This window comes from Burkholderia orbicola (assembly GCF_900100915.1).
Classification (GTDB): domain Bacteria; phylum Pseudomonadota; class Gammaproteobacteria; order Burkholderiales; family Burkholderiaceae; genus Burkholderia; species Burkholderia orbicola.
In genome coordinates this window covers 3,122,384-3,235,901 of sequence record NZ_FNKW01000001.1, presented here as the reverse complement: position 1 = coordinate 3,235,901, position 113,518 = coordinate 3,122,384, and the positions used below count along the sequence as shown (strand labels likewise).

Genomic DNA, 113,518 nt, shown 5'->3' with positions numbered 1-113,518 from the left:
GGCGGAATCTGCTGCTCGCGCACGAACACCGCATCGCGTATCCGTGCTGCGTCGCCGCCCAATACCGTCCAGTCGCCCGTTTCCACCCCGCCCGCGCCATTCGTCATCGCCATCCTCCCGCGGCGTGCGCGCCTTCGGGCGCTCGCCGTCAAACGTCGTCGAATGCAGCCTTCAGCGCCGCGACCGCATCGGCATGCGCGGCCCGCACCTCCGGCACGTAGCCGCCCATCTTGAAGAATTCGTGGATCATCCCCGGATAGCAGACCAGCGTGACCGCGTTGCCGGCCGCGCGCAACTTGTCCGCGTATGCGGCACCCTCGTCGCTCAGCGGATCGTATTCGGCCGTCGCGATCCACGCCGGCGCGACACCCGCGAACGACGGCGCATCGCGCGTGCCGTCGAGCGGCGCGAAACGCCAGTCGTCGCGATCGGCCCGATCGCGCACGTACTGCGCGAAGAACCACTGGATCGTGTCCTGCGTCAGCAGGTAGCCGCTGGCGAGCCGCGCGTGCGACTCGGTGTCCTGGTAACGCGTCACGCCCGGATAGATCAGCAGTTGCAGCGCAAGACGAATGCCCGCGTCGCGCGCGAGCACCGCGCAGACCGTCGCGAGCGTGCCGCCCGCACTGTCGCCTCCGACCGCCAGCCGTGCTGCGTCGATACCGAACGTGGCGGCTTCGCGATGCAGCCACTGCAATGCGTCGTCCGCGTCGTTCACCGCAGTCGGAAACCTGTGTTCGGGCGCGAGCCGGTAGCCGACCGACAGCACCGCGCATTGCGCATCGTGCGCGAACATCCGGCACAGCGCATCGTGCGTGTCGACGCTGCCGACCGTGAAGCCGCCGCCGTGGTAGTAGACGAGCGCGGGCAGCGGCTCCGCCAGGCTCGGCGCGACCGGCAAGTACAGCCGCGCACCGATCGTGCGGCCGTCGCGCGTCGGCACGACGCATTCCTCCACCGAATGCATCGGCGCCGGCGCGACGTCGAGGATCGGCGCGCTCTTCTCGTACGCGGCGCGCGCCTGCTGCGGCGTCTGATGGTGATACGACGGACGTTTCGCGCGCTCGATCATGTCGAGCACCTGGGCGATCTTCGGATTCAGCGGCATCGGTGTGGACGGCGCCGGCGTGGCGCCGTGAACGGACAAAGCGGACAAGCGTGACATGATGCCACGCGGGGGCCGGACCGGCGCGGCGCACGGTGTGCCGGCATCCGGGCTGCAAAACGGAACGGCCCTGCCTCATCAACGAGACAGGGCCGTGCATGGCCGGTGTGTTTACGCGTCGCTCGGGCCGGGTTGCGCGTCCGGCGCCGTGCGCGAGCGTTGCCGCTTGATGTCGCGGCCGACCGCGAGCCGCCGCATGTACTTGAACGTACCGAGCGCCTTCGCGACGAAATTGCCGTCGCTGTCGCGCACTTCGCCTTCGCAGTAGGCCATCGTCGTCGAGCGGTGCATCACGCGCCCGTAAGCGCGCAGCTCGCCGCGGCCCGGCTGCATGAAGTTCACCTTCATCTCGACCGTGACGACACCGACGCCGTCGTCGGTCAGGCTGCGCGCCGCCATCGCAAGCGCGATATCGGCGAGCGTCATCGTCACGCCGCCGTGCGCGATGCTCCACGTGTTCATGTGGCGCTCCTCGAGCGGCAGCACGATCTCGCTCGCGCCATCCTTCGCGGACACGAGCTGCACGCCGAGCAGATCGACGAACGGGCTTTCGATCGACGGGCCTTCCGTCGGGGTTGCCGCGTCGCTCATCGTGCGACGTCGACGATGTAGTCGACGCATTCGCGCGATTCGGCCACCGCGACGACGAATTTCTTCACTTCCTGGTGAACCGGGTGCACCTGGTACGCGTCGAGCGCGGCCTTGTCGGTGAAATCGGAGACGAGCACGATGTCGGCGGTCGCATCGAGGCCCGGCGTCGCCAGGCCGACGTCGATCTGCAGGGTGCCCGGCACGAGATCGCGGCAGCCTTCGAGCTTTTCCTTCAGCTTCAGCGCGTTCTGCGCACGCGTCGCGCCTTCGGCCGATTCCTTCAACTTCCACATGACGATATGTCTGATCACTTCGGTTGCTCCTGTTCGTGTTGGGTTGGCGATTGGCCTGAACCCTTGCCAGTCGGGCACCTTGCGCCCGCCTGCCGTTCGCTCTCGTTTGATCGACATCGCACCCTGTCGAGAAAAGCGGGCATCGCTTGAAATCTTCCGGCACGATACCCGCTTTTTTCATCGCGCCACTTACCGACATCAAGATCCGACAAGCGAAGGCAGGCGACAAGCCTACCAAACTTACCGACGGCAATGGACTGTTCTTGAGGTGCGTCCGTCAGGTTCGGTCACCGCTGGCATGCGTCTGACGGCACGCACGATGCAGCCCCCTCACTCCGCCGGCTGCAACGCCGCAACCTTGTTCCGCCCGGTCGCCTTCGCGTAATACAGCGCCTCATCAGCCGCCTTGATCACGGCATCAGGCTGCCCTTCCTGATCGGGCGTCCAGCTCGCCAGGCCAATGCTCGCGGTAACACGCCCGTATTCGCTGCCAGCGTGCTCGAGGGCCAACTCGTCGATGGCCGCACGAATCCGCTCGGCGATCTGCGCCGCGCCGGTTTGCGACGTGTCGGGGAGCAACACGACGAACTCCTCCCCGCCATAACGAGCCGCCGTATCGGCCGGCCGGCGAATGTTCTCGCCGATGCACCGCGCGACAGCCGCCAACGCATCGTCCCCGGCCTGATGACCGTACGTGTCGTTGTAAGCCTTGAACCGGTCCACATCCACGAACAGCAGCGAGAAAACGGAACGCGCACGCCGGGCGCGACGCCACTCGTTGTCCAGTACCTCGCCAAAGCTGCGGCGATTGCTCAGGCCGGTGAGACCGTCCGTCCGGGCGAGCAGCACGAGTTCCGACTCGGCTCGCATACGCCGCCGCAGCTGCGAACCGAGCAGCAGCGACAGCGCGATGAACGCCACCCCGAACGTCGCGACCAGTCCGCCGATCGTGATCGCACGTTGCCGCCAGGCGGCGTAAATGTCCTGCTCGGCCTCCGCGACCATGATGATCAGCGGCAGTTTCGGCAAATGCTTGAAGTAGTAGAGGCGGCGCACGCCGTCGATCGATGAGGTTTCAGAGAAGGAGCCCTCTCGCGCGGTCTGAAACCGCCGGAACGTTGCGGCCTTGCTGAGGTCGCGGCCGATGGTATGCACATCGTACGGCTGACGCATCACCATCTTGCCGTCTTCGCCGATCAGCGAAATCGAGCCATGTTTGCCAAGCGAAAGCCCGGCGAAGAGCTGATGAAAATATTCAAGATTGACCGCGATAACGGCAATGCCGCCAAACGATCCATCGGGGTTCGAAATCCGCCGCGTGAGCGCGATACTGAGCTTTCCCCCACGCAAACGGGATACGAATGGGTCACTGACATAGAGTCCGACGTTCGGATTGTCGCGGTGGATCGTGAAGTATCGGCGATCGGCGAAATTGCCCTTGCGCGGCTCGTCATAGCCCGAATCCAGGACGATATTGCCGCCTGCATCCATCACGAGCATCGAACCGAGAAATTCCGCGGTCATCGCGTGATCGAACAGCACGGCACGGCGCAAGCTGGGCGAAGCGTCCATCACATCGCGGCGCTGCAACCCATGGATGACCGCCTGCAAAGACAGGTCGTACAACTCGAAATTGCGTTCGATGTCGCGCTCGGCGACAAGTCCGAGGTTGCGTGACGTTTCCCTTGCACGCTCCATCGCGTCGTCGCGGCTCTGCAGGAGTTGCAGCACGCATAGCGCCATGAGCGCGCACGCGATCATGGAAGCAATTGCCACGATGACGTAAGGGGCAGTCCGACGGGGGTGCATGGGTCTCCTCACTGGGAATGAGCGCCCCTCCCGCCGAGCGCAGATTGCTCATACTAAATCAGTTGGGCCGATATTCGCGCTCACTGCGATTGGAAGGGCTCCGCCGTGCGCGATTATAAATACCGAGTGCGAGAAATTGCCCGCTCGTAGCGGGCTTCGGGCGACGGATCGGCCACGAACGAGCCGCGCGAGCTTCGCGTTCTCTTCGGCAAGCGGCTTCTGCCGGCGCGGCTCCGAAGGCGACGGCCCGCCGTACTGCGTCCGCCAGCGCCCGTTAGAGATCTGGCGACGATGTCTCGCCGTGCGGGTATGCGCAGGAACGCGGCTTGCTGGGCTTCGCCCGCGCCGTGTCTTGCATGCCGGCCTGTCACGACAGAAACCGACACAACGCGGTGATTCGTTTCCGGTCCGGCATCAATCCCCGGCCCGATAGAGCATTGCCGATCGTCTTGTCACCGGCTATCTGGAGCGCGTTAATTCCGATTCGTTAAATCGCAAGTTTTACCGGAGAGACGAGTAATAATTGCGACCAATTTTTCAATTCAATATTTGAAAACCAAAACATTATTGACTTCGACTTTCCCATAAATTTAGAATCGCCTACGACGGCTTACGTATCGTTTTCCGCGCCGCTCCGGATTCGCCACTCATCTGCGCGAATGCCCTTCGCATCGGCCTTCCCGCATGGCATCGCCGCTCGCCCCTGTCGTTTTCAGCTTTCGGCATTTATCAGCCATTCGGTTATTTTCCAACCCATTTTCCTTTCTAAGCAGCGCGCCACCCCGACTCATTCCAGCCATTCGCCAGGAATGAATGCAATACAGAATCAAACGGACCCAAGATCCGCCGATCACGACACCAGATAAAAAATCGCCAGTCATCAGGAGGGACATCAACATGCATCGCCTTGCGAAGTCGCTGTGTCTCGGGCTCGTCTGCGCCGGCCTGCTGTCGGCCTGCAACGACGACGACGTCAAGTCCACCACCCCGCCATCGAACACCGCCGCGTTGTCGTTCCGCATGGACACCGGCGGCCAGATAAACGCGTTCTACCGGCAGGACAAGGTCGCCGCGCACCTGCTGGTGCGCTCGTCGACGAAGCCGCGCCTGCTGGTGGTTTTCCCCGCCGGCAACAGCGGCACCGGGCTGTGGTTCGACGACACCGCGCAGCCGGTGAACTGGACCCTCGACACGCCGCCGTCGGCGCTGTCGGCGCCGGACACGCACGGCCGCCCGCTGTACGGCATCGGCGCCGACGTGTCGGTCGACACCGGTACGCTGACGATCCGCCAGGGCGTGCTCAGCAACGTGCGCTTCCTGCGCGACTTCAACGGCGGCGCGACGATCCCGCAGCAGATCCTCACCGCGCCGACGGTCCAGGGCGGCACCGCGCAATGGCAACGCGACCGGCTCGACGGCGCGCCCGGCTATGCGCTGCGCATCACGCTGCGTGACGGCGGCAGCATCGCGCCGGCAGCCGGCGGCAAGCTCGTGCTCAACGCACCCGCGGGTTCGCACACGCTGAAGCTGCACATCGATGCACTGTCGGGCGAGACGCCGCTGTCGCCGATCACGCACGCCGACCTGTTCGCGCCGTCGGTAAATCCCGACCCGGTCAGCCAGAACGTGCTCGAATTCCTGAGCTTCAACGACAAGCTGCTGGCCGGCTCGTGGCAGTACGACACGTACTTCGGCCGCGACACGCTGATCTCGGTCCGCATGCTGATGCCCGTGCTCGAACCGGCCGCGATCGAGGCCGGCCTGTCGTCGGTGCTGAGCCGCCTGTCGGCGGATGGCAAGGTCGCGCACGAGGAAGGCATCGGCGAATTCGCGCTGGTCGACAACCAGAAGAACGGGCGGCCGAACGATGCGACGCCGACCTACGACTACAAGATGATCGACAGCGACTACCTGCTCGCGCCGATCGCGGCCGCGTGGCTGATCGACGATACGCGCGGCCAGGCCCGCGCCGCCGCGTATCTGGCGCAGCGCGGCAGCGACGGGCAGACCAACGGCAGCCGCCTCGTCGTCAATCTGCTGCACGTCGCGACGACCGCGCAACCGTTCGCGCAGCAGCCGTCGGTCGCGAACCTGATCCACCTGCGGCCCGGCGAAATCGTCGGCAACTGGCGCGACAGCACCGACGGTCTCGGCGGCGGCGTGTACCCGTACGACGTGAACGCGGTGCTCGTGCCGGCCGCGCTGCGCGCGGCGAACGCGTTCCTCGCCCGCGGCCTGCTCGATCCGTACCTCGATGCCCAGCAACGCGCGATGCTCGCCAACACGGCGAACGAGGCGGCCACGTGGGAAATGCAGGCGCCGCCGCTGTTCCAGGTCAGCGTGCCGGCCGCGCAGGCGGCCACCGACGTGTCGGCCTATGCGCCATCCGCTGGCGTGCCGGCCGGCGCCGCGCCCAACGCACCGCTGGCCTTCTACGCGCTGTCGCTCGACCAGCAGGGCAACCCGATTCCGGTGATGAATTCGGACGGCGGCTTCGCGCTGCTGTTCGGCACGCCGCCGGACGATCAGCTCCAGCGGATCGTCAGCGACGTCACGCGGCCGTTCCCGACCGGGCTCGTGACGGATGTCGGGATGCTGATCGCGAACCCCGCGTATGCGAGCTCGTCGCTGTGGCCGAAGTTCACGAGCTCCGCGTATCACGGCACGGTGATCTGGTCGTGGCAGCAGGCGATGTGGGTGGCCGGGCTCGATCGGCAACTGGCGCGCCAGGACCTGACGGCCACGACGCGCACGCTGCTCACGCAGGCGCGGCAGACGATCTGGCAGGTGATCTCGAACGGACGCGACATGCGCACGTCGGAAATGTGGACGTGGTCCTACGTGAACGGCAAGTACCAGACCGACGCATTCGGCACGCGCAGCGCCGATGCGACCGAAGCCAACGCGGCGCAGCTCTGGAGTACGACGTATCTCGCGATCCGCGATCCGCAGCAGCGCGCCGGCAAGTACTGGTGGCAGGCGTCGCAGTCGATGCAGGACGACCAGTCGAAGCAGGCGACGGCGGTGGCGTCGCGCTAGCGCGTCGCCGCGCGTGAGCAGGCCGACACCGACACCGGCCCGCAAAAGCCCGGCGGCACTCCCGCCGCCGGGGCTTTCGGTGCAGATCCGGTTAGCGCGACACCACGCGGTTGCGCCCTTCCCGCTTCGCCTGATACAGCCGCTCGTCGACCACCCGCAGCAGCGCATCGACCGTGCTGCCGTCGACGCCGTATTGCGCAACGCCGACGCTGACCGTCACCTGCACGCGCTTGAAGTCGAGCCCGAACGGCGAACTCGAAATCGACGAACGCACGCGCTCGGCGGTCATCCGCGCGCCTTCGAGCGGCATCTCCGGCAAGAGCGCCATGAACTCCTCGCCGCCGACCCGCGCGAGCGCGCCCGCCGGCCGAATTGCCTCGAGGCACTGGCGCACGACGCCGCGCAGCACCTCGTCGCCGATCTGGTGCCCGTATGCATCGTTGATGTTCTTGAAATTGTCGAGATCGAGCGCGAGCAGGCAGAACGGCGTGCCGTCTCGCTCGGCCCGCACGATCTCACGCTCGACCTGCGCGATGAACTGCCGGCGGTTCGACGCGCCCGTCATCGGGTCGGTCGCGGCCATGTATTCGAGCTTCTGGTTCGTGCGCCGCAGTTCCTGCAGCGCGCTCTCGGTACGCGCCATCGATTCCGACAGCCGGCTCATCAGGTCTTCCTGGCTGTAGATCGCCGAGAACGAGCGTGTCGTCTGCAGCGCCTGCACGACGCCGTAACTGAGCAGGAAGAATCCGCCCGCGAAGATCGCATGCGCGAGCCACCACATGTGATTCCACGGCTTGCCGAGGATGAACGCGAGCGACGATAGCGCGAACGCCATGATCGACACGCCGTAGATCACCATCAGCGGCGAGCGGATGCGCCGCGCGAGCAGCAGGCACACGTTCAGCAGCGAGAACACCAGCGCGCCGCCTTCCATCGACAGCCGCGTGCCCAGCGCGCCCGCGACCGGCGAATAGGCGATGTACGCAACCGCCACGTTGACGATCAGGAAGAACACGATCCACGGCAACCACGTCCGCATGCTCGTGCGCTTGTCGAGCCGGTCGGGCGGACGCGAATACGACAGCAGGCCCGTGAGCAGCAGCGCCGACATCACGAACCGCGACGCGGGCCCGTACAGCAGGAACAGCCAGATATTGTGGTGCGCCATCCCGGTGAACGCCCCGTGCAGCGCATAGATCATCGCGAAGCCGAGAAAACCGAGCGTCAGCCAGCGCAGCAGCGGCTCGCCTGACGACCGGTAGCACACCCACGTCACGTAGGTGACGAACGCGCCTTCGAGTGTCGCCGCCGCGATCGCGATTTCATGGAAAGCGTGGTTCTCGAACACGACGCCCCGGTCGCTGAAGAACCACAGATAGGCAATCAGATAGGCGGGCAGCAACGCGAATCCGACCAGCAGGCATTTCGCGTAGAGCCTCGCGGCCGCGCTGACGACGCGCGGCGGTTCCCCGGCTGCATAGGTCGTACTCATTCGGTCCCCGGTCGGTCTGCTGCGTTGGTTCGAATCTTCGCGGCACGGATCACGCGACGCGCGATCTGGCCCATCGTGCCGAAAGGCAAATGTCAGAGCAAGTATAGGTGGGGCAATTCGTTTGACAAGTCCGGGGAAACGGCATTGCCGGGTGCATGCCTTTTGCTTCCCGGTCGTTGCGAATGGCGCGTGCGCCGCGCCGATTCGCTGCGGCGGCGGGCGGTAACGCCGAAGCGCCACCGCGGCCGCCGCCGGTCAAAGATCAGAGGATTTCGAACAGACCGGCCGCGCCCTGGCCACCGCCGATGCACATCGTGACGACCGCGTACTTCACGCCGCGCCGCTTGCCCTCGATCAGCGCATGGCCCGTCAGGCGCGCGCCCGACACGCCGTACGGATGGCCGACCGCGATCGCGCCGCCGTTCACGTTCAGGCGGTCCTCAGGGATCCCGAGCGTGTCGCGGCAGTACAGCACCTGCACCGCGAACGCCTCGTTCAGCTCCCACAGGCCGATGTCGTCGACAGTCAGGCCGGCCTGCTTCAGCAGCTTGGGTACCGCGAACACCGGGCCGATGCCCATTTCGTCCGGCTCGCAGCCGGCCACCGCGAAGCCGCGGAACGCGCCCAGCGGCTGCAGTCCTTCGCGCTGCGCGGCGTCGGCGCTCATCACGACGCATGCCGATGCGCCGTCCGAGAACTGGCTCGCATTGCCCGCGGTGATCACGCCGCCCGGCACCGCCGAGCGGATCTTCGACACGCCTTCGAGCGTCGTGTCGGGGCGGATGCCTTCGTCGGCCGAGACCGTCACTTCCTGCGTGAACAGGCGGCCCGTCGCCTTGTCGGCGATGCCCGCGAGCACGGTGATCGGCACGATCTCGTCGCGGAAACGCCCGGCTTCCTGCGCGGCCGCGGCGCGCAGTTGCGACTGCACGCCATACGCATCCTGCCGCTCCTTCGAGATGCCGTAGCGCTTCGCGACGTTCTCGGCGGTCTGCAGCATGTTCCAGTAGATCTCGGGCTTGTGCTGGACGAGCCAGCCTTCCTGGACCATGTGCCGGTTCATCTCGTTCTGCACGCACGAGATCGACTCGACGCCGCCGGCCACATAGACCTCGCCTTCGCCCGCGATGATCCGCTGCGCGGCCAGCGCAATGGTCTGCAGCCCCGACGAACAGAAACGGTTCACCGTCATCCCCGGCACGCTAACCGGCAACCCGGCGCGCAGCGCGATCTGCCGCGCGATGTTCGCGCCCGTCGCGCCTTCGGGGTTCGCGCAGCCCATGATCACGTCCTCGACGCGCGCCGGGTCGAGCTTCGCGCGTTCGAGCGCGGCCGCGACCACGTGGCCGCCGAGCGTCGCGCCGTGCGTCATGTTGAAGGCACCGCGCCAGGATTTCGCCAGCGGCGTGCGTGCGGTCGATACGATTACGGCTTCGGTCATGCGAGTCTCCTTCGGTCCTGCTGATTCGGATGGGAAATGCGCTACGCCGCCGGGCGCGCGCCCGCGGACGTCGCATGCACGACGCCCGCTGCCTGCATCTGCTGCCATGCGTGCGCGAGCGACCCGTTCAGGTCGATCGCACGGCACGCATCGTTGATCACCGCGGCTTCGAAACCGGCCGCGCGCGCATCGAGCGCCGACCACGCGACGCAATAGTCGGTCGCGAGCCCGCAGCACCACACGCGCTTCGCACCGAGTTCGCGCAGATAGCCCGCGAGCCCCGTGCGTGTCGTGCGGTCGGCTTCGACGAACGCGGAATAGCTGTCGACCTGCGCGTCGCCGCCCTTGCGGATCACGAGGCGCGCGTGCGGGATGTCGAGGTCGCGATGCAGCGCCGCGCCGTCGGTGTCCTGCACGCAGTGCACGGGCCACAGCACCTGCTCGCCGTACGGCAGCGCGAGCGTCGAGAACGGCTCGCGGCCCGGATGGTTCGCCGCGAACGACACGTGCTCGCGCGGGTGCCAGTCCTGCGTGAGCACGACCTGGTCGAAGCGTTGCGCGAGCGCGTTGATCACCGGCACGACCGCATCGCCGTCGGGCACCGCGAGCGCGCCGCCCGGCATGAAGTCGTATTGCACGTCGATCACGAGCAGGACGTCGTCGGTGCGTTTCATTGCGTGTCTCCAGACAGGATCGGTCGCGCCGCGAAGCGGCGGCGTCAGCCGTTGAACCCGCGGCCGGCCTTCGCCAGTTCCGCGATCGACGGCGCGAGCTGCCACGCGTCGCCGTTCGGTGCGGCCGCATAGCGGCGAATCGCGCGCTCGACGTTGTAGAGGCCGACCGTATCCGCGTACAGCATCGGGCCGCCGCGCCACAGCGGGAAGCCATAGCCGGTCAGGTAGACCATGTCGATGTCGGACGCCTTCGACGCGATCTTCTCCTCGAGGATCTTCGCGCCTTCGTTGACGAGCGCGAACACCAGCCGCTCGACGATCTCGTCGTCGCCGATCTTGCGCCGCTCGACGCCGCGCTCCTTCGAATACGCGACGACCATCTCGTCGACGAGCGACGACGGCTTCGCCTTGCGGTCGCCCGGCACGTAGTCGTACCAGCCGGCGCCCGTCTTCTGGCCGAAGCGGCCCTGTTCGCACAGGCGGTCGGCGATCTTCGAATACTGCAGATCGGGCTGCTCGACGTAGCGCCGCTTGCGGATCGCCCAGCCGATGTCGTTGCCGGCGAGGTCGCTCATCCGGAACGGCCCCATCGCGAAGCCGAACTTCTCGATCGCGCGATCGACCTGCGCGGGCAGCGCGCCTTCCTCGAGCATGAACAGCGCCTGGCGGATGTACTGCTCGATCATCCGGTTACCGATGAAGCCGTCGCACACGCCCGACACCACCGCCGTCTTGCGGATTTTCTTCGCCACCGCCATCACGGTCGCGAGCACGTCCTTCGCGGTCTGCGCGCCGCGCACGACCTCGAGCAGCTTCATCACGTTCGCGGGGCTGAAGAAGTGCATGCCGACCACGTCCTGCGGGCGCTTCGTGAACGCGGCGATCTTGTCGACGTCGAGCGTGGACGTGTTGGACGCGAGGATCGCGCCCGGCTTCGCGACTTCATCGAGCTTCCTGAACACCTGCTCCTTCACGCCGAGTTCCTCGAACACGGCTTCGACGATCAGGTCGGCGTCCTTCAAGTCGTCGTAGGACAGCGTCGGCGTGATCAGCGCCAGGCGCGCATCGAGCTTCTCCTGCGTGAGCTTGCCCTTCTTCACCTGCGCGTCGTAGTTCTTGCGGATCGTCGCGAGGCCGCGCTCGAGCGCGTCCTGCTTCGTCTCGAGCAGCGTGACGGGCAGCCCCGCGTTGATGAAGTTCATCGCGATCCCGCCGCCCATCGTGCCCGCGCCGATCACGCCGACCCGGCGGATCTCGCGCAGCGGCGTATCGGCCGGCACGTCGGGAATCTTGCTCGCCGCCCGCTCGCCGAAGAACGCGTGGCGCAGCGCGCGACTTTCCGGCGTCATCATCAGCGCGACGAACCCTTCGCGCTCGGCGACGCTGCCCTTGTCGAAGCCGTTCAGCACGCCGGCCTCGATCGCGTCGATGCACTTGTGCGGCGCGGGGTAATTCGGCGCGGCGGCCCGCGCGGAATTGCGCGCGAACTGGATGAAGCCCGCCGCGTTCTCGTGGACGATCTTGCGATCGCGCACGCGCGGATGCGGCCCCTTCTGCTCGCCGACCTTGCGGGCGAACGCGACGGCCGCGTCGAGCAGGTCGCCGTCGGCCATTTCGTCGAACAGCCCGCTCTTCGCGAGCTGCTCCGACGGCACCGGCGCGCCCGACACGATCATGTTCAGCGCGGTTTCGAGCCCGACCGCGCGCGGCAGGCGCTGCGTGCCGCCCGCGCCCGGCAGCAGCCCGAGCTTCACCTCGGGCAGCGCGACCTGCGCGCCGGGCGCGGCGACCCGGTAATGCGCGCCGAGCGCAAGCTCGAGGCCGCCGCCCATCACGACGCTGTGCAGCGCCGCGACGACCGGCTTCGCGCTCGCCTCCACCGCGCGGATCACGGTGTGCAGCGTCGGCTCCTGCAAGGCCTTGGGCGTATTGAATTCGGTGATGTCGGCACCGCCCGAGAACGCGCGGCCCGCGCCGGTCAGCACGATGGCCGTGACCGACGGGTCCCGCGCGGCGCGATCGAGCGCGTCCATGACGCCCTGGCGGGTCGACAGGCCGAGCCCGTTGACGGGCGGATTGTTGAGCGTGATGACGGCCGCGCCGTCGCGAGTCGAGTAATCCACTGCCATCTGCCTGCCTCCATGCATCGCGCGCCGGATTGGCTGCGCTTTCATTGTGCGCGGTCGAACGGCCGCATGTCCGGATGAACGGAGGCAGCATACAACGAAAAAGCACGGTCGTTCAATTTGAATTTTGCTCCCGATCCGGGGACGGATCGGGCGACCGATGCGGAGGTTGAGGCGGCGGCGGCCCGGGCCTTACGGCGCGCACACCACCGTGGGCAACACGTAATCACGGAACGTCTCGCGCAGCTTCAGCTTCTGCAGCTTGCCGGTCGCGGTGTGCGGCAGCGATTCGACGAACACGACGTCGTCCGGAATCCACCATTTCGCGACCTTGCCCTCGTAGAACGCGAGCAGCGTGTCGCGGGTCAGGTTCGCGCCTTCGCGCGGCACCACGACGAGCAGCGGCCGCTCGGTCCATTTCGGGTGCGCACACGCGATGCACGCGGCTTCGGCCACCCCGGGATGCGCGATCGCGACGTTCTCGATGTCGATCGAGCTGATCCACTCGCCGCCCGACTTGATCACGTCCTTGCTGCGGTCGGTGATCTGCAGGAAGCCGTCGGGATCGATCGTCGCGACGTCGCCGGTCGGAAACCAGCCGTCCGACAGCGGCGACGCATCGCCGCGAAAGTAGTGGTCGATCACCCACGGCCCGCGCACCTGCAGTTCGCCGAACGCGACACCGTCCCACGGCAGCTCGTGGCCGTCCTCGCCGACGATCCGCATGTCGACGCCGCAGATCACGCGCCCCTGTTTCTCGAGCAGCCGGCGCTGCGCGTCGAGCGGCCGCTGCGACTGCGCCCAGTTGAGCTTCGCGAGCGTGCCGAGCGGCGACAGTTCGGTCATCCCCCACGCATGGATCACGCGCACGCCGTATTCGTCCTCGAACGTACGCAGCATCGCGGGCGGGCACGCGGAGCCGCCGATCACCGTGCGGTTCAGCGTCGAGAAACGCACGCCGGCCTCCCGCATGTAGTTCAGCAGGCCGAGCCACACGGTCGGCACGCCCGCGGAGAACGTCACGCGCTCGGCCTCCATCAGCTCGTACAGCGATTTCCCGTCGAGATCCTTGCCGGGCAGCACGAGCTTGCCGCCCGTCAGCGGCACCGCGTACGGCAGCCCCCACGCGTTGACGTGGAACATCGGCACGACGGGCAGCACGGCGTCCATCGCGGACAGGTTCATCGCGTCGGGCAGCGCGGCGCCGTACGCGTGCAACACGGTCGAGCGATGCGAATACAGCACGCCCTTCGGGTTGCCGGTCGTGCCCGACGTGTAGCAGAGCCCCGACGCCTGCTGCTCGTCGAGGCGCGGCCAGTCGTAGCGGCCGTCCTCGGCTTCGACGAGCGTTTCGTAGCAGAGGAACGGCGTCGCGCCGGACGGCACGTGCGCGGCGTCCGTCATCGCGATCCAGCCCTTCACGTGCGGGCATTGCGGCGCGATCGCATCGACGAGCGGCGCGAAATTGATGTCGAAGAAGACGTAGCGGTCTTCCGCGTGATTGACGATGTACGCGATCTGCTCGGGGAACAGCCGCGGGTTGATCGTGTGGCATACGGCGCCCATCCCGCCGATCCCGTAGTACGCCTCCAGATGCCGGTAGCCGTTCCATGCCAGCGTGCCGACGCGCTCGCCGGTCTCGACGCCGAGCCGCGCGAGCGCCTGCGCCAGCTGCTTCGCGCGGCGTTCGCAATCGCGGTACGTATAGCGATGCAGGTCGCCTTCCACGCGCTTCGACACGATCTCCGTGTCGCCGGCGTGCCGCGCGGCATGCGAAATCAGCGACGACACCAGCAGCGGCACATCCATCATCTGGCCCAGCAACGGCTTACCCATCGTCTTGTTCTCCCTGAGGATGCGAATCGGTGACCAGCCAGCGGACGGTTTCCGTACCGAAGCCGTCCCGGTGTGCGCCCGGCAGCGGCCCCGGACGGGCGTGGCGCACGGTGCGCGGGCCGCCATGCGGGCGGCGCGGCGCCGCCTTACAATATCGGCTTACCCAGAGGCGCTCAACATGTCGTTTTCCCGAAGCGCAGCCGATGCGGCTGACACCCTGCCCGACCTCGCCGCCACGCTCGGCGCGCCCGCCGACCGCGCGTTCGTCACGCTCGGCGACGCGTTTCATACGCGTCTGCCGGCCGCGCCGCTTGCCGCGCCGTACGTCGTCGGCTTTTCCGACGACGTCGCGCAACTGCTCGACCTGCCGCCCGCGATCGCCGCGCAGCCCGGTTTCGCCGAGCTGTTCGCCGGCAACCCGACGCGCGACTGGCCCGCGCACGCGATGCCGTACGCGTCGGTCTACTCCGGCCATCAGTTCGGCGTGTGGGCCGGCCAGCTCGGCGACGGCCGCGCGCTGACGATCGGCGAATTGCCCGGCACCGACGGCCGGCGCTACGAACTGCAGCTCAAGGGCGGCGGCCGCACGCCGTATTCGCGCATGGGCGACGGCCGCGCGGTGCTGCGCTCGTCGATCCGCGAATTCCTGTGCTCGGAAGCGATGCATCACCTCGGCATCCCGACCACACGCGCGCTGACGGTGATCGGTTCCGACCAGCCGGTGGTGCGCGAGGAGATCGAGACGGCGGCCGTGGTCACCCGCGTGTCGGAAAGCTTCGTGCGCTTCGGCCACTTCGAGCACTTCTTCTCGAACGATCGCCCCGACCTGCTGCGCCAGCTTGCCGACCACGTGATCGACCGCTTCTATCCGGCCTGCCGCGACGCGGACGATCCGTACCTCGCGCTGCTCGAAGCGGCGACGTTGCGCACGGCCGACCTCGTCGCGCAATGGCAAGCCGTCGGCTTCTGCCACGGCGTGATGAACACCGACAACATGTCGATCCTCGGCGTGACGATCGACTACGGCCCGTTCGGCTTCGTCGATGCGTTCGATGCGAACCACATCTGCAACCACTCGGACACCAGCGGCCGCTATGCGTACCGGATGCAGCCGCGCATCGCGCACTGGAACTGCTACTGCCTCGCGCAGGCGCTGCTGCCGCTGATCGGGCTGCAGCACGGCATCGCCGACGACGATGCGCGCGCCGAGCGCGCGGTGGACGACGCACAGGCCGTGCTCGCGAAGTTTCCGGAGCGCTTCGGCCCCGCGCTCGAACGCGCGATGCGCGCGAAGCTCGGCCTCGCGCTCGAACGCGAGGGCGACGCCGAACTCGCGAACAAGCTGCTCGAGACGATGCATGCGAGCCACGCGGATTTCACGCTGACGTTCCGCCGGCTCGCGCAGCTCTCGAAGCACGACGCGAGCCGCGACGCGCCCGTGCGCGACCTCTTCATCGACCGCGAAGCATTCGACGCATGGGCGAACCTCTACCGCGCGCGGCTGTCCGAGGAAACGCGCGACGACGCGGCGCGCGCGGTTGCAATGAACCGCGCGAACCCCAAATACGTGCTTCGCAACCATCTGGCCGAAGTCGCGATCCGGCGCGCGAAGGAAAAGGATTTTTCGGAAGTCGAGCGGCTCGCGCAGATTCTGCGCCGTCCGTTCGACGAACAACCCGAGCATGAAGCGTACGCGGCATTGCCGCCCGACTGGGCCGGCTCGCTCGAAGTGAGCTGCTCGTCCTGAGCCCGCAACCCGCGCCTCTCGACCGACCGATCAGGAGAACCCCCATGTCCCACGATTCCGACGACAAGACCTTCCCGTACCAGAAGGACGACGCCGAACTGCGCCGCCGGCTCACGCCGATGCAGTACGAGGTCACGCAGCACGCGGCGACCGAGCGCGCGTTCACCGGCGAATACACCGACACCGAGGATGCCGGCATCTACAAGTGCGTCGTCTGCAGCACGCCGCTGTTCGAATCCGGCGCCAAGTTCCACTCGGGCTGCGGCTGGCCCAGCTACTTCAAGCCGCTCAACGGCGAGGTGATCGACGAGAAGGTCGACTACTCGCACGGGATGGTGCGCGTCGAGGTGCGCTGCAATCACTGCGGCGCGCATCTGGGCCACGTGTTCGAGGACGGCCCGCGCGACAAGACCGGTTTGCGGTACTGCATCAATTCGGCTGCGTTAAACTTCGAGTCCCGACCCGAAAACGAATGAGCGGCGCCGGGCGGATCGCCGAGGCAGCCAGCCCCGGGCGGGCCGCCCCCGATCCGCGACGGCGATGCCTGGCGGGTCCCTACAACGGTGACAGGCCGCGCCCGCGGCCCGTCACGCAGCTGCGAGCGCCATGAAATTCCTGTTCGATCTGTTTCCGATCATCCTGTTTTTTGTCGCCTTCAAGGTCTGGGGCATCTTTACCGCCACCGCCGTCGCGATCGTCGCGACGCTGGCCCAGGTCGCCTGGGTCGCCTTCCGGCACCGGAAGGTCGACACGATGCTGTGGGTCAGCCTCGGCGTGATCGTCGTGTTCGGTGGCGCCACCCTCGTCCTGCATGACGAGAAATTCATTCAATGGAAACCGACTGTGCTGTACTGGCTGTTTGCGATCGGGCTGCTCGCCGCACGCTATGCGTTCGGCAAGAACCTGATCGAGAAGATGATGGGCAAGCAGCTCACGCTGCCCGTGCCCGTGTGGGACAAGCTGAACGTCGCCTGGGCGCTGTTCTTCGCGGTGCTCGGCGTCGCGAACCTGTACGTGGTGCACAACTTCACCGAATCGCAATGGGTGAACTTCAAGCTGTTCGGTACGACGGGCGCGATGGTCGTGTTCATCATCCTGCAGAGCCTGTGGCTCACGAAGTACCTGAAGGACGAATGACATGAGCGACGCCTTTCTCCACGCCTCCGCCGACGAACGCATCGCGCTGATCGAAGCGCGCCTCACCGCGTCGCTCGCGCCGCTGTCGCTCACCGTGCGCGACGACAGCGCGCAGCACGCGGGCCATGCGGGCGCGGCCTCCGGCGGCCATTTCACGGTCACGATCGTCTCGTCTGCGTTCGCGGGCAAGCCGCGCGTCGCGCGGCACCGGCTGGTGTATGATGCGCTCGCTGATGCGATGCAGCGCGGCATTCACGCGCTCGCGATCGTGGCTTACACGCCCGAAGAATTCAACGAATCTTCAATCTAGTCTCATTAGGAATTCCCGATGATCCTGAAATCCCCCCGCCTGTGGGTCGCGGCGGCTGCATTTGCAGCGGCACCGGCATTCGCCCAGAACATCGCCGTCGTCAACGGCACGCCGATTCCGAAGTCGCGCGCCGACGCGATGGTCGCGCAGCTCGTCCAGCAAGGCCAGACCGACGGCCCGCAACTGCAGCAGGCCGTGCGCCAGGAGCTGGTGAACCGCGAAATCCTGATGCAGGAAGCGATCCGCGAAGGCATCCCGAATCGTCCGGACGTGAAGGCGCAAGTCGCCGTCGCGCAGCAGACCGTCGTGCTGCGCTCGATGATCGAGAGCTTCCTGAAGAAGAACCAGCCGACCGATGCCGAAGTGAAGGCGCGCTACGACGAACTCGTCAAGGGCGTGGGCGGCAACCGCGAGTACCACCTGCACCACATCCTCGTCGACAACGAGCAGCAGGCGAAGGACCTGATCGCGAAGATCAAGGGCGGCGCGAAGTTCGAGGACCTCGCGAAGCAATACTCGAAGGACCCGGGTTCGGGCAAGAACGGCGGCGATCTCGACTGGTCCGACCCGAAGGCGTACGTGCCGGAATTCGCGGCAGCCGCGCAGAAGCTGCAGAAAGGCCAGATGACCGACGCGCCGGTGAAGACGCAGTTCGGCTGGCACATCATCCGCGTCGACGACATCCGCGACATCGCACCGCCGCCGTTCGACCAGGTGAAGGCGCAGATCGCGCAGCAGCTCGTGCAGCAGAAGCTGCAGGCGTTCGAGGAAGGTCTGCGTCAGCAGGCGAAGATCCAGTAACGCCGGCGCGCATCATACGCGCATCGAAAAGCCGCTCTTCGGAGCGGTTTTTTATTGCGCGTCGTCCCGACACCGTCGCATCGCGATACAAAAGAAAAAGCCGCTCCGAAGAGCGGCTTTCCCATACCAGGTGTTACCCGCCTGCGGCGCTCGCTACGCGGCGGGATAGAACACGTCGTGATAACGCACGTCGCCCGCCGGCAGCGGCGCCGATTCGTCGAACGGCAGCGCGAGGAAATACTCGGGCGGCACGCCCGGAAACACGATGTCGCCGTGCGGTTCGAACCCGAAACGCGTGTAATACGCGGGCTCGCCCAGCACCACGCAGCCGCGCGCGCCGAGCCGGCGCAACGCGTCGAGCCCCGTGCGCACGAGCCCCGCGCCGATGCTTTGCCGCTGGCAATCGGGCCGCACCGCGAGCGGTGCAAGCCCGTACCACTGCTGGCTGCCGGCCGGCTCGCCGCCGATTGCGACCGGCGAGAACGCGACGTGCCCGACGATACGCCCGTCGCGCTCCGCGACGAGCGATACGCTCAGCGCCCCGTCCGCGCGCAGCGTGTCGACGATGCGCTGTTCGAACTCGCCGCCCTGCGGCTCGCCCGCGAACGCCGCCCGGATCACGCGGCCGATCGCGTCGGCCTCGCTCGCCCGTTCGTCACGCAGCGTGACGACCTCGACCGGCGCGTTCGGGTCGACCATCATCCCGATCAGCCGATCCAGCGCCGTGCATTGCGGAACACACGCATCCACGGGCTCGCTTCACCCCAGCCTTCCGGGTGCCAGCTCATCGTGACCGTGCGATGCACACGCTCCATGTGCGGCATCAGCACCGAGAAGCGGCCGTCGGCCGTCGTGACCGACGTGATGCCGGCAGGCGACCCGTTCGGGTTGAACGGATAGCGTTCGGTCGCTTCGCCGCGGTGGTCGACGTAGCGCATCGCGACCGCGACGCGGTCGATGTCGCCCTGCTGCGAGAAGTCCGCGTAGCCTTCGCCGTGCGCGACCGCGACCGGAATCCGCGAGCCTTCCATCCCCGCGAAGAAGATCGACGGCGACTTCTCCACCTCGACGAACGAGAAGCGCGCCTCGAACTGCTCGGACTTGTTGCGCGTGAACTTCGGCCACGCTTCCGCGCCCGGGATCATCGACGCGATGCTCGACAGCATCTGGCAGCCGTTGCAGATACCGAGGGCGAACGTATCGGGACGCGCGAAGAACGCCGAGAACATGTCGGCAAGGTTCGCGTTGAAACGGATCGTCTTCGCCCAGCCTTCGCCCGCGCCCAGCACGTCGCCGTACGAGAAGCCGCCGCACGCGACCGCACCCGCGAAATCGGCCAGCGTCGCGCGGCCGGCGAGCAGGTCGCTCATGTGCACGTCGTGCGCGTCGAAGCCTGCGCGGTCGAACGCGTACGCGGTTTCCAGATGCGAGTTCACGCCCTGCTCGCGCAGGATCGCGACGCGCGGCCGTGCGCCCGTCGCGATGAACGGCGCGGCGATGTCGTCGGCCGGATCGAACGTGAGCACCGGCGAGAGGCCCGGATCGGCCGCGTCGAGCAGCGCGTCGTATTCGGCATCCGCGCAGGCCGGGTTGTCGCGCAGGCGCGCGATGCGCCAGCTCACTTCGCTCCATGCGCGATGGAGTTCGGCACGCGGCGCATCGAAGATCTTCTTCGCGTCGCGGTACACCTCGATCACGTCACGATCGTTGACCGAGCCGATCACGTGCGAGCACGTCGACAGGCCGAACTCGCGCAGCGCAGCGAGCACCGCATCGCGGTCGGACGCGCGCACCTGCACGACGGCGCCGAGCTCTTCGGAGAACAGCGCGCGCAGCGTGCGGTCGTCGCGAAGGCCGCTCGTCTGCTTCGCCCAGTCCTTCGCGTCGCCGTAGTCGGATTCGTGGTTCGGGTCGAGCGTCAGCATGTCGACGTTCAGCGACACGCCCGCGTGGCCCGCGAACGCCATTTCGCACACCGTCGCCCACAGGCCGCCGTCCGAGCGGTCGTGGTACGCGAGCAGCTTGTCCTGCGCATTGAGCGACTGGATCGCGTTGAAGAAGCGCTTCAGGTCTTCCGCGTCGTCGACGTCCGGCGTCGCATTACCCACCTGCTGCGTGACCTGCGCGAAGATGCTGCCGCCCATCCGGTTCTTGCCGCGGCCGAGATCGATCGCGATCAGCACGGTGTCGCCCGCATCGGCCACGCGGCGCAGTTGCGGCGTGAGATGACGGCGCACGTCCTCGACCGGCGCGAACGCGGAGATGATCAGCGACACCGGCGACACGACTTCCTTCGCGACGCCCTGCTCGTCCCACTTCGTCTTCATCGACAGCGAGTCCTTGCCGACCGGGATGCCGATCCCGAGCGCCGGGCACAGCTCCATGCCGATCGCCTTGACCGTGTCGAACAGCGCGGCGTCCTCGCCAGCCGTGCCGCACGCGGCCATCCAGTTCGCCGACAGCTTCAGTTTGTCGAGCGACGCGATCGGCGCGCTCGCGATGTTCGTGATCGCTTCGCCGACGGCCATGCGGCCCGATGCCGGCGCATCGATCACGGCGAGCGGCGTGCGCTCGGCCATCGTCATCGCCTCGCCCTTGAAGCCCGCGTAGTCGAGCGCGGTGATCGCGCAGTCGGCCACCGGCACCTGCCACGGGCCGACCATCTGGTCGCGCACCGACGTACCGCCGACCGAACGGTCGCCGATCGTGATCAGGAACGACTTGCTGCCGACCGTCGGGTGCTTCAGCACGTCGCGAGCAACTTCCGACAGTGCGATGCCCGTCACGTCGACCGGCGCGCGCTCGGTCGCGACGCGCACGACGTCGCGGTGCATGCGCGGCGGCTTGCCGAGCAGCACTTCCATCGGCATGTCGACCGGGTATTCGTCGGCGCCCGTCGCTTCGTCGTCGACGAGCTTCAGCTGGCGTTCGTCAGTCGCGACACCGACCACCGCGAACGGGCAGCGCTCGCGCGCGCAGATCGCCTCGAAGCGCGGCAGGTCGGCCGGCGCGATCGCCAGCACGTAGCGCTCCTGTGCCTCGTTCGACCAGATTTCGCGCGGCGACAGGCCCGATTCCTCGAGCGCGACCTTGCGCAGTTCGAAGCGCGCGCCCTTGCCCGCGCCGTCGACGATTTCGGGGAATGCGTTCGACAGGCCGCCCGCGCCGACGTCGTGGATGCTCAGGATCGGGTTTTCCGCGCCGAGCTGCCAGCAGCCGTTGATCACTTCCTGCGCGCGACGCTCGATTTCCGGGTTGCCGCGCTGCACCGAGTCGAAGTCGAGTTCGGCCGTGTTCGCGCCGGTCGCCATCGAGCTCGCGGCGCCGCCGCCCATGCCGATCCGCATGCCGGGGCCGCCGATCTGGATCAGCAGCGAGCCGGCCGGCACGTCGTGCTTGTGCGTGTGCTGATCTGCGATGTTGCCGAGGCCGCCCGCGATCATGATCGGCTTGTGATAGCCGTGCACCGTGCCGCCAACGTTCTGCTCGTACACACGGAAATAGCCGCCGAGGTTCGGGCGGCCGAATTCGTTGTTGAACGCGGCGCCGCCGAGCGGGCCGTCGATCATGATCTGCAGCGGCGACGCGATGCGGTCCGGACGGCCGTACGGGCCGTGCTGCTCGTTCGGGTTGCGCTCGGCCACCGGTTGCGCGGCGTCACGTGCGTTTTCCCACGGCTGGCGGGCGTCGGGCAGGTCGAGGTTGGACACGGTGAAGCCCGTGAGGCCGGCCTTCGGACGCGCACCGCGGCCCGTCGCGCCTTCGTCGCGGATTTCGCCGCCCGCGCCGGTCGCCGCCCCCGGGAACGGCGAGATCGCCGTCGGGTGGTTGTGCGTCTCGACCTTCATCAGCGTGTGCGTGAGTTCGGTGTGGCGGCCGTAGCGCTCCCCCGGCTCGCCGGCCGCGCCCGTCTTGCGCGGGAACCAGCGCTCGGCTTCGGCGCCGACCATGATCGACGAGTTGTCCGAATACGCGACGATGGTGCCCTGCGGGCTCAGCTTCTCGGTGTTGCGGATCATCGCGAACAGCGACATGTCCTGCGCTTCGCCGTCGATCGTCCACTGCGCGTTGAAGATCTTGTGGCGGCAGTGTTCGCTGTTCGCCTGCGCAAACATCATCAGTTCGACGTCGGTCGGGTTGCGTTCGAGCTTGCGGAACGCGTCGACCAGGTAGTCGATCTCGTCGTCGGCGAGCGCGAGGCCCAGCTCGGCGTTCGCGCGCTCCAGCGCGCCGCGGCCGACGCCCAGCACGTCGACGGTCGCGAGCGGCTTGGCCGGCAGTTCGTCGAACAGGTGCTTCGCGTCGTCGCGCGCCGCGACCACGCTTTCGGTCATCCGGTCATGCAGCGCGGCCGCGACGGCCGCGCGCGCGTCCTCCGACAGCGCCTTTTTGCCGCCGAGCAGGCCCGACTTCAGCGTGACCGTGAATTCGACGCCGCGCTCGATGCGGCGCACCTGCGTGAGACCGCAGTGCTGCGCGATGTCGGTCGCCTTGCTCGCCCACGGCGAGACCGTGCCGAAGCGCGGCAGCACGACGAAGGTCTCGGTCGCGCCCTTCTCGCCCGCCGGCTGGAACGGCTCGCCGTAGTGCATCAGCGCATCGATGCGCGCGCTGTCGTCGGCCGACAGCGGCTCGGCCGCATTGACGAAGTGCAGGAACTGGCCGCGCACCGCGACGATATTGGCGTCGATTTGCCTGAGCGTGTCGAGCAGACGGGTTTGACGGAAATCGGAGAGGGCCGAAGCGCCGGGAAAACACGAGAAGTGAGCCATGGGCTGGACTGACGTCGATGAGTCGCGCGAGGTGGCGACGTGGGGCGAAAGGAAGGCCATAATTATACCCGGAAGTCGGCCGCCCAAGACCGGCCGATCGGTAGTCCGCGTGCACCGCACCGGTGCCCGGACGCGCGGCCGGCCCGGTCGCCCGCCGGGCCGGCCTCCCAGGGCCCGCGCGCCCGGCCGCCGTGGCATGGCCGCACGACCCATGCTCGGCCGGCGCCGGTTCGTGCACTTTTGGCGCTATCATTCCGGGTTCACCGGGCCCGGGCCCTCAGCGAATTCTCACCGGGCGGCGTGCGCGCCGCCCGTCATCGAAGCAATCCATGGATGTCATCGTCATCGGCGGCGGAATCAGCGGCGTCGCCACCGCCTACCAGCTGCGCGCGGCCGGCCATCGCGTGTGCGTGGTCGAACGCCACGCGACCGTCGCGCAAGGCGCGACCTACGGCGACGGCGGCGCGCTGCTGCCGAGCCCGCTCGACGTCTGGTTCGGCCCGACGTTCATGCGCCAGCGCCAGCCGCGCGACAGCGGCATCGTCTACAAGCCGGGCTTCAACGGCGGCGTGCGCCGCTTCGTCAAGCAGCTCGGCACGCTGCGCGAGCCCGACGCGTTCGCCGCACAGTACGCGCGGCTGCGCCCGCTGATCGACGTGTCGCGCGACACGCTCGCCGATATCGAGGCGCGCCTCGAGCTCGAATTCGAGCAGAAACCCGGCATCCTGCACGTCGTGCGCGATCCACGCGACTGGGAGGCGCTGCAGCCCGCGCTCGACCTGCTGCGCACGCTCGACCAGCCGTACCGCCTCCTCAGCGCCGACGAATGCGCGGCGCTCGAACCGTCGGTGCCGGCGGAGCCCGGCTTTGCCGGCGGCGTGCTGCTCGAAACCGAGCGCACCGGCAACTGCCCGCTGTTCGCGAAACTGGTCAAGCAGACGCTCGACGAGCACGGCGTGCAGTTCCGCTTCAGCGCGGACGTCGCCGCGATCCGCATCGACAACGGCCGCGCCGCGGTCGAGCTCGTGCCGCCGGGCAACGGGAGCACGGCGAAGGCGCGCGAGGTCGACGTGATGTCCGCCGACGCGATCGTGGTCGCCGCCGGCGCGGGCAGCCTCCCGCTGCTCGAACGGCTCGGCTGGCGCCTGCCGCTGCATCCGGTCCGCACCCATACGCTCACCGCGCCTGTCGCGTACGAAGAACACGCACCGCACCTGAGCGTCGTCGATGCGATCAAGCGGATCTCGATCACGCGCACCCACCAGCGGTTGCGTATCGGCGGCGGCGCCGTGCTGCAGAGCCTCGCCGACACCGCGAAGCCGCTCGCCGAGCCGTTGTCCGAGGCCGCGCTCGCGCTGCTCGGCCAGGCCGTCCACGACTGGGTGCCCGGCGCCGCGAAGATTTCGGCCGCGCTGTCGTGGCAAGGCATGCAACTGCTGTCGCCGGACGGCCTGCCCGTCGTGGGTCCGACCCCGCATCCGCGCGTGTTCGTCAATTTCGGCCATGGCCCGGCCGGCTGGGGCCTCGCGTGCGGGTCTGCTAAAGTGGTGACCGACTATCTGGGCGGCAACGTCCAGCACTGGCCCGCCGACACGCTCGCCGCGCTGAGCGCCGGCCGCTTCACGACCTGACCGCCGCGGGCCGACTCGTGGCGGCATCCTTGCCAGCCGCCACGATCCCGCGATGACCGTTACCCACCCGCTTCCCGATTCCGATCCGATCGCGCTCTTGCGCGTCGCCGACCTGCGCGCCGCCGAAGCCGACGCCACCGCCGCGCTGCCGCCGCACACGCTGATGGGCCGCGCCGGCGCCGCCGCCGCGCGCTGGCTGTCCGAGCGCGTCGCCGGCGACGATCGCCCCGTCTGGTTCGCGGTCGGCCCCGGCAACAACGGCGGCGACGCACTGGTCGCCGCCGCGCAGCTCCAGCAACTCGGCGTCGCCACGCATGCGTGGATGCCGGTACCGGTCAAGCCGGACGACGCGCAATGGGCGCTCGGTCTCGCGCGCTCGGCCGGCGTGCCGCTGTCGGCTACCCCGCCCGCGTCGCTGGATGGTTACGCGTGGGTCGTCGACGGGCTGTTCGGCATCGGTCTCGGCCGCGCGCTCGACGGCGCGTTCGCCGAGCAGGCCGCACGCATCGCCGCCCATGCGCGCGGCGGCGGCCGCGTGCTCGCGCTCGATGTGCCGAGCGGGCTCGATAGCGACACGGGCCGGATCGTCGGCGCGGGCGTCGCCGTCGCGGCCACCCACACGCTCACCTTCATCGGCGCGAAGCCCGGCCTCTACACGGGCGACGGCCGCGATCTCGCCGGCGAGATCCACGTCGCGTCGCTCGACGTCACGCCGCCCGCCGCGCCGGCCATCGTGCTGAATGCGCCCGCGCGGTTCGCCGCGGCGCTGCCCGTGCGTGCCTTCGCGTCCCACAAGGGCACGTACGGCAGCCTCGCGGTGCTCGGCGGCGACACCGGCATGTGCGGCGCGCCGATCCTCGCCGCCCGCGCCGCGCTGTTCGCGGGCGCCGGCAAGGTGCACGTCGGCTTCCTCGGCGCAGGCGCGCCGCCGTACGACCCGCCGTTCCCTGAACTGATGCTGCATCCGGCCGACACGCTCGACCTCGGCACGATGACCGCGATCGCGGCCGGTTGCGGGCTCGGCACACGCGAAGCCGCGGCGACGCTGGTGCGCGACGTGCTCGCGCACGACGTCGCGACGCTGCTCGATGCCGACGCGCTGAACCTCGTTGCGACGCACGCGGACCTCGCGGCCGCCGTCGCCACGCGCGGCGCGCGCGGCAATCCGTGCGTGCTGACGCCGCATCCGCTCGAAGCCGCGCGCCTGCTCGGCGGCGACACGGCCTCGGTGCAGCGCGATCGCGTCGCGGCCGCACAAGCGCTCGCCGCACGCTACGCGGCCATCGTCGTGCTGAAAGGCTCGGGCACGGTGATTGCGGCGCCCGACGGCCGCGTGACGATCAACCCGACCGGCAACGCGGCGCTCGCCACGGGCGGCACCGGCGACGTGCTCGGCGGCCTGATCGGCGCACTACTGGCGCAGCGGGTCGCGCCGTACGAAGCCGCGCTGGCCGGCGTCTACCTGCACGGTCTCGCGGCCGACACGCTGACCGCGAACGGCACCGGCCCGGCCGGGCTCACCGCCGGCGAGCTCGCGCCGATGGTACGCACGCTGATCAATCGCCTTTTTTACCCGTCGCCGCGCGCCGACACGTAACGCCGCTATACTGACTGCCCCGCCGCACGGCGGGCCTTCTCGTCCGCCGGCTTTCCGATCCCGATGAGCCGGCGCGGCATTCCTCCCGATTCACGCTTCACTCGAACCGCCATGACGCTGAAATCGCTCCCCGCCTGGACTGCCCTTCAATCCCACTTCGAACAGATCCGCCACGCGCGGCTGCGCGACTGGTTCGCGCCGGAAAACGATCGCGCGCCGACCCGCGCCGAACGCTTCACGATTCCGGGCGGCGGTCTCGCGGCCGATTTCTCGAAGAACCGCATCGACGACGAAACGCTGCGCCTGCTCGTGCAGCTCGCGCGCGACGCGGGCGTCGAGGCGCGCCGCGACGCGATGTTCGCGGGCGAGATCGTCAACCCGACCGAAGGCCGCGCCGCGCTGCACACCGCGCTGCGCGCGACCGACCCGCAAGCACCGTTCCATGCGCAGGTGAGCGCCGAGCGCGCGAAGATGGCGACGTTCGCGCGCGCCGTACGCAGCGGCACGTGGACGGGCTATACGGGCAAGCGCATCCGCCACGTGATCAACATCGGCATCGGCGGCTCCGATCTCGGCCCGAAGATGGTCGTGCATGCGCTGCACCACGTCGCGACGCCCGAGATCTCGACGCACTTCGTGTCGAACGTCGACGGCGCCGATCTCGCGCGCGTGCTCGAACAGGTCGATCCCGAGGAAACGCTCGCGATCATCGTGTCGAAGACCTTCACGACGCTCGAGACGATGACGAACGCACGCTCGCTGCGCGACTGGTTCGTCGCGCGCGGCTGCCCCGAAGATGCGCTCGCGAAACACTTCGTCGGCGTGTCGGCGAACCCGGCCGAAGTCGTGAAGTTCGGCATCGCCGCGGACAACGTGTTCGAAATGTGGGACTGGGTCGGCGGCCGCTATTCGCTGTGGTCGGCGGTCGGCCTGTCGATCATGATCGCGATCGGCCCCGAACAGTTCGATGAACTGCTGGCCGGCGCGAACGACATGGACCGCCACTTCCGCGAAGCGCCGCTCGAGCGCAACCTGCCGGTGCTGCTCGGCCTGATCGGCATCTGGTACCGGAATTTCTTCGGCTCGCAGAGCTATCTCGTCGCGCCGTATTCGGAAGCACTGCACTACCTGCCGTCGTACCTCCAGCAGCTCGAAATGGAGAGCAACGGCAAATCCGCGCGCCTGGACGGCACCTTCGTCGACTACCCGACGTCGGCCGTCACGTGGGGCGAGCCGGGCACCAACGGCCAGCATGCGTTCTTCCAGATGCTGCACCAGGGGCCGACGATCGTGCCGATCGACTTCATCGCGGTGCTGACGCCCGAACATCCGCTCGCGAGCCATCATCCGAAGCTGCTCGCGAACTGCTTCGCGCAGAGCGAGGCGCTGATGCTCGGCCGCACGCTCGAGGAAGCGCGCAAGGTCGCCGGGCCCGGCAAGGAAGCGCTCGCGCCGCACCTGACGTTCCCCGGCAACCGCCCGACCACGACGCTGCTCGTCGATGCGCTGACACCGCGCACGCTCGGCGCGCTGATCGCGCTTTACGAGCACAAGGTGCTCGTGCAGGCGACGGTGTGGGACATCAATCCGTTCGACCAGTGGGGCGTCGAGCTCGGCAAGATTCTCGGCAAGGTGGTCGAAGGCGACCTGTCGGCCGAATCGGTCGATCCGGCGAAGCACGACTCGTCGACCACGGCGCTGATCGAGCGCGCCCGCGCGGCACTCAAGCGTTGACGCGCTGACGCGACGGCGTCATGCCCGTGCCGGCCGTGCGATTGACGCCGCGCGGCCGGCACGACCATTCACGCGTTGCGCGATGCCGCGTGCGGCGCGACGATGCGCCCCGCGTCGATGGCGACCGTCGTTGCGCAGCGGCGCGCGAGTTCCGCGTCGTGCGTGACGAGCACGAGCGTCGCGCCGTGCGTGCGGTTCAGTTCGAACATCAGGTCGATGACCGCGTGGCCGGTTGCCGCGTCGAGACTGCCGGTCGGCTCGTCGGCGAACAGGATCGCCGGGCGCGTGACGAACGCGCGGGCGAGCGCGACACGCTGCTGTTCGCCGCCCGACAGCAGCTTCGGATAATGCGCGGTGCGTTCGCCGAGACCGACCTGCACGAGTAGCGCCCGCGCGCGGTCGGCCGCATCGCGTGCGCTGATGCCGCCCTGCAGTTCGAGCGGCAGCATCACGTTCTCGAGCGCCGTCAGATGCGGCATCAACTGGAATGACTGGAATACGAAGCCGACCGCGCCGTTGCGCAGCGCCGCGCGTTCGCCCTCGTCGAGCTGGTCGAGCGCGCGGCCGAGCAGGCGAACCGTGCCGCTCGTCGCGCTGTCCAACCCTGCAAGCAGGCCAAGCAGCGTCGATTTGCCCGACCCCGACGCGCCGACGATCGCGAGGCTGCTGCCCGGCTGCACGGCGAACGTGATGCCGTCGAGGATCGTCAGCTCGCCCGTTGCATCGGCAACCCGCTTGCACACGTCATGGACTTCGATGATCGGATCGGTAATCTTGAACATGGACACGACATTTCGCTGGAAAAGACGCGCGGCGGCCGCCGCGCTGCTGGGCACCCTGCTGGCCGTCACCGTGCCCGCACGCGCCGCGACGGCGCCGGCATCGAGCCCGCCCGTGATCGTCGTGCTCGGCGACAGCCTGTCGGCCGAATACGGATTGCCGCGCGACACCGGCTGGGTGGCGCTGCTGCGGCAACGGCTCACGACCGAGCGAATCGATTATAGCGTCGCGAACGCCAGCGTCAGCGGCGACACCACGAGCGGCGGCCGTGCGCGGCTGCCCGCGGTACTGCAGCGGCTCAAGCCGTCGATCGTCGTCGTCGAACTCGGCTCGAACGACGCGCTGCGCGGCGTACCGCTCGCGACGACCGAGCAGAACCTGCGCGACATCATCGCCAGCGCCCAGCGCGCGCGGGCGAAGGTCGTGCTGGTCGGCATGTACGTGCCACCCAATTACGGCCCGGACTACACGCAGAAGTTCCACGCAGTCTATACACGGCTGTCGAAAGACCTCGGCGTGCCGCTCGTGCCGTTCCTGCTGGCTGGCATCGAGAACAAGCCCGAGCTGTTCCAGGCCGACCAGATGCATCCCGCGCAGCAGGCGCAGGGCATCCTGCTCGACAATGTGTGGCCGGCACTGAAGCCGTTGCTCGGCAAGCCGCACGGCTGATCGCAGCCGAGCGTCGGAAAACAAAAAGCCCCGCTTCGAGCGGGGCTTTTTGATGGTTGCGGGCGAAACGAGGCTCAGTTGTCGCCGTCCTGCTGCTGGCTGGCCGTCGTGCTGCCGTACAGCTTCACCTTCGAACGATCGCGCAGCGCGGCGAGGTACGCCTCGCCTTCGCTCTGCGCATCGACCTGCGCCATCTGCTGCTGCGCGGCCGCCAGTTGCTGCGGATCGACCGCCGAACCCGGGATCACCGCGTTCACGCGATAGATCGCATAACCGTCCGCACCGAGGTCGACCCCGACGTAAGCCGGCAGCGTCTTCGCATCGACCTTGTAGACGGCGCTCAGCGCAGCCGGCGTCAGGCCCTGCGATTGCGTGCGTGACACCTTCTGCGCAGCCGCGAACCCGTCGGTCGACTTCGACTTCTGCAGTTCGGTCAGCTTCGCCGCCCCATCCTTCTTCGCGAGTTCCGCGGCCTGCTCGGCGATGACCTTCTGGCGCACGACGTCCTTGATCGCGTCGAGCGCGGGCACGGCAGCCGGCTTGTGCTCGGTCACGCGCGCCGAGATCAGCGTGTTGTTGCCGACGTCGATTGCCTGCGTGTTGTTCTGGTTCTTCACCGCGTCGTTCGCGAACACGGCGGCCAGGAACTTCGGATTGTTCAACGGGCTCGTCGGCGGCAGTTGCGGATTCGGCGTCGGCGTGACGGTGGCCGTCTGGATCGTCAGCTTGTACTTGTCCGCGGCCGGCTGCAGCGTCTTCGCCTTTTCGTAGACGGTCGACGTGAAGCCTTCCGCGTTGTCCGAGAACGCCTTCGATGCGTACTGCTGCTTCAGGTCGACCGCGATCTGGTCCTTCACTTCCGCGAACGGCTTGACGACCGCCGGCTTCACTTCGGTCGCCTTCAGGATGTGAAAACCGAGATCCGACTGCACGATACCGCTCACGTCGCCCTGCTTAAGCGAGAACGCGGCATCGTCGAACGCCTTGCCGCCCGCGGTCGAGCCGCGCGTGATGAAGCCGAGGTCGCCGCCCTTCGCCGCCGACGGCGCGTCCTGCGAGCTCTTCTGTGCAATCTGCGCGAACTGGTCCGGATGCGCCTTCACGTCGGCGAGCAGTTGCTCGGCCTTCGCCTTTGCTGCTGCCTTGTCGGCCGCGCTGGCGCTGCCCGGCGCAGCGATGAAGATGTGGCTCACGCGCACCTGCGCTTCGGTACGGAAGTGCGTCGGGTTGTCGTCGTAAAACTTCTTGATGTCCGCTTCGGTCGGCTGCGCGCTCGCGGCCGCTGCTGCCGGCGAATAGACGAGGTACTGGATCGTCGCGGTTTCCGGCGTCGCGAAGCTCTGCTTGTGCGCGTCGTAGTACGCGGTGAGCTGCGCGTCGGTCGGCTGGACCTTCGCTGCGAAGTCGCTCGTCTTCAGCACGAGCGCCTGCACTTCACGCTGCTGCGCGGCGAGTTCGGACAGTCGTTGCGCGAGGCTCTTCGGCGTGAACGCGCTCGACACGATGCTGGCCGGAATCTGCTGCAGCGACAGGCTGTAACGCACCCGTTCCTGGTACTGCTCGGGCGTCATCCCCTGGAACGACAGCAGTTGCGCATAGCGTTCGACGTCGATCGTGCCGTCGGGCTTCTTCAGCGACGCGATCATCGGGTCACTCATCAGCGCGTCGCGCACGGCGTTGTCGGAGGCCGTCAAGTGCAGACGCTGCGTCTCGTCGGCCAGCACGCGTTGCTGGATCAGGCCGTCGAGCACCTGCTTGCGATGCTCGGGCGTGTCGAACATCTTGATGTCGAACTGCCCGCCGAGCGCCTGGCGCGCCTGGTCGATTTGCTGGCGGAACGCGCCGTCGAATTCGACCCGCGTGATCTTGTGCCCGTTGACTGCCGCGACGTTCGCACTGTCGTCGAAGAAACCGCGGAAACCTTGGATCCCGACGAAACCCAGCCCCGGTAACACGATCAGGAGCAGGAGCGCCATCATCAGGCGCTGGTGATTACGGAAGAAATCGAGCATGCGTGACGGGAAAATTGGACAAAACGACCGATATTACAACATACGGGGTGGGACGGGATAAAACGCAGGCAATGCTGTGCTCGAGCGCGGAGTGGAATCACGACGATACAAATGAAAAAGCCCGCACAAGGCGGGCTTTTTCATTTTCTGGCGGAGTGGACGGGACTCGCCTACCTCCCGCAGGCCGCAGCTGCGCTTGCAAGCGCAGCCCTTCTTCTCGTCCCGCCGGAGCCGCGCCGGCGGCTTCCTCCGCTCCGCAGTTACGCGCCCGGAAGCGGGCGCAAACCGGAAGCGGGCGCAAACCGAACGCACAAACAACAATGCCCGCACAAGGCGGGCATTGTTGTTTGTTTGGCGGAGCGGACGGGACTCGAACCCGCGACCCCCGGCGTGACAGGCCGGTATTCTAACCGACTGAACTACCGCTCCTTGGTCTGGCTGAATCGGGAAACTGGTGGGTGCTGAGGGGTTCGAACCCCCGACCTACGCCTTGTAAGGGCGCCGCTCTACCAGCTGAGCTAAGCACCCGTTTCCGATTCGTTCTGACTGCGATCTGCGTTTGCGCATCAACAATCAGCGAGCCCGCAAGTTTAATTCATCCCCGATCATTTTGCCAAGCCTGCGCGTGAATTTTTTTAACCCCACGCGCTCGCACGATTGCGCTGCGCATAAAAAACCCGCGGACATCGCCGCGGGTTTCGTGAACAACCGTCAGCAACGACGGCGCTCAGGGTCTCAGTGCTTGACGACTTCCGTCGAGCCCGCATCCTTCGCGGCCTCACCGACCGGCGCCGCAGCCTTCGCTTCTTCTTCCGGCGGCAGCGGAGTCGGCGAACGCTCGAGCGCGAGCTCCAGCACCTTGTCGATCCAGCGGACCGGCACGATCTCGATCGCATTCTTCACGTTGTCCGGAATGTCCGCGAGATCCTTCACGTTCTCTTCCGGAATCAGCACGAGCTTGATGCCGCCGCGATGCGCAGCCAGCAGCTTTTCCTTCAGCCCGCCGATCGGCAGCACTTCGCCACGCAACGTGATTTCGCCCGTCATCGCGACGTCGGCCCGCACGGGAATACCCGTCAGCACCGACACCAGCGCGGTCGTCATCGCACCGCCAGCGGACGGACCGTCCTTCGGCGTCGCGCCTTCCGGCACGTGGATGTGGATGTCCTGCTTCTCGAACGCTTCGTCCTTGATGCCGAGACGACGCGAACGCGAGCGCACGACCGAACGTGCGGCCTCGACCGACTCCTTCATCACGTCGCCGAGCGAACCCGTACGGATCACGTTGCCCTTGCCCGGCATCACCGCGGCTTCGATCGTCAGCAGGTCGCCGCCGACTTCCGTCCACGCGAGGCCCGTCACCTGACCGACCTGGTTTTCCTTCGCCGCGAGGCCGAAGTCGTACTTGCGCACGCCGAGGAACGTGTCGAGGTTCTCGCCATCGACCTTGATCGCGCCCGATGCCTTCTTCAACAGCAGCATCTTCACGACCTTGCGGCAGATCTTCGACACTTCCCGCTCGAGCGAACGCACACCGGCTTCGCGCGTGTAGTAGCGGATGATGTCGCGGATCGCCTGCTCGGTGACCTCGATCTCCCCGTCCTTCAGCCCGTTGTTCTTCTTCTGCTTCGGCAGCAGGTAACGCTGGGCAATGCTGACCTTCTCGTCTTCCGTGTAGCCCGACAGACGGATCACTTCCATCCGGTCGAGCAGCGGCGGCGGGATGTTCAGCGAGTTCGACGTCGCGACGAACATCACGTCCGACAGGTCGAAGTCGACTTCGATGTAGTGGTCGGCGAACGTGTGGTTCTGTTCCGGATCGAGCACTTCGAGCAGCGCCGACGACGGATCGCCGCGGAAATCCATGCCCATCTTGTCGACTTCGTCGAGCAGGAAGAGCGGATTGCGCACGCCGACCTTCGCGAGGCTTTGCAGGATCTTGCCCGGCATCGAACCGATGTACGTACGACGGTGGCCGCGGATCTCGGCTTCGTCACGCACGCCGCCGAGCGCCATGCGGACGAACTTGCGGTTCGTCGCACGGGCGATCGACTGGCCAAGCGAGGTCTTGCCGACGCCCGGAGGCCCGACGAGGCACAGGATCGGCGCCTTGACCTTGTCCACGCGCTGTTGCACCGCGAGATACTCGAGGATCCGTTCCTTGACCTTCTCGAGGCCGAAGTGATCCTCGTCGAGCACCTGCTCGGCGTTCGACAGGTCGTTGTTGACCTTGCTCTTCTTGCGCCACGGCAGACCGATCAGCGTGTCGATGTAGTTGCGCACGACGGTCGCTTCCGCCGACATCGGCGACATCAGCTTCAGCTTCTTCAGCTCGGCGTCGGCCTTCTTCTTGGCTTCCTTCGGCATGCGCGCGGCGTTGATGCGCTTCTCGAGCTCCTCGAGATCCGCACCTTCCTCGCCTTCGCCCAGTTCCTTCTGGATCGCCTTGACCTGTTCGTTCAGGTAGTACTCGCGCTGGCTCTTTTCCATCTGGCGCTTCACGCGCCCGCGGATGCGCTTTTCGACCTGCAGGATGTCGATCTCGGCTTCGAGCTGCGCGAGCAGGTGCTCGAGCCGCTCGATGACCGGGAACATCTCGAGGATGTGCTGCTTCTGGTCGAGCTTCAACGGCAGGCGCTCGGCGATCATGTCGGCGAGGCGGCCTGCTTCGTCGATGCCCGACAGCGACGTGAGAATTTCCGGCGGGATCTTCTTGTTCAGCTTCACGTACTGGTCGAACTGCGACACGATCGCACGGCGCAGCGCTTCCGTTTCGGCGCTGTCCGCATGATCGGGCTCGAGCGGCATCACTTCGCAGGAGAACTGCGTCTCCTGTTCTTCGATGGACAACGCCTTCGCGCGCTGCAGGCCCTCGACGAGCACCTTCACGGTGCCGTCCGGCAGCTTCAGCATCTGCAGGATGTTGGCGATACAACCGACCTCGTACATGTCCTTTTCGGTCGGTTCGTCCTTGGCCGCGGTTTTCTGGGCGACGAGCATGATGTGCTTGCCGCCTTCCATCGCTGCTTCGAGGGCCTTGATCGATTTCGGCCGGCCCACGAAGAGCGGAATGACCATGTGCGGGAAAACGACGACGTCCCGCAGCGGCAGCAGCGGGAGCGTGATGCGTTCCGGCGGGAGAAGTTGGGTGCCTGACATTTCATTTCCCCATGAGTGGAATCAATTGTTCGGTAATTGAGGCCGCCACAACGAATTGCAAGCCTTCAAGTGCGGGAAATATTCGGTAAGAAAGTAACCACCGCGTGTCGAGTCAGAGTTACCCACAAGATAAACGAAAAAAAGCCGCCCACGGACTCATGAACGGCCTTTTTCGCTGAACATCGTCGGCAAGCCGGTCAGTTCGAACCCGCCACCTTCGGCGTGTCCTCGTAGATCAGCAAGGGCTTGCCGTCCCCATCGATGACGTTCTCGTCGATGATGACCTTGCTGACCCCTTTCATCGTCGGCAGCTCGTACATCACGTCGAGCAATGCCTGTTCGATGATCGAACGCAAACCGCGCGCGCCGGTCTTGCGACGGATCGCCTTGCGGGCGACTGCCTGCAACGCGCCCGGCCGGATTTCCAGCTCGACGCGCTCCATCGCGAACAGCTTGTGATACTGCTTGACGAGCGCATTCTTCGGCTCGACCAGGATCTTCATCAGCGCGGCTTCGTCGAGCTTGCCGAGCGTCGCGACCACCGGCAGACGGCCGATCAATTCGGGGATCAGACCGAATTTGATCAGGTCTTCCGGTTCCGTCTCGCGCAGCACTTCGCCTGCGTCGCGTTCCTGCTTGCTCTTGACCGTCGCGCCGAAGCCGATGCCGGTCTTCTCGGTACGATCGGTGATCACCTTTTCGAGGCCGTCGAACGCGCCGCCGCAGATGAACAGGATGTTGGTCGTGTCGACCTGGATGAAATCCTGGTTCGGGTGCTTGCGGCCGCCCTGCGGCGGCACCGACGCCATCGTGCCCTCGACGAGCTTCAGCAGCGCCTGCTGGACGCCCTCGCCGGACACGTCGCGCGTGATCGACGGGTTGTCCGACTTGCGGCTGATCTTGTCGATTTCGTCGATGTAGACGATCCCGCGCTGGGCCTTGTCGACCTCGTAGTTGCAGTTCTGCAACAGCTTCTGGATGATGTTCTCGACGTCCTCGCCGACGTAGCCGGCTTCGGTCAGCGTCGTCGCGTCGGCGATCACGAACGGCACGTTGAGCAACCGCGCAAGCGTCTGCGCGAGCAGCGTCTTGCCGGAGCCCGTCGGGCCGATCAGCAGGATGTTGCTCTTCGACAGCTCGACGTCGTCCTTCTTGTCGAGATGCTTCAGGCGCTTGTAGTGGTTGTACACGGCCACCGCGAGGATTTTCTTCGCGCGCTCCTGGCCGATCACGTACTGATCGAGGATGTCGCGAATTTCCTGCGGGCTCGGCAGATCCGACCGGGACAGGCTGGCCTCGACGCCGGCGGCAGCCGCCTCGTCGCGAATGATTTCGTTGCAGAGGTCGATACATTCATCGCAGATGAACACCGACGGGCCCGCGATGAGTTTTTTCACCTCATGCTGGCTTTTCCCGCAAAACGAGCAATACAACAGCTTCTCGCTGTTCGAACCTTTTTTGTCCGCCATGAATGTAGAGCCTCCGGACAGGTAAATGACATGATACGCCGATTGCTCCGGACGCCGCGCCTAGGGCGCGACCGGAGCCGGCTGGATGCGCTTGCCGCAGATGCTCAGGGCACTCGGGACGTTTGAGGGCGCCGGCCCGAATCGGGGCGGCACCCCGTTTAAACTCACGGGCGCTTCAACAACACCTGATCGATCAGCCCGTACGCCTTCGCGTCCTCGCTCGACATGAAGTTATCACGGTCGGTGTCGCGCGCGATGCGTTCGACGTCCTGGCCCGTGTGTTGCGCGAGCAGGTTGTTCAGCCGTTCCTTCAGGTAGAGGATCTCGCGTGCCTGGATCTCGATGTCGGATGCCTGGCCGCGCGCGCCGCCGAGCGGCTGGTGAATCATCACGCGCGAATTCGGCAACGCGAAGCGCTTGCCCTTCGCGCCCGACGCGAGCAGGAACGCGCCCATGCTGGCCGCGAGGCCCATGCACAGGGTCGACACGTCCGGCTTGATGAACTGCATCGTGTCGTAGATCGCCATCCCGGCCGACACCGAGCCGCCCGGGCTGTTGATGTAGAGGCTGATGTCCTTGTCGGGATTCTCGCTCTCGAGGAACAGCAATTGCGCGACCACGAGGTTGGCGGTCTGGTCGTTCACTTCGCCGACCATGAACACCAGGCGCTCCTTCAGGAGACGCGAATAGATATCGTACGAACGCTCGCCGCGGCCGCTCGTTTCGACGACGATCGGCACCAGCCCCAGCGCTTGCGCCTCGAAACCCTGCGGCGCGTTCGAAGCAAGCATGTCCAGCAATTCAGCGCGAGTGATCATTCAATGAACCTTGTTCGAATGGAAAATTGAACGGAAGGAAGCCGCCCGCTCAATCGCCATATTAATGGCAACCGTGCGCTTGACGTAAAAACGGCGTGCGGGCCGTCGCTCCGACAGCCGGCACGCCGCTAGAGCGACACTTACGCTTGCGCCGATGCGCTCGCGAGTGCCTCGAAGCTCACTTCCTTGTCCGTCACCTTGGCCTTGCCCAGCACGAAATCGACGACGTTGCTTTCAACGACGAACGCTTCCATCTCGGCGAGGCGCTGCTGGTTGGAATAATACCAGCGGACCACTTCCTTCGGGTCTTCGTAGCTCTTCGCGAACTCGTCGACTTCCGCGCGGATCTGTTCCGGCTTCGCTTCGAGACCGTTCGCCTTCACGAGTTCAGCCAGCACGAGGCCCAGCTTCACGCGGCGCTCTGCCTGCTCGGCGAACATTTCGGCCGGGATCGGGGCGTCCTTCGCGTTCGGCACGCCGCGCTGCGCCAGATCCTGGCGAGCCATTTCGACGAGACGTTGCTGGTCCTGCTCGATCAGCGCCTTCGGCACGTCGAGTTCGGAAATCTTCAGCAGCGCGTCCATCACCTGGTTCTTGACGATCGACTGCGTGCGACGCTTCGCTTCGCGCTCGAGGTTTTCCTTGATCTCGGCGCGCATCTTCGTGAGGTCGCCGTCTTCGATGCCGAGCGACTTCGCGAATTCCGCGTCGATTTCCGGCAGGTGCGGCCACTCGATCTTCTTCATCGTGACCGTGAACTGCGCCGTTTTGCCGGCGACGTCCTTGCCGTGGTAGTCATCCGGGAACTTGAGGTCGAACGTACGCTGTTCGCCGACCTTCAGACCCAGCGCCGCCGTTTCGAATTCCGGCAGCATGCGGCCTTCGCCGAGCACGAACGGGAAATCTTCGGCCGTGCCGCCCTGGAACGCGACGTCGTCGATCTTGCCGACGAAGTCGACCGTCACGCGGTCGCCGTTCTTCGCTGCGGTGTCCGCACCGCCGTCGCCGTGCTCGCCGGCTTCGCCGCGGGCGTGGTAGTGCACGCGCTGCTTGCGCAGGATGTCCAGCGTGCGGTCGATTTCGGCGTCGCCGATCGACGTGGTCGAGCGCTCGACTTCAGCCGTCGCCAGATCGCCGATCTTCACTTCCGGGTAGACCTCGAACGTCGCGTCGAACGCGTATGCGTCCTCGGCTTGCTCCTGCTTCGGCTCGAAGCTCGGCTGGCCGGCGACGCGCAGGTTCTCCGCGCGGCTGACCGTGAAGAATTCCTGGCCGATCTTGTCGCTCAGCACTTCGGCTTCGACCTGACCCGCGTATTGCTGGGCGACCATCTTCAGCGGCACCTTGCCCGGGCGGAAACCCGGCATGCGCACGGTCTTCGCGAGTTTCTGGATGCGGGCATCGATTTCCTTCTGCACGGTGTCTTTCGGCAAAGAAATCGTCACACGGCGTTCAAGCTTGCCGAGGTTCTCAACAACGTTAGCCATGGCTTCAATCGTCCTAAAATTATTCGAGCGAATCGGGTTTTCCTTGCCGTGCCTGCCTGCAGCGTGAGGTGCGCACACTCACACGCCGCGCCGGAGCGCCACGCCATCCCTGCACGCGCCGGATGGCTAGCGCAAGCGGCTCGGAGCACGGCTTTGGCCGGAAGAATCGACTATTCTAGCAAACAATTTTCCTCGTACCGCCAGATCAGCACGACACGCATGTGTCCCCGCCCTGCCGATGGCCCGATGCACGGCCATGTCCGCGGATCGCGGCTATGCCGAACGGCGTATCCACCCCGGGCCCGCCATCCTGTAAGCTCCGATAGCGTGTGAGCCACCCTCGTGGCTCGACCACGTATTCTTCACACCAATCACGCCTTTCGGAGACACCATGCCGCACCACCCGTCCGCGCCTGTCGTCGTCATCGCGCCCGATTCGTTCAAAGGCTCGCTTTCCGCCGAGCAGGTCGCGGACGCGATCGCCACCGGCATTCGCCGCGCCCGGCCCGACGCGGTCGTGCGCTGCTGCCCGATGGCGGACGGCGGCGAAGGCACGCTCGACGCGATGCTGGCGGGCGGCGGCACGCGGCGCACGTTGGGGGTGGCCGGCGCGTCGCTGGCGGCACGCGATGCGTCGGTCGGCGTGATCGATGCGCGCACCGCGATCGTCGAGACGGCCGAGATCGTCGGGATTACCGACCCGGTCGGCATGAGCGTGCCGGTCGACGCGCGCAGCACGCGCGGGATGGGCGAGGCGATCCGCGCGCTGCTCGACGACGGCGTGCGCCGCTTCTTCGTCGCGCTCGGCGGCAGCAGCACCAACGACGCCGGTGCCGGGCTGCTCGCGGGCCTCGGCCTGCGGTGCTTCGACGCCGACGGCCAGCCGGTCGAGCCGGTGCCGTCGCGGCTCGCCGACATCGCGCGCATCGACGCGTCGGGGCTCGACCCGCGCCTGAAGGAAACGGAATTCGTCGGCATGTCCGACGTCGACAATCCGCTGACGGGCGCGCATGGCGCGACCGCCGTGTTCGGCCCGCAAAAGGGCGTGACGGCCGCACAGGTCGCGCCCCTCGATGCGGCCCTCGCCCGCTTCGCCGACCTGCTCGAAGCCGCACTCGACCGCCGCGGCCGCGAGCTGCCGGGCGCAGGCGCCGCCGGCGGCCTCGGTTTCGCGCTGCACATGCTCGGCGCACGCTTCGAGGCCGGTGCCGAAGTAGTGGCGCGCCAGGTCGGGCTCGACGCCGCACTGGCCGGCGCCGACTGGCTGATCACCGGCGAAGGCCGCTCGGACGTGCAGACGCTGCACGGCAAGGCGCCGTTCATCGCCTGCCGGCACGCGCGGGCCGCGGGCGTGAGCGCGTCGCTGCTGTCCGGCGCGATCGACCCGGCCGCGCTGCCGCGCCTGTCCGAGCATTTCTCCGGCTGCTTTTCGCCGGCTCCCGGGCCGATCACGCTCGAGGTCGCGATCCGCGACGCGGCCAATCTGCTCGCGAACGAAGCGGAACAGTTGACACGCCTGAAGTACGGTGCACACTGACCGTTGACCCGAGCGCGCGATACAGGAACAATCGGGCCCGCCCTTTTTCTTCAGGATTCGACATGAAAGGCCGTCAAGCCGGGCTCGATCAGTTTCTGACCTATCGCCTCCATGCGCTCACGAAGCGCTCCGACCGCGGGATCGGCGAGGTGTACCGGCACAAGCTCGACATCTCGCTGCCCGAGGCGCGCGTGATCGCCGCCGTCGGCGCATTCGGCCCGTTCTCGATCATGGATCTCGCGCGCCATACCAATCTCGACAAAAGTCAGGCCAGTCGCGCGGCCGAAGCGCTGCTGCGCCAGGGGCTGCTCGAGCGCAGCGCGAGCGACGAAGACGGCCGGATCGTGCTGATCGCGCTGACCACCGACGGCCGCGCGCTGCATCGCAAGATCATGCCGATCGTGCGCAAGTGGAACGACGGCCTGCTCGCGTGCCTGTCCGACAGCGAACGCCAGACCTTCGAGCGGCTGCTCGACAAGGTCGTCGCGCACGCAGTCGAACGCGACGACTGAGCCGCGCGTCAGCCCCGGCATCGCCGGACAACCGAGTGCCGCGGGCAGCATTGATCCGACGAATCAGACGGGTCGCCCGAGTCGCGTCACGCGCGATCCGGGCGACCCGTTTTGCATCATGCGGCGGCATCGCGTGAAGCACGCATCGCCGCGTTGCCGGCTGCTGCGTATGCGGCAGCCTCGCACGCGCTACAACCCGCTGTTCGCCGCGCGCTGACGCAACAGTCCGAGCACCGCGTCGCAGTACGGGGTCGGCACGCCAAGCTTGCGGCCGAGCTCCGGAAACACGCCGAGGATCGGACCGATCTCGAGCGAGCGCCCCGCTTCGAAATCCTGCAGCATCGATGTCTTGAATGCGCCGAGCTTGCGCGTGACCGCGATCCGCTCGGGGCCGCTCATCCCCGTGGACAGGCCGAGCTTCGCGCCAATCGCAGCCGCCTCCTCCATCATCCGCAGTGCGAGATCCTGCGTGAACGGATCGTCGAGCAACTGTTCGGCCGTCGAACCGGTCAGCGCGCTCAGCGGGTTCATGTTCATGTTGCCCCACAGCTTCGTCCAGATCTCGGCCCGGATCGCGGGCGTCGACTCGACGTCGAAACCGCCGGCCGCGAGCGCCGCGGCGAACCGCGCGGTGGCCACGTCGAGCCGCGGATCGGGCGTGCCGACGATCAGCCGGTTGCCGCGCCCGCGACGCACGACGCCCGGCGCATCGGTACTCGACGACAGGTGCACGACGCAGCCGATCGCCTGCGCGGGCGGCAATGCGGCCGACACCGCGCCGGCCGGATCGACCGCATCGAGCGGCACGCCGTCGATCGCCCCTTCCAGTCCGTGCGTGAACCACCACGGCAGCCCGTTCATCGCCGCGACGATCACCGTATCGGGGCCGACCAGCGGCGCAATACGGGCGGCCAGCGCCGGCAGCGCCTGCGCCTTCAGCGCGATCACCACGTAGTCCTGCACGCCGAGCGCGGCTGCATCGTCGCTTGCCCGCACCGGCACCGACGAGGTTGCACCCGCCTCGTCGATCACGCGCACGCCGTGCGTATTCAGCGCGTCGAGCGTCGTGCCGCGTGCGTACGCGCTCACGGTCATGCCGGCTCTCGACAGCGCGGCCACGAGCAATCCGCCGATCGCGCCGACGCCGACCACCGCCGCGCGCACCGACCCTGAATTCGTGTCGTTCATGATGGCATTCCGTCTCCTGGAAGCTGACGAGCATAACGCTCAATGGTTGCGGACACAACCAATCCGGCAACGCAGTGCGCATCGCGCCGCATCCGTTCGTGCGTTCGTGGGCCTCAGCGCGGCATCCCGCCGGCTTCCATCGCCTCGTCGTCGGTCGCGCCGCCCGTCGCGCCCAGCACGCCGGCAATCTGGCTCTTGTCGTGCATGCCGAGCTTGCGGTACGCGCAGCGCAGGTAGTGACGCACGGTCGTCGGCGAGATCGCCATCTGCTGCGCGACCTCCTTGTGCGAACGCCCGGCGCCGTAATAGCGGATCGCCGCGAGTTCGCGCGGGCTCAGCCGATCGAGCAGCGAGCGCGGCCGCGCCTCGATCTGGAACAGCCCCGCAACCGGCACGCACTGGATGCGCAGCGCGTCGCCGACGAACGGCTGACCCGACTGGCGTCGCAGGTGCGCGACGAGCGGCTCCGGCACGCGCGCGCCGGCCCACGACGGCCATTCGGTGCGCAGCACGTCGTCGAAACCGTGATCGGCATGGTGCAGCACCCCGAAGTTGTCGCACAGCGCACGCGCCGCCGGCGCGACCGTGTCGGCGCGCTCGCGGGTGAGTTGGGCCGCGCGATTGATCGTCAGCGCGGCGGCCAGATGCGGGATCACGTCCTCGAAACACCGTGCGTCGTCGTCGCTGAACGGCCGGTTCAGGCCCTGGCGGTAGATCGACATGAACGTCGTCAGGCCGAAGCGGCGATCGAGCGTACACACGCACATCAGCTGCGCGAGCCCGTACTTCACGCACCAGTCGCGAAACCGCGCATCGAGCCCCGGCTCGACGACCGTCAGCCGCACCGCGCGGCCGTGCGCACCGTGCAACGTGCGGTGCGCGAGCGGATCGCAATCCCGCACGCGCTTCCAGTCGGTGAAGAACGCGTGCGGCAACCGGTACAAAAAGCTGTTGTGCATCACCGGGCCGGTCGGCACATGGGTCGCGACGCCGGTCCACGCGGCATCGAACGGAATGAGCGCCTGCAGCAGCGAAAAGAACCGGCATTCGAATTCGCCGATGGCGGACTGCGCGGCCACCGCGTACAGGTCGAGCAGCATCAGCCCGAGTTCGCGCCGCGGCGCGTCGCCGCGCGCGACGCCGTCGAAATCGGCACGCCGGGACGGCCGCGGCGGCCACGCGAATTCGTCGAGGACGATGGCGGCCGGCACGTCGCGCAGCGCGTCGAGATCCTGCCCGATATCCGTCGTGATCCTCACTTTCCGCTCCCCTGCCCGGTCGGGCTGCTGATGTGCGCAACGACACCGGCCGATTATAGCCAGCGGCTTTTTTGGCGGGCCACGGCGCCGGAACGCTCGCCAACCCCATCCATTTGAACGGTGCGCCGCACGTTGCTGCTGCGCAGCACGGTGCACGGCGCCATCGCGCGGCGTTCATGCCGGGCACCGCGGGTTTTCCGCACCGTTCATCTGGACGACTGTTCGACGGTTTTCCCGCTGCGGACACTGCGTCGCGACAACACCAACGACAAACCGATGCAGCACGGTATGGAGAACCCCTCGTGACGACACCCCGCTTCATCCGCACGGCCGCGGCCGCCGCGACGCTGGCCGCATGCGGCGCCGCGGCGCACGCGCAGTCCGCCCTCACGCTGTATGGCGCGCTCGACGCCGGCGTGCAATACCTGACGCACGCCGACGGGCATCGTTCGGCCGTGCGGTTGCAGAACTACGGCATCCTGCCTTCACAGGTCGGGATCAAGGGTCACGAGGATCTGGGCGGCGGCTGGCGCGCGCTGTTCAAGCTCGAACAGGGCCTCAACCTCAACGACGGCACCGCGACCGTGCCCGGCTACGCGTTCTTCCGCGGCGCATACGTAGGCATCGCGGGGCCGGTCGGCACCGTCACGCTCGGCCGCCAGTTCAGCGTACTGTTCGACAAGACGCTGTTCTACGACCCGCTCTGGTACGGGTCGTACAGCGGCCAGGGCGTGCTCGTGCCGATGAACGCGAACTTCATCGACCATTCGGTCAAATACCAGTCGCCGACGTTCGCCGGCTTCGACGTCGAGGCGCTCGCCGCGACCGCCGGCGTCGCCGGCAATACGCGCGCCGGACGCGTGCTCGAACTCGGCGGCCAGTACACGAGCAACGGCCTGTCGGTCGGCGCGGTACTGCACCAGGCGCACGGCGACGTATCGGCGGCCGACGACGCGTCCGCGCGGCGTCGCGAACTCGGCACGCTCGCCGCGCGCTATGCGTTCGCCACGCTGCCGCTCACCGTCTACGCAGGCGTCGAGCGCCTCACCGGCGACCTCGACGCGGCGCGCACGATCGTCTGGGGCGGCGCGCGCTACCTGACGTCGAACGGAATCGGCCTGAACGCGGGCGTCTACCACACCGATTCGCACACGTCGGCGATCGGCCACCCGACGCTGTTCATCGCGAGCACCACGTATGCACTGTCGAAACGCACCGTCGCCTACGTGAACCTCGGCTATGCGCGCAACAGCGGCCAGAGTTCGCAGACCGTCTACGAATACGACCCCACGCCGCTCGCCGGCGCGTCGCAGTTCGGCGCGATGGTCGGCATGTACCACCTGTTCTGATTCCTTCAACGAGACCCCGCCATGAAGACCCTGTCCCCGGATGCCTCACTCTCGCCTGACGGCCGCGCGTCGACGTTCGCGCGCTCGACGCTGGTCGCGCTCGTCGTGTTCGCGGCCATCACGCCGCTGTTGTTGCTCGTGGCACCTGCCGTCGCCGGTCAGCTCGCGACGCAGCTCGGCTTGTCCGCATCGCAGATCGGCACCTACTTCTTCATGGAACTCGGCGCGTTCAGCCTCGCGACCGTGCCGTCGTACCTGTGGCTCGGCCGCATCGACGCGCGCCGCGTCGCCGCGTTCGCCGTCGCGCTGTTCGGCGCGGGCAACCTGCTGACCGCGCTGTGGATGCCGGGCTTCGCCGCGCTGCTCGCGCTGCGCGCCGTCACCGCGCTCGGCGGCGGCTCGCTGATGGTGCTCTGCATGACGAGCGCGGCGACGAGCCAGAACAGCGACCGCGTATACGGCCTGTGGGTCGTCGGCCAGTTGATCGCGGGCGCGATCGGCCTGTTCGTGTTGCCGCACGTGTTCGCCGCGTTCGGGCTGCGCGCGCTGTACGTCGCGCTCGCCGGGCTCGCGCTGCTCGCGGCGCCGCTGTCGCGCGGCTTTCCGTCGTCGCTCGGCACGCGGACGGCATCCCCGCACACCGCGCGCGGCGATGCGCCGCCCACGCCGCGACACTTCGTCGTGCTCGCCATCGGCGCGGTGCTGACGTTCTATCTCGCGATCGGCAGCGTGTGGACGTTCGCGAGCCGTGCGGCAGCCGAGGCCGGGCTCGACCCGCAGACGACCGGCAACGTGCTCGCGATCGCGAGCGTGATGGGCATTGCCGGCGCGGCGCTCGCGTCGTGCGCGGGCGGCCGGCTCGCCCGGCGCGCGATGCTGGCGGCCGGTTACGCGCTGCTCGCGGCATCGCTCGTCGCGCTCGCCGCGATGCGTGATACCGGCGGCTACGGCGCGGCGATCTTCGCGTTCAAGTTCGCGTGGACCTTCGTGCTGCCGTTCATCCTCGCGACGGTCGCGCAGATCGACACGTCGGGCCGCCTCGTCGCGACGCTCAATTTCGTGATCGGCGCGGGGCTCGCCGCCGGCCCGCTGCTGGCCGGCCTGATGCTCGACGCCGGCGGCTCGATGCGCGCGCTGTTCGTGGCCGCCACGGCCGTCGCGATCGTGTCGTTCGCCGCGCTCCGCCACATCGATCGCCGCGCGCGCTCTTCCGTTTCCTCCCAACCGTGACAGGTCACGCATCCATGAATCGCACTGCCTTCTTCACCGACGAACGCACTTTCTGGCATACCGGCGGCACGCACGCGCTGTTCTTCCCAGTCGGAGGCTGGGTCCAGCCGCCGTCGAGCGCGGGCTACGCGGAATCGCCCGATTCGAAGCGCCGCTTCCTGTCGCTCGTGCAGGCGTCGGGCCTGGCCGCGCAGCTCGACCTGCGTGGCGCCGAGCCCGCGACGACGGCCGACCTGCTGCGCATTCATCCGGCGCACTATCTCGACGCATTTCACGCGCTGAGCGACGCGAACGGCGGCGACCTCGGCGATCTCGCGCCATTCGGCAAGGGCAGCTACGAGATCGCCGCGCTGTCGGCCGGTCTCGCGATAGCGGCGGTCGATGCGGTCGTCGGCGAGCGCGCGGCGAATGCGTTCTCGCTGTCGCGGCCGCCCGGCCATCACTGCCTGCGCGACCGCCCGATGGGCTTCTGCATGCTCGCGAACATCCCGGTCGCGATCGAGGCCGCGCGCGCGAAGCACGGCATCGAGCGCGTCGCGGTGATCGACTGGGACGTGCATCACGGCAACGGCACGCAGTCGATCTACTACGACGATCCCGATACGCTGACGATCTCGCTGCACCAGGATCGCTGCTTCCCGCCCGGCTACAGCGGCGCGGACGATCGCGGCGAAGGCGCGGGCATCGGCGCGAACCTGAACGTGCCGCTGCTCGCGGGCAGTGGCGACGACGCGTACCGGTATGCGTTCGAGCGGATCGTGCTGCCGGCGCTCGCGCGTTTCCGCCCCGAGCTGATCGTCATCGCGAGCGGCCTCGATGCGAGCGCGGTCGATCCGCTCGCGCGCATGCAGCTGCATACCGACAGCTACCGGTTCATGACGCGCGCGGTGAAGGAAGCCGCGCAGCGCCATTGCGGCGGGCGGCTCGTGATCGTTCACGAAGGCGGCTATTCGGAGGCGTACGTGCCGTTCTGCGGGCTCGCGATCGTCGAGGAACTGGCCGGCATCCGCACCGCGGTCGCCGATCCGATGCTCGACCTGGCGATCGCGCAGCAGCCAGGCACGCGGTTCGTCGCGTTCCAGCGCGCACTGCTCGACGAACTGGCCGTGTCGTTCGGGTTGTAACGCGCGGGAACGGACGTGACGGGGCCGGCCCGCACCGGCCCTTGCGCGATCCGTGCGGATGGGGTTTCCTGTGTCTTTACCCCTGTTCCGGCACGAGGCCGCACTCTTCCGATGAAATCGTCCCCGCGCGACAACGACAACACCAAAACGCGCCGCCAGCCGTCGAAGCTGGCCCTGAACATCGCCGCCGTGACGGTCGGGCTCATCACGTTCGCGATCGGTGCGGCGTGGGTGATCTATAGCTGGGTCGTCGATCGCGAAGCGCAGTATTTCGCGATTCCGCTGGTGTTCTCGGTACCGGTGATCGTGGCCGTCGCGATCCGCAGCTTCTGGGAATAGGCGCACCGGAAACGACGAAGCGCCGCGGTCGGGCGACGCGCGGCGCTTCGTATCGTGTTTGCTTCAGTTGAAGCGGCGCGCTCCGCGATCCACTTGCCAGCGAATCACAGGCCAGGCAGCGGACACGGATTCGGGGCTGCGCCCTGATATCCGCCGGCGACGGCACCCAGCGCGGCGCCGGCCGCCAACGTGCCGAGCGTTTTCAGCACGCCCTCGGTCGACAGCGGCTGGCCGTTGCCCGACATCGTGCGCCCCGAGTACGCGGTGCATGCCGACGACGACGCGACCGTCTTCACGGGTTTGGCGCTCCACGCGATATTGTCGGCAGGCGTATTGGCGAAGGCCGGCGCGGCCAGCATCAGCGCCAGAATGGAAATCGGGATACGGAAGGTATGTTGCATCGGTGGCCCCTCGGTGTCGTCGTGCTGCTTGTATGAAAAGCGAGCACGATATTACACGCGGCCGATTGCTCGGACGAGGTCCGGATGCGTGGCGAGGAAGCCGGCATCAACAAAAAAGCGCTGCGGTCAGCCGACCGGCAGCGCTTTTTCACGAACGGCGCCCTGGCGAGGGCGCGTTCAACTTTCTGGTGCGTGAGGCCGGACTCGAACCGGCACACCCTTGCGGGCGTCAGGACCTAAACCTGGTGCGTCTACCAATTTCGCCACTCACGCGCATTTCCGTCGCCTGATCGCGCGGGACGCAAGATGCGTGCTCCACGCGCCCGGGACTTCACGCCGGCCCGAAAACCGGCACGCCCGATCAGGCGAGCGCGAGATTCTACCCGATCCGTGCGGCGTTGTCTCGCCCCGCCGGCGCCCGTCGTGCCGCGGTGCTAGAATGCCGCGCTCGACGTTTCGGCAGCGCGCCGCCGCGCGTCCCCCGAACCTGCCCCCCCCCGATCTCGCCCGTGAACTTCGACGACTACTGTCAGCAAAAGGCCGCCCCCGCCGGCTCGAGCGTCTACTACGCGCTGCGCCAGGCGCCGCTCGCCACGCAGCCGCGCCTGACCGCGCTGTTCGCGCTGCGCCGCGAACTCGAGGAAACCGTCAAGGAAACCAGCGATCCGACCGTCGGACACACGAAGCTCGCGTGGTGGCACAAGGAACTCGCCGCACTGGCCGACGGGCAGCCGTCGCACCCGGTCACGAAGGCGCTCGCGCAGCATCATCCGGCGATCGCCGCCGAAGCCGACGCACTGCGCACGCTCGTCAACGGTTACGGGATGGACCTCGAACAGGCGCGCTACCTCGACTTCGCGAACCTGCAGCGCTATATCGCGCAGGTCGGCGGCACCTTCGCGTCGCTGGTCGCGCGCGCCAGTTCGGCGAACCCGGCCGACCCGCAGCCGTGGGCCGCGGACGTCGGCCGCGCGCTGATGCTCGCGCAATTCGTGCAGGAGCTCGGCAACGACGCGCGCCACGGCCGCATCTATCTGCCGATCGACGAACTGCAGCGCTACAACGTGACCGCGGCCGACCTGCTGAACCGCCGCTACAGTCCGGCCTTCACCGAATTGCTGCAATTCCAGACGACCCGCGCGCGCGACGCGCTCGCGGCGGCCGATGCGGCGATTCCCGCCGCCGAACGCCGCGCGCAGCGCACACTGCGGGCGCAAATCGCGCTGGCCGGCGCGCTGCTCGACGAAATCGCGCGCGACGGCTACCAGGTGCTGCACCAGCGCATCGCGCTCACGCCGATCCGCAAGCTGTGGATCGCGTGGCGCGCCGCGCGCCGCCGCTGAGCGGCCCGCATCACGCCTTCAGCAGCGGCAGCGTGTCGAAACGCTGCTGCAGCACGCGCGTCGCATCGAGCCCCCACCACGACCCGAGCACGGTCGCGTAAAGCTGGCGGAAATCGACCGCGACCGGCAGGTTGCCGTTGCCGTCGAGCCGCCCGAGCGCCGGCGGCGCACCGTACAGCCCGCCCGCCACGCGGCCACCCATCACGAAATGCGGCGCGGCCGTGCCGTGATCGGTGCCGTTGCTCTGGTTCTCGCGCACGCGCCGCCCGAATTCCGCATACGTCATCACGAGCGTCTCGTTCCAGCGCCCCAGTTCGATCAACGCCGCGCGCATCGCGCTCATCCCTTCCGCGAACTGCTTGAGCAGCGCGGCCTGCTGCCCCGGCTGGTTCTGGTGCGTGTCGAAACCGTTGAGCGTCAGGCGCAGCACCGCGACCCCGTCCTGCGCGCCGGGCCCGGACGCTTCGCACGCGGCCAGCACCTGCATCGCGGTCTTGACCGACGTGCCGAACGCGCCGGCCGGAAAGGCCGTCCTGAATTCCCGCATCCCGCCGCGCGGGCGCAGCCGGTCGGCCGCCTTCACGATGTCGTTCTCGACGTCGATGATGTGCGCGAGCGCCGGGTTCTGTTCGCGCAGCGACGACGGCTCGGCGAGCCGGGCCGCGCGGATGAACTGCGCGGGATTGACGAGTGCGATCGCGCGCGCGCCGTTCGACAGCGGCCCCATCTCGGCGCTGCCGAGCACGACGCCGTCCGCGGCGAAACCGGGCGGCACGGGCGCCTGCGCGAACGTGCGCGTGAGCCAGCCTTCGTGCAGGTACTGATCCGAGCGCGACGCGGTGTCCCAGATCTCGATCGAACGGAAATGCGACAGGTTCGGCTGCGGATAGCCGACCCCCTGCACGATCGCGACCTGTCCGTCGCGCCACAGCGGCATCAGCGGCGCGAGCGACGGGTGCAGCCCCGTCTGCGCGTCGAGCTGCAGCACCTGCTCGCGCTTGATGCCGATGCTGCGCCGGAACTGGTAGTACAGCGGGTCGGCATACGGCACCACCGTGTTGAGGCCGTCGTTGCCACCCTTCAGCTCGACGAGGATCAGCACGTTCGCATACCCGGCCGCGGCCTTGCGCCCCGCCTGCGTCGCGGCGGCCGCCATCGCGGGCGCTTGCCACATCGACACGCCGGCCGCCGCCGCGGCGCCCGTCAGCGTCAGAAAATCACGTCGGTTCATCGCACATCCTTTGGTTCGCCGCCCGGCGCCTTGGCCGCGGCGACTGTCCGCTTCGTCGTCGTTCGCATCATTTCAGTTGATAGGCCGGATCCATCAGCAGCGCCTCGAGATACGCGCTGCCGGTCGAATCCGTGTCGATCGCCGCGACCGGCGAGAGTTGCAGCACCGCGTGCTGCAACTGCAGCTCGGTCGACAATCCGGCGATCGTCTGCGGCCGCGCCCGATACTGGGCCAGCCAGCGCTCGAGATCGAATCGCAGGCCGCCGCGCGCCGGCTTCGCCGGCATGCCGCGCACGCCGACGGCGGACGCCGTGTCGACCACCGGCATCGCATGCGCACGCGCATTCGGCGGCGGCGCGATCGCGCGGGCCGGCGGCCGCATCCCGGCCGTCTCGGTCGCGCGGAACAACTGCTCGACGAACTGCTTGCGCGACAGCAGCGTGGTGCTGTTGATCCACAGCGCGCCGCCCGGCCAGCCCTTCACGTTCGGCGGATAGAACAGGTTCTGCCCGAGCGTGCGCACGGTGTCCGCTAGCATCTGCGGATCGCCGTACGCCACGTCGAACAGCCGCACCGACCCGACGACGAATTCCGCCGGCGACTTGACCAGCACGCCGCGGTTGCGCGGATCCCAGAACGCATCGGTCGACCACAGCGCGGCGAGCGCCGCGCGAATGTCGTAGCCGCTCGCGCGAAACCGTTCGGCCACCGCATCGAGCGCGCCGGGCTCCGGCGTATCGGACACGAACTCGCGCCACAGCTTGCCGGCGATGAAGCGCGCGGTGCCCGGCCGCTTCAGCAGGATGTCGAGAAAGCCGTCGCCGTCGAACGGCCCGGTTTCGCCGAGGATCGTCTTGTCGCCGGCATCGTGCCAGTCGGGCCGCACCATGCACCGCAGCGTATCGGGATCGACGGTCCAGCCCGTCATCGCGCGCGCGGCTTCGGTCACGTCGTATTGCGTGTAGTGCCCTTCGCCGAGCGTGAACAGCTCCATCACCTCGCGCGCGAAATTCTCGTTCGGCCGCCCCTTGCGATTGCTCGCGCCGTCGAGATACTGGAGCATCGCCGGGTCCTTCGCGACCGCATGCAGCAGCGTGCCGAAGTTGCCGAGCGCCTCGCGGCGAAACAGCGCGTTCTGCGCGGCCATCGTCTGCGGGTACGGCACCTTGTCCTGCCCCGACGTGAAATGCCCATGCCAGAACAGCGTCATGCGTTCGGTGAGCGGCGACGGCGTCGCGACCATCTCGTTGACCCAGGCCGCCCGCAACGCATCGTAGCGGCGATTGCGCTCGCGCTGCTCGTCGCGCCGCATGTCGGGCGTCAGCGCCTGGCGCTGCGCGCGCGTGGGCGGCGGCTCGGCGAGCCAGTCGGGCCACGTCGTGACGGGTTCGTGTCGCGCGCTGCCGAGCGTGTCGGCCACGACCTGCGCGCGCGTCATGCCGACGATGCGCGCGACCTCGGCAGGCGCGGGAGAGAAACCGGTGCGACTCAGGAAAAACAGCGCGTCGTCGGCATCGAGCGGCGACTGCATGGCAGGCGACGGCGCCGGTGCGGCAGCGTTCGCTTTCATCGTCATGGACTCCCGGAACGCACCGGCGGTGCGGATGCCCGTACAACGGCATTCGGCAGCCGAAAGTTGACGGAAAAAGTGCTACGAATTCTTTCCGCGCGGAGATTTCCGCGCAAGGCGAACGACGGCACGCATCAGCGCTTGTACAACTCGCGAACGGCGTCTTCGATGTGCTGGCGTAACAGGTGCCGCTCTTCGGGCGTCATGTGCCCGTCGCGGCGGCGCTGTTCGAGATCGGGAGGCACGGCGGAACGGACCGTCATATCGGCGGCGCGATCGGGCTGCGGCGCTTTGCCGCGCGGCAGCTTGCGCGACGATGCGCCCTGCTCGGGGCGCTGCGCATACGCGAAGTTCGACGCATACGGACCGGCAAGCGCGATCGTCAGCATCAGTGCAATCCGGGCAGATCGCATGACCGTCCTCGCTTCTTTGGTCGATTTGTTCCCTTCGTCACGCGGCAACCGGTTACCTCTGGTACTTGAAAAACCCTGCGGAATTCGGGTGTACAAAGATGAAAGATGGAGTGCAGGGGAGTATCTACCGAATTTCGGCTTCGAGTAAAGGAATCTCTATAGCCTGCCTTTACTCGGCGCGACACTACGGGTAAATTTTGTAACCGACTGTAACGCACGAAAATCCCCGGCCGTGCGTCAATTCCCATTCGCGATAAGATGCCGATCATGGAAACGAAAAACCCCTCCAAGATTCTCGTCGTCGACGACGACCCTCGCCTGCGCGATCTGCTGCGCCGCTATCTCGGCGAACAGGGTTTCAACGTCTACGTCGCGGAAAACGCGACCGCGATGAACAAGCTCTGGGTACGCGAGCGTTTCGATCTGCTCGTGCTCGACCTGATGCTGCCCGGCGAGGACGGCCTGTCGATCTGCCGCCGGCTGCGCGGCAGCAACGATCGCACGCCGATCATCATGCTCACCGCGAAGGGCGAGGACGTCGATCGCATCGTCGGCCTCGAGATGGGCGCCGACGATTACCTGCCGAAGCCGTTCAACCCGCGCGAACTGGTCGCGCGCATCCACGCGGTGCTGCGCCGCCAGGCGCCGGCCGAACTGCCGGGAGCGCCGTCGGAAACCACCGAGGTGTTCGAGTTCGGCGAATTCTCGCTGAATCTCGCCACGCGCACGCTGACGAAATCCGGCCAGGAAATTCCGCTGACCACCGGCGAATTCTCGGTGCTGAAAGTGTTCGCGCGTCATCCGCGCCAGCCGCTGTCGCGTGAAAAGCTGATGGAGCTCGCCCGCGGCCGCGAATACGAAGTGTTCGACCGCAGCCTCGACGTGCAGATCTCGCGCCTGCGCAAGCTGATCGAACCCGATCCGGGCAGCCCGCGCTTCATCCAGACCGTCTGGGGCCTCGGCTACGTGTTCATCCCGGACGGCGCCGCCTGAGCTTTTTCCTTCCCGGCTTCGCCCCGTCCACGGCCCGTCCCATGCGTATCGACCGGCGCCTTTTGCAGCTCGCGTTCGGCGGGCTGTTCTGGCGCACCTTCCTGCTGATCGCGCTGCTGATCTCGGTCAGTCTCGCCGCGTGGTTCCAGAGCTTTCGCGTGATCGAGCGCGAGCCGCGTGCGCAGCGCGTCGCGCTCCAGCTCGTCGCGGTCGTGAAGCTCACGCGCACCGCCCTGCTCTATTCCGATCCCGACTTGCGGCGCGCGCTGCTGCAGGATCTCGAGAGCAACGAGGGCGTGCGCGTGTACCCCCGCGAGAAAACCGACAAGTTCAAGCTGCAGCCCGACGAATCGCTGAATCGCCTGATCGAACACGACATCCGCAGCCGTCTCGGCGACGATACCGTGATCGCGCAGTCGGTCAACGACATTCCCGGCGTGTGGATCAGCTTCAAGATCGACGACGACGATTACTGGGTCGCGCTCGACCGCGACCAGCTCGACAACGTCACGGGCCTGCAGTGGGCCGGCTGGGGGCTGTTCGCGCTCGCGCTGTCGCTGTTCGGCTCCGCGTTCATCACGAGCCTCGTGAACCGGCCGTTCTCGCGGCTCGCGCTCGCCGCGCGCCAGGTCGGTTCCGGCCAGGCGCCCGAGCCCCTGCCCGAGCGCGGGATGGGCGTCGCGGCCGAAACCAACCGCAGCTTCAACCAGATGGTGCGCGACCTCGAACAACTGGAGGCCGATCGCGCGCTGATGCTCGCGGGCATCTCGCACGACCTGCGCACGCCGCTCGCGCGGCTGCGGCTCGAAACCGAGATGAGCCCGTCCGACCAGGCGACCAAGGACGCGATGGTCGACGACATCGAACAGATGGACCGCATCATCGCGGCCTTCATCGATTACGCGCGCCCGTCGCAGCGCAAGCCCGAGCCGGTCGACCTGTCGTCGATCGCGCACGAAGTCGCCGCGCGCGTGTCGGGCGAGGACGGCGTCGAGATCCGCACGCGGCTCGCGCCGAGCGCGATCATCGAAGCCGACGAAACCGACATGCGCCGCGTGATCGGCAATCTCGTCGAGAATGCGCGCAAATACGGCCAGAGCAAGCAGGACGGCATCTCGCGCATCACGCTCGAGACGCGTGTGTCGCATGCGCGCGTCGAGTTGTCGGTGAGCGACGAAGGCCCCGGCATCCCCGAGGATCAACTGCCGCTCGTGATGCGGCCGTTCTATCGCGTCGACACCGCGCGCACCAAGGCGGACGGCACGGGCCTCGGGATGGCGATCGTGCTGCGGCTCGTCGGCCGCTACCGCGGCGCGCTGCGGCTGCGCAACCGTCACCCGGAAGCCGGCCTCGAAGTCACGCTCGAATTCCCTGGCGCCGGCAAGGCGCGTGCGACGGCGTGACGCGTTCGCGCACGCATCTTGCGCGTCACACTATCGACGCGGTTGACAAAAGCTATGAGAGTCGTTAGTCAAAATCTATTGAAGCGACTTACTAATAGTGTTATAGTTTTCCCCATGCTGTCACATCATCGTTGCAGCACCGAGGTAGCTTGACTCAGTCTTCTTCCCAACTCACACAGGAGTATCCGCATGAAAACCGTGGGCGATAAACTCGAAGCTTTCACCGTCGTAGCCGCGAAGCCGGGCTTCAATAATCACGAGGAAAACGGCCAGTCGGCGTTCGAGACCGTCACCGAAGCGTCGTTCCCGGGCAAGTGGAAGATCATCTACTTCTATCCGAAGGATTTCACGTTCGTGTGCCCGACGGAAATCGTCGAATTCGCGAAGCTCACGAAGCAGTTCGAAGAGCGCGACGCCGTCCTGCTCGGCGGCAGCTCGGACAACGAATTCGTGAAGCTCGCATGGCGCCGTGAACACAAGGATCTCGACAAGCTGAACCACTACTCGTTCGGCGACGTCAAGGGCGAACTGATCGACCAGCTCGGCGTGCGCGACAAGGAAGCCGGCGTGGCCCTGCGTGCAACGTTCATCGTCGATCCGGACAACACGATCCAGCACGTTTCGGTGAACAACCTGAACGTCGGCCGCAGCCCGGAAGAAGTTCTGCGCATTCTGGACGGCCTGCAAACGGACGAACTCTGCCCGTGCAACCGCGCAGTCGGCGGCGCCACGCTGTAAGCGTAGCAATGCACGAAGCCCGCGGCGCACGTCCTGCCTGCGGGCTTTTTTAACGGCCAACCCATAGGAGATATCAATGGAATTCATCGACTCGATTAAGGCACGTATCCCCGACTACGCGAAGGACATTCGCCTGAACCTCGACGGCACGATCTCGCGCTCGTCGCTCGAAGGCACCGACGCGGTCGGCGTGGCGCTGGCGGCGGCCATCGCGGCGAAGAGCACGGTGCTCGTGAAGACGATCCGCGAAGCCGGCGTGCTGTCGCCCGAAGAGACGAACGCCGTGCTGACGGCGGCCGCGCTGATGGGGATGAACAACACCTGGTATCCGTATGTCGAGATGGCCGACGACGCTGACCTGAAGACGCAGCGCGCCGAACTGCGGATGGGCGCGTATGCGACGCACGGCGGCGTCGACAAGCGCAAGTTCGAGATGTACGCGCTCGCCGCGTCGATCGTCGGCAAGTGCCACTTCTGCGTGAAGTCGCACTATGCGCTGCTGAAGAACGAGCAAGGGATGACCGTCACGCAGCTGCGCGACGTCGGCCGGATCGCGTCGGTGATCAACGCCGCCGCGCAGGTGATCGCCGCCGAAGGCGAATAAGCGATCCGGCCGCGCGGCCGTGAGCCGTGCCTGCTGCAAACGAAAATGCCACGCATTCGCGTGGCATTTTCGTTTTGGCGGCACGGCGTGCAGCGTGAACCGCACGCCGCGACGGCCGGACGTCAGGCGCCCTGCTTGACCAGCAGCGCGGCGGCCTGCGCCTCGATCCCCTCGCCGCGACCGAGATAGCCGAGCTTCTCGTTGGTCTTCGCCTTTACGTTCACGCGCTCGAGCGGCAGCCCGAGATCCGCCGCGATGTTCGCGCGCATCCCGTCGATATGCGGCGCGAGCTTCGGCGCCTGCGCGATCACGGTGCTGTCGACGTTCTGGATCGTGAAGCCGGCCGCCTTCACGCGCTCGGCGCACGCGCGCAGCAGCACGCGGCTGTCCGCGCCCTTGAACGCCGCGTCCGTGTCGGAGAAATGGCGGCCGATGTCGCCGAGCGCCGCCGCGCCGAACAGCGCGTCGGTGATCGCATGCAGCAGCACGTCCGCGTCCGAGTGGCCGAGCAGGCCGCGCTCGTACGGAATCGTCACGCCGCCGATGATGAGGGGGCGCCCTTCGACGAGCTGGTGCACGTCATAGCCTTGTCCTATTCTGAAATCCATGCGTAATCCGGTTTGAGATGGGGTGAAAGTCAGGAAGCGTTCGCGGGGCGCGCGAGGATCGCCTCCGCGAGCGCGAAATCTTCCGGGTACGTGACCTTGAAGTTGCGCAGGCTGCCCTGCACGACGCGCGGCGTATGGCCGGCCCACTCGATCGCGCTCGCTTCGTCGGTCAGGTCGTGCCCTTCGCGCTGCGCCTGCAGGATCGCTTCGCGCAGCATGCCGATGCGGAACATCTGCGGGGTCTGCGCCTGCCACAGTGCGTCGCGCGACTCCGTGCGCGCGATCGCGTCGCCGCCGGCCGGCACCCGCTTGAGCGTGTCGGCCACCGGCAGCGCGACGATCCCGCCGACCGGGTCGTCCTTCAGGGCCGCGACGAGCGTGCGGATCAGCTCGGGCGTGATGCCGGGGCGCGCGGCGTCGTGCACGAGCACCCAGTCGTGGTCGGTCGCGCCGAATTCGGCCAGTTCCAGCAGCCCGTTGAGCACCGACGCTTGCCGCGAGCCGCCGCCGCAGCGGCGCACCGCGAAGCGCAGGCCCGCGAAGCGGCGTGCATCGAAATGGGAGTCGTCGGGCGCGAGCACGACGAGCGTCTGCGCGAACTCGCTGCACGCGTCGAACGCGGCGAGCGTGTAGTGCAGCAGCGCGCGGCCGGCCAGCGTGCGGTATTGCTTCGGCACGGCCGAACCGGAACGGCTGCCCGTGCCGGCGCAGGGAATCAGGGCGAAAAGTCGGGGAGTCACGAAAGGAAACGCCGGAAAGGTGAAATCGAGAAGCGGATTTTATAATAGGTCTTTCGTCTCGACCGGCGCACCGCGCTGCGCCCGTGCACGCCACCCCTGTCGTCCCTATGCCAGATAACGCTTCCATCCCGTCCGCTTCACCCGTTGCCCGCGTCAAGCCCGGCCAGCGTTTCGCCTTCGACGGCGCGCACGGCTCCGCCGACGCGCTCGCCATCGCCCGTTATCTCGCCGACAACCGCCAGGACGTGCCGCTCCTCGCGGTGATCTGCGCGAACGCGGTCGACGCGCAGCGGCTGTCGCAGGAAATCCGCTACTTCTCGCCCGACGCGCGCGTGCGCCTGCTGCCCGACTGGGAAACGCTGCCGTACGACACGTTCTCGCCGCACCAGGACCTCGTGTCCGAGCGGCTGGCCACGCTGCACGACCTCGGCGAGGACCGCTGCGACATCCTGCTCGTGCCCGCCACCACCGCGCTGTACCGGATGCCGCCCGCGTCGTTCATGGCCGCGTACACGTTCGCGTTCGCGCAGGGCGAGCGGCTCGACGAGGCGAAGCTGAAAGCGCAGCTCACGCTCGCCGGCTACGAGCACGTGAGCCAGGTCGTGCGCCCCGGCGAATACTGCGTGCGCGGCTCGCTGATCGACCTGTACCCGATGGGTTCGCCGCTGCCGTACCGGATCGACCTGTTCGACGACCAGGTCGATTCGATCCGCGCGTTCGATCCCGACACGCAGCGCAGCCTCTACCCGGTGCGCGACGTGCGCCTGCTGCCCGGCCGCGAGTTCCCGTTCGACGAAGCCGCGCGCACGGCCTTCCGCAGCCGCTGGCGCGAAACCTTCGAAGGCGACCCGAGCCGCGCGCCGATCTACAAGGACATCGGCAACGGCGTGCCGTCGGCCGGCATCGAGTATTACCTGCCGCTGTTCTTCGACGAGACGGCCACGCTGTTCCACTACCTGCCGCAGGACGCGCACCTCGTGTTCACCGGCGACCTCGAAGCGTCGATCCGCCGCTTCACGGCCGATACGAAGCAGCGTCACGCGTTCCTCGCGCACGATCGCGAGCGACCGATCCTCGAGCCGCAGCGGCTGTTCCTGTCCGACGAGGATTTCTTCGCATTCGCGAAGCCGTTCGCGCGCGTCGTGCTGCCCGCGCAGCCGGCCGGCGGCTGGGCGACCGCCCTGCCCGAACTCACCGTCGACCGCCATGCGGACGATCCGCTCGCGTCGCTGCGCACGTTCGTCGAATCGTCGGGCAAGCGCGTGCTGCTGACGGTCGAATCGGCCGGCCGTCGGGAAACGATCCTGCAACTGCTCGCCGAACATCACCTGCGGCCGTCGTCGAACGACGATTTCGCGAGCTGGCTGGCGAGCGATGCGCGCTTCGCGCTCGGCGTCGCGCCGCTCGCGAACGGCTTCGCGGTACCGGGCGAAGGCTATGCGATCGTCACCGAAACCGAGCTGTACGGCGCGCTCGGCCGCCGCGCGGGCCGCCGCCGGCAGGAACAGGCGAGCAACGTCGACGCGATGGTGCGCGACCTGTCCGAGCTGAAGGTCGGCGACCCGGTCGTCCACGCGCAGCACGGCATCGGCCGCTACATGGGCCTCGTGTCGATGGATCTCGGCGAAGGCGAGACCGAATTCCTGCATCTCGAATACTCGGGCGACAGCAAGCTCTACGTGCCCGTCGCGCAACTGCACGTGATCTCGCGCTACAGCGGCGCCGATCCCGACAGCGCGCCGCTGCACGCGCTCGGCTCCGGCCAGTGGGAGCGCGCGAAGCGCAAGGCCGCGCAGCAGATCCGCGACACGGCCGCCGAGCTGCTGAACCTGTACGCGCGCCGCGCGGCCCGTGAAGGCCATGCGTTCTCGCTCGACCCGCGCGACTACGTGAAATTCGCCGAAAGCTTCGGCTTCGAGGAAACGCCCGACCAGGCCGCGGCGATCGCGGCCGTGATCGGCGACATGACGAGCGGCAAGCCGATGGACCGCCTCGTGTGCGGCGACGTCGGCTTCGGCAAGACCGAGGTCGCGCTGCGCGCGGCGTTCATCGCGGTGCTGGGCGGCAAGCAGGTCGCGCTGCTGTCGCCGACCACGCTGCTCGCCGAGCAGCACACGCAGACCTTCGCGGACCGCTTCGCGGACTGGCCGGTGCGCATCGTCGAGCTGTCGCGCTTCAAGACCGCGAAGGAAGTGAACGCGGCGATCGCGCAGATCAACGAAGGCAGCGTCGACATCGTGATCGGCACGCACAAGCTGCTGTCGTCTGACGTGCAGTTCAAGCGTCTCGGCCTCGTGATCATCGACGAGGAACACCGCTTCGGCGTGCGCCAGAAGGAAGCGCTGAAGGCGCTGCGCGCGGAAGTCGACGTGCTGACGCTCACCGCGACGCCGATCCCGCGTACGCTCGGGATGGCGCTCGAAGGGCTGCGCGATTTCTCGGTGATCGCGACCGCGCCGCAGAAGCGGCTCGCGATCAAGACCTTCGTGCGCCGCGAGGAAGAAAGCGTGATCCGCGAGGCGATGCTGCGCGAGCTCAAGCGCGGCGGCCAGGTGTACTTCCTGCACAACGAGGTCGAGACGATCGAGAACCGCAAGGCGATGCTCGAGGCGCTCGTGCCCGAGGCGCGCATCGTGATCGCGCACGGCCAGATGCACGAGCGCGAGCTCGAACGGGTGATGCGCGATTTCGTCGCGCAGCGCGCGAACGTGCTGCTGTGCACGACCATCATCGAGACCGGCATCGACGTGCCGAGCGCGAACACGATCATCATGCACCGTGCGGACAAGTTCGGCCTCGCGCAGCTGCACCAGTTGCGCGGCCGGGTCGGCCGCTCGCACCACCAGGCTTACGCGTACCTGCTGGTGCACGATCCACAGTCGCTGACCAAGCAGGCGCAGCGCCGGCTGGAAGCGATCCAGCAGATGGAGGAACTGGGCTCGGGCTTCTATCTCGCGATGCACGACCTGGAGATCCGCGGCACCGGCGAAGTGCTCGGCGACAAGCAGTCGGGCGAAATCCACGAGATCGGCTTCCAGCTCTATACGGACATGCTGAACGACGCGGTGAAGGCGCTGAAGAACGGCAAGGAGCCCGACCTCACCGCCCCGCTCGCCGCGACGACCGAAATCAACCTGCATGCGCCCGCGATCCTGCCGGCCGACTACTGCGCGGACGTGCAGGAGCGGCTGTCGCTGTACAAGCGGCTCGCGAACTGCGAGCACGGCGACGCGATCGACGGCATCCAGGAAGAGCTGATCGACCGCTTCGGCAAACTGCCGCCGCAGGCGCACGCGCTCGTCGAGACGCACCGGCTGCGGATCGCCGCGAAGCCGCTCGGCATCGTGAAGATCGACGCGAGCGAGGTCGCGATCGGGCTGCAGTTCGAGCCCAATCCGCCGATCGATCCGATGCGGATCATCGAGATGGTGCAGAAGCATCGCCACATCAAGCTCGCGGGCCAGGACAAGCTGCGCATCGAGACACGCTCGCCCGACCTCGCGATCCGCGTGTCGACGATCAAGGAAACGCTGCGCGCGCTCGGCCCGAAACAGGGGGCGGCCGTCGCGGCCCGCTGACGCAATCCTGACGGGCGCGACGTTGCTGCACCGCATCGCGCCCGACGAAGGCGGGCAGGCGCGTTTTTGAGTATGATTTCCCATTCATCAGACGGAGTTTTGCCATGTCCACTCTCGACGCGACGGCGCCGTCCGCCGCAACCGAAGGCGATGCATCGCTCGTCAGCCTGCCCTGGGTCAAGCAACTCGTGTCGATGGACACGACGAGTCGCGTGCCGAACCTCGGCCTGATCGAAACGGTACGCGACGCGCTCGCCGCGAAGGGCATCGCGTCGACGATCACGCACGATCCGCGCGACGGCTGGGCGAACCTGTTCGCCACCGTGCCCGCGCACGACGGTTCGACGAACGGCGGCATCGTGCTGTCGGGCCACACCGACGTCGTGCCGGTCGACGGCCAGCAATGGGACAGCAACCCGTTCGCGCCGGAAATCCGCGACGGCCGCCTGTACGGCCGCGGCACTTGCGACATGAAGGGCTTCATCGGCGCGGCGCTCGCGCTGCTGCCCGAGATGCAGGCGACGAAGCTCGCGAAGCCGATCCATTTCGCGCTGTCCTACGACGAGGAAATCGGCTGCGCGGGCGCGCCGCTGATGATCGCCGATCTCGTGAAGCGCGGCGTGCAGCCGTCCGGCTGCATCGTCGGCGAGCCGACCAGCATGCGGCCGATCATCGCGCACAAGGGCATCAACGCGTACCGCTGCTGCGTGCGCGGCCACGCCGCACATTCGTCGCTGACGCCGAAGGGGCTCAACGCGATCGAGTATGCGGCGCGCCTGATCTGCCACATCCGCGACATCGCTGACCGTTTCCGTGCCGAAGGCCCGTTCGACGAACTGTACGACGTACCGTTCACCACCGCGCAGACGAGCACGATCCAGGGCGGCAACGCGATCAACACGGTGCCGGCCGAGTGCCGCTTCGACTTCGAATTCCGCAACCTGCCGACGCTCGATCCCGAGCAGATCTTCACGCGCATCGAAGCGTATGCACAGGAAACGCTGCTGCCGCAGATGCTGCGCGAACACCCGAACGCCGCGATCGAATTCTCGAAGATCGCCGCGGCGCCCGGCCTCGACGCGACCGAGCAAGCCGCGATCACGCAGCTCGTGCGCGCGCTGACGGCCGACCAGGACAAGCGCAAGGTCGCGTACGGCACCGAGGCCGGCCTGTTCGCCCGCGCGGGCATTCCGAGCGTCGTGTGCGGGCCCGGCAACATCGAGCAGGCGCACAAGCCGAACGAATATGTCGAACTCGCGCAGCTCGCCGGCTGCGAGCAGTTCCTGCGCAAGTTCATTCGCAGCATGTCGGTCGACGCGCACTGACTGCCTCCCGCCACGCCGGCCCGCGTGTGCGGGTCGGCCCACTCCGCCACCCGCCACGTCATGTCGACTGAACAACAGGGCACTGCCCATACGACGATCGACGGCGAGCCGATTCCGACGCTCGACGAAATCGCCGCGCAGCATTTCGCGTTGTCACCCTGGGTCGCGCGCACGCCCGTGTTCGAGCGCGCCGATCTGCCCTCCCTCGAAGGCACGCACGTCAACTTCAAGTTCGAGCTGTTGCAGGCGAGCGGCAGCTTCAAGGCGCGCGGCGCGTTCACGCACCTGCTCGCGCTCGACGAAGACCGCAAGAACGCGGGCGTCACCTGCGTATCGGCCGGCAATCATGCGGCAGCCGTCGCGTATGCGGCGATGCGGCTCGGCAGCAGCGCGAAGGTCGTGATGTTCCATACCGCGAGCCCGACGCGCATCGCGCAGTGCAAGCAGTACCGCGCGGAAGTCGTGCTGGCAGGCAGCGCGTCGCAGGCGTTCGATCTCGTGCGGCGCATCGAGGCCGAGGAAGGCCGCTTCTTCATTCATCCGTTCAACGGCTATCACACGATCCTCGGCACCGCGACGCTCGGCTACGAATGGGCAACGCAGACGCCGGACCTCGACGCGGTGATCGTGCCGATCGGCGGCGGCGGGCTCGCGGCCGGCATGGCGACCGCGCTGCGGCTCGCGAATCCGCGTGTGCACGTGTACGGCGTCGAGCCGGAAGGCGCCGACGCGATGAGCCGCAGCTTCGCGGCCAATCACACGATCAAGATGAGCGCGATGCAGACGATCGCCGATTCGCTGATGGCGCCACATACCGAGGAATACAGCTACCAACTGTGCCGGCGCCACCTCGACCGCATCGTCACCGTCTCCGACGACGCGCTGCGCGCCGCGATGCTGTTCCTGTTCTCGCACCTGAAACTGTCGGTCGAGCCGGCCTGCGCGGCCGCGCTCGCAGCACTCCTCGGCCCGCTGCGCGAAACGCTGCAGGGCAAGCGCGTCGGCGTGCTGCTGTCGGGCACGAATACCGACCCCGCCACGCTCGGCATGCATCTCGCGCACGCGCAACTGCAGCACTGATCGCGCAGTGCGCCTGCGCAGACCATCCTAGGGTTATCCCCAGATTATGTTGACAGCCCTGTTGATAACCCGTCGGACCCGCACGCAAGTGGTTGAGCGCGCAGCGTTTTGCACGCGCGAAGGTCGATCGTCACGAAATGGGCAGATGCGGCGGCTGGCCGCATGCGCGGCGGCGCTCGCGCTGCTCGCCGGTTGCGCGGCAGCGCCCTCGTCCCTCTCGGGCGCGCAACCGGCATCCTGCCCGCAACCGGGCGAAAGCCGCATGCTGCAGGCCGACCTGCTGTTCGGGCGCGACATCGCCGGGCGCGGCCCCGTCACCGATGCCGAACGCGCGGCATTCCTCGCCGACACGGTCACGCCGCGCTTTCCCGACGGCCTCACCTACTGGGGCACGCACGGCCAGTGGCGCGACCGCTCGACCGGTGGCGTCACGCGCGAAGACAGCTTCGTGATCCGTATCATCGCCGACGATACGTCGGACACGCGCGCGCGACTCGCCGCGATCCGGCAAGCGTACGCCCAGCGATTTCATCAGCAATCGGTCGGCATGACCGTCGTGCCGGCCTGCGCGTCGTTCTGATTCACCGGCTTCCGCTGCCGGTCGCGCACGAAAGAACGGGCGCCCGAAGGCGCCCGTCGCATGACTCAAGAACAGCGTACCGCTTACTTGCTCTCGAACATGTCCATGATCTGCTGCTTCTCCTGCGGCGTGACGGGCGGCGGCGCCAGCCCGGCCGCGCCGGCCGAACCGAGGGCGTCGTTCGCGCTGATCGCGTTCTCCGCCGGGTTGATGTCGACGTTCGCGACGAAGCCGTTGCCCGGCGTGCGATCGGCGTAGTACAGCTCGCCGTCGATCGTCGTCAGGCCGTCCGGCATCGGCATCTGCTGCTCGGGCACGCCGTTCAGCGCGGTGCGCATGTAGTTCACCCAGATCGGCAGCGCGAGCTGCGCGCCGAATTCGCGGCTGCCCAGGCTCTTCGGCTGGTCGAAGCCCATCCACGCGACCGCGACGAGCGACTGCTGATAGCCGGCGAACCAGCCGTCCTTCGCGTCGTTCGTCGTACCCGTCTTGCCCTGCAGGTCGTTGCGGCCGAGCGCATTGGTGCCCGCGCCCGTGCCGGCCGTCGCGACCGAATGCAGCAGGCTGTTCATCACGTATGCGTTGCGACCTTCGATCGTGCGTGGCGCCGTGCCGCCCGCGACCACCGGCTGCGACTTCTGCAGCGGCTGGCCGCGTGCGTCGTCGACTTCGGCGATCAGGTACGGATCGACCTTGTAGCCGCCGTTCGCGAACACCGCGTAGCCGGTCGCGAGCTGCAGCGGCGTCACGAGGCCCGCGCCGAGCGCCATCGGCAGGTACGGCGGCGTCTTCGCCGGATCGAAACCGAAGCGCTGCGTCACGTACTGCTGCGCGTACTGCGTGCCGATCGACGCGAGGATCCGGATCGACACCAGGTTCTTCGAACGCTGCAGGCCGGTGCGCATCGTCATCGGGCCGTCCGGCTGGTCGTCGTCCTTCGGCTCCCACGCGGTGCCGCCCGGCACGCTCGGCGGGAAGTACAGCGGCGCGTCGTTGATCATCGTCGCCGGCCCGAGCCCCTTGTCGAGCGACGCCGAGTAGATGAACGGCTTGAACGACGAGCCCGGCTGCCGCCACGCCTGCGTCACGTGGTTGAACTTGCTCTTGTTGAAGTCGAAGCCGCCGACGAGCGAGCGGATCGCACCGTCCTGCGGCGCGATCGCGACGAGCGCGCCTTCGACCTGCGGCAGCTGCACCACCTGCCAGCCCGTCTTGCCGTCCTTCAGCACGCGCACGACCGAGCCGGGCTTGATGCGCAGCGTGTTGTTCGCACGGGCGCCCAGCGCGGCCGACACGAAGCGCAGCCCGGCCGGGCCGATCGTCGTGGTCGCGCCGCCGACGAACTGCACCTCGACCGCGTTCGGCGATGCCGACAGCACGACCGCCGATTGCAGGTCGCCGTTGTCCGGGTGATCAGCGAGCGCATCGTCGATCGCCTCGTCGCGTTCGTCGCCGGCCGCGGGCAGGTTGATCGACGCTTCGGGGCCGCGATAGCCGTGACGGCGCTCGTAGTCGAGAATGCCGCGACGCACGGCCTGATACGCGGCTTCCTGGTCGGCCGAGTTGATCGTCGTCGTGACGGTCAGCCCGCGCGTGTAGGTTTCGTCCTTGTACTGCTGGTACATCATCTGCCGCACCATCTCGGCGACGTACTCGCCGTGCACCGCGTACTGGTTGCCCGGCGTGCGCACGTGGATCTCTTCCTTGATAGCCTCGTCGTACTGCGGCTGCGTGATGTAGCCGATGTCGAGCATGCGCTTCAGGATGTATTCCTGACGCACCTTCGCACGCTTCGGATTCACGACCGGGTTGTACGCGGACGGCGCCTTCGGCAGCCCCGCGAGCATCGCCGCTTCCGCGAGCGTGATGTCCTTCAGGTCCTTGCCGAAATACACGCGCGCCGCGGCCGCGAAGCCGTACGAACGCTGGCCGAGATAGATCTGGTTCATGTACAGCTCGAGAATCTGGTCCTTCGTCAGGGCCTTCTCGATCTTGTACGCGAGCAGCATTTCGTAGATCTTGCGCGTGTAGGTCTTCTCGCTCGACAGGAAGAAGTTGCGCGCCACCTGCATCGTGATCGTGCTCGCGCCCTGGCGCGCGCCGCCGTGCATCAGGTCGGCCACGCCCGCGCGCAGGATGCCGAGGAAATCGACGCCGCCGTGCTCGTAGAAGCGGTAGTCCTCGATCGCGAGCACGGCCTTCTTCATCACGTCGGGAATGTCCTGGAAGCGCACGAGGCTGCGGCGCTCCTCGCCGAACTCGCCGATCAGCACGTGATCGGCGGTAAACACCCGCAGCGGCACCTTCGGCTGATAGTTGGTCAGCGCATCGAGCGACGGCAGTTGCGGCGCCATCACGACCAGCGCGTAGCCGACGATCAGCGCGCCGACGACCGCGAGCGTCGCGAACAGGCCGACGAACCACAGCGCGATGCGCGAACCGAACGTGCGCCGGCGCCCTCCGCCGCCGCTGCGCTGCTGCGCGCGGCGGCCGTCGTCGCGATCGTCGTCATCGGGGTAATAGGCTCCGGACGGCGAACGGCGCAGCGTGTAGTGGGGCTCGTTCCTGTCGGAAGAAGAAGGCGGTCGTTTGATAATTGGCATGTCGGAATGGCGGGCGTACGTGGCGCCCTCGGACGCATGCGGAAATGCAAGCGGATGAATCAGAGTGGGTGCATCGAGATGCGGCTGTCACGTCGACAGACCCCGCCGCGCGGCGATCCGTTCCCGCGACGTGACAGCGCATTTTAATGAAATCGACCGGGCGCCTTCGCGATTTTTTGTAAAAATTCCCGCAATGCCGTGATTTGCGGAACGTATTGTCGGCATCCTCGGCCTATGATGGACACGCGATACGGCACGCACGGGCGAATTTCTTTCAGTCGCGAAAGGTTTGGCGTCCTGATGCGCGAGCCGCTTGAACTCGCGCGTTTAAGCCGTATTTAAGTGAACCGGTGGTGTAATATCCGCCGGCTCACGCGGGCCGGAACCGGCTCGCGACGGGCATTGCCGCGGTCACGCGGCGCCTTTCAACCACGGAGGATTTCATGTCGCTTTTCGACTCTATTTCGCGCACGATCAAAGGCCTGCTGAACGATGCGGCCGATTCGGTACAGGATCCGTCGCGCGACGCACGGCAGATCGTGCGGGAGCTCGACGACAGCATCGGCCGTGCCGAGAATTCGCTGATCGAAATCGAGGCACAGGTCGCGACCCAGCGCAGCAAGCGCGATGCGGCCGACGACAAGGTCAGGAAGTACGAGGACGGCGCGAAGCGCGCGCTGCAGGGCGGCGACGAAGCGCTCGCCCGCGAGGCGCTCGCGGCCCAGTCGAACGCGGAAGCCGAGCGCGACGCGCTCGCGGCCGAGCTGACGACGCTCGAGCCGTCGGTCGAGAAGCTGAAGGGGCAGATCGCCGACATGCGCCAGCGCCGCAACGATCTGAACGCACGCTCGAACATCCTGCAGGCGAAGCAGGAAATCGCGCAGGCGAAGGACGTCGCAGCCAGCGCGCTGGGCGGGATCGGCGGCAAGAACCTGTCCGAGGATTTCCAGAAGCTCGAGGACAAGGTCGCGCTGCAGAACGCGCGCTCGGACGCACGCCTCAATTCGGCCGACACGTCGAGCGGCAAGGCGCTCGACGACAAGCTCGCCGCGCTGAACAAGGGCCCGTCGGTGGAAGATCGCCTCGCCGCGCTGAAGAAGCAGCTCGATACGCCCGCGCAGTAACCCGCCGCGGGCCACCGCGCCGCGCCCCGGCCCGGGCGCGCGGCGCGAACCGATCGTCAGGAGACGGGCGCGTGCGCCCGGTTCGACCATGAAGAAATCTCTCGCCGCACTCGGCCTCTCGCTGATGTTGCTGTCGTCCGCCGCGTTTGCGGTCCCGTCGCTGCAGCAGGTCGAGCAATCGATCGCGCAGCGTAACTGGCAGCAAGCCGACACGCAGCTGTCGCAAGTCATCGACGCCCATCCGAACAACGCGCACGCGCGCTACCTGTATGCGCAGGTGCTGGACCGCGAAGGCCGCGCGTCCGACGCGCTCGCGCAACTGCAGCGGGCCAAATCGCTCGATCCGCAACTGAAGTTCACCGACGCGTCGCGCTTCGCGCAAACGGAGTCGCGCATTCGCGCCGACGCCGCGCGCGTGAGCGGCAACCCGCCGTCGGCCACGCAGGCCGGCACGCTGCAGCCGGGGCTCGCCCCCGCCGTCGCACCGGCCGAAAAACACGGCCCGTCGACCGGCATGTGGATCGGCCTCGGGCTGATCGTCGCCGTGATCGCGCTGGTGCTGCGCTGGACACTGCGGCGCGCGCGCACGGCCGACAACGGCCGCGCCGACGACGAACGCCGCACGCAGCTCAAGCGCGCGACCGACGTGCTGAACGACATCCGGCCGCTGAAGCTCGATGCGAAACTGTCGACGGCGCCCGGCACCGCGGCGCTGACCGGCGAACTCGAAGCGATCGAGAACGACGCGCGCACGCTCGTCGAGACGCTGTCGAACGGCAAGAATCCGGTGCCGCCGTATCGCGTCGACGAGCTCGAACAGCGCCACGCGAGCGTGAAGGCGCGCGTCGAAGGCCGCCCCGACCCGGCCGCGCAGCCCGCGGCGCCGGCGAACGGCAGCGGCTCCGTGTACGCGCAGGAAGCCGATCGCATGACGGGCGCGCAAGGCCAGCCGTATCAGCAACAGCCCTACCCGCCGCAACAGCCCTATCCGCAACAGCAGCCGCCCGTCGTGATCCAGCAAGGCGGCGGTTTCGGCGGCGGCATGGGCGGGCTCCTGACCGGCGTGCTGCTCGGCGAAGCGATGTCGGGCGGCCGCGAACGCGTAGTCGAACGCGACGTGATCGTCGACGGCGACCACCGCAGGCAGGAAGCCGACCCGGGCTTCGACCTCGGCCGCGGCGACGATTCGAACTGGAGCGACGGCAGCGGCGGCGGCGGGATGGACCTCGGCAGCAACGACGACGGCTGGACCGACGACAACACCTGAGCCCCCGCACACCGGACGTCGACGTGCGCGTCGACGCCCGGCCTCCCCCGCCACGCCCGCCTGCATGACCGGCCGCGCCCGACGCGCGGATTTGTCAATCATTTCAAGATGGACTACCGGCAATGGGGCACGTTCGCTATCATGCGGCCATCGGCGTGCCACCGACCTCATTCGACGCAAAGCAATCCTGCGCGTCGCGGCACGCCTCCCTCGCCCCAACCAGGAGAAAGCCGCTCATGAGCATCATCAAGGAATTCAAGGAGTTCGCCGTCAAGGGCAACGTGATGGATCTCGCCGTCGGCGTGATCATCGGCGGCGCGTTCTCGAAGATCGTCGACTCGGTCGTGAAAGACCTCATCATGCCGGTCATCGGTGTGCTGACCGGCGGTCTGGATTTCTCGAACAAGTTCGTTCTGCTCGGCACCATCCCCCCGTCGTTCAAGGGTAATCCCGATTCGTTCAAGGACCTGCAGGCCGCGGGCGTCGCCGCATTCGGCTACGGCTCGTTCATCACGGTGGCGATCAATTTCGTGATCCTTGCGTTCATCATTTTCCTGATGGTGAAATTCATCAACAAGCTGCGCAAGCCGGAAGAAGCCGCGCCGGCCGCGACGCCGGAAGACGTCGTGCTGCTGCGCGAGATCCGCGATTCGCTGAAGCAGCGCTGAGCGCCTCACGCGCCGCCCGCCAGGCCCGCCCCGTGCGGGCCTTTTTATTGCGCACGCGATGCACCGCCGCATGCGGCGTATCTCACTTTTTTGTGACGAGCGAATGCACGCGCGGGAAAAGCAGGTCTATGATGGAGACTAAACGACAGTACGGGCGCCAAGACGCTGGCTGTGTCGATCATGGCGAGCAGGTCGACGGGAGACATTGATCGTCGTACTGCACGAATGCAGCATTTTCGTGTGCTATAAAGGATCGACATGCGGCGTACATAGCCGGGAGTGGGTCGCATGAAAGTGCCGCATTTCTTGCAATTGTTTTTGAGGCGAGTGTTTATGTCCTTCCCGAAAAAACGTCGGCGTGCGCCGCAGGATGGCCAGGAATCGTTCCTCGCGGTCTTGCGCCACTCGAAGCCGTTTGCCCAGCTCGACACCAAGATTGCCCGCGCCCGCGCGCAGGACGAACCCGTCCTCTATGCGCACGTGCTGCCCGGCCTCGACGTGCTCCTGTGCAGCGTGCGCGGCGCGCAGCCGCCTTATCCGGCCATTGCCGAGCTGCGCAAGCGCTGCATCGAATCGATCGCCAACGCGCTCGAGCAGCCGCTCGACGGCCTCGAGAACGGCGGCTACTGGTACGAAGCGAACGGCTTCGGCTTCCTCGTCTTCGCGAGCCGTGCGCGTGCGCGCATCCTGCCCGAGTTTGGTGCAGGCACGAAGGCGAGTCTGCGCGGCGGCCTCGGCCGCCAGAACGCGGGCGACACGACACCCCGCTCGCTCGGCTGATCCGCCAGTCATTCGATGGGCCGCCTCCGCGCGGCCCATCTGCTATTCACATGCCCCGCTTGCCCGTCACGACACCTGCTGACGGCCGTTGTTCGGCCGCACGATGTCGATGAACGCGGCGAAATCGGCGCCGGCGAGCCCCTGCGCGGCGCCGAGCCTCAGCACCTGCTGCACGGTGGCCGACACGGGCATCACCGCGCCCGTGTCGCGCGCGGCGTCGGCAATGGCATCGACATCCTTCTGAAATGTACTCAGCGCGCCGATCGGTGGATGGCCGCCCGACGTCATGCGCGGCACGAACGTCTGCAGCAGCACCGAATCGGCCCAGCCGCCGGCGAGCGCCTCGGCCAGGCGCGCGGCGTCGATGCCGCTCGCCTGCGCCAGCCCGACCGCCTCGGCGATCGCGGTCACCGTCGCGGTGACGATCGCCTGGTTGCACAGCTTCGCGGTCTGGCCCGCGCCCGCGTCGCCCATGTGCGTGATGCGCGACGCATACGTGTCGATCAGCGGGCGCACCGCGTCGAGATCGGCCGCGCGGCCGCCGGCCATCACCGCGAGCGTGCCGGCCTGCGCGCCCGGCACGCCGCCGGACACCGGCGCGTCGACCCAGCCGACGCCGAGCGCGGCCGCGCGCGCCGCGTAGTCGCGCGTGGCGGCGGGCGGAATGCTCGAATGATCGACGATGCGCTGCAGGCGGCGCGTGCTCACGCCCCCGGAAAGCAGCCCGTGCTCACCGAACACGACGTCGCCGACCGCACGACCGTCGAGCACGCACACGAACACCGTCTCGACGCGCTCGGCCAGCTCGCGCGGCGTGCCGACCACCTGCGCGCCGTCCTTCACCAGCGCCTCGGCCTTGTCGCGTGAGCGATTCCATACGCTGACGCGATGCCCGGCCGCCAGCAAATGCCGAATCATCGGCGCGCCCATCAATCCCGGTCCGCAAAATCCGACTTCCACGATGTTCCTCGTCTCCGATATGGGTTGCACTTGCCGCCCATCATACCTATCACTCAAGAAGCCGGGCACGCACGGCGCCGTAGCGGGACCGCTTCGGGACCGCGGCTTGCACCGGCAATACAGACCGATATCCCAGGGAGGCATCATGAGCGACCACGTGTACAAGTTGATCGAACTGACCGGTTCGTCGCGGCAATCGAGCGACGACGCGATTCGCAACGCGATTTCGAAAGCCGGCAAGACGCTGCACAACCTGCACTGGTTCCAGGTGACCGAAACGCGCGGCCACATCGAAGGCGATCAGGTCGTGCACTGGCAGGTCACGCTGAAGGTCGGCATGCGCATCGACGACTGACGCGCCCCCGCCGCCTCATCCGCCGCGCCGCGATCCGGATTCGCGCCCTGCGTGTCCGCGCGGCGCCGCGCGCCCCGCATCCCCCCCGTTCAGGCCCCTTGTCGCAGCCCGGCCGGCGCGTACCTGCGGGTATCCATCTCTTGACGCTGATTTTCGTTCATATTAAAAACGATATACCCACCCCACCCATCGATCAGCCCAGCCATATAAACCGGAGATAACATGAGTCAGCAACGCGAGGCGATCGACACGTACCTCTTGCGCGTCTTGCACACCTTGTTGATGGAGCGCAGCGTCACGCGCGCGGCCGTCAAACTGAACCAGTCGCAACCGGCGATCAGCGCCGCGCTGCGGCGCCTGCGCGACATCACCGGCGATCCGCTGCTGGTGCGCGGCAAATCCGGCATGGTGCCGACCGAATACGGGCTGCGCCTGCTCGAGCCCGTGCAGAACGCGCTGCGCGAAATCGAGCGCATCAAGTTCCAGCAGCACAACTTCGACCCGGCCACGTCGATCCGCTGCTACCGGATCGGCTGCCCCGACTACCTGAACGTGCTGTTCGTGCCGACCGTCGTCGAACGCTTTCGCCTGGCCGCGCCGAACGCGACGCTCGAGTTCCATTCGCTCGGCCCCGCGTTCGACTACGAGCTCGCGCTGGAAGACGGCAAGCTCGACATCGTCGTCGGCAACTGGCCCGAGCCGCCGGAGCAACTGCATCTGTCGAACCTGTTCGTCGATGAAATCGTCTGCCTGATGAGCAACACGCACCCGTTCGCGAAACGCGGCGGGCTCACGCTCGACCAGTACCTGAACGCGCCGCATCTCGCGCCGACGCCGTACTCGGTCGGCCAGCGCGGCGCGATCGACGTGCATCTCGCGCGCGAACGGCTCAAGCGTCACGTGGTCGTCACGCTGCCGTACTTCAACCTTGCACCGTACGTGCTCGTGAAGTCGGACCTGATCTTCACGACCACGCGGCTGTTCGCCGATCACTACGCGAAGTTCCTGCCGCTGTCCGTCGTGCCGGCGCCGCTCGACTTCCCGCCGATGCAGTACTACCAGCTGTGGCACGAACGCTGCCATTACTCCGACGAAGTGCGCTGGCTGCGCAGCCTCGTCGCCGAAGCCACCCGCACGCTGATCGAGGCGTAGTCGCATACGGCGCACCACGCGTGCGCCGGTCGCGCCGTTACGCGTGACCACGGCGCGTTGCGCGACGGGTGGTGGCCACAATGGCCGCGCCCCGCTGCGCAACGTGCTGCGCGACCTCCCCGCCGACGCGTCAGCGCGACGCTTCCACGAGCGCCTGCGCCAGCGCGTTGTGACGCTCGATCACCGGCGGCAGATCGAGCGTCGCGAGCCGCCCTTCCCGCACCACCACCTTCCCGTTCACCACCGTGTACGCCGTCTGCGACGGCGCGCAGAACACGAGCGCCGCGACCGGATCGTGCAGCGCGCCCGCGAACAGCGGCTGACGCAGGTCGAACGCGGCGAAATCCGCGGCCATGCCGGGCTTCAGCGCGCCGATGTCGTCGCGGTTCAGCACCTTCGCGCCGCCGAGCGTCGCGATCTCGAGCGCTTCGCGCGCGGTCATCGCGTCGGGCCCGAAGCCGACGCGCTGCAACAGCAGCGCCTGACGTACCTCGGCCACCATCTGCGCGCCGTCGTTCGACGCGGAACCGTCGACACCCAGCCCGACCGGCACGCCCGCGAGCCGCATCTTCTTCACCGGCGCGATGCCGGACGCCAACCGCATGTTCGAGCACGGACAGTGCGCGACACCCGTGCCGGTGCGTGCAAAGAGGCCGATGCCCGCATCGTCGAGCTGCACGCAGTGCGCATGCCACACGTCGTGGCCGACCCAGCCGAGATCTTCCGCATATTCGGCGGGCGTCATCCCGAACTTCTCGCGGCTGTACGCGATGTCGTTGACGTTCTCCGCGAGGTGCGTGTGCAGCGACACGCCGTATTCGCGCGCGAGCACGGCCGCGTCGCGCATCAGCTCGCGGCTCACCGAGAACGGCGAGCACGGCGCGACCACCACGCGCAGCATCGCGTAGCGGCCTTCGTCGTGATAGGTCTCGATCAGGCGCTGCGCGTCGCGCAGGATGTCGGGTTCGCGCTCGACGACCGAATCGGGCGGCAGCCCGCCATCGCGCTGGCCGACGCTCATCGCGCCGCGGCTCGCGTGAAAACGCATGCCGATCCGCTGCGCCGCGCCGATGCTGTCGTCGAGCCGGCTGCCGTTCGGGTAGATGTACAGATGATCGCTCGACGTCGTGCAGCCCGATTGCAGCAGCTCGGCCATCGCGGTGAGCGTCGACACCTCGATCATCTCGGGGTTCAGGTGCGCCCAGATCCGGTAGAGGTTCGTGAGCCAGCCGAACAGCTCGGCGTTCTGCGCGGCCGGCACCGCGCGCGTGAGGCTCTGGTACATGTGGTGGTGCGTGTTCACGAGCCCCGGGATCACCAGGTGGCCGCGCAGGTCGAGCACTTCGTCGGCCGTGTCGGGCAGTTCGGCACTCGGGCCGACCGCGACGATCCGGTTGTCTTCGATGTAGAGCCCCGCGTCGCGCAGCTCGCGGCGCGTGTCGTCCATGGTCACGAGCACGTCGGCATGCTTGACCAGCAGGGTTTTCGGGCGGGATGAGGAAGGGTTCGGCGCGCGTGCGCCAGCGTGCTGCTCGAGATTCATGCGTTCTCCGCGTCGGTCTGCCTCCAGGGCTGCCCTGGAAGCGGTCACACAGCCGTTCGAACGCTGAATCGCGGCACGCCCCGGTGCCTGCGTCCGTTCGAACGCCCTGGCCCGGTTACCCGGCGTGCTCGCCGTCTTCGGGGTACGCGCCGGCCACCGGCCGACGCGCACGGCGGGAGGATCGCCCAAGCGCGTGCCGCGCACAATACGCGATCCGGAATACCGCCCTTCAGCGATTTGGTATGGTACGCCGCCCGCCGCCCCACCGGGCGCTCGCAACCGGCGCGCGAAGCCCTGTCCGGCGGGCCGTCGACAGCCGCTCATGCGCGGCGCATTATCTTCGATATCGCGCCCGTATTTGTGCGGGGAACCTTTTTACAATGCCTGCACGGCGCTCGCTTCACTCTCGCCGACGGGTATGTAGCCACGTGACGTGGAGCCTCGATCCGCCGCACAGTCATGGATCGAGTCGCCGCCGAACCTCGCATTCACACAAGGAACAACGAATGGGAAAGCTCACTACCCACGTACTCGATACGGCACACGGTCGCCCCGGCGCTGCCATCAAGGTGGACCTCTACGCGCTGGACGGCGAATCGCGCCGCGCGATCAAGACCGTGCTGACCAATAGCGACGGCCGCTGCGACGAACCCCTGCTCGAGGGCGCGGCGCTCGCCGCCGGCGAATACGAACTCGTATTCCATGCCGGCGACTACTTCGCGGCGCTCGGCGTGAAGGTGCCCGAACCCCGCTTCGTCGACCGCGTCGTGCTCCGCTTCGGCATCGCCGACACCGGCTCGCACTACCACGTGCCGCTGCTCGTATCGCCGTGGTCGTACAGCACCTATCGCGGCAGCTGACAATCGAAGCAGCGCCTGCATCAAGACAAACGATCTGAGTCTGGAGGAGTTTCATGGAAGGCTTCATCACCGACTGGCTGAACCTCGCGCTGCGATGGCTGCACGTCATCGTCGCCATTGCGTGGATCGGCGAGTCGTTCTATTTCGTCGCGCTCGACAACAGCCTGAAACCGCCGACCGACCCGAACCAGCGCAAGCGCGGGGTGTTCGGCGAGCTGTGGCACGTCCACGGCGGCGGTTTCTACAACATGCAGAAGTACACGGTCGCCCCGCCGGAAATGCCCGATGACCTGCACTGGTCGAAGTGGCCGTCGTACACGACGTGGCTGTCGGGCTTCACGCTGTTCCTCGTGCTGTACCTGCTTGCCCCGAATACGTACCTGATCGACAAGAACGTGCTCGACATGGGCCCGGTGGTCGCCGTCGCGTCCGCGCTCGGCTTCCTCGCGGCCGGCTGGATCGTCTACGACTCGCTGTGCCGCATTCTCGGCACCAACGATCGCGTGCTCGGCATCTGCGTCGGCCTCTACGTCGTCGTCGCGGCATACCTCGCGTGCCACATCTTCTCGGGCCGTGCCGCCTACCTGATCGTCGGCGCGATGCTCGCGACGATCATGTCGGCGAACGTGTTCTTCGTGATCATCCCGGGCCAGCGCAAGATGGTCGACAAGATGCTCAAGGGCGAGGAACCGAACCCGATCTACGGCAAGCGCGGCAAGCAGCGCTCGGTGCACAACACGTACTTCACGCTGCCGGTCGTGTTCGCGATGCTGTCGAACCACTATGCGATGACGTACACGAACAAGTTCAACTGGGTCGTGCTCGTGCTGATCATGCTGGCCGGTGCGCTGATTCGCCAGTTCTTCGTGATGCGTCACCGCGGCAAGCAGCTGTGGTACCTGCCGATCGGCGGCGTCGCGCTGCTGTCGGGCGCGCTGGTATGGACGATGCCGAAGCCGGTCGCGCCCGAAGCGCAAGCGGCCAACGCACCGAAGATCGTGATCAACGACATCATGCCGATCCTCCAGCAGCGCTGCGTCGAGTGCCACTCGGCCAAGCCGACGCTGATGGGCAGCGCGCCCGCGGGCGTGATGTTCGACACGCCGGACGAAGTGTCGAAGAACGCGCAGCGCATCTACGATCAGGCCGTGCGCCTGAAGGCGATGCCGATCGGCAACGTCACGCACATGACCGACGACGAGCGGACGAAACTCGCCGCCTGGTTCGAGGGCGGCGCGGTCAAGTAAGCCGCCCGTCAGGCGCCGGAAGTCATTCGCCGGCGTCATCCTCTCCGTTCGCGGGCCCGGTGACGGGCCCGTTTTTTTGCCTGCGCGACATGCCCTTCGCGCGCTACCGGCGCATCGCGTCGCACTGCAGTGCGACGAGTACATCGCGTGCGCGCGGGCCGTCGTCGAACGGCACGAAGATGTGATCGTGGTACGCGGCGGCCATCACGTTGCAACTGATGCCGGCTGCGCCGAGCGCCCGCGCGAATGCGGCCGTGAGGCCGACGGCCGCGAGATCGGAATGCACGGTCAGCGTGATCCAGGCGGCGCGAAACAGCACCGGCCAGCCGCGACGTGCGGCCGTCTCCTCGTCGACCACGACCGTCAGCCCTTCCGCTTCGCGGAACGTCGCGATCACTTCGGATACCGATACGTCGGCGTCGTGCGGCAGCGAGATGAACGCGAACGCGCCCGGATGCAGTTCGGGCCGCATCGTGCGCAGCAGGACCGCGAGGTCGTTTTCAGGCTGGCTCATCGGAGTATCGCGCCCGGAACCGGACGTCGGGTGGTGGCGATGCGGGCACGATAGCACGCGCGACAGCGGCGAACTGGTGCCACTGTTTGAGTCGTGGCAACTCGAACCGATGCCGATGTATGTCGCGTTCCCGCCGAACCGGCATGTCAGCGCGACGCTGCGTGTGTTCGTCGACCGGGTCGCCGGGCTGATGGCGCAGCATGCGCCGGTTGCGAATCGGCAGCGCGGCGGCCAGGGGTCGCGCGATATGCGCAAGGCAGCGTCACCCTGATTCGCAGGAAAGCGACGCACATAAAAAAACCCGCGCAGGTTGCGTGGGTTTCGACAGGCGGACGACCAGATCAGCCCGACTCAGGCCGTCACCGCATCCAGTGCATCCTCGGTGAGCCACAGCGACTCCTGCAGATTCTGCTCGTTCAGGTTCAGGCCGTCACCACCGCGATCGACGACGATGAAGTCGCTGACGCCGCCCAACGCGATCAGCGGGTGATGCCACACGCCCTTCGCGTAGTTCACGCCCTGCCAGCCGCTCGTCACGAACGCGCGAATCTTCGCCGGATCGAGATCGCCCGCGGGCGCGACGACGACGAGATACGGCTGGTCGTTCAGCGGCACGAACGCCTGGCTGCCGAGCGGGTGCCGTTCCAGCATCTTCACTTCGAACGGCAGCGTGCGCGGCTGGCCGCGGAACAGGTTGACGAGCGTGCGGCCGCCTTCATCGGTCACGTCGACTTTCGCGAGATCGTGAAAGCGGATCGTCGTGCCGAGGTTGATCGGGATCTGCTTCGCCCCTTCCGTTTCGATCACGTCGCCGAACGGCGCGAAGGCTTCCTTGGTCAGCGGTTCGATGGCAAGCGTCTTCATTTGTCGAGCGTCCCCCACAGGCGCAGGCGCGACACGCCGCCGTCCGGAATGATGTTCAGTCGCACGTGCGTGACGGGGCCGAGCGACGCGATGTCGTGTTCGAAGTAGTGCTGCTTGTCCATCTGCAGCTTCTGTTCGCCGAGCAGCACCGGCCAGAACATCGACTGCGTGATCAACGAGCTGTCGGTGCCGCCCGACACATAGGCGGCCTGGATCGAGCACCGATCCGGGTAATTGCCCTTGAAGAACGCGGTATCGACTTCGATCTTGCGGATCACGCCCGGTTGCGCGAGCGCGATGATCGCCCAGTCGTTGCCCGGTTCGCGGCGGCGCCGCGTTTCCCAGCCATCGCCCATGTTCACGCCGCGGCCCGGCAGCAGCAGGTTCGACGCGACGCCGAAGTGCTGGTTGTTCGCGGCCACGACGTAACCGCCGTTTTCCATCGCCGCGAGGTCGAACTGCTCGGTCGCGCTCGCGCCGGCCCAGTCGAGCTGCGGCTGGCCGTACACACGCAGGCGCGCGATGCCGCCGTCCGGGTAGATGTTCACGCGCAGATGCGTGAACGAGCGCGCGTCGCTCGCTTCGACGTAGTGATGGCTGTTGCCCTGCAGCGTCGTCGACGGCACGATCTCGACCCACTCGGTCGCCTGCGTCGGCGCGCCGTCGGCCACGAACGCGGCCTCGATCGACGCGGCCGGCGGGAAGTTGCCGGTGAAGTGGCTCGTGTCGATGTCGAAGCCCTTGATCACGCCCGGGCGCGCGAGCTTGACGATGCACCAGTCGTAGCCGGTCGTGCGCTTGCGGCGCGTTTCCCAGCCGTCCATCCACTTGCCGTGGTCGTCGTACTTGCCGGGAATGAAGACGGCCGGCTCGGGGTTCAGCATCCGGTCCTTCGGCGCGAAGAAATCGTCGCTGGCCTCGAGCGCCTGCGCACCGAGACGCGGGTCGGCAAGATTCACGTAGCGCCGCGTGAAATCGGGTGCGTTCGGATCGAGAAGCGGAACAGCCATGATGTTTCCTTGTTTCAGTGAGGCGGCCGGGCCGCCGCGACGCAGCGGACCGGATTGCGATGTCGGGCGGCCGCGTCGGGCGGCGATGTCAGGCGTCGATCAGGTCGTCGAGGCGAAAGCGCGCGATCCGGTAGATCTGGTCGAGGCTCGCACGCAGCTCGTCGGCGCGCGAATGATTCACGCGCGACTCGAAGTTCGCGATGATGCCGTGGCGGTCATAGCCGCGCACCGCGAGGATGAACGGGAAGCCGAATTTCTCGCGATACGTGCGGTTCAGCGTCAGCAGCTTGTCGAATTCTTCCTGCGTGCACTGGTCGAGGCCCGCGCCGCTTTGCTCGCGGGTCGACTCGGCCGTCAGCTCGCCGCGCACGGCGGCCTTGCCGGCCAGTTCCGGGTGAGCGTTGATCAGTGCGAGCTGGCGCGCTTCGCCGCCGGTTTCCACCGCATTCGACATCGTCTGGTGCAGCGCGTCGATGCTCGCGAACGGCCGTTGGCCTGCGGCGACCTCGGCCACCCACGGCGAATGTTCGAAGATCCCCGACAGCGCCGCGACGAATGCGCTCGGCGCCATCGTGTTCAGTTGTTCCAACGTGTAGCGCATCGCCTTCATGCTTTCCCTTCGTTTCGATGATTGGGCTGATACGGATGATGTTCACGCCAGTGACGCGCGATATCGACACGGCGCGTCACCCATACGCGATCGTGCTTCTCAATGTGATCGAGGAACCGCTGCAGCCCGCGGAACCGGCCCGGCCGGCCGAGCAGCCGGCAGTGCATGCCGATCGACAGCATCTTCGGCGCTTCGTCGCCCTCCGCGTACAGCACGTCGAACGCATCGCGCAGATACTGGAAGAAGTGATCGCCGGTATTGAAGCCCTGCGGCGTCGCGAAACGCATGTCGTTCGTGTCGAGCGTGTACGGCACGATCAGTTGCGGCGACGTGCGGCCGCCCGACACTTCGACGTCCATCCAGAACGGCAGGTCGTCGCCGTAGTTGTCGGAGTCGTACAGGAAGCCGCCGTATTCGGCGACCAGGCGGTGCGTGTTGGGGCTGTCGCGGCCGGTATACCAGCCGAGCGGACGCTCGCCCGTCACGCGTTCGATCGCTTCCATCCCGAGGCGCATGTGCTCGGCTTCGAGTTCCGGCGTCATGCTCTGGTAGTGAATCCAGCGCCAGCCGTGGCACGCGATCTCGTGGCCGAGTTCGACGAACGCACGCGCGAGCTCCGGATGACGCTCGATCGCCATGCCGACGCCGAATACCGTCAGCGGCAGCCCGCGCTTCTCGAATTCGCGCAGAATGCGCCACACGCCGGCCCGCGACCCGTATTCGTAGATCGACTCCATGCTCATGTGGCGGTCCGGATACGCGGCCGCGCCGACGATTTCGGACAGGAACTGCTCGGAGCCCGGATCGCCGTGCAGCACGCAGTTCTCGCCGCCCTCCTCGTAATTCAGCACGAATTGCACGGCGACGCGGGCGCGCCCCGGCCAGTTCGCCTGCACGGGATGGCGGCCGTAGCCGATCAGGTCGCGGGGATAGTTGGGATCGAGTGGCATGGTTCGAAGTGCGGCGAAAGCAGGCTGAATAAGCGGGCTGAATGAGCGCGCTGAACGAGCGGGCGCGAATAATGGGTTCGCATCGACTGCGCGGTGCCGGAGGCGGCCGCACCAGCCGATGCGATGACGGCCCAGTGTAGCGAAAACGTTCATACGCGCCCATACAGCGGCGCAGATAGTGCATGTCAGACGGTGTGTATGTGCGGTTGCGGCAAATTCGGCGGAGGCTCCGTCGCCTCCCCGTCCGGCGGGCTGAAGCGGGCGAACGCGCCGTCGTAGCGCTTCGGCAGCGGCCGCGCATAGTCGCCGCGCTTCGCGGTCGCGAGGCGCAGCGCGACGAGCGCCTCGGCCCATTTGACGGCCGCCGTGACGCCCTCGACCACCGGCGCGCCGATCTGCTGCTCGATCTCGTGCGCGAATTCGGCCATCCCCGCGCAGCCGAGCACGATCGCGTCGGCGCCGTCCTCGTCGAGCGCGCGCCGGCATTCGTCGACGATGATCCGGCGCGCGGCCGAGCCGGGCCGGTCGAGTTCGAGCACCGCGACGTCGGTCGCGCGCACGTTGCGGCAGAACCGCTTCATCCCGTAGCGCTCCGCGAGGTGCCACGCCATCCCGCAGGTACGCGCGAGCGTCGTGACGACCGAGAAGCCCGGCGCGAGCACGCTCGCCGCATGCATCGCGGCCTCAGCGATGCCGATCACGGGGCCGCGCGCGAGCTCGCGCGCCGCATACAGGCCCGGATCGCCGAAACACGCGATCACGTATGCGTCGCAGCCGTCGCGCTCGCCCTGCGCGATCTCGGCGAGCAGCCCCGGCGTCGCGAGCGCCTCGTCGTAATACCCTTCGATCGACGGCGGCCCCATCGGCGGGCTCACGGCCACGATCTCGGTGCCGACGGCCGCGACCTCCCTCGCGCAGCGGCCCATCGCGTCGGTCATCCGCTGCGTCGTATTCGGATTGATCAGTCGGATCTTCATCGCATGCTCCTTACGCCTTCGCGTTCGCGAGCAGCCGGTAGAACACGAAGCCGAGCCCCGCGCCGATGAACCACGAGAAATTCGCGAGGGCCTGCCAGCCCGGCACCATCACGCAGACCACCGCGATCACCGCGGCTGGCAGCAGGGCGGCGAGCGCGCGGCGGTTCACGCCGCCCGTGTACCAATAGGCGCCGCTTTCCGACATCGTGTACAGGTCGTCGCGCACGAGGCGGCCGCGCTTGACGAGGTAGAAGTCGGCGATCAGCACGCCGTACAGCGGGCCGATGAACGCGCCGAGCACGTCGAGCGTGTAGTGGATCACGGCCGGGTTGTTGAACAGGTTCCACGGCGTGATGAAGATCGACGCGACGGCCGCGAGCATCCCGCCGGCACGCCAGCTGATCAGGCGCGGCGCGACGTTCGAGAAATCGAACGCGGGCGACACGAAGTTCGCGACGATGTTGATGCCGATCGTCGCGATCGTGAACGTCAGCGCGCCGAGGATCACCGCAGTCGGATGGTCGATGCGGCCGACCGTCGCGACCGGGTCGGTGATCAGTTCGCCGAACACCGGCAGCGTCGCGGCGGTGGTGATCACCGTGACGAGCGAGAACGCGAGAAAGTTGACCGGCAGCCCCCAGAAATTGCCGCGCTTCACGTCGCCGAACGAGCGGCAGTAGCGCGAGAAATCGCCGAAGTTCAGCATCGGCCCGGAGAAGTACGACACGACGAGCGACACCGCGGTGATCATCACCGGGATCACCTCCGCGCCGTGATACTTGACGCCGCCGAGGTTGATGCCGATGTTGCGCCAGCCCGCCCGCCACACCATGTAGCCGGCAAGGATGAACATCACGACATAGACGGCCGGGCCCGCGAAGTCGATGAACTTCTTGATCGTCTCCATGCCGTTCCAGAACACGAACGCCTGGAGCACCCACAGCAGCATGAAGCCGGCCCAGCCGACCGCCGACAGCCCGAGGAAGCCGTAGCGATGGACGTCCGCATACGGCAGCCATTGCGGGAAGAATTTCAGCACGACGATCACGAGCGCGCTCGACGCGAGATAAGTCTGGATGCCGTACCACGCGATCGCGATCAGCCCGCGGATCACGGCCGGCACGTTCGCGCCGAGCACGCCGAAGGTCGCGCGGCACGCGACCGGGTACGGCACGCCGATCTGCTGGCTCGGCCGCGCGATCAGGTTGCACAGCGCGTTCACGAGGCCGATACCGACGATCAGCGCGATCAGCACTTGCCAGCTCGTCAGCCCGAGCGCAAACAGACTGCCCGCGAACACGTAGCCGCCGACGCTGTGCACGTCCGACATCCAGAACGCGAAGATGTTGTACGAACCCCATGTCTGATTTTTAAGGGGTGCCAAATCTTCGTTGTACAGACGTTCGCTGTAACCATCCGGCAGTGCCGGACCGCCGCCCTCGCCGCCTTCTTCCGCCGGATAGGCGCTGTCGTGCGCCACACTGAACTGAGCCATGACTTCTCCTTGACGCGGCCGCCAGGCCGCTCCACCGTCATCGATATCGCTCCGGATCATCGCCCGGAGTCGGACCAGCGGCCCGCGGCGAACACCGCGGGCCTGCATTGCGCTCGTCGTGTGGCGCGCGGCCGGGTTCGCGTCGCCGCTCAGGCGCCGCCGAACACTTCGCGCAAATCGACCTGCCCTTGCGCGGGCCGGTCCAGCATCTTCAGTTCGACATGCTGCAGGTGGCGCGCCATCAGCGTGACCGCCTGCTTCGGATCGCCCGCCTCCAGCGCGGCGAGGATCTCGTCGTGGTCATCGCACGAGCACGGGCTGCGCCCGTGCGATTCGTACAACGCCGACATCAGCGTCGAGCGTGCGACGAGCCCTTCGAGGCACTCGCTGAGCGTCGCATTGCCCATCAGCGTCGCGAGCGCCGTGTGGAATTCGCCCGACAGCCGGATCCACGCCGCGAAGTCGTGCCGCTCGAACGCCTTGCGCTCCTTGTCGATCAGCGCGGCGACGCCCTTCAGCCGCCTGGCGCCGGGGCCGGTCGCGAGCCGTTCGACCACGGCGAGCTCGATGATCCGGCGCATCTCGAACACCTCGTGCACGTCCTGCAGCGTCGGGCTCGCGACGAACGCGCCGCGGTTCGGCTCGAGGTCGACCAGCTTGTCGGTCGCGAGCTGCGCGAGCGCCTGGCGGATCGTCCCGCGCTTCACGCCGAACACGTCGCAGAGCTGCGCCTCCGTCAGCTTCGCGCCCGGCGCGAGCCGATGCTCGAGGATCGCGGTGCGAATCCGCTCGGCGATCGCTTCGGGGCCGGCTGCATCGGACGGAGTGGAATCGGGCTCGTTCATGATCTGCATCGTGTGATGGTCCTCATCCTAGGGCGGACATAAAGATTGTCAACAATTCTTTTGCGTCATTTCGCACAATCGGCGTGCGCCAGCGTGTTCTCATTCGGTGCAATGCGCACGAAATCCATGCATGGCAAGCCAGACAGGCAAGACGGAGGCACTTCTGGACGTATACCCTCCCGGTCATTTTGTTGACAAAAATGGTGCATATCCGGGCGAAAATCGTGTCGGCGTCGACGAAAAATATGGACCGTTAGTTGCGCATTTACATAAAGAAAAAGGCGGGGAGCCCCGCCTTTCGATCGATCGCGCCGGCGCCGGCATCAGCCGAGATGCGGATAGTCCGACAGCGTAAGCCGGAACCCGTGCGCGTTCGCGACCAACTGCGCCTGTGCGCCGAACGGCAGCGTCAACAGGTCGGGCACATGGCCGAACTGGAGCCCGGTGACGACCGGAATCCCGACCACCGCGCGCACCTGGTCGATCATCGCTTGCATGTCGTAGCCGTTGTCGTACTCGAACGGCCGCGCGCCGGTGAACTGGCCGAGCACGAGCGCCTGCTGCCGCGCGAGCAGCCCCGACAGGTGCAGTTGATAGATCATCCGCTCGATCCGGAATGGCTGCTCGTTGACGTCTTCGATGAACAGGATGCCGCCCTCGATGTCGGGCATGTACGGCGTGCCGACCAGCGACGTGAGGATCGCGAGGTTGCCGCCCCACAGCGTGCCCGTCACGTTCGCCGTCTGCACCTGCGGTGCATCGGCGACGATCGTCGTGCTGGGCTGCGTCAGCGTCTGCCAGAAATGCTGCATCGTGAAGTCGCTCGGCGTTTCCGCGCCGAAATCCGCCGACAGCATCGGACCGCCGAATGTCTTGATGCGCGCCTTCGCGTACAGCGCCAGCTGGATCGCCGTGAAATCGCTGTGACCGACGAGTGCGATCGGCTGGTCGCGCAGCCGGCGTTCGAGCCCGCGATAGTCGAGCCCGTGCAGGATGCGCGCGGCGCCGTAGCCGCCGCGCACCGCGAGCGCGATGTCCGGCAGCGGCCGCCCGGGATCGGCGAGGCGGTTCAGGTCGCCTGCCCGTTCGCCGTCGGTGCCGCCGAAACGCTGGAAGCGCCGCTGCGTCGCCTCGATGTTCTCGATGCGCTGCTGCGCGGTGCTGAGGCGCTCGAGCGCGCGGTTGATCGCGTCGGGGTCGTGCGGATAGCCGGACGGCGCCAGCAGGCGGATGGTGTAGGACGCGGCGGGCTGGAAGGACATGGCGAAAGGTATCGGGGTCGTCAAACCTGCTTAGAGGGTCCGAACCGGGTCCGGTTCACGGAAACCGTGCACGCCCGGAACGCCGGGCTCGGCGGAAGCGCCTATGACGCGCCGGATTCGGCGTCGCGGGCAAGCCGCGCCTCGCGCAGCGCGCGCCGGCGCTCGGCGAAGAACGACTTCAGCGCGGCGCCGCACTCGTCGGCGAGCACGCCGCCGGTCACTTCGGTGTGGTGGTTCAACTGCGGATTCGCGAATGCGTCGATCACGCTGCCGCACGCGCCCGTCTTCGGGTCGGCCGCGCCATAGACGACCCGCGCGATGCGGGCGTGCATGATCGCGCCAGCGCACATCAGGCACGGCTCGAGCGTCACGTACAGTTCGCAGCCGGGCATCCGGTAATTCTGCAGATGTTGCGCGGCCATGCGCAGCGCGGCCATTTCGGCATGCGCGGACGGGTCGTGCCCGCCGATCGGATGATTGAAACCGCGGGCGATCACTTCGTCGCCACGCACGAGCACCGCGCCGACCGGCACTTCGCCGGCCGCGCGCGCCTCTTCGGCGGCGGCTTGTGCAAGCCGCATGAAATGCAGGTCGCGCGCCGATGCGGGCGCGGTTTCTTGAACGGGAGAATCGGCGGCGGGATCAGTGGCCGCGGCGGCTGCCGAGCGAGCTGCGTCGTGCAGCGCGTCGGACGTCACATCGGCCCCGCTTCGGCGGGCGCTTCGTCGAGCCCGCGCTCGCACAGGCGTTCCGCGATGCGCCGGCAGTAGTCGCGCGGCATCACCATCGGGCCGCCGCGCAGCGATTCGAGCGCCATGTCGAGCGCGAGGATCTTCGCCTGCAGCCGGCAGCGCGCGGCACGGTCGCTGACCGCCTGCACTTCGTCGTGCAGGTTGCGCAGCGCGCGCAGTTGCTCGACGGCCGGCGGCACGAAGCCTGCGTTCTTCAGGATACGGTTGGCCACCCGCACCTCCTCGGGCACGAGCAGGTCGTCATCCAGCGCCTGCGGCGCGCCGGTACCCGGCAAATCGTCGAACTCGCCCCGCGCGGCGGCGGCGGCGATACGTTGTTCGACCAGGGCGTCAAGCAATCTCATCAGTCAATCGGAACAATGCGGCAGGCCGAATTCTAGCAGGGTGACGCCGGTATGACAGGCCCTTCGAATACATGCTCGATATTGTATTTTTAGGGGCCGAATCGCAGCGCATGCGCGCCGATCGCCGTCAGTTGCCGCTCTGCTGCGCCGCAGCAGGCTGAGCGCCGTTCGGACGCCTCCTGACGGAGGCGAGGTCCGGGCCATTTATTTATCTACGACGATCCAGCAGGCGCCTGCCGACCCGGCAAAAACGCCAGCCGCCCTGCTTCCGTTGCCCGCTTACGCCGTCACCGTTTCCGGCCGCGCTTTCGCGAACGGGCGGAACATCGTCGCGATCAGGAACGCGCCGAGCCCGATCGCGAACGAGCCGAGGTACAGCCAGCCGTAGCTGCCGAACGCGTCGACGATCAGCCCGCCGGCGACCGGGCCCGCGGCCATCCCGAGGCTGCCGGCCATCGCGCAGCCGCCGATCACGGTGCCCATCATCCGCAGCGGAAAATTCTCGCGCGCGAGCACCGAATACAGCGGCATCACGCCCGCATAGATGAAGCCGAACAGCGTCGCGACCGCGTAGAAGCCGTCGAGCGTGCGCACGAAGTAGTAGCCGAGCGCGCCGAGCGCCTGCGCGAGCAGCCCCGCCACCAGCATGCGCTTCGCGCCGAGGCGATCGCCGAGGACCCCGAACGCGATCCGGCCGCCCATGCCCGCCAGCCCTTCGACGCTGTAGATCGATACCGCGACGATCAGCGGAATCCCGCAGGTCACCGCGTAGCTGACCGTATGGAAGATCGGGCCCGAATGGGTCGCGCAGCAGAAGAAATTGGTCAGCACCAACACCATGAACTGCGGCGAACGCAGCGCATCCGCGACCGACATCGCGGCGGGCGCGCCGGCCGACGCAGGCGCAGGCGCCGCGTGGGCGGATGCAGGATCGAGCGCGGGCGCCCGGCGCACCAGCAGCGACACCGGGATCATCACGACGGCCGCCAGCGCGGCGATCAGCAGCATCGACGTGCGCCAGTCGCGCACCGACACGAGCCAGGCGGCCAGGGGCGCCATCGTCATCGGCGCCATCCCCATGCCGGCCGACACGAGCGATACCGCGAGGCTGCGGTGCGTGTCGAACCAGCCGGTCACGCACGCCATCATCGGCGCGAATATCGCGGCCGTCGCACTGCCCACGGCCAGGCCGAAGGTCAACTGGAACACGAGCAGCGACGGCGCGCGGCTCGCCAGCGCCAGGCTCGCCGACAACAGCACGGCGCCCGCGATGACGACCGGACGCGTGCCGACGCGGTCCGACAGGCTGCCCCACGCCATGCTGGCGAACGCCATCGCGATGAAGCCGAGCGTCATCGCCGCGGAAATGCCGGTCATCGACCAGCCCGTATCGCGCGCGATGGACCGCAGGAACACCGGCAACGAGAACATCGCGCCGATCGCGACGCAGCCCATTAGGCCGCCCGCGGCGACGATTACCCAGCGGTATCGGGAATCCGGCATGTGGCGTGTCATGTGGCCTCTCCTCGTTGGTTGCGCCATTCGCGGAAACCGGGTGACGACCGCATGGCGGGGCGCACTGCCCGGTCAATATCGATACGACGGGCGACGCAGCGGGAAATCGACATGCGCGGCGTATGGGCCGCGGATTTTTATTGTCGGCGATTCCACGCGGCTCGCAAGGGTCGGATCATCCGCTCGCCCCGCTCCCGCTTTTCCGCAACGGGAAATTCGAAATCACAAATAGTTGGTTGGGGCGCGCAATGACGCTGGCTACACTCGCCCCATCTTGTCATAACAAGTTGACCGATGACCCCACCCAACGTCGTGCCGCTGTCCGCGGCCCCGCTCTACGTGCAGATCAAGGACACGCTGCGCGCGCGCATTCTCGACGGCACCTACGCGCCGCACAGCCGGATGCCCTCCGAGCACGAGCTCTGCGCGATGTTCGACGTCAGCCGCATCACGGTGCGTCAGGCGCTGGGCGACCTGCAGAAGGAAGGCCTGCTGTTCAAGCTGCACGGCAAGGGCACGTTCGTGTCGAAGCCGAAGGCGTTCCAGAACGTGACGTCGCTGCAGGGTTTTGCCGAGGCGATGTCGTCGATGGGCTACGAGATCGTCAACCAGTTGCGCAGCCTGCGCACCGTGAAGGCCGATCGCCATCTCGCGACGAAGCTGAACGTGCCGGAAGGCGCGCCGCTCGTCGAGATCCATCGCGTGCGGCTGCTGAACCGCGAACCCGTGTCGCTCGAACAGACCTGGGTGCCCGAAGCACTCGGCAAGCGCCTCGCCGGCGCCGATCTCGCGACCCGCGACATCTTCCTGATCCTCGAGAACGACTGCGGCATCCCGCTCGGCCATGCCGACGTGTCGATCGACGCGATCCTCGCGGACGACGAAATCGTCGACGCGCTGCACGTCGAGGAAAGCAGCCCCGTGCTGCGCATCGAGCGCCTCACGCACGACGCGTCGGGTGCGCCGATCGACTACGAATACCTCTACTTCCGCGGCGACGCCTTCCAGTACCGGTTGCGCGTCGACCGGCAAAAGGCGCGCAAACCTGCAAGGAGCCCGCGATGAATACCCATGTGCATGAATACGACGTCGTCGTGGTCGGCGGCGGCACGGCCGGCCCGATGGCGGCCATCAAGGCGAAGGAGCGCGATCCGTCGCTGCGCGTGCTGCTGCTCGAGAAGGCCAACGTGAAACGCAGCGGCGCGATCTCGATGGGGATGGACGGCCTGAACAACGCGGTGATCCCCGGTCATGCGACGCCCGAGCAATACACGCGCGAGATCACGATCGCCAACGACGGGATCGTCGATCAGGAAGCCGTGTACGCGTACGCGACGCACAGCTTCACGACGATCGAGCAGCTCGACCGCTGGGGCGTGAAGTTCGAGAAGGACGGCACCGGCGACTACGCGGTGAAGAAGGTCCATCACATGGGCTCGTACGTGCTGCCGATGCCGGAGGGCCACGACATCAAGAAGGTGCTGTACCGGCAACTGAAGCGCGCACGCATCGCGATCACGAACCGGATCGTCGCGACGCGCGTGCTGACCGACCCGCAAGGCCGCGCGAGCGGCGTGCTCGGTTTCGACTGCCGCACCGCCGACTTTCACGTGATCCGCGCAAAGGCCGTGATCCTCTGCTGCGGCGCGGCCGGCCGTCTCGGCCTGCCGGCGTCGGGCTACCTGATGGGCACGTACGAGAACCCGACCAACGCAGGCGACGGCTACGCGATGGCCTATCACGCGGGCGCCGCGCTCGCGAACCTCGAATGCTTCCAGATCAATCCGCTGATCAAGGATTACAACGGCCCGGCGTGCGCGTACGTGACGGGGCCCCTGGGCGGCTTCACCGCGAACGGCAAGGGCGAACGCTTCATCGAATGCGACTACTGGAGCGGCCAGATGATGTGGGAGTTCTACCAGGAACTGCAGAGCGGCAATGGCCCCGTGTTCCTGAAGCTCGACCATCTCGCGGAAGAAACGATCCGGACCATCGAGCAGATCCTGCATACCAACGAACGGCCCAGCCGCGGCCGCTTCCATGCGGGGCGCGGCACCGACTACCGCAGCCAGATGGTCGAGATGCACATCTCCGAGATCGGCTTCTGCAGCGGCCACAGCGCGTCGGGCGTGTACGTGAACGCACGTGCCGAGACGACCGTGCCGGGGCTTTACGCGGCCGGCGACATGGCGGCCGTCCCGCACAACTACATGCTCGGGGCATTCACGTACGGCTGGTTCGCCGGGCAAAACGCGGCTGACTACGTGGCCGGTCGCGACCACGCGCCGGTGGACGACCAACAGGTCGACGCCGAGCGCACCCGCGTGCTCGCACCGCTGCTGCGCGAACGCGGGCTGGCGCCGGCGCAGGTCGAGTACAAGCTGCGCCGGATGGTGAACGACTACCTGCAACCGCCGAAGGTGACGCGCAAGATGGAAATCGGGCTGCAACGTTTTGACGGAATTATTGAGGATATCGAAGAAATCAAGGCCGACAATCCGCACGAGCTGATGCGTGCGGCCGAAGTGCGCGCGATCCGCGATTGCGCCGAAATGGCCGCGCGTGCGTCGCTGTTCCGCACCGAAAGCCGCTGGGGGCTGTACCACCATCGCGTCGATTTTCCGCACCGCAACGACGCCGAATGGTTCTGCCACACGTGGTTGCGCAAGGATGCCGCGGGCGCGATGCGCAGCGAGAAGCGGCCGGTCGAACCGTACGTCGTGCCGCTCGCCGACGACGAACGCGGCGCCTACGCGCAGTTGCGCATCCGCGAACCGGCCGCGCTCGCGGCCGCCCTTTGAGGAACCTTGCCATGTCCCATACCCCGCACGACATCTTCCAGCGCAGCAGCGCGCCCGTGACGATCGACGAGTCGCTGTGCATCGCCGACAAGGGCTGCACCGTGTGCGTCGACGTGTGCCCGCTCGACCTGCTCGCGATCGACGTCACCAAGGGCAAGGCCTACATGCAGTTCGACGAATGCTGGTACTGCATGCCGTGCGAACGCGACTGCCCGACCGGCGCGGTCAAGGTCGACATTCCTTACCTGCTGCGGTGACGCGGCGCGGCGCCCGCCCACCGCTCCCCCACTACCGGACTCACGACACATGAAAACAACGCTACGGATGTTTCGCCTGCTCGCCGCGTCGATCGCGGTCGCGGCCACCGGTTTTGCACATGCGGAGACGATCCGCGTCGCGATCGGCACACAGGACACGACGATCAACTGCGCGACCGGCGGCCTGCTGATCCGTGAACTGCATCTGCTCGACAAGTACCTGCCGCGCACCGGCAAGTACCAGGACGTGAAATACGACGTGCAGTGGAAGGATTTCACGTCCGGCGCGCCGCTCACCAACGAGATGGTCGCCGGCAAGCTCGACTTCGGCGCGATGGCCGATTTCCCCGGTGCCTTGAACGGCGCGGCGTTCCGCAAGGCCGGCCGCAAGAGCGTGTTCATCACCGTGCTCGACGGCAGCATCGACGGCAGCGGCAACGGGATCGTCGTCCCGTCGAATTCGACGGTGCGCGGGCTGGCGGACCTGAAGGGCAAGACGATCTCGGTGCCGTTCGCTTCGACCGCGCACGGCATGCTGCTGCGCGCGATCAAGGCCCAGGGCTGGAACCCCGACACCGACGTGAACATCGTCACGCAGGCGCCCGAAGTGGCCGGCAGCGCGCTGAAGGCGAACAAGATCGACGCGCATGCGGATTTCGTGCCGTTCGCCGACCTGTTCCCGTACCGCGGCATCGCGCGCAAGATCTACGACGGCGCGCAGACCCACGCGCCGACCTTCCACGGCGCGCTCGTCGATGCGGACTACGCGCAGCGCTATCCGGAAATCGTCGTGGCCTATCTGCGTGCCGCGATCGAAGCGAACCGCCTGCTCGCGCAGAACCCGGAAAAGTACAGCCTGCTGATCGAGAAGGTCACCGGCATCGAGGCGCCGGTCGACTACCTGTATCACGGGCCGCTCGGCATCCAGACCCGCGACCTGACGTGGAAGCCCGAATACCGGCAAGCGGTCGCGACGGCGATCGATACGCTGAAGCTGCTGAAGAAGACCGACTCCGCGCCCGACCCCGCGACGTTCGTCGACGACCGCTATATCCGCGCGGCGTTCAAGGCGTCCGGGCTCGATTACGACGCGGCGCTGAAACACTATGGCAAGCAGCCGCTCGTCGCGAACGATGCGACGACCGGCAAGCCGATCCGCGATTTCAACGACGTCGCGCAAGTGTGGCTCGCCGGCGACGAACCGGTACGCAACTACGCGAGCCCCACCGCCGCGTTCGTGGCGCTCGGCAAGCTCGGCCCGTCCGCGAAGGTGCGGGCGGTGTTCGTGCACGACCATGCGAGCGGCCTGAAGCTGTTCGCCGACCAGGCGTGGTACGTGAAGGACGCGCACGGCGTGCTCACCGCGTTCCTGCTGAAGTCGGGCGCCGACGCGTACGCGCAGCAGGTATCGGGCGCGGTGGTCGACTACGCGGCCGCGAAGACCGTCACCGCGCAGGCGCTCGCCGCCCGCTGAACGTCGCGCGCCTTTCCCCTTCCATTCGTCGACCCCGGACTTCCGCATGGCTGCCACCCTCGACCTCGTCAAACGCCGTCTCGCCGACGCACCGCGCAGCGGTGACACCCGCTCGCCGCATTCCGCCGCGCGCCGCCGCTCGCCCCCGATGCGCCGCCGCGCGTGGCGCATCGCATCGCTCGCCGCCTGCATCGCGCTGTGGCAGGCGGCCGTCCACTGGCGGCTGTCGCTCGGCATCGTCACGTTCGCGAACGTGCCCGCGCCGGCCGACGTCGGCCCCGCGCTGGCCTCGTTCCTGCAATCGCCGAAGCTGCCGATGCACCTGTTCGCGAGCATCACGCGCGTGCTGGCCGGCTTCGTCGCGGCGGCGGTCGCCGGCATCGGCCTCGGGCTCGCGATCGGCCGCTATCGCGCGCTCGAGGACACGCTGCTGCCGCCGCTCGAGATGCTGCGGCCGATTCCGGCTGTCGCGTGGATTCCGCTCGCGATCCTGATGTTCCCGTCGTCCGAGCTGAGCATGATGTTCATCACGTTCGTCGGCGCGCTGTTTCCGATCCTGCTCAATACCGTGCATGGCGCCGAAGCCGTCGACCCGCGGCTCGTCGCGACCGCGCGCAGCCTCGGCACGCGCGGCCTCGCGCTCTATGCGGAAGTGATCCTGCCCGGCGCCGCGCCGTCGATCTTCACGGGCCTGTCGATCGGAATGGGCACCGCGTGGTTCTGCCTCGTCACGGCCGAGATGATCGCGGGCCAGTACGGGATCGGCTATTTCACGTGGGAATCCTATACGTTGCAGAACTACCCTGACATCGTGGTCGGCATGGCACTGATCGGCCTGCTCGGGATGGGCAGCAGCCTGCTCGTCAAGCGTATCGGCGCGGCGCTCACGCCGTGGTACGCACCGCGTGGAGGCCGATCATGAGTACGCCGGACATTGCGTCGCCCGCGCCCGGCCGCATCGGCGTGCGCGCGCTGACGATCGAACTCGGCCCGCCGCATGCGCGCTTCGCGGCGCTCGATACGCTCGACGTCGACATCGCACCCGGCGAATTCGTCTGCGTGCTCGGGCCGTCCGGCTGCGGGAAATCGACGCTGCTCGGCGCGCTCGCCGGCCACGTCGCGGCCACGCATGGCGAGATCATGGTCGACGGCGAACGCGTCGACCGCCCGCATCCCGATCGCGGGCTCGTGTTCCAGCAGCACACGCTGTTTCCGTGGAAGCGCGTGATCGACAACGTCGCGTTCGGCCTGAAGATGAAAGGCGTGCCCGCACGGGAGCGCCGCCGCGAAGCGGCCGAACTGCTCGAGCTCGTCGGGCTCGGCGGCTTCGGCGCGCACTATCCCGCGCAGTTGTCGGGCGGCATGCAGCAGCGCGTCGAGATTGCCCGCGTGCTGATCAACCGGCCGCGCGTGCTGCTGATGGACGAGCCGTTCGGCGCGCTCGACGCGCAGACGCGCCGGATGATGCAGACGCTGCTGCTCGACATCTGGTCGCGCATCGGCACGACCGTGCTGTTCGTCACGCACGACATCGAGGAAGCGCTGTTTCTCGGCGACCGCATCCTGATGCTGTCGCCGCGGCCTGCGCGCATCGTCGCCGATATCCGCGTGCCGCTCGCGCGGCCGCGCACCGACGACAGCACGACCGAGCCCGCGTTCGTCGACATCAAGCGCCGCTGCCTCGCGCTATTGCGCGACGCCGCCTGAGCGCACGTGCCCGCCCATTCACCGCACCGACTCTTTCCCATGACCGCTTCTTCCTCCGCTTTCCCGCTGCCCGGCGTGCCGGCCGCCGATCACGCCGATCATGCCGCGCTCGTCGCGCGCCTCGCCGCAGCCGACGCATCGGTGCGCCGCATCGCGCTGCTCGAACTCGCCGATCTCGAAGCGCCCGAACTCGTGCCGTCGTTCATCGCGGCGCTGCGCGACGACCCGTCGGCCGACGTGCGCAGCGAGGCCGCGCGCGTGCTCGACGCATGGGAGCAGCCCGAGGTCGTCGACGCGCTGTGCCACGCGCTGCTCGATCCGGACGACGGCGTGCGCGCCACCGCCGCGCAAAGCCTGTCCGAACTGAAGGACGCGGCATCGGGCGCCGTGCTGTGCCGCTGGGCCGACCGGTCCGAGCCGTTCGTGCGCGGCGCCGTGCTGCGCGGCTTGCGCGAGTTGCGCGACCCCGACGCGTTCGCGCCCGCGCTGCGCGCGCTCGACGCGAGCGCCGCTGCCGTCCGAGCCGAGGCGGTCGTCGTGCTCGGCTGGCTCAAGGACGGCCGCGCGCTGCCGCCGCTCGCCCGCGTCGCGACCGCGGACGCCGACGCGGACGTGCGGCGCGCCGCGGTCGGCGCAATCGGGTTTGCGGCGGCGGGCGATACCGCCGTCGTCACCGCGTTGCTCGCGGCGCTGCGTGACGCCGAATGGCAGGTGCGCGAAGAAGCGGCTGCCACGCTCGGCAAGCTGCGCATCGCCGCTGCGCGCGACCCGCTCGTCGCCGCGCTCGACGACGACTACTGGCAAGTGCGCGTGCGTGCCGTCCGCGCGCTGGGCCAATTGCGCGATGCGGCCGCGGCGTCGGCCGTCGTCGCGCTGCTCTCGCATACGATCAGCAACCTGCGCAAGGAAGCCGCGCTCGCGCTCGGCGAATTGCGCGACCGGGCGACGCTGCGGGCGCTACACGACGCACTCGACGATCGCGACCCCGAAGTCCGCAAGGCCGTGCGGATCGCGATCGGACAGATCGACGAGGCGTCGCGATGATCGCGCCGACCGAAATCGCACTCGATCACCCGGCACGCGCACTGACGCTGCGCTGGCCCGACGGCGCGACGCAACGTATCGGCTATGCGCAGTTGCGCAGCGATTGTCCGTGTGCGGAATGCCGGAGAATCCGCTTCGATGGCGGCCGTATCGACGCCCGCGCCGGCCTGACGCTCGACGGCGTCGAGGCGCTCGGCTACGGCGTGCGCCTTCTGTTCGGCGACGGCCATGCACGCGGCATTTATCCGTGGCCGTACCTGGCGGGGATCGCATAGCGGCGATGGCGCGGCTTCCGCGCTCGCGCGGGTCACATGGCAGAGGCGCGTAAACGCTGCGATACTGACGCCCACGATCGTCGCCACCTACCGTGGGAGCCGCACCATGCAAACCGCAGTCGGATTCATCGGCCTTGGCGTGATGGGCACGCCGATGGCGCTCAATCTCACGCGGGCCGGCACGCCGCTCGTCGCGTGGAGCCGTTCGCACGGCAGCGACGATGCGCTGCGCGACGCCGGCGCACGCGTGGCCGAAAACGTCGACGACGTCTTCGCGTCCTGCCGCACCGTGATCCTGATGCTCGCGAACGACGCGGCAATCGACGCCGCCCTTGCGCGCGGCTCACCCGGTTTTGCCGCCCGGGTCGGCGGACACACGATCGTCAACATGGGCACGAATGCGCCCGAATACTCTCGCGCACTCGCCGACGAAATCGCCGCCGCATCGGGCCGCTACGTCGAGGCGCCCGTGTCGGGCTCGCGCAAGCCGGCCGAAGCCGGTCAACTCGTCGTGATGCTGGCCGGCGCGCCGGAGGACGTCGACGCCGTACGCGCGCTGGTGAAGCCGCTGTGCCGCGACAGCTTCGTATGCGGCGACGTGCCGTCGGCGCTGACGATGAAGCTCGCCGTCAACCTGTTCCTGATCACGATGGTCACCGGTCTCACCGAAGCCACGCACTTCGCGCAACGCCACGGTATCGACCTTGCACGCTTCGCCGACGTGCTGAATGCCGGCCCGATGGCCAGCGACGTGTCGCGCGTGAAGCTCGGCAAGCTCGTCGCGGAAGATTTCTCGGTGCAGGCCGCGATCACCGACGTGCTGAAGAATGCGCGCCTCGTCGCCGAATCGGCACGCAGCATCGGCATCGCGTCGCCGCTGCTCGACATCTGCCATGCACTGTACGGAGAAACCGAGCGAGCCGGACATGGGGCGGCCGACATGGTCGCCGTGATTCGTGCGATCGAACAGCGTACCGGAGACGCGCGATGAGCCGCGTGCACGTAGTACCCGCGTTCGTTCGAACCGACAGGTAGGCGCGACCATGTCCGCAACCGGCATGTCCGCAACCGGCAATGCTACCCCCTTGCGCCCCATTCCCGCCGTGATCGGCATCGTGCTGCGCGAACGCGACGTGCTGCTCGTGCGCCGCGCGAATCCACCCGATGCAGGCTGCTGGGGCTTCCCCGGCGGCAAGATCGAGCCGGGCGAGCCGCTCGCGGATGCGGTCGTGCGCGAAATCGCGGAAGAAACGACGGTCGACGTGGAAGCGCTCGACGCCTTTACCGCGCTGGACGCGTTCGATTACGATGCGCACGGCGTCGTGCGCCAGCATTTCGTCATGGTCGCCGTGCTGTGCAGATGGCTGCGCGGCACACCGGCCGCCGGCGACGATGCGCTCGACGCGCGCTGGTTCGGCATCGACGAACTCGACCGCGACGATTTGCCGATGAGCGCCGGCGTGCGCGACATCGCGCGGCGAGCGATCGAGCGGGCGGCGGTGCCAGGCAACGCGCGACCGCCATCCGGCTGACACACCGCTGTCGCTTGCGCATCACCGCGACGCGTTCGCTCCGTCACGACGCCCGCTACCCGCCGAGCGCCAGATCACCACCCGTCAAACCATGATCAGAATCCGACAATCCACCGAGGCCGACGGCACATACGTTCTGGACATCTGGCGCAACGCCGTCGATGCCACGCATCACTTCCTGAGCGACAACGACCGTCGCGCGATCGAATCCGAAGTCGTCGCATTTCTGCCGGGCGCGCCGCTCGATCTAGCCGTCGACGAAACCGATCGCCCGATCGGTTTCATGCTGCTCGACGGCGGCCACATGGAAGCGCTGTTCGTCGATCCCGCCCACCATGGTGCGGGGGTCGGGCGGCGGCTGGTCGAAGAAGCGCTCAAGCGCCATTCCAACTTGTCGACCGACGTCAACGAACAGAACGAGGCGGCTGCGGGATTCTATGAACGGCTCGGATTCGAGCGCTGCGGGAGATCGGCACTGGATGGACAAGGTCGGCCTTATCCGCTGATTCACCTTCGTTATCGCGGTGGCGATCGGGACTGAGCCGGCGTCCCGACGAGAACGGGACGCTGTACCGGCCCGGTCCGGATGCGCTGAAACGGCACCGCCCTCACGGCATCGCGATCATCTCGACGAGCTGCCGGTCGTCAACGGCCAGCGCCCCAACACGTCGTAGTGCGACTTGCCGAGCCAGCTATCGATCAGGACGAAGTCGAACACGGTCCAGGTAATCGGCTCGATCCGATACTCATCGGGCCTCTGCACGCCATGCAGCAGCGTCACGTGCGGGGTGAAACTCGAGGGGAAAACAGGCACGCCTACCCTTTTCAACGCGTCTCGCAACTGCCGCCGAAAATCGATCAAGTCTTCCAGACCGGCCTTCCCCGTCAGCACCAGCGGCTGACGACCGGACCGCCTGTTGAAGCTGATGATCTTGTCGAACCTCACGGAGAAAGACGGCACTTCCATGCGATCCGCGACCGCGCGGGCCCGTGCAAGCGTAGCGCCCGGCACGTAAGCGAAGTCGCCTAGAGAGCCCAGCGTGATGTGCAGACGCTCGGTGCCCACCGGACTGTCCTTCTGCTGCTGCAAGCTTTTGGCGACACCGGCAATGCGCGCGGCCGTGGCCGGAGCCGGCATCACGGCGAAAAAGAAGCGGTGCACGGGAGCCGGCGGCGGCGCATCGAATCCGGGTAGCGTCAGTTGAGTCACGGCAGCATGTCCGACTGGCGTGGAGCGAAATTTCATTATCGTCAGTCGGCAGCCTGCTCGCTCGCGGCTCGACGATTCCACCGTTCGCGCGCCTGAAGATGCTACCCTCTCGGCCAAACTCGACACCCTCTGATGACGCCCCCGAATTCAACCATGCAAACCGTCGCGGTACTGGACTTCGAAACAACCGGCCTGTCGCCGAATCTGGGCGACCGTGCAACCGAAATTGCCGTCATCCTGCTGCGCGACGGGCAAGTTGTCGACCGTTTCCAGAGCTTGATGAATGCCGGCCGACGCATCCCGTCCGATGTCGTTGCGCTCACCGGCATCACGAACGACATGATCGCGACGGCGCCGCCCGCGTCCGAAGTCATGAAGGAAGCGGCGACGTTCGTCGGCAAGCATGCGGTCGTGGCTCACAACGCCGGTTTCGACAAGCGCTTCTGGCAGTCGGAACTCGGGCTGCTCGGCATGTCGGCCGACCATGCGTTTGCGTGCACGATGCTGGTGGCCAGACGGATCTATCCCGACGCCCGGAGTCACCGCCTGTCGAGCCTCGCCGAGATGCTGCGGCTGCCGCAGACGGGCCGTGCGCACCGGGCGATGGTCGATGCCGAAATGGCCGGCCATCTGTGGTGCCGGCTGCAGCAGGATATTTCGCGGACTTACGGGCTGGATCGGATCGATCACGCGTTGATGTCGCGGGTGCAGGCGACGACGAAGGCGAAGGTGCCGATGTATCTGCGGTCGCTCGGGCGGCCGCACGTGTGACCGCCCCACGACAACGCGAACCATATCAAGCGGTTTCAGTGCCGCTTGCCCACTGGGTCAAAAACGCTGCGATCTTTTCTTCGATATGACTTTCAACAGTCTGCAATCGGAGCAAGGGGATCTCGCTTTTCGTCAGAATGCTGTCTTTCAGCGCATCCCGTTCGATTTGTTGTGCCATGCCGTGCGATCCGCCATCCACTTCGATCACACCCAACGGCGTTTTCCCTACCTTGAAATACAGTACGAAATCACAACTGGCGCGATTTTTCATGAAATCCCGCTCCCGTGACGTCAGGGTGCCGTTCGTCAAGGACACCAACTGAATCAAGGCAATTTGCGAGTGAAATGTCATCGCCCGATAAGCGTCGCCGGACAATACCTCACGCAGTATCTGCGCGACGATCTGCTCGGACTTGTATCGGGAGTCAGCGGGACGCAGCCTGGCGTTGAGCCGCTCGAGTGACGCGTCATATTCCTTGTAGAGCAGGTCGAAAGCGGACACAACTGGAGCGCGATGGATCTGCTTCTCGTTGGCGTAGTACTCGATATGGCGAATCAGTGCTGCAATATGTCCGTTGGTTGCAGCAAAGACGTCGTCTCCCGTCACCAACGTGAATTTGCGCTTCGCTCTCGATACTGCCACATTGACCAAGTGCGGATCATCGACGAAACCCAGGCTTTGTTGGCTCCGGTACTTCTTGTCCAGCACCGTGGAGAAGACAATCTCATCGCACTCCCTGCCTTGAAACTTGTGTACCGTATCTTTGACGAAATCGGCCGGTAAATGCTCGCGAGACAGCGCGACCTGCGCGTTGTACGGGGCGATGAACCCCCTGCGCTGCTCATTGTCCCAGTCGCTCTCACCATCCCATTTAAGCGTCTCAAGCAGCGAATCCAGTTCGCGTCGATTCGCATTGTTGCGCGTGTGATTTCCCTTGGCCGTGACGAGCAGCTCCAATGAGCTTTCGCCTCCGTCACGCGTCATCGGTAGGAGCTGATTGTCATAGAACTGCTGATTGCAGAACTGGATGATTCTGGGATGACAACGGTAATGCTCTTTCAGAAGCGTCATCGGTATCGAATCGTGGAACACGCCGACGCACGAATCGAGCAGACTGTACTTGTCACAATCGTAAAACTCGCCAGGTGAAGCGATGCCAAGCTTCTGCGGAATATGCGGGAGCTGTTTCCTGTCGCCGACGATGATCAGATTTTTGGCGCAGCCCAGCGCCAGTATCCCGGGGACGATGTCTTGCTGCGACGCCTCGTCGATGATCACATAGTCGAGAATCGCACCGCCGACCGAGTTGACAATGGAATGCGTGCCGCTACCGATGATAGGAAAGCGCCGCACGAATGCATCGAAGTTCCTGCTGTAGTTTTTTGCATCGAACGATTCTTGCCGCGAGATATGCTGGTGAAGATGGTACTTGAGATGAGCCATCGATCCCGCGACCAGCTCATCCAGCAATGCATCGAAGTTGCCCAGCACCAGCGCTTCTCGATGGGCAGTCAATGCAGACTGCTTCTCCTGCAGCGCCCTTTCGTAGTAGTGCTTCTGCAACGCGTAAATCACCGATTTGCGCTTTTCCCAGTCATCAAATGGCTTCGCTCGAAAGATCCCAAAATTGAGCAGCAGCTCGAGCCTGTCCTTGAGCCGGATGCGATTCTCGGCAAGATAGGTCAGATAAGCCATCAGGTCCGACGATTTTCGCGGAGACAGTTGGTACTTGCTCAGAGAAACCGGCATCGCCACCGAATTCTCGCGCTGCCACTCCAGCAGGTAGTTCAGCTCTACGGTGAGCTCATCGACCTCGGCCTGCAGGCGAGCCACGGTGTTCTGAACATATAAATGTTGCTTCAGCTTCTGCAGGACCGCTTGAATCTGATCCATCGCGGGAGCTGGCGCAGGCGGCTCCGACGGCAAGGCTGGAACATCGACAAAGAAATCGTCGCGATTTGCCGCACGGCCCAGCTTGGCAACCACATAGTCCAGTCCGACCCTATCCAGTTTCTCATAGACGTTTTCAACGGCAGCATTGTTATTGGACAGGACAGCGACCGTGTTCCCGCGTAATAGAATATTGGCCAGGATGTTTAAGATGGTTTGCGTCTTTCCCGTGCCGGGCGGCCCTTCTATCAGGCTGATTTTCGAGGCGAAAGCTTGCTCCACTGCCTTCAGTTGGCTTTCGTTGACACCAAAAGGGTAAATAAAGTCCCCTCCTTGCGCGCGCACTTGGTGTCTTGCCGTGCAATATGCGTGCAACGCCGTGTCTTCATGAGGAGCCAGCCTCTCCAACTGGCGCAGCACGTTGTCGGCGATAGGTTTATCCTGCGGGCTCGCTTGTTCGGCTCGGGCCTTTGCCACGGCAACGAAATAGCGAAAAACCGGTTCATCCTTGATGTTTGTCGTGAGGTTGAGCTCAATATCTTGAGCACTCATGACATAAATCTTTCGGCTCCCCGGATAGTGGACGGCAGCGTATTTCCCGCCATAGATCACCACCTTGTCGACGACGCTGAATTGCACCCCTCCTTTCTTTGACAGGAGCCTGTCTTGGACTATTTCAGTCGGCTCGATTCTACAATTACTGAGCGGACTATGAAAAGATTTTCCGGACGGAAAGTGGCAAGTCAACATCAACTCATCCCTGTCGGCACCCCACCATATCGTCCAGTCTTTGATCTGCCTGGTTCTTTCTTCGTCGTTTACCCAGATGGAAACCATATGATCCTTATGCGACATTTATTCAAAGCATAAAAATTCAGATTTCCCATTCTAAACTACACTCGACTACAACGATCCAGCAACAGGCGAAACGGCCGTCAATGCAGTTTGAACGTAATGATCAAATGAACTGTTGTTGATAAGTCGTCGTTCTGGAACAGCAGGATACGTAAGCGACCGGATGCGTACTGCGTCCAGAAACAGGGCGAACAGCCCCGACCTCGCCCCACAACGGAATCGCGGTCTTTCGTCTGCCGTTCCGGGCACGACTCTATCCATACCAGGATTGCAAATTGTGAACGATTCAGTCTTTCGCGACGCGGCCCGTCAACGGCCAACGCCCGATAACGTCGTAATGCGTCTTGCCGAGCCAGCTGTGGATCAGGACGAATTCGTTCACGGTCCAAGTCACCGGCTCCAGGTCGCACCGACTGAATTTTCCATCGCCGTACAGCAACGTGACGTGCGGCGTGAAACTCGTACCCGAAATACGCAGACGAGTTCCTCTGAGAGCCTCTACAAGGCTGCGCTGAAACATGACCAACGCGTCCAGCCCGTCGCTCCCCGTCAGCACGAAAGGTCGATGGCCCGGTCGCCCGTTGAAGCGGAGCATCTGATCGAACGTCACGCCGAACGGCGGCACATCGATAGTTGTTGCGGCGAAACATGCCCGCTCAACAACCACCTCCGGCACATGCACGAAGTCGCCCAAGCTGTACAGCGTGACATGCAGACGCTCAGCATGGAGCGGGCGACCGCTGATCCGCACATCGGAGCCCAGGCGCGCGCGCTGCTCGGTCATGCGCGTAGCGGTGCCCGGGTCGGGCATCACTGCAAAGAAGAGACGATGCTCCGGCATCAATCGAGTTGCCTCGAATCCGGGTAGCGTCAGTTGCGGCACCGCAGTATTGTCGGTTTGCATGGGTAGGCCCTCCAGTATCGTCAACCGAATTCGACCGCCAACAACACAAACAACAACGCCCGGCAGGTATCCCCGCCGGGCGTCCGCATCATCCGATGCCACTATCAGTCATCGAGGCACACCTCGACGCCGAAGCTCACTCCCACTCGATCGTCGCCGGCGGCTTCCCCGAGATGTCGTACACGACCCGGTTGATCCCGCGCACTTCGTTGATGATGCGATTCGACGCGCGACCGAGCAGCGCATACGGCAGATGCGCCCAATGCGCAGTCATGAAGTCGGTCGTCTGCACCGCGCGCAGCGACGTCACGTAGTCGTATGTCCGCCCATCGCCCATCACGCCAACCGACTTGACCGGCAGGAACACCGCGAATGCCTGGCTCGTCAGGTCGTACCAGCTCTTGCCGACGTCGGCCTCGCCGCACAGGCCGGCAGCCGCATCCTGCGCGGTCGCGGTCGTGTTGCGCAGTTCCTCGATGAAGATCGCGTCCGCGCGGCGCAGCAGCTCCGCGTATTCGCGCTTCACTTCGCCGAGAATCCGCACGCCGAGGCCCGGGCCCGGGAACGGATGGCGGTACACCATCTCCGGCGGCAGACCGAGCGCGACACCCAGCTCGCGCACTTCGTCCTTGAACAGGTCCCGCAGCGGCTCGAGCAGCTTCAGGCCGAGCGTTTCCGGCAGGCCGCCGACGTTGTGGTGGCTCTTGATCGTCGTCGCCTTCTTCGTCTTCGTGCCGCCCGATTCGACCACGTCCGGGTAGATCGTGCCCTGCGCGAGCCACTTCGCCTTCGATAGCTTCTTCGCCTCGGCTTGGAACACCTCGACGAACTCGCGGCCGATGATCTTGCGCTTCGCTTCCGGATCGGTCACGCCGGCCAGATGGCCGAGGAACTGGTCGGATGCGTCGACGTGCACGACCTTCGCATGCAGGCGGCCCTCGAACATGTCGAGCACCATCTTGCCTTCGTTCAGGCGCAGCAGGCCGTGGTCGACGAACACGCAGGTCAGTTGATCGCCGATCGCGCGATGGATCAGCGCGGCCGCGACGCTCGAATCGACGCCGCCCGACAGGCCGAGAATCACTTCCTCGTCACCGACCTGCTCGCGGATCTTCGCGACGGCTTCCTCGATGTGGTTCTTCATGATCCAGTCGGGCTTCGCACCGGCGATCTGCAGCACGAAGCGCTCGATGATCTGGCGGCCCTTCACCGTGTGCGTGACTTCCGGGTGGAACTGCACCGCGTAGTAGCCGCGCGCCTCGTCGGCCATGCCGGCGATCGGGCAGCTCGGCGTCGACGCCATCAGCGCGAAGCCCGGCGGCAGCTCGGCCACCTTGTCGCCGTGGCTCATCCAGACCTTCAGCATCCCGTGGCCTTCGGCCGTCGTGAAATCCTCGATGCCGTCGAGCAGGCGCGTATGGCCGTGCGCACGCATTTCCGCGTAGCCGAATTCGCGATGGTCGCTCCACTCGACCTTGCCGCCGAGCTGCACGGCCATCGTCTGCATGCCGTAGCAGATGCCGAGCACCGGCACGCCGAGATCCCACACGGCCTGCGGCGCGCGCAGTTGATGGTCTTCGTACGTGCTCGCGTGGCTGCCCGACAGGATCACCGCCTTCGGCGCGAACTCGCGGACGAAGTCGTCGGACACATCGTTCGGATGGATTTCGCAGTAGACGTGCGCTTCACGCACGCGCCGTGCAATCAGTTGGGTGACTTGCGAACCGAAGTCGAGAATCAGGATTTTGTCGTGCATGGCTGCGGACGGGATGAAGAGAATAAGAAAAGCAGCGCACGAAGCGCTGCGTCAAAAGCATGGACAGCGGCGTCGGGCGGCAGGCGGCTCGCGCGACGCATCGCCGGTCAATCCTGCGACGGCGGGCGCGCGTCGAATGCGACGCTGCCTGACGCGCGATCGGATGCGGCCGATGGACCAGCGGCGACCGGCGCCGAAGGCGCCACCGGGCGGCTGACGACCGGCTCGACCCGCGGCTGCGGCGTGGAGGCCGGCGCCGGTTCGACCGGACGCTTCGCGTCCCGGCCCTCGAGCGCCTCCGCCCTGTCGGCCCTTTCGCGCCGGCGCACGGCCGATGCGAGCCGCACACCGCCGAGACCGAGCACGATCAGCGCAACCCCGGCCACGGCCGACAGCACCCGGCCGGCGGCCGCCAGCGCGGGCCCGCTGCCGGTGCCGATCGACCACACGACCGTCAGCACGCCGGTCAGCCAGTTCACGTGGCCGACCACCCGTGCGACGGGCGCCGTGAGGTCGCCGTTGAACGCCGCATGAAACGCGAGCCACGCGAGCCCGAGCAGCGCGATGCCGAACGCCTGGCCGAGCATCGCCGGCTGGATGTTCGCCAGTTGCAGCGCGTCGAACAGCGCCTGCCAGGGCGTCAGCACGAACAGCACGCCGAACGCCAGCAGCAGCACGGCATCGACGATCAGCACGGCTCGCAGCAGCGGTTTCATCGGCGCTCAGTCCACGTGGTAGTTCGGCGCTTCCTTCGTGATCTGCACGTCGTGCACGTGCGACTCGCGCATGCCCGCCGCGGTGATCTGGACGAATTCGGCCTTCTCGTGCAGCTCGTCGATCGTCTTGCAGCCGCAGTAGCCCATGCTCGCGCGCACGCCGCCGACCAGCTGGAACAGGATCGCGTTGACCGAACCCTTGTAAGCGACACGGCCTTCGATACCTTCCGGCACGAGCTTGTCGATGTTCGCCGAGTTGTCCTGGAAGTAGCGGTCTGCCGCGCCGTCCTTCATCGCACCGACCGAACCCATGCCGCGATACGACTTGTACTGGCGGCCCTGGTACAGGAACACGTCGCCCGGCGCCTCTTCGGTGCCTGCGAACATGCTGCCCATCATCACCGCGTTCGCGCCGGCCGCGAGGGCCTTCGACACGTCGCCCGAGAAGCGCACGCCGCCGTCGGCGATGCACGGCACGCCGGTGCCCTTCAGCGCTTCCGACACGTTCGCGATCGCGCTGATCTGCGGCACGCCGACACCCGCGACGATCCGCGTCGTGCAGATCGAACCCGGGCCGATCCCGACCTTGACCGCGTCCGCGCCGTATTCGACCAGCGCCTTCGCGGCGGCGGCCGTCGCGATGTTGCCGCCGATCACCTCGACGTGCGGGAAGTTCTGCTTGACCCAGCGCACGCGCTCGAGCACGCCCTTGCTGTGACCGTGCGCGGTATCGACGACGATCACGTCGACGCCGGCCTGCACCAGCAGCTCGACGCGCTCTTCGTTGTCCGGACCGACGCCGACCGCCGCGCCTGCGCGCAGCTTGCCGTGTTCGTCCTTGCATGCATCCGGGTGCTCGGTCTGCTTCGTGATGTCCTTGACGGTCATCAGGCCGCGCAGTTCGAACGCGTCGTTGACGACCAGCACGCGTTCGAGGCGGTGGCTGTGCATCAACGCCTTCGCTTCGGCGAGCGGCGTGCCTTCCTTGACCGTGACGAGGCGCTCGCGCGGCGTCATGATCGACTTGACCGGCTCGTCGAGGCGCGTTTCGAAACGCAGGTCGCGGTTCGTGACGATGCCGACGAGCTGCGGGCCTTCGACGACCGGGAAGCCCGAGATGCCATGCTGGCGCGACAGCGCGATCACGTCGCGCACCTTCATTTGCGGGGGCACCGTGATCGGGTCGCGGACGACGCCCGACTCGAAACGCTTGACCTTCGCGACTTCGCGGGCCTGTTCGGCCGGCGTGAGGTTCTTGTGGACGATACCGACGCCACCCTGCTGGGCCATCGCGATCGCGAGGCGACCTTCGGTGACCGTGTCCATCGCGGCGGACACGAGCGGCATGTTCAAGGAGATGTTGCGGGTCAGCTTGGTCTTGAGGCTGGTGTCGCGCGGGAGAACGTCGGAGAAGGCGGGAACGAGGAGCACGTCATCGAAAGTGAGTGCTTTTTGGATCAGACGCATGGCAAATCCTATGGGCGCAAAAGCGAATTATACGCGAAGCGCCGCGAATTTTCACAACACGAACAACGGCTTAGCCGGTTTCGGCCGTTCGGGGGCCGAATCGTTCGGATCGCCGTTCGGTTCGTTTTCGATCGTCTTTCGTTTCACCGCCGCATCGAGCCATTCGCGCAACCGGCGGCCGGCGGCATGTGCCCGTGTCGCGGCGGGGCCACACGGCCGCGACGGCGGCGGCCGCGCGCACGGCCCGGCGACCCGCCGAAGCGGCTTGCCAGCCCTGCTTCACGCCAGCCCGGCGGCACGGGCGATCATCGCCATGCCGCCCGCCACCACCACGCAACCGACGGTCCGCGCGACGCGCCCGCCGGCCGGCACAACGCGTTCGGCGGCAATCGCGACCGTCACGGCGGCCATCACGCGCAGATCCATCATGCCGGCCGCCAGCGCGACGGCCATCAGGTTCCCGCAACATGCGCCGCACCGGACCGCGGCGCGCACGCCGTACCGCCATGCCGTGACGGCCGCTGCCCGCGGCCGATGCACGTCGTGCGCCTCCGCATGCCGGCAGCACGCGAGCCGGCGCGCCTTCCACCCGGAGAATTGCAACGCGCCCGCGGCCAGCACGATGGCGCCGGACACGAACGGCATCGCCCGGGCGAGCGCCGGCAGACGGGCGGCGGCCGTCGTCAGTACGGCGCCGGCCGGAAACACGAGCGCGCCGAGCGCCATCCAGACCGAGAAATATCCCGCCCCCGCGACGACGACGAGCCAGGCCGACCGCGCCGCCGCCTGCGGGCCGATGCGCCGCCGGTAATGCCAGAGCTGCGGCGCGAGCACGGGCAGCATCATCGTCACCGTCATCGCGCCCCACATTCCGGCGAACGTCGCGAATGCGCGCCCGGCGCCCTGCCCGCACGGCCGCAGCCCTGCGGCCGAGGCCATCCAGCCGCCGGGCATCGGTACGCCGCCCATCGCCGCCATCGCCGCGTGCTGCGCCAGCGTCGCCACCACGGCGACCGCAAACACGGCCGCGACCGCCACGCCGAATGCCCGCGGATCGAGGGCCGTCTCGCCGGTTATCGGCCCGGCTTTCGGCCCGGTCGTCGTTCGTGTCATCGCGCGCTCCCGTCCGTCGCCGGCCCGCTCAGCCGCGCGCGTACTCGTCGTGACGGCGCCACCACGGGCCGGCCTCGTTGCGGCCGCGCGGCGCGCGATCGAGCCACTGGTACATCCCCCACAGCCCGTCGAGGCCGCGCGCGTAGGTCGAATACGTGTGATAGACGGCGCCATCCTCGCGCACGAACGCGCTCATCCCCGGCCGGTCGAGCGAATACGTGCGCGCGTCGGTGCCGCAGGTGGCCGCGAACTGCACGACGGGCGCTGGCGGCGGATCCATGTCCATCGCATGGCCGGCCCGCGCATAGTTGTATTCGACGTCGCCCGCGCGCTGCTGCGTTTCGGTGAACGACACGTTGAAGTCGAAGTTGAAATCGCTGCCGACCGACGACGCCCACGGGAACGTCCACCCCATCCGCTGCCGGTACGCGAGCAGTTTCGCGAGCGGCGCGCGCGACACGGCCGCGAGCGTCACGTCGTGATGCGCCAGATGCACGGCAAAGCCGTCGAAGCCGTCGGCGAGCGCCGAGCACGACGGGCAGCCCGCCTTGTAGTCGGGGCCGAACATGAAGTGATAGACGAGCAGTTGCGAACGGCCGCGAAACAGGTCGTCGAGCGTCGCCTGCCCTTCCTCGGTATCGAACCGGTAGGCCTTGTCGACGCGCACCCACGGCAGCGCCTGGCGCCGCCGCGCGAGTTCGTCGCTTTGCCGCGTCAACGCCTTTTCCGCGTCGAGCAGCGCGCGACGTTCGGCCAGCCATTCGTCGCGGGTTCCGGTGAGATGGGTCGTCATTGCGGGTTCCTCCTTCCGATGGGTATCCGGGCACGGCGTCCGAGGCCGTGTGCGTGGTGCTAGATTAGTGGCGGGCATCGGACCGGAGGGAGTGACAAGTGTGTCGGGATTCGGATGGATTCGCTGATCACGGCGGCCGCGCGCGCGCTCGCGACCGGTGACGCGCTCGGCGCGCTGAACCGCGTCGCGCTGCGCGACGATGTGCCGGCGCTCGCGCTGCGCGGCATCGCGCTGGCGCAGCTCGGCGATTTCGACCGGGCGCGCGCGCTCGTGCGCGCCGCCGCACGCGCATTCGGTGCGAAGGAAGCGGTCGCGCGGGCGCGCTGCGTCGTCGCGGAAGCCGAGATCGCGCTCGCGTCGCGCGACCTGCGCTGGCCGACCCGCGCGCTCGACGCGGCCTGCGCGACGCTCGACACGCACGGCGACCGCGCGAACGCCGCGCATGCCCGCTATCTCGGCGTGCGCCGGTTGCTGCTGATCGGTCAGCTCGACGAGGCCGAACGGCTGCTTGCGCATCTCGATCCCGTGCCGCTGCCGCCCGCGTCACGCGCCACCCATGAATTGATCGCGGCCGGCATCGCGATGCGCCGCCTCCGCACGCACGCGGCCCGTGCGGCGCTCGACCGTGCGCGGACCGCCGCCCACGCCGCCGGCATCGCCGCGCTGACGGCCGAGGTCGATACCGCGGCGCGCGTGCTCGACGCACCGGCCGCCCGGCTCATCGCGCGCGGCACGTCGCGGCTCGTGCCGCTCGACGAAGTGGAGACGCTGTTCGAGTCGAATGCGCTCGTCGTCGACGCGTGCCGCCACACGGTGCGCGATGCGCGCACGACCGTGTCGCTCGCGCGGCGTCCGGTGCTCTTCGTGCTCGCCCGTGCGCTGGGCGAAGCGTGGCCGGCCGACGTATCGAGAAACGCGCTCGTCGCCGCCGCGTTCCGTGCGAAACAGGCCGACGAATCGCATCGTGCGCGGCTGCGTGTCGAGGTCGGCCGGCTGCGTGCGGTGCTGCGCCCGCTCGCGAACGTGGTCGCGACGCCGCGCGGCTTCGCGCTCGAACCGCTCGGCGTGCGCGAAACCGTCGTCCTCGCGCGCCCGGTCGACGATCGCCATGCGGCCGTGCTCGCACTCCTCGCCGACGGCGAAGCGTGGTCGAGCTCCGCGCTGGCGCTCGCGCTCGGCGCCAGCCAGCGCACCGTGCAGCGTGCGCTCGACGCGCTCGCGGAAACCGGCAAGGTGCAGGCGCTCGGCCGCGCACGCGCGCGCCGCTGGATGACGCCGCCGCTGCCCGGATTCGCGACGACCTTGTTACTCCCGGTTGCGCTGCCGGGCGATTAGGATGGCCCCATCGAACGACGAGGTGACGAACATGAAACGCTCCACTGCAGAGATCCTTCACGAGTACGGCCCGTTCCCGGGCGTCGACGGCGTGCACGGCGTCACGTTCGACGGGCAGCACGTGTGGTACGCATCCGGCGACAAGCTGAATGCGCTCGACCCTGAGCGCGGCACGACCGTCCGCTCGCTCGACGTCGCCGCGCACGCGGGCACCGCGTTCGACGGCCGCCACCTGTTCCAGATCGTCGAGGACCGCATCGAGAAGATCGACCCCGAATCGGGTCGCGTGCTCGCGACGATCCCGGCGCCCGGCGGCGGCGCCGATTCGGGGCTCGCGTGGGCGGAAGGCACGCTGTGGGTCGGCCAGTACAGCGAACGCAAGATTCATCAGGTGGACCCGCAGTCGGGCGCCGTGCTGCGCACGATCGAATCGAACCGCTTCGTCACCGGCGTGACGTGGGTCGACGGCGAGCTGTGGCACGGCACGTGGGAAGCCGACCAGAGCGACCTGCGACGCATCGATCCGCACACGGGCGAGGTGCTCGAGCAGATCGACATGCCGGCCGGCGTCGGCGTGTCGGGGCTCGAATCCGACGGCCACGACCGCTTCTACTGCGGCGGCGGCAACAGCGGCAAGCTGCGTGCCGTGCGCCGCCCGGCGCGCACGCGTACCGCCACCGACGGCACGGACGGGATACCCGATCCGGCAGACGGCTGATCGACCGCGTGCCCACGCTGCCCGAACGCGCCGCCATGCCCCGAGTGCAGGATTGAACAAGACGCCGCCACGACGGCATCGCTAAGATGCGCGCACTTCAGTCATTTGTTCGGAGCGGTCGATGCAGCGCGGCGTGGTGTACGGTGTCCTGGCGGGCGCCCTGTGGGGCATGGTGTTTCTCGTGCCGCGGCTGCTGACCGATTTCTCGCCGCTGCTGCTGAGCGCCGGCCGCTATACGATGTACGGCCTCGTGTCGCTGGCGGCCGCACTGCCGGTCGCCCGCTCGCTGCTCGTGCGCTTGACCCGCGAGGATCTGGTCGCGCTGGTGAGGCTCGCCGTCATCGGCAACGTCGCGTACTACATGCTGCTGTCCGGCGCCGTGCACCTGATCGGCATCGCGCCCAGTTCGCTGATCGTCGGCGTGCTGCCCGTGACCGTCACGCTCGCAGGCCTCGGCGACCGTGGCGCCATGCCGCTGCGGCGGCTCGCCGCTCCGCTCGCGCTGGTGATCGCGGGTATCGTCTGCATCAACGTCGACCTGTTTACATCCGAAGCCGCGCACGCCACGACGCTCGCCCAGAAGCTCGCGGGCATCGCCTGCGCGGCGGGCGCGCTCGCGAGCTGGACCTGGTATGCGGTGGCGAACACACGCTACCTGCAGCGCCATCACCACTTCGGCGGCAATGAATGGTCGGTGCTGTGGGGTGTCGTGACGGGGTTGATCGGCGGGCTCTGCTGGATGGCGATCCTCGCGCTGCCGGCCGGCACGGTGCAGGCGGCCGTCCCCGCATCGCGGTGGCAGTTGTTCTGGCTGCTGAACCTCGTGCTCGCGATCGGCGCGTCGTGGCTCGGCAACGGGCTGTGGAATGCCGCGTCGAAGCGGCTGCCGCTCACGCTGTCGGGCCAGCTGATCGTGTTCGAAACCGTGTTCGCGATGCTGTATGCGTTCGTGTATGACCAACGGATGCCGCACGTGCTCGAGATCGCCGCGCTCGTGCTGCTGCTCGCCGGCGTATACGGCTCGGTGCGACGGCACGGCGACACACCGGGCAGCGCGTCGACAAACGCAAACGCCGCGGCCCATTGAGCGCCGCGGCGTTTGATCAGATCAATCGAAACGAAAAGCGCGTCAGCGCGCGTCCTTGTGCATCCACTTGCGGCCCTCGATCGAGCCGGCGCGGCGGGACTTGTCGACGCGCCGCTGGCGCGCGAGCTTCGGATCGACGATCAGCGGACGGTAGATCTCGACGCGGTCGTGATCGACGAGCGGCGCGTCGAGCGGTGCGAGCTTGCCGTACACGCCCGTCTTCGCGTGTGCGAGATCGATCTCCGGATGCAGCGCGAGCACACCGCTCGCGTCGATGGCCGAGCGCACGGTCGCCCCTTCGGGCAGCGACAGCGGAATCAGCGTCTGGCGGTCCGGCAGCGCGTAGCAGACTTCGATCGACAGCATCGCGTCACCCCTTCCCGTAGCGCTGGTCCGCACGCTTCACGAACGAATCGACGAACGTGTTCGCGATGTGGCTGAACACCGGCCCGATGATCTTCTCGAGCAGGATGCTCGAAAACTCGTAGTGCAGCGCGAATTCGATCTTGCACGCATCGGCGCGCAGCGGGATGAAGCGCCACGAACCCGTGAACTTCTTGAACGGCCCGTCCGCGAACTCCATGTCGATCCGGGTCGGACGCTGCTGCGTGTTGCGGGTCGCGAAATGCTGCTTGATACCCTTGAAGTTGATGTCGATGCGCGCTTCCATCCCGCTCTCGTCCTGACGGCGAACCTCGACACCGCCGCACCAGGGCAGGAAATTGGGGTAGTCGGCCACGTCGGTGACGAGGTCGAACATCTGTTCCGCCGAATGACGGATCAATACGGTTTTCTGGACATCTGCCATAAATCGCGCGGCATCGCTTAAAGTGGGAACGCCAAGCCGGGCGATACGCGCCCCGCTTTGCTAAAATCGTGATTTTAAACGAGTTGGCCCGATCCTTTCATGAGCATCATCGACAACAGGAAAGCGCACTTCGATTATCACATCGAGGAACGCTACGAGGCGGGGCTCGTGCTGGAGGGCTGGGAAGTCAAGGCGCTGCGCGCCGGACGCGGCCAGATCAAGGAAGGCTACGTCGTGGTGAAGAACGCCGAGATCTTCCTGATCGGGACCCATATCAGCCCGCTGCCCGAAGCCTCGACGCACATCAAGCCCGACCCGGTTCGCACGCGCAAGCTGCTGCTGCATCGCGAGGAAATCAAGAAGCTGATCGGCAAGGTCGAGCAGCGCGGCTACACGCTCGTGCCGCTGAACTTCCACTACAAGGGCGGTCGCGTGAAATGCGACATCGCGCTCGCGAAGGGCAAGAAGCTGCACGACAAGCGCGAAACCGAGAAGAAGCGCGACTGGGAACGCGAGAAGGCGCGGATCATGCGCGCCGGCACCTGACACACACGGCGTTCATCGCAAACGACACGGCCCGCTCGAAGCGGGCCGTGTTGCTTTGGACTGCCTGAATCGCGCCGGCCGGTCGCGGCTGCGCGACGATTCGCCGCAGGACGATACGCACGCGGCAGCTGCGTGCGCATCGATGTCGGGCTCAGCCCTTCGCGCCGGCCCCCACGCCCGCGCTCTTGACGATCGTCAGCGCCGACGAGATCGCGGTACCGAGATCCGACAGGTTCGACGGCACGATCAGCGTATTGCCCTGCTTCGCGAGATTCGCGAACGCACCGACATACTGTTCGGCGACCTTCAGGTTCACCGCGTCCATCCCGCCTTGCGACTGGATCGCGCTCGCGATTTTCTGGATCGCCTGCGCGTTCGCCTCGGCCACCGCCAGAATCGCGGCGGCTTCGCCCTGCGCCTGGTTGATCGCGGCCTGCCGCTCGCCTTCCGACTTCTGGATCGCGGCTTCGCGCGCCCCCGACGCGAGGTTGATCTGCTCCTGCTTGCGGCCTTCGGATGCGGCGATCAGCGCACGCTTTTCGCGCTCCGCGGTGATCTGCGCCTGCATCGCATGCAGGATCTCCTTCGGCGGCGTCAGATCCTTGATCTCGTAGCGCAGCACTTTCACGCCCCAGTTCGCCGCGGCGTCGTCGAGCGCCGACACGATGCTGTGGTTGATGAAATCGCGCTCCTCGAAGGTCTTGTCGAGTTCGAGCTTGCCGATCACCGAGCGCAGCATCGTCTGCGACAGCTGCGTGATCGCGAGCACGAAGTTGCTCGACCCGTACGACGCCTTCATCGGGTCCATCACCTGGAAATACAGCACGCCGTCGACCTGCAGCTGCGTGTTGTCGCGCGTGATACAGACCTGGCTCGGCACGTCGAGCGGAATTTCCTTCAGCACGTGCCGGTACGCGATGCGATCGACGAACGGCAGCACGATATTGAGACCGGGCGACAGCGTCGCGTGGTAGCGCCCGAAGCGCTCGAGCACCCATGCATGCTGCTGCGGCACGATCTTCACCGT

At 67.1% G+C, this 113,518-nt stretch carries 102 protein-coding genes, 3 tRNA genes and 1 pseudogene (2 of these 106 cut by a window edge); 51 read left to right on the top strand and 55 right to left on the bottom strand.

The window, feature by feature from the left end; genetic code table 11:
- The 5 genes from BLS50_RS15465 to BLS50_RS15445 all read right to left on the bottom strand — a co-directional run.
- Nucleotides 1–107 carry the 5' end (the start) of a GNAT family N-acetyltransferase gene (locus tag BLS50_RS15465; RefSeq protein ID WP_074802818.1) on the bottom strand. 340 nt of this gene lie to the left of the window's left edge, so only the first 107 of its 447 coding nucleotides appear in the window; the start codon lies at nucleotides 105–107; its stop codon lies beyond the left edge, outside the window.
- Nucleotides 108–148: 41 nt separating this feature from the next.
- Nucleotides 149–1,108, bottom strand: coding sequence for an alpha/beta hydrolase (locus BLS50_RS15460; RefSeq protein ID WP_074802567.1), 960 nt, complete (start codon nucleotides 1,106–1,108; stop codon nucleotides 149–151).
- A gap of 168 nt (nucleotides 1,109–1,276) precedes the next feature.
- Nucleotides 1,277–1,756: a PaaI family thioesterase gene (locus BLS50_RS15455; RefSeq protein ID WP_006483907.1), complete on the bottom strand. Its 480-nt coding sequence runs from the start codon at nucleotides 1,754–1,756 to the stop codon at nucleotides 1,277–1,279.
- Nucleotides 1,753–2,067: a Dabb family protein gene (locus BLS50_RS15450; protein ID WP_012328683.1), complete on the bottom strand. Its 315-nt coding sequence runs from the start codon at nucleotides 2,065–2,067 to the stop codon at nucleotides 1,753–1,755. The genes BLS50_RS15455 and BLS50_RS15450 overlap by 4 nt, the downstream gene beginning before the upstream one ends.
- Before the next feature lie 312 nt (nucleotides 2,068–2,379).
- On the bottom strand, nucleotides 2,380–3,858 hold the full coding sequence (locus tag BLS50_RS15445; protein ID WP_074802566.1) for a sensor domain-containing diguanylate cyclase: 1,479 nt from the start codon (nucleotides 3,856–3,858) through the stop codon (nucleotides 2,380–2,382).
- 897 nt (nucleotides 3,859–4,755) lie between these two features.
- Between BLS50_RS15445 and BLS50_RS15440 the strand changes: the two genes are divergently transcribed.
- Nucleotides 4,756–6,897: a glucosidase family protein gene (locus tag BLS50_RS15440; RefSeq protein WP_074802565.1), complete on the top strand. Its 2,142-nt coding sequence runs from the start codon at nucleotides 4,756–4,758 to the stop codon at nucleotides 6,895–6,897.
- A gap of 91 nt (nucleotides 6,898–6,988) precedes the next feature.
- On the opposite strand, the gene BLS50_RS15435 is transcribed toward BLS50_RS15440, so the two are convergent.
- From BLS50_RS15435 to BLS50_RS15415, 5 genes are all read right to left on the bottom strand, one after another.
- On the bottom strand, nucleotides 6,989–8,389 hold the full coding sequence (locus BLS50_RS15435; RefSeq protein WP_011549626.1) for a sensor domain-containing diguanylate cyclase: 1,401 nt from the start codon (nucleotides 8,387–8,389) through the stop codon (nucleotides 6,989–6,991).
- 262 nt (nucleotides 8,390–8,651) lie between these two features.
- Nucleotides 8,652–9,830, bottom strand: a complete 1,179-nt coding sequence (locus BLS50_RS15430) for an acetyl-CoA C-acyltransferase (RefSeq protein ID WP_011549625.1) — start codon at nucleotides 9,828–9,830, stop codon at nucleotides 8,652–8,654.
- Between the two features lie 41 nt (nucleotides 9,831–9,871).
- Nucleotides 9,872–10,504 (bottom strand): bifunctional nicotinamidase/pyrazinamidase, encoded by a 633-nt coding sequence (gene pncA / locus BLS50_RS15425; RefSeq protein ID WP_023475610.1) that lies wholly within the window; start codon nucleotides 10,502–10,504, stop codon nucleotides 9,872–9,874.
- A 44-nt stretch (nucleotides 10,505–10,548) separates the two neighbouring features.
- Nucleotides 10,549–12,633, bottom strand: a complete 2,085-nt coding sequence (locus BLS50_RS15420) for a 3-hydroxyacyl-CoA dehydrogenase NAD-binding domain-containing protein (protein ID WP_074802564.1) — start codon at nucleotides 12,631–12,633, stop codon at nucleotides 10,549–10,551.
- 189 nt (nucleotides 12,634–12,822) lie between these two features.
- Nucleotides 12,823–14,466, bottom strand: coding sequence for a 3-(methylthio)propionyl-CoA ligase (locus tag BLS50_RS15415; protein ID WP_074802563.1), 1,644 nt, complete (start codon nucleotides 14,464–14,466; stop codon nucleotides 12,823–12,825).
- Nucleotides 14,467–14,644: 178 nt separating this feature from the next.
- On the opposite strand from BLS50_RS15415, the gene BLS50_RS15410 reads away from it, so the two are divergent.
- The 5 genes from BLS50_RS15410 to BLS50_RS15390 all read left to right on the top strand — a co-directional run bounded on the left by BLS50_RS15410 (nucleotide 14,645) and on the right by BLS50_RS15390 (nucleotide 18,461).
- Complete coding sequence (locus BLS50_RS15410) at nucleotides 14,645–16,213, top strand: protein adenylyltransferase SelO (protein ID WP_074802562.1); 1,569 nt, start codon at nucleotides 14,645–14,647, stop codon at nucleotides 16,211–16,213.
- A gap of 44 nt (nucleotides 16,214–16,257) precedes the next feature.
- Entirely contained in the window at nucleotides 16,258–16,689 is a 432-nt protein-coding gene (gene msrB / locus BLS50_RS15405; protein ID WP_006478590.1) for a peptide-methionine (R)-S-oxide reductase MsrB, read from the top strand.
- Nucleotides 16,690–16,819: 130 nt separating this feature from the next.
- Nucleotides 16,820–17,350, top strand: a complete 531-nt coding sequence (locus tag BLS50_RS15400) for a septation protein A (RefSeq protein WP_006478589.1) — start codon at nucleotides 16,820–16,822, stop codon at nucleotides 17,348–17,350.
- A gap of 1 nt (nucleotide 17,351) precedes the next feature.
- Entirely contained in the window at nucleotides 17,352–17,660 is a 309-nt protein-coding gene (locus BLS50_RS15395; RefSeq protein WP_006478588.1) for a BolA family protein, read from the top strand.
- An 18-nt stretch (nucleotides 17,661–17,678) separates the two neighbouring features.
- Nucleotides 17,679–18,461, top strand: a complete 783-nt coding sequence (locus tag BLS50_RS15390; RefSeq protein ID WP_011549619.1) for a peptidylprolyl isomerase — start codon at nucleotides 17,679–17,681, stop codon at nucleotides 18,459–18,461.
- 153 nt (nucleotides 18,462–18,614) lie between these two features.
- On the opposite strand, the gene BLS50_RS15385 is transcribed toward BLS50_RS15390, so the two are convergent.
- Nucleotides 18,615–19,163, bottom strand: a complete 549-nt coding sequence (locus tag BLS50_RS15385; RefSeq protein ID WP_074802561.1) for a GNAT family N-acetyltransferase — start codon at nucleotides 19,161–19,163, stop codon at nucleotides 18,615–18,617.
- A 5-nt stretch (nucleotides 19,164–19,168) separates the two neighbouring features.
- Nucleotides 19,169–23,233: a phosphoribosylformylglycinamidine synthase gene (gene purL, locus BLS50_RS15380; protein WP_074802560.1), complete on the bottom strand. Its 4,065-nt coding sequence runs from the start codon at nucleotides 23,231–23,233 to the stop codon at nucleotides 19,169–19,171.
- Nucleotides 23,234–23,562: 329 nt separating this feature from the next.
- Between purL and BLS50_RS15375 the strand changes: the two genes are divergently transcribed.
- The 3 genes from BLS50_RS15375 to pgi all read left to right on the top strand — a co-directional run bounded on the left by BLS50_RS15375 (nucleotide 23,563) and on the right by pgi (nucleotide 28,195).
- Nucleotides 23,563–24,864, top strand: coding sequence for an FAD-dependent oxidoreductase (locus tag BLS50_RS15375; RefSeq protein ID WP_074802559.1), 1,302 nt, complete (start codon nucleotides 23,563–23,565; stop codon nucleotides 24,862–24,864).
- Between the two features lie 52 nt (nucleotides 24,865–24,916).
- Nucleotides 24,917–26,461, top strand: coding sequence for an NAD(P)H-hydrate dehydratase (locus tag BLS50_RS15370; protein ID WP_074802558.1), 1,545 nt, complete (start codon nucleotides 24,917–24,919; stop codon nucleotides 26,459–26,461).
- A 111-nt stretch (nucleotides 26,462–26,572) separates the two neighbouring features.
- A complete protein-coding gene (gene pgi, locus BLS50_RS15365; protein ID WP_074802557.1) occupies nucleotides 26,573–28,195 on the top strand; it encodes a glucose-6-phosphate isomerase in 1,623 nt (540 codons plus the stop codon).
- Between the two features lie 68 nt (nucleotides 28,196–28,263).
- Here pgi and BLS50_RS15360 read toward each other — a convergent pair whose 3' ends face one another.
- Entirely contained in the window at nucleotides 28,264–28,977 is a 714-nt protein-coding gene (locus BLS50_RS15360) for an ABC transporter ATP-binding protein (protein WP_074802556.1), read from the bottom strand.
- Here BLS50_RS15360 and BLS50_RS15355 point away from each other — a divergent pair.
- Nucleotides 28,976–29,644 carry an arylesterase gene (locus BLS50_RS15355; protein ID WP_074802555.1) on the top strand — a complete coding sequence of 223 codons (669 nt, stop codon included), beginning with the start codon at nucleotides 28,976–28,978 and terminating at the stop codon, nucleotides 29,642–29,644. The two genes, BLS50_RS15360 and BLS50_RS15355, sit on opposite strands and share 2 nt — an antisense overlap.
- Before the next feature lie 74 nt (nucleotides 29,645–29,718).
- On the opposite strand, the gene BLS50_RS15350 is transcribed toward BLS50_RS15355, so the two are convergent.
- The 7 genes from BLS50_RS15350 to tig form a co-directional block, all read right to left on the bottom strand.
- Entirely contained in the window at nucleotides 29,719–31,656 is a 1,938-nt protein-coding gene (locus BLS50_RS15350) for a SurA N-terminal domain-containing protein (protein WP_074802554.1), read from the bottom strand.
- 352 nt (nucleotides 31,657–32,008) lie between these two features.
- Nucleotides 32,009–32,085 (bottom strand) — tRNA-Asp (locus BLS50_RS15345).
- A gap of 23 nt (nucleotides 32,086–32,108) precedes the next feature.
- Nucleotides 32,109–32,184: transfer RNA gene (locus BLS50_RS15340), tRNA-Val, on the bottom strand.
- A 207-nt stretch (nucleotides 32,185–32,391) separates the two neighbouring features.
- Nucleotides 32,392–34,815 (bottom strand): endopeptidase La, encoded by a 2,424-nt coding sequence (lon, locus tag BLS50_RS15335; protein ID WP_011549610.1) that lies wholly within the window; start codon nucleotides 34,813–34,815, stop codon nucleotides 32,392–32,394.
- A 197-nt stretch (nucleotides 34,816–35,012) separates the two neighbouring features.
- Complete coding sequence (gene clpX / locus BLS50_RS15330) at nucleotides 35,013–36,284, bottom strand: ATP-dependent Clp protease ATP-binding subunit ClpX (protein WP_006489345.1); 1,272 nt, start codon at nucleotides 36,282–36,284, stop codon at nucleotides 35,013–35,015.
- A gap of 164 nt (nucleotides 36,285–36,448) precedes the next feature.
- Nucleotides 36,449–37,102, bottom strand: a complete 654-nt coding sequence (clpP, locus tag BLS50_RS15325) for an ATP-dependent Clp endopeptidase proteolytic subunit ClpP (protein WP_006496351.1) — start codon at nucleotides 37,100–37,102, stop codon at nucleotides 36,449–36,451.
- Between the two features lie 140 nt (nucleotides 37,103–37,242).
- Nucleotides 37,243–38,589: a trigger factor gene (gene tig / locus BLS50_RS15320; RefSeq protein WP_027810559.1), complete on the bottom strand. Its 1,347-nt coding sequence runs from the start codon at nucleotides 38,587–38,589 to the stop codon at nucleotides 37,243–37,245.
- Between the two features lie 391 nt (nucleotides 38,590–38,980).
- Between tig and BLS50_RS15315 the strand changes: the two genes are divergently transcribed.
- Nucleotides 38,981–40,126: a glycerate kinase gene (locus BLS50_RS15315; protein WP_074802553.1), complete on the top strand. Its 1,146-nt coding sequence runs from the start codon at nucleotides 38,981–38,983 to the stop codon at nucleotides 40,124–40,126.
- A 62-nt stretch (nucleotides 40,127–40,188) separates the two neighbouring features.
- The gene (locus BLS50_RS15310; RefSeq protein WP_012328702.1) at nucleotides 40,189–40,638 is read left to right on the top strand and encodes a MarR family winged helix-turn-helix transcriptional regulator; all 450 of its coding nucleotides are present in this window, start codon (nucleotides 40,189–40,191) and stop codon (nucleotides 40,636–40,638) included.
- Nucleotides 40,639–40,827: 189 nt separating this feature from the next.
- Here the strand turns inward: BLS50_RS15310 and BLS50_RS15305 are convergent, their stop codons facing one another.
- Together BLS50_RS15305 and BLS50_RS15300 are read right to left on the bottom strand one after the other, a co-directional pair.
- On the bottom strand, nucleotides 40,828–41,826 hold the full coding sequence (locus BLS50_RS15305) for a 2-dehydropantoate 2-reductase (protein WP_074802552.1): 999 nt from the start codon (nucleotides 41,824–41,826) through the stop codon (nucleotides 40,828–40,830).
- Between the two features lie 113 nt (nucleotides 41,827–41,939).
- The gene (locus tag BLS50_RS15300) at nucleotides 41,940–43,085 is read right to left on the bottom strand and encodes a helix-turn-helix transcriptional regulator (RefSeq protein ID WP_027810556.1); all 1,146 of its coding nucleotides are present in this window, start codon (nucleotides 43,083–43,085) and stop codon (nucleotides 41,940–41,942) included.
- Nucleotides 43,086–43,387: 302 nt separating this feature from the next.
- Between BLS50_RS15300 and BLS50_RS15290 the strand changes: the two genes are divergently transcribed.
- From BLS50_RS15290 to BLS50_RS15275, 4 genes are all read left to right on the top strand, one after another.
- Nucleotides 43,388–44,434 (top strand): porin, encoded by a 1,047-nt coding sequence (locus tag BLS50_RS15290; RefSeq protein ID WP_074802551.1) that lies wholly within the window; start codon nucleotides 43,388–43,390, stop codon nucleotides 44,432–44,434.
- Between the two features lie 21 nt (nucleotides 44,435–44,455).
- Entirely contained in the window at nucleotides 44,456–45,664 is a 1,209-nt protein-coding gene (locus tag BLS50_RS15285) for an MFS transporter (RefSeq protein ID WP_074802550.1), read from the top strand.
- 14 nt (nucleotides 45,665–45,678) lie between these two features.
- Nucleotides 45,679–46,788 carry a class II histone deacetylase gene (locus BLS50_RS15280; RefSeq protein WP_074802549.1) on the top strand — a complete coding sequence of 370 codons (1,110 nt, stop codon included), beginning with the start codon at nucleotides 45,679–45,681 and terminating at the stop codon, nucleotides 46,786–46,788.
- A 111-nt stretch (nucleotides 46,789–46,899) separates the two neighbouring features.
- A complete protein-coding gene (locus BLS50_RS15275; protein WP_006478569.1) occupies nucleotides 46,900–47,127 on the top strand; it encodes a hypothetical protein in 228 nt (75 codons plus the stop codon).
- Between the two features lie 104 nt (nucleotides 47,128–47,231).
- Here the strand turns inward: BLS50_RS15275 and BLS50_RS15270 are convergent, their stop codons facing one another.
- Together BLS50_RS15270 and BLS50_RS15265 are read right to left on the bottom strand one after the other, a co-directional pair.
- Nucleotides 47,232–47,528, bottom strand: a complete 297-nt coding sequence (locus BLS50_RS15270; RefSeq protein WP_012328709.1) for a hypothetical protein — start codon at nucleotides 47,526–47,528, stop codon at nucleotides 47,232–47,234.
- Between the two features lie 186 nt (nucleotides 47,529–47,714).
- Nucleotides 47,715–47,801, bottom strand: a tRNA-Leu gene (locus BLS50_RS15265).
- Nucleotides 47,802–48,037: 236 nt separating this feature from the next.
- Here BLS50_RS15265 and hpnD point away from each other — a divergent pair.
- Complete coding sequence (hpnD, locus tag BLS50_RS15260) at nucleotides 48,038–48,871, top strand: presqualene diphosphate synthase HpnD (protein ID WP_069233370.1); 834 nt, start codon at nucleotides 48,038–48,040, stop codon at nucleotides 48,869–48,871.
- Between the two features lie 10 nt (nucleotides 48,872–48,881).
- Here hpnD and BLS50_RS15255 read toward each other — a convergent pair whose 3' ends face one another.
- From BLS50_RS15255 to BLS50_RS15245, 3 genes are all read right to left on the bottom strand, one after another.
- On the bottom strand, nucleotides 48,882–50,102 hold the full coding sequence (locus tag BLS50_RS15255; RefSeq protein ID WP_074802548.1) for a DUF1501 domain-containing protein: 1,221 nt from the start codon (nucleotides 50,100–50,102) through the stop codon (nucleotides 48,882–48,884).
- A 67-nt stretch (nucleotides 50,103–50,169) separates the two neighbouring features.
- A complete protein-coding gene (locus BLS50_RS15250; protein ID WP_074802817.1) occupies nucleotides 50,170–51,672 on the bottom strand; it encodes a DUF1800 domain-containing protein in 1,503 nt (500 codons plus the stop codon).
- 134 nt (nucleotides 51,673–51,806) lie between these two features.
- Nucleotides 51,807–52,085 (bottom strand): hypothetical protein, encoded by a 279-nt coding sequence (locus tag BLS50_RS15245; protein WP_006478566.1) that lies wholly within the window; start codon nucleotides 52,083–52,085, stop codon nucleotides 51,807–51,809.
- 258 nt (nucleotides 52,086–52,343) lie between these two features.
- On the opposite strand from BLS50_RS15245, the gene ompR reads away from it, so the two are divergent.
- From ompR to BLS50_RS15225, 4 genes are all read left to right on the top strand, one after another.
- Entirely contained in the window at nucleotides 52,344–53,078 is a 735-nt protein-coding gene (ompR, locus tag BLS50_RS15240) for an osmolarity response regulator transcription factor OmpR (RefSeq protein ID WP_006478565.1), read from the top strand.
- A gap of 41 nt (nucleotides 53,079–53,119) precedes the next feature.
- Complete coding sequence (locus tag BLS50_RS15235) at nucleotides 53,120–54,481, top strand: ATP-binding protein (protein WP_074802547.1); 1,362 nt, start codon at nucleotides 53,120–53,122, stop codon at nucleotides 54,479–54,481.
- Between the two features lie 189 nt (nucleotides 54,482–54,670).
- Entirely contained in the window at nucleotides 54,671–55,219 is a 549-nt protein-coding gene (locus tag BLS50_RS15230; protein ID WP_006478563.1) for a peroxiredoxin, read from the top strand.
- Between the two features lie 76 nt (nucleotides 55,220–55,295).
- Entirely contained in the window at nucleotides 55,296–55,823 is a 528-nt protein-coding gene (locus BLS50_RS15225; protein WP_006478562.1) for a carboxymuconolactone decarboxylase family protein, read from the top strand.
- Between the two features lie 122 nt (nucleotides 55,824–55,945).
- On the opposite strand, the gene ispF is transcribed toward BLS50_RS15225, so the two are convergent.
- Together ispF and ispD are read right to left on the bottom strand one after the other, a co-directional pair.
- Complete coding sequence (ispF, locus tag BLS50_RS15220; protein WP_074802546.1) at nucleotides 55,946–56,431, bottom strand: 2-C-methyl-D-erythritol 2,4-cyclodiphosphate synthase; 486 nt, start codon at nucleotides 56,429–56,431, stop codon at nucleotides 55,946–55,948.
- Nucleotides 56,432–56,460: 29 nt separating this feature from the next.
- A complete protein-coding gene (ispD, locus tag BLS50_RS15215; protein WP_027813185.1) occupies nucleotides 56,461–57,171 on the bottom strand; it encodes a 2-C-methyl-D-erythritol 4-phosphate cytidylyltransferase in 711 nt (236 codons plus the stop codon).
- 107 nt (nucleotides 57,172–57,278) lie between these two features.
- Between ispD and mfd the strand changes: the two genes are divergently transcribed.
- The 4 genes from mfd to BLS50_RS15195 all read left to right on the top strand — a co-directional run bounded on the left by mfd (nucleotide 57,279) and on the right by BLS50_RS15195 (nucleotide 63,734).
- Entirely contained in the window at nucleotides 57,279–60,749 is a 3,471-nt protein-coding gene (mfd, locus tag BLS50_RS15210) for a transcription-repair coupling factor (protein WP_074802545.1), read from the top strand.
- A 104-nt stretch (nucleotides 60,750–60,853) separates the two neighbouring features.
- Nucleotides 60,854–62,074, top strand: a complete 1,221-nt coding sequence (argE, locus tag BLS50_RS15205; RefSeq protein ID WP_012328716.1) for an acetylornithine deacetylase — start codon at nucleotides 60,854–60,856, stop codon at nucleotides 62,072–62,074.
- Between the two features lie 60 nt (nucleotides 62,075–62,134).
- Nucleotides 62,135–63,154, top strand: a complete 1,020-nt coding sequence (locus BLS50_RS15200; RefSeq protein ID WP_011549593.1) for a threonine/serine dehydratase — start codon at nucleotides 62,135–62,137, stop codon at nucleotides 63,152–63,154.
- Nucleotides 63,155–63,299: 145 nt separating this feature from the next.
- The gene (locus tag BLS50_RS15195) at nucleotides 63,300–63,734 is read left to right on the top strand and encodes a DUF3574 domain-containing protein (protein WP_074802544.1); all 435 of its coding nucleotides are present in this window, start codon (nucleotides 63,300–63,302) and stop codon (nucleotides 63,732–63,734) included.
- An 83-nt stretch (nucleotides 63,735–63,817) separates the two neighbouring features.
- Here BLS50_RS15195 and BLS50_RS15190 read toward each other — a convergent pair whose 3' ends face one another.
- On the bottom strand, nucleotides 63,818–66,337 hold the full coding sequence (locus BLS50_RS15190; protein ID WP_074802543.1) for a penicillin-binding protein 1A: 2,520 nt from the start codon (nucleotides 66,335–66,337) through the stop codon (nucleotides 63,818–63,820).
- Nucleotides 66,338–66,780: 443 nt separating this feature from the next.
- On the opposite strand from BLS50_RS15190, the gene BLS50_RS15185 reads away from it, so the two are divergent.
- The 4 genes from BLS50_RS15185 to BLS50_RS15170 all read left to right on the top strand — a co-directional run bounded on the left by BLS50_RS15185 (nucleotide 66,781) and on the right by BLS50_RS15170 (nucleotide 70,176).
- Nucleotides 66,781–67,461, top strand: a complete 681-nt coding sequence (locus tag BLS50_RS15185; protein ID WP_006478555.1) for a PspA/IM30 family protein — start codon at nucleotides 66,781–66,783, stop codon at nucleotides 67,459–67,461.
- Between the two features lie 88 nt (nucleotides 67,462–67,549).
- A complete protein-coding gene (locus BLS50_RS15180; protein WP_069232808.1) occupies nucleotides 67,550–68,728 on the top strand; it encodes a tetratricopeptide repeat protein in 1,179 nt (392 codons plus the stop codon).
- 236 nt (nucleotides 68,729–68,964) lie between these two features.
- Nucleotides 68,965–69,396 carry a large conductance mechanosensitive channel protein MscL gene (mscL, locus tag BLS50_RS15175; RefSeq protein ID WP_006478553.1) on the top strand — a complete coding sequence of 144 codons (432 nt, stop codon included), beginning with the start codon at nucleotides 68,965–68,967 and terminating at the stop codon, nucleotides 69,394–69,396.
- Nucleotides 69,397–69,729: 333 nt separating this feature from the next.
- Nucleotides 69,730–70,176 (top strand): hypothetical protein, encoded by a 447-nt coding sequence (locus BLS50_RS15170; protein ID WP_006488003.1) that lies wholly within the window; start codon nucleotides 69,730–69,732, stop codon nucleotides 70,174–70,176.
- Between the two features lie 66 nt (nucleotides 70,177–70,242).
- Here BLS50_RS15170 and BLS50_RS15165 read toward each other — a convergent pair whose 3' ends face one another.
- Nucleotides 70,243–71,136, bottom strand: coding sequence for an NAD(P)-dependent oxidoreductase (locus BLS50_RS15165; protein ID WP_074802542.1), 894 nt, complete (start codon nucleotides 71,134–71,136; stop codon nucleotides 70,243–70,245).
- A 145-nt stretch (nucleotides 71,137–71,281) separates the two neighbouring features.
- Between BLS50_RS15165 and BLS50_RS15160 the strand changes: the two genes are divergently transcribed.
- Nucleotides 71,282–71,491 (top strand): dodecin, encoded by a 210-nt coding sequence (locus BLS50_RS15160; protein WP_006478551.1) that lies wholly within the window; start codon nucleotides 71,282–71,284, stop codon nucleotides 71,489–71,491.
- Nucleotides 71,492–71,713: 222 nt separating this feature from the next.
- Nucleotides 71,714–72,643 (top strand): LysR substrate-binding domain-containing protein, encoded by a 930-nt coding sequence (locus tag BLS50_RS15155; protein ID WP_006478550.1) that lies wholly within the window; start codon nucleotides 71,714–71,716, stop codon nucleotides 72,641–72,643.
- Between the two features lie 130 nt (nucleotides 72,644–72,773).
- Here the strand turns inward: BLS50_RS15155 and BLS50_RS15150 are convergent, their stop codons facing one another.
- Nucleotides 72,774–74,186 carry an 8-oxoguanine deaminase gene (locus BLS50_RS15150; protein ID WP_069232810.1) on the bottom strand — a complete coding sequence of 471 codons (1,413 nt, stop codon included), beginning with the start codon at nucleotides 74,184–74,186 and terminating at the stop codon, nucleotides 72,774–72,776.
- Between the two features lie 506 nt (nucleotides 74,187–74,692).
- Between BLS50_RS15150 and uraH the strand changes: the two genes are divergently transcribed.
- Complete coding sequence (uraH, locus tag BLS50_RS15140) at nucleotides 74,693–75,046, top strand: hydroxyisourate hydrolase (RefSeq protein WP_011549584.1); 354 nt, start codon at nucleotides 74,693–74,695, stop codon at nucleotides 75,044–75,046.
- A gap of 53 nt (nucleotides 75,047–75,099) precedes the next feature.
- On the top strand, nucleotides 75,100–76,293 hold the full coding sequence (locus tag BLS50_RS15135) for a urate hydroxylase PuuD (protein ID WP_074802541.1): 1,194 nt from the start codon (nucleotides 75,100–75,102) through the stop codon (nucleotides 76,291–76,293).
- A gap of 103 nt (nucleotides 76,294–76,396) precedes the next feature.
- Here the strand turns inward: BLS50_RS15135 and BLS50_RS15130 are convergent, their stop codons facing one another.
- Nucleotides 76,397–76,807, bottom strand: coding sequence for an ACT domain-containing protein (locus tag BLS50_RS15130; RefSeq protein WP_074802540.1), 411 nt, complete (start codon nucleotides 76,805–76,807; stop codon nucleotides 76,397–76,399).
- Nucleotides 76,808–76,865: 58 nt separating this feature from the next.
- Here BLS50_RS15130 and BLS50_RS15125 point away from each other — a divergent pair.
- Nucleotides 76,866–77,078: pseudogene (locus BLS50_RS15125) on the top strand (LysR family transcriptional regulator); the annotation flags it as partial.
- 80 nt (nucleotides 77,079–77,158) lie between these two features.
- On the opposite strand, the gene BLS50_RS15120 reads toward BLS50_RS15125, so the two are convergent.
- The 7 genes from BLS50_RS15120 to BLS50_RS15090 form a co-directional block, all read right to left on the bottom strand.
- The gene (locus BLS50_RS15120; RefSeq protein WP_074802539.1) at nucleotides 77,159–77,671 is read right to left on the bottom strand and encodes an ureidoglycolate lyase; all 513 of its coding nucleotides are present in this window, start codon (nucleotides 77,669–77,671) and stop codon (nucleotides 77,159–77,161) included.
- Entirely contained in the window at nucleotides 77,668–78,681 is a 1,014-nt protein-coding gene (gene alc, locus BLS50_RS15115; RefSeq protein WP_074802538.1) for an allantoicase, read from the bottom strand. The genes BLS50_RS15120 and alc overlap by 4 nt, the downstream gene beginning before the upstream one ends.
- Nucleotides 78,682–78,769: 88 nt before the next feature.
- On the bottom strand, nucleotides 78,770–79,291 hold the full coding sequence (uraD, locus tag BLS50_RS15110; RefSeq protein WP_069232814.1) for a 2-oxo-4-hydroxy-4-carboxy-5-ureidoimidazoline decarboxylase: 522 nt from the start codon (nucleotides 79,289–79,291) through the stop codon (nucleotides 78,770–78,772).
- Nucleotides 79,288–80,241: an allantoinase PuuE gene (gene puuE / locus BLS50_RS15105; protein ID WP_006478542.1), complete on the bottom strand. Its 954-nt coding sequence runs from the start codon at nucleotides 80,239–80,241 to the stop codon at nucleotides 79,288–79,290. Before puuE ends, uraD begins: the two co-directional genes overlap by 4 nt.
- A gap of 185 nt (nucleotides 80,242–80,426) precedes the next feature.
- Nucleotides 80,427–81,218, bottom strand: a complete 792-nt coding sequence (locus BLS50_RS15100) for an aspartate/glutamate racemase family protein (RefSeq protein ID WP_074802537.1) — start codon at nucleotides 81,216–81,218, stop codon at nucleotides 80,427–80,429.
- A gap of 10 nt (nucleotides 81,219–81,228) precedes the next feature.
- Entirely contained in the window at nucleotides 81,229–82,713 is a 1,485-nt protein-coding gene (locus BLS50_RS15095) for an NCS1 family nucleobase:cation symporter-1 (protein WP_074802536.1), read from the bottom strand.
- A gap of 149 nt (nucleotides 82,714–82,862) precedes the next feature.
- Nucleotides 82,863–83,567, bottom strand: a complete 705-nt coding sequence (locus BLS50_RS15090) for a GntR family transcriptional regulator (RefSeq protein WP_074802535.1) — start codon at nucleotides 83,565–83,567, stop codon at nucleotides 82,863–82,865.
- A 121-nt stretch (nucleotides 83,568–83,688) separates the two neighbouring features.
- On the opposite strand from BLS50_RS15090, the gene BLS50_RS35345 reads away from it, so the two are divergent.
- Nucleotides 83,689–83,913: a hypothetical protein gene (locus BLS50_RS35345; protein ID WP_124622814.1), complete on the top strand. Its 225-nt coding sequence runs from the start codon at nucleotides 83,689–83,691 to the stop codon at nucleotides 83,911–83,913.
- Here BLS50_RS35345 and ldcA read toward each other — a convergent pair.
- From ldcA to BLS50_RS15070, 4 genes are all read right to left on the bottom strand, one after another.
- Nucleotides 83,882–84,820, bottom strand: coding sequence for a muramoyltetrapeptide carboxypeptidase (gene ldcA / locus BLS50_RS15085; protein WP_011549577.1), 939 nt, complete (start codon nucleotides 84,818–84,820; stop codon nucleotides 83,882–83,884). The two genes, BLS50_RS35345 and ldcA, sit on opposite strands and share 32 nt — an antisense overlap.
- A gap of 101 nt (nucleotides 84,821–84,921) precedes the next feature.
- Complete coding sequence (gene tadA, locus BLS50_RS15080) at nucleotides 84,922–85,518, bottom strand: tRNA adenosine(34) deaminase TadA (protein WP_027809654.1); 597 nt, start codon at nucleotides 85,516–85,518, stop codon at nucleotides 84,922–84,924.
- Nucleotides 85,515–85,916 (bottom strand): DnaJ family domain-containing protein, encoded by a 402-nt coding sequence (locus BLS50_RS15075; RefSeq protein WP_012328731.1) that lies wholly within the window; start codon nucleotides 85,914–85,916, stop codon nucleotides 85,515–85,517. Before BLS50_RS15075 ends, tadA begins: the two co-directional genes overlap by 4 nt.
- A gap of 279 nt (nucleotides 85,917–86,195) precedes the next feature.
- Nucleotides 86,196–87,419, bottom strand: a complete 1,224-nt coding sequence (locus BLS50_RS15070; protein ID WP_074802534.1) for an MFS transporter — start codon at nucleotides 87,417–87,419, stop codon at nucleotides 86,196–86,198.
- Nucleotides 87,420–87,725: 306 nt separating this feature from the next.
- Between BLS50_RS15070 and BLS50_RS15065 the strand changes: the two genes are divergently transcribed.
- From BLS50_RS15065 to BLS50_RS15015, 11 genes are all read left to right on the top strand, one after another.
- A complete protein-coding gene (locus tag BLS50_RS15065; RefSeq protein ID WP_006478534.1) occupies nucleotides 87,726–88,496 on the top strand; it encodes a GntR family transcriptional regulator in 771 nt (256 codons plus the stop codon).
- Entirely contained in the window at nucleotides 88,493–90,232 is a 1,740-nt protein-coding gene (locus tag BLS50_RS15060; RefSeq protein WP_074802533.1) for a fumarate reductase/succinate dehydrogenase flavoprotein subunit, read from the top strand. Before BLS50_RS15065 ends, BLS50_RS15060 begins: the two co-directional genes overlap by 4 nt.
- A gap of 11 nt (nucleotides 90,233–90,243) precedes the next feature.
- Complete coding sequence (locus BLS50_RS15055) at nucleotides 90,244–90,489, top strand: 4Fe-4S dicluster domain-containing protein (protein WP_006478532.1); 246 nt, start codon at nucleotides 90,244–90,246, stop codon at nucleotides 90,487–90,489.
- A gap of 49 nt (nucleotides 90,490–90,538) precedes the next feature.
- Nucleotides 90,539–91,963: an ABC transporter substrate-binding protein gene (locus BLS50_RS15050; RefSeq protein WP_069232819.1), complete on the top strand. Its 1,425-nt coding sequence runs from the start codon at nucleotides 90,539–90,541 to the stop codon at nucleotides 91,961–91,963.
- Between the two features lie 46 nt (nucleotides 91,964–92,009).
- Nucleotides 92,010–92,885: an ABC transporter permease gene (locus tag BLS50_RS15045; protein ID WP_074802532.1), complete on the top strand. Its 876-nt coding sequence runs from the start codon at nucleotides 92,010–92,012 to the stop codon at nucleotides 92,883–92,885.
- On the top strand, nucleotides 92,882–93,670 hold the full coding sequence (locus BLS50_RS15040) for an ABC transporter ATP-binding protein (RefSeq protein WP_074802531.1): 789 nt from the start codon (nucleotides 92,882–92,884) through the stop codon (nucleotides 93,668–93,670). The genes BLS50_RS15045 and BLS50_RS15040 overlap by 4 nt, the downstream gene beginning before the upstream one ends.
- A gap of 39 nt (nucleotides 93,671–93,709) precedes the next feature.
- A complete protein-coding gene (locus tag BLS50_RS15035) occupies nucleotides 93,710–94,714 on the top strand; it encodes a HEAT repeat domain-containing protein (protein ID WP_074802530.1) in 1,005 nt (334 codons plus the stop codon).
- Nucleotides 94,711–94,989, top strand: coding sequence for a gamma-butyrobetaine hydroxylase-like domain-containing protein (locus BLS50_RS15030; protein WP_011549569.1), 279 nt, complete (start codon nucleotides 94,711–94,713; stop codon nucleotides 94,987–94,989). The genes BLS50_RS15035 and BLS50_RS15030 overlap by 4 nt, the downstream gene beginning before the upstream one ends.
- A gap of 106 nt (nucleotides 94,990–95,095) precedes the next feature.
- Entirely contained in the window at nucleotides 95,096–95,980 is an 885-nt protein-coding gene (locus BLS50_RS15025) for an NAD(P)-dependent oxidoreductase (RefSeq protein ID WP_074802529.1), read from the top strand.
- 52 nt (nucleotides 95,981–96,032) lie between these two features.
- Complete coding sequence (locus BLS50_RS15020; RefSeq protein ID WP_074802528.1) at nucleotides 96,033–96,521, top strand: NUDIX hydrolase; 489 nt, start codon at nucleotides 96,033–96,035, stop codon at nucleotides 96,519–96,521.
- Between the two features lie 91 nt (nucleotides 96,522–96,612).
- Entirely contained in the window at nucleotides 96,613–97,062 is a 450-nt protein-coding gene (locus BLS50_RS15015; RefSeq protein WP_011549566.1) for an acetyltransferase, read from the top strand.
- A gap of 81 nt (nucleotides 97,063–97,143) precedes the next feature.
- On the opposite strand, the gene BLS50_RS15010 is transcribed toward BLS50_RS15015, so the two are convergent.
- Nucleotides 97,144–97,767, bottom strand: coding sequence for a 2'-5' RNA ligase family protein (locus BLS50_RS15010; RefSeq protein ID WP_074802527.1), 624 nt, complete (start codon nucleotides 97,765–97,767; stop codon nucleotides 97,144–97,146).
- Between the two features lie 117 nt (nucleotides 97,768–97,884).
- Between BLS50_RS15010 and BLS50_RS15005 the strand changes: the two genes are divergently transcribed.
- The gene (locus BLS50_RS15005; RefSeq protein WP_027810208.1) at nucleotides 97,885–98,502 is read left to right on the top strand and encodes a 3'-5' exonuclease; all 618 of its coding nucleotides are present in this window, start codon (nucleotides 97,885–97,887) and stop codon (nucleotides 98,500–98,502) included.
- Nucleotides 98,503–98,527: 25 nt separating this feature from the next.
- Here the strand turns inward: BLS50_RS15005 and BLS50_RS15000 are convergent, their stop codons facing one another.
- The 7 genes from BLS50_RS15000 to BLS50_RS14970 form a co-directional block, all read right to left on the bottom strand.
- Complete coding sequence (locus BLS50_RS15000) at nucleotides 98,528–101,032, bottom strand: AAA domain-containing protein (RefSeq protein ID WP_256334008.1); 2,505 nt, start codon at nucleotides 101,030–101,032, stop codon at nucleotides 98,528–98,530.
- 502 nt (nucleotides 101,033–101,534) lie between these two features.
- Entirely contained in the window at nucleotides 101,535–102,152 is a 618-nt protein-coding gene (locus BLS50_RS14995) for a 2'-5' RNA ligase family protein (RefSeq protein ID WP_034175699.1), read from the bottom strand.
- A gap of 136 nt (nucleotides 102,153–102,288) precedes the next feature.
- A complete protein-coding gene (guaA, locus tag BLS50_RS14990) occupies nucleotides 102,289–103,908 on the bottom strand; it encodes a glutamine-hydrolyzing GMP synthase (protein WP_011549558.1) in 1,620 nt (539 codons plus the stop codon).
- A 107-nt stretch (nucleotides 103,909–104,015) separates the two neighbouring features.
- Nucleotides 104,016–104,624 (bottom strand): hypothetical protein, encoded by a 609-nt coding sequence (locus BLS50_RS14985; protein ID WP_074802525.1) that lies wholly within the window; start codon nucleotides 104,622–104,624, stop codon nucleotides 104,016–104,018.
- A gap of 6 nt (nucleotides 104,625–104,630) precedes the next feature.
- On the bottom strand, nucleotides 104,631–106,091 hold the full coding sequence (gene guaB / locus BLS50_RS14980; RefSeq protein ID WP_027784746.1) for an IMP dehydrogenase: 1,461 nt from the start codon (nucleotides 106,089–106,091) through the stop codon (nucleotides 104,631–104,633).
- A 279-nt stretch (nucleotides 106,092–106,370) separates the two neighbouring features.
- Entirely contained in the window at nucleotides 106,371–107,204 is an 834-nt protein-coding gene (locus BLS50_RS14975; RefSeq protein ID WP_074802524.1) for a DUF2182 domain-containing protein, read from the bottom strand.
- A gap of 28 nt (nucleotides 107,205–107,232) precedes the next feature.
- Nucleotides 107,233–107,997: a DUF899 domain-containing protein gene (locus BLS50_RS14970; protein ID WP_074802523.1), complete on the bottom strand. Its 765-nt coding sequence runs from the start codon at nucleotides 107,995–107,997 to the stop codon at nucleotides 107,233–107,235.
- Between the two features lie 114 nt (nucleotides 107,998–108,111).
- Between BLS50_RS14970 and BLS50_RS14965 the strand changes: the two genes are divergently transcribed.
- From BLS50_RS14965 to BLS50_RS14955, 3 genes are all read left to right on the top strand, one after another.
- Nucleotides 108,112–109,332 carry a helix-turn-helix domain-containing protein gene (locus tag BLS50_RS14965; protein WP_074802522.1) on the top strand — a complete coding sequence of 407 codons (1,221 nt, stop codon included), beginning with the start codon at nucleotides 108,112–108,114 and terminating at the stop codon, nucleotides 109,330–109,332.
- Between the two features lie 31 nt (nucleotides 109,333–109,363).
- Entirely contained in the window at nucleotides 109,364–110,050 is a 687-nt protein-coding gene (locus tag BLS50_RS14960) for a Vgb family protein (RefSeq protein WP_012328750.1), read from the top strand.
- Nucleotides 110,051–110,171: 121 nt separating this feature from the next.
- Nucleotides 110,172–111,137, top strand: a complete 966-nt coding sequence (locus tag BLS50_RS14955) for a DMT family transporter (protein WP_012328751.1) — start codon at nucleotides 110,172–110,174, stop codon at nucleotides 111,135–111,137.
- Nucleotides 111,138–111,179: 42 nt separating this feature from the next.
- Here BLS50_RS14955 and BLS50_RS14950 read toward each other — a convergent pair whose 3' ends face one another.
- Both BLS50_RS14950 and BLS50_RS14945 read right to left on the bottom strand, forming a co-directional pair.
- Nucleotides 111,180–111,503 carry an RnfH family protein gene (locus BLS50_RS14950; RefSeq protein WP_006478513.1) on the bottom strand — a complete coding sequence of 108 codons (324 nt, stop codon included), beginning with the start codon at nucleotides 111,501–111,503 and terminating at the stop codon, nucleotides 111,180–111,182.
- A 4-nt stretch (nucleotides 111,504–111,507) separates the two neighbouring features.
- On the bottom strand, nucleotides 111,508–111,945 hold the full coding sequence (locus tag BLS50_RS14945) for a type II toxin-antitoxin system RatA family toxin (RefSeq protein WP_006478512.1): 438 nt from the start codon (nucleotides 111,943–111,945) through the stop codon (nucleotides 111,508–111,510).
- Between the two features lie 99 nt (nucleotides 111,946–112,044).
- On the opposite strand from BLS50_RS14945, the gene smpB reads away from it, so the two are divergent.
- On the top strand, nucleotides 112,045–112,491 hold the full coding sequence (gene smpB, locus BLS50_RS14940; RefSeq protein ID WP_006478511.1) for an SsrA-binding protein SmpB: 447 nt from the start codon (nucleotides 112,045–112,047) through the stop codon (nucleotides 112,489–112,491).
- Nucleotides 112,492–112,642: 151 nt separating this feature from the next.
- Here the strand turns inward: smpB and BLS50_RS14935 are convergent, their stop codons facing one another.
- Nucleotides 112,643–113,518 carry the 3' portion of an SPFH domain-containing protein gene (locus tag BLS50_RS14935; RefSeq protein ID WP_006478510.1) on the bottom strand. Its footprint extends 60 nt past the window's final position, so only the last 876 of its 936 coding nucleotides appear in the window; the start codon falls outside the window, past its right edge — the gene reads right to left on this strand; the stop codon is at nucleotides 112,643–112,645.

Excerpts from the sequence above, each read along its gene's own strand:
- BLS50_RS15460 (WP_074802567.1), bottom strand. The coding sequence starts at position 1,108 with ATGCCGCTGAATCCGAAGATCGCCCAGGTGCTCGACATGATCGAGCGC.
- BLS50_RS15455 (WP_006483907.1), bottom strand. The coding sequence starts at position 1,756 with ATGAGCGACGCGGCAACCCCGACGGAAGGCCCGTCGATCGAAAGCCCG.
- BLS50_RS15445 (WP_074802566.1), bottom strand. The coding sequence starts at position 3,858 with ATGCACCCCCGTCGGACTGCCCCTTACGTCATCGTGGCAATTGCTTCC.
- BLS50_RS15440 (WP_074802565.1), top strand. The coding sequence starts at position 4,756 with ATGCATCGCCTTGCGAAGTCGCTGTGTCTCGGGCTCGTCTGCGCCGGC.
- BLS50_RS15435 (WP_011549626.1), bottom strand. The coding sequence starts at position 8,389 with ATGAGTACGACCTATGCAGCCGGGGAACCGCCGCGCGTCGTCAGCGCG.
- BLS50_RS15430 (WP_011549625.1), bottom strand. The coding sequence starts at position 9,830 with ATGACCGAAGCCGTAATCGTATCGACCGCACGCACGCCGCTGGCGAAA.
- pncA (WP_023475610.1), bottom strand. The coding sequence starts at position 10,504 with ATGAAACGCACCGACGACGTCCTGCTCGTGATCGACGTGCAATACGAC.
- BLS50_RS15420 (WP_074802564.1), bottom strand. The coding sequence starts at position 12,633 with ATGGCAGTGGATTACTCGACTCGCGACGGCGCGGCCGTCATCACGCTC.
- BLS50_RS15415 (WP_074802563.1), bottom strand. The coding sequence starts at position 14,466 with ATGGGTAAGCCGTTGCTGGGCCAGATGATGGATGTGCCGCTGCTGGTG.
- BLS50_RS15410 (WP_074802562.1), top strand. The coding sequence starts at position 14,645 with ATGTCGTTTTCCCGAAGCGCAGCCGATGCGGCTGACACCCTGCCCGAC.
- msrB (WP_006478590.1), top strand. The coding sequence starts at position 16,258 with ATGTCCCACGATTCCGACGACAAGACCTTCCCGTACCAGAAGGACGAC.
- BLS50_RS15400 (WP_006478589.1), top strand. The coding sequence starts at position 16,820 with ATGAAATTCCTGTTCGATCTGTTTCCGATCATCCTGTTTTTTGTCGCC.
- BLS50_RS15395 (WP_006478588.1), top strand. The coding sequence starts at position 17,352 with ATGAGCGACGCCTTTCTCCACGCCTCCGCCGACGAACGCATCGCGCTG.
- BLS50_RS15390 (WP_011549619.1), top strand. The coding sequence starts at position 17,679 with ATGATCCTGAAATCCCCCCGCCTGTGGGTCGCGGCGGCTGCATTTGCA.
- BLS50_RS15385 (WP_074802561.1), bottom strand. The coding sequence starts at position 19,163 with ATGATGGTCGACCCGAACGCGCCGGTCGAGGTCGTCACGCTGCGTGAC.
- purL (WP_074802560.1), bottom strand. The coding sequence starts at position 23,233 with ATGGCTCACTTCTCGTGTTTTCCCGGCGCTTCGGCCCTCTCCGATTTC.
- BLS50_RS15375 (WP_074802559.1), top strand. The coding sequence starts at position 23,563 with ATGGATGTCATCGTCATCGGCGGCGGAATCAGCGGCGTCGCCACCGCC.
- BLS50_RS15370 (WP_074802558.1), top strand. The coding sequence starts at position 24,917 with ATGACCGTTACCCACCCGCTTCCCGATTCCGATCCGATCGCGCTCTTG.
- pgi (WP_074802557.1), top strand. The coding sequence starts at position 26,573 with ATGACGCTGAAATCGCTCCCCGCCTGGACTGCCCTTCAATCCCACTTC.
- BLS50_RS15355 (WP_074802555.1), top strand. The coding sequence starts at position 28,976 with ATGGACACGACATTTCGCTGGAAAAGACGCGCGGCGGCCGCCGCGCTG.
- BLS50_RS15360 (WP_074802556.1), bottom strand. The coding sequence starts at position 28,977 with ATGTTCAAGATTACCGATCCGATCATCGAAGTCCATGACGTGTGCAAG.
- BLS50_RS15350 (WP_074802554.1), bottom strand. The coding sequence starts at position 31,656 with ATGCTCGATTTCTTCCGTAATCACCAGCGCCTGATGATGGCGCTCCTG.
- lon (WP_011549610.1), bottom strand. The coding sequence starts at position 34,815 with ATGTCAGGCACCCAACTTCTCCCGCCGGAACGCATCACGCTCCCGCTG.
- clpX (WP_006489345.1), bottom strand. The coding sequence starts at position 36,284 with ATGGCGGACAAAAAAGGTTCGAACAGCGAGAAGCTGTTGTATTGCTCG.
- clpP (WP_006496351.1), bottom strand. The coding sequence starts at position 37,102 with ATGATCACTCGCGCTGAATTGCTGGACATGCTTGCTTCGAACGCGCCG.
- tig (WP_027810559.1), bottom strand. The coding sequence starts at position 38,589 with ATGGCTAACGTTGTTGAGAACCTCGGCAAGCTTGAACGCCGTGTGACG.
- BLS50_RS15315 (WP_074802553.1), top strand. The coding sequence starts at position 38,981 with ATGCCGCACCACCCGTCCGCGCCTGTCGTCGTCATCGCGCCCGATTCG.
- BLS50_RS15310 (WP_012328702.1), top strand. The coding sequence starts at position 40,189 with ATGAAAGGCCGTCAAGCCGGGCTCGATCAGTTTCTGACCTATCGCCTC.
- BLS50_RS15305 (WP_074802552.1), bottom strand. The coding sequence starts at position 41,826 with ATGAACGACACGAATTCAGGGTCGGTGCGCGCGGCGGTGGTCGGCGTC.
- BLS50_RS15285 (WP_074802550.1), top strand. The coding sequence starts at position 44,456 with ATGAAGACCCTGTCCCCGGATGCCTCACTCTCGCCTGACGGCCGCGCG.
- BLS50_RS15280 (WP_074802549.1), top strand. The coding sequence starts at position 45,679 with ATGAATCGCACTGCCTTCTTCACCGACGAACGCACTTTCTGGCATACC.
- BLS50_RS15275 (WP_006478569.1), top strand. The coding sequence starts at position 46,900 with ATGAAATCGTCCCCGCGCGACAACGACAACACCAAAACGCGCCGCCAG.
- BLS50_RS15270 (WP_012328709.1), bottom strand. The coding sequence starts at position 47,528 with ATGCAACATACCTTCCGTATCCCGATTTCCATTCTGGCGCTGATGCTG.
- BLS50_RS15255 (WP_074802548.1), bottom strand. The coding sequence starts at position 50,102 with ATGAACCGACGTGATTTTCTGACGCTGACGGGCGCCGCGGCGGCGGCC.
- BLS50_RS15250 (WP_074802817.1), bottom strand. The coding sequence starts at position 51,672 with ATGAAAGCGAACGCTGCCGCACCGGCGCCGTCGCCTGCCATGCAGTCG.
- BLS50_RS15245 (WP_006478566.1), bottom strand. The coding sequence starts at position 52,085 with ATGCGATCTGCCCGGATTGCACTGATGCTGACGATCGCGCTTGCCGGT.
- ompR (WP_006478565.1), top strand. The coding sequence starts at position 52,344 with ATGCCGATCATGGAAACGAAAAACCCCTCCAAGATTCTCGTCGTCGAC.
- BLS50_RS15235 (WP_074802547.1), top strand. The coding sequence starts at position 53,120 with ATGCGTATCGACCGGCGCCTTTTGCAGCTCGCGTTCGGCGGGCTGTTC.
- BLS50_RS15230 (WP_006478563.1), top strand. The coding sequence starts at position 54,671 with ATGAAAACCGTGGGCGATAAACTCGAAGCTTTCACCGTCGTAGCCGCG.
- BLS50_RS15225 (WP_006478562.1), top strand. The coding sequence starts at position 55,296 with ATGGAATTCATCGACTCGATTAAGGCACGTATCCCCGACTACGCGAAG.
- ispF (WP_074802546.1), bottom strand. The coding sequence starts at position 56,431 with ATGGATTTCAGAATAGGACAAGGCTATGACGTGCACCAGCTCGTCGAA.
- mfd (WP_074802545.1), top strand. The coding sequence starts at position 57,279 with ATGCCAGATAACGCTTCCATCCCGTCCGCTTCACCCGTTGCCCGCGTC.
- argE (WP_012328716.1), top strand. The coding sequence starts at position 60,854 with ATGTCCACTCTCGACGCGACGGCGCCGTCCGCCGCAACCGAAGGCGAT.
- BLS50_RS15200 (WP_011549593.1), top strand. The coding sequence starts at position 62,135 with ATGTCGACTGAACAACAGGGCACTGCCCATACGACGATCGACGGCGAG.
- BLS50_RS15195 (WP_074802544.1), top strand. The coding sequence starts at position 63,300 with ATGCGGCGGCTGGCCGCATGCGCGGCGGCGCTCGCGCTGCTCGCCGGT.
- BLS50_RS15190 (WP_074802543.1), bottom strand. The coding sequence starts at position 66,337 with ATGCCAATTATCAAACGACCGCCTTCTTCTTCCGACAGGAACGAGCCC.
- BLS50_RS15185 (WP_006478555.1), top strand. The coding sequence starts at position 66,781 with ATGTCGCTTTTCGACTCTATTTCGCGCACGATCAAAGGCCTGCTGAAC.
- BLS50_RS15180 (WP_069232808.1), top strand. The coding sequence starts at position 67,550 with ATGAAGAAATCTCTCGCCGCACTCGGCCTCTCGCTGATGTTGCTGTCG.
- mscL (WP_006478553.1), top strand. The coding sequence starts at position 68,965 with ATGAGCATCATCAAGGAATTCAAGGAGTTCGCCGTCAAGGGCAACGTG.
- BLS50_RS15170 (WP_006488003.1), top strand. The coding sequence starts at position 69,730 with ATGTCCTTCCCGAAAAAACGTCGGCGTGCGCCGCAGGATGGCCAGGAA.
- BLS50_RS15160 (WP_006478551.1), top strand. The coding sequence starts at position 71,282 with ATGAGCGACCACGTGTACAAGTTGATCGAACTGACCGGTTCGTCGCGG.
- BLS50_RS15155 (WP_006478550.1), top strand. The coding sequence starts at position 71,714 with ATGAGTCAGCAACGCGAGGCGATCGACACGTACCTCTTGCGCGTCTTG.
- BLS50_RS15150 (WP_069232810.1), bottom strand. The coding sequence starts at position 74,186 with ATGAATCTCGAGCAGCACGCTGGCGCACGCGCGCCGAACCCTTCCTCA.
- uraH (WP_011549584.1), top strand. The coding sequence starts at position 74,693 with ATGGGAAAGCTCACTACCCACGTACTCGATACGGCACACGGTCGCCCC.
- BLS50_RS15135 (WP_074802541.1), top strand. The coding sequence starts at position 75,100 with ATGGAAGGCTTCATCACCGACTGGCTGAACCTCGCGCTGCGATGGCTG.
- BLS50_RS15130 (WP_074802540.1), bottom strand. The coding sequence starts at position 76,807 with ATGAGCCAGCCTGAAAACGACCTCGCGGTCCTGCTGCGCACGATGCGG.
- BLS50_RS15120 (WP_074802539.1), bottom strand. The coding sequence starts at position 77,671 with ATGAAGACGCTTGCCATCGAACCGCTGACCAAGGAAGCCTTCGCGCCG.
- alc (WP_074802538.1), bottom strand. The coding sequence starts at position 78,681 with ATGGCTGTTCCGCTTCTCGATCCGAACGCACCCGATTTCACGCGGCGC.
- uraD (WP_069232814.1), bottom strand. The coding sequence starts at position 79,291 with ATGAAGGCGATGCGCTACACGTTGGAACAACTGAACACGATGGCGCCG.
- puuE (WP_006478542.1), bottom strand. The coding sequence starts at position 80,241 with ATGCCACTCGATCCCAACTATCCCCGCGACCTGATCGGCTACGGCCGC.
- BLS50_RS15100 (WP_074802537.1), bottom strand. The coding sequence starts at position 81,218 with ATGAAGATCCGACTGATCAATCCGAATACGACGCAGCGGATGACCGAC.
- BLS50_RS15095 (WP_074802536.1), bottom strand. The coding sequence starts at position 82,713 with ATGGCTCAGTTCAGTGTGGCGCACGACAGCGCCTATCCGGCGGAAGAA.
- BLS50_RS15090 (WP_074802535.1), bottom strand. The coding sequence starts at position 83,567 with ATGCAGATCATGAACGAGCCCGATTCCACTCCGTCCGATGCAGCCGGC.
- BLS50_RS35345 (WP_124622814.1), top strand. The coding sequence starts at position 83,689 with ATGGCAAGCCAGACAGGCAAGACGGAGGCACTTCTGGACGTATACCCT.
- ldcA (WP_011549577.1), bottom strand. The coding sequence starts at position 84,820 with ATGTCCTTCCAGCCCGCCGCGTCCTACACCATCCGCCTGCTGGCGCCG.
- BLS50_RS15075 (WP_012328731.1), bottom strand. The coding sequence starts at position 85,916 with ATGAGATTGCTTGACGCCCTGGTCGAACAACGTATCGCCGCCGCCGCC.
- BLS50_RS15070 (WP_074802534.1), bottom strand. The coding sequence starts at position 87,419 with ATGCCGGATTCCCGATACCGCTGGGTAATCGTCGCCGCGGGCGGCCTA.
- BLS50_RS15065 (WP_006478534.1), top strand. The coding sequence starts at position 87,726 with ATGACCCCACCCAACGTCGTGCCGCTGTCCGCGGCCCCGCTCTACGTG.
- BLS50_RS15060 (WP_074802533.1), top strand. The coding sequence starts at position 88,493 with ATGAATACCCATGTGCATGAATACGACGTCGTCGTGGTCGGCGGCGGC.
- BLS50_RS15055 (WP_006478532.1), top strand. The coding sequence starts at position 90,244 with ATGTCCCATACCCCGCACGACATCTTCCAGCGCAGCAGCGCGCCCGTG.
- BLS50_RS15050 (WP_069232819.1), top strand. The coding sequence starts at position 90,539 with ATGAAAACAACGCTACGGATGTTTCGCCTGCTCGCCGCGTCGATCGCG.
- BLS50_RS15045 (WP_074802532.1), top strand. The coding sequence starts at position 92,010 with ATGGCTGCCACCCTCGACCTCGTCAAACGCCGTCTCGCCGACGCACCG.
- BLS50_RS15040 (WP_074802531.1), top strand. The coding sequence starts at position 92,882 with ATGAGTACGCCGGACATTGCGTCGCCCGCGCCCGGCCGCATCGGCGTG.
- BLS50_RS15035 (WP_074802530.1), top strand. The coding sequence starts at position 93,710 with ATGACCGCTTCTTCCTCCGCTTTCCCGCTGCCCGGCGTGCCGGCCGCC.
- BLS50_RS15030 (WP_011549569.1), top strand. The coding sequence starts at position 94,711 with ATGATCGCGCCGACCGAAATCGCACTCGATCACCCGGCACGCGCACTG.
- BLS50_RS15025 (WP_074802529.1), top strand. The coding sequence starts at position 95,096 with ATGCAAACCGCAGTCGGATTCATCGGCCTTGGCGTGATGGGCACGCCG.
- BLS50_RS15020 (WP_074802528.1), top strand. The coding sequence starts at position 96,033 with ATGTCCGCAACCGGCATGTCCGCAACCGGCAATGCTACCCCCTTGCGC.
- BLS50_RS15015 (WP_011549566.1), top strand. The coding sequence starts at position 96,613 with ATGATCAGAATCCGACAATCCACCGAGGCCGACGGCACATACGTTCTG.
- BLS50_RS15010 (WP_074802527.1), bottom strand. The coding sequence starts at position 97,767 with ATGAAATTTCGCTCCACGCCAGTCGGACATGCTGCCGTGACTCAACTG.
- BLS50_RS15005 (WP_027810208.1), top strand. The coding sequence starts at position 97,885 with ATGCAAACCGTCGCGGTACTGGACTTCGAAACAACCGGCCTGTCGCCG.
- BLS50_RS14995 (WP_034175699.1), bottom strand. The coding sequence starts at position 102,152 with ATGCAAACCGACAATACTGCGGTGCCGCAACTGACGCTACCCGGATTC.
- guaA (WP_011549558.1), bottom strand. The coding sequence starts at position 103,908 with ATGCACGACAAAATCCTGATTCTCGACTTCGGTTCGCAAGTCACCCAA.
- BLS50_RS14985 (WP_074802525.1), bottom strand. The coding sequence starts at position 104,624 with ATGAAACCGCTGCTGCGAGCCGTGCTGATCGTCGATGCCGTGCTGCTG.
- guaB (WP_027784746.1), bottom strand. The coding sequence starts at position 106,091 with ATGCGTCTGATCCAAAAAGCACTCACTTTCGATGACGTGCTCCTCGTT.
- BLS50_RS14975 (WP_074802524.1), bottom strand. The coding sequence starts at position 107,204 with ATGACACGAACGACGACCGGGCCGAAAGCCGGGCCGATAACCGGCGAG.
- BLS50_RS14970 (WP_074802523.1), bottom strand. The coding sequence starts at position 107,997 with ATGACGACCCATCTCACCGGAACCCGCGACGAATGGCTGGCCGAACGT.
- BLS50_RS14965 (WP_074802522.1), top strand. The coding sequence starts at position 108,112 with ATGGATTCGCTGATCACGGCGGCCGCGCGCGCGCTCGCGACCGGTGAC.
- BLS50_RS14960 (WP_012328750.1), top strand. The coding sequence starts at position 109,364 with ATGAAACGCTCCACTGCAGAGATCCTTCACGAGTACGGCCCGTTCCCG.
- BLS50_RS14955 (WP_012328751.1), top strand. The coding sequence starts at position 110,172 with ATGCAGCGCGGCGTGGTGTACGGTGTCCTGGCGGGCGCCCTGTGGGGC.
- BLS50_RS14950 (WP_006478513.1), bottom strand. The coding sequence starts at position 111,503 with ATGCTGTCGATCGAAGTCTGCTACGCGCTGCCGGACCGCCAGACGCTG.
- BLS50_RS14945 (WP_006478512.1), bottom strand. The coding sequence starts at position 111,945 with ATGGCAGATGTCCAGAAAACCGTATTGATCCGTCATTCGGCGGAACAG.
- smpB (WP_006478511.1), top strand. The coding sequence starts at position 112,045 with ATGAGCATCATCGACAACAGGAAAGCGCACTTCGATTATCACATCGAG.